The organism is Streptomyces sp. NPDC051582, from assembly GCF_040681715.1.
Taxonomy (GTDB): domain Bacteria; phylum Actinomycetota; class Actinomycetes; order Streptomycetales; family Streptomycetaceae; genus Streptomyces.
In genome coordinates this window covers 1-115,343 of the sequence record NZ_JBFAZJ010000027.1, presented here as the reverse complement: position 1 = coordinate 115,343, position 115,343 = coordinate 1, and the positions used below count along the sequence as shown (strand labels likewise).

General features: G+C 71.1%; 90 protein-coding genes and 3 pseudogenes (1 of these 93 running past the window's edge). 39 read left to right on the top strand and 54 right to left on the bottom strand.

Annotated features, from left to right (window positions below):
- The 8 genes from AB0M92_RS29705 to AB0M92_RS29670 all read right to left on the bottom strand — a co-directional run.
- Window positions 1-487 carry the beginning of a membrane dipeptidase gene (locus AB0M92_RS29705; protein ID WP_366105392.1) on the bottom strand. 536 nt of this gene lie to the left of the window's left edge, so only the first 487 of its 1,023 coding nucleotides appear in the window; its start codon is at window positions 485-487; its stop codon lies beyond the left edge, outside the window.
- An 85-nt stretch (window positions 488-572) separates the two neighbouring features.
- Entirely contained in the window at window positions 573-1,265 is a 693-nt protein-coding gene (locus AB0M92_RS29700; protein WP_366105391.1) for an ATP-binding cassette domain-containing protein, read from the bottom strand.
- Window positions 1,262-3,082 (bottom strand): dipeptide/oligopeptide/nickel ABC transporter permease/ATP-binding protein, encoded by a 1,821-nt coding sequence (locus AB0M92_RS29695; RefSeq protein ID WP_366105390.1) that lies wholly within the window; start codon window positions 3,080-3,082, stop codon window positions 1,262-1,264. Before AB0M92_RS29695 ends, AB0M92_RS29700 begins: the two co-directional genes overlap by 4 nt.
- Window positions 3,082-4,116, bottom strand: coding sequence for an ABC transporter permease (locus tag AB0M92_RS29690; RefSeq protein WP_366105389.1), 1,035 nt, complete (start codon window positions 4,114-4,116; stop codon window positions 3,082-3,084). Before AB0M92_RS29690 ends, AB0M92_RS29695 begins: the two co-directional genes overlap by 1 nt.
- On the bottom strand, window positions 4,113-5,690 hold the full coding sequence (locus AB0M92_RS29685) for an ABC transporter substrate-binding protein (RefSeq protein ID WP_366105388.1): 1,578 nt from the start codon (window positions 5,688-5,690) through the stop codon (window positions 4,113-4,115). The genes AB0M92_RS29690 and AB0M92_RS29685 overlap by 4 nt, the downstream gene beginning before the upstream one ends.
- A 224-nt stretch (window positions 5,691-5,914) precedes the next feature.
- A complete protein-coding gene (locus AB0M92_RS29680; RefSeq protein WP_366105387.1) occupies window positions 5,915-6,829 on the bottom strand; it encodes a serine hydrolase in 915 nt (304 codons plus the stop codon).
- Entirely contained in the window at window positions 6,826-7,788 is a 963-nt protein-coding gene (locus tag AB0M92_RS29675; RefSeq protein ID WP_366105386.1) for a serine hydrolase, read from the bottom strand. Before AB0M92_RS29675 ends, AB0M92_RS29680 begins: the two co-directional genes overlap by 4 nt.
- Window positions 7,789-7,810: 22 nt before the next feature.
- The gene (locus AB0M92_RS29670; protein WP_366105385.1) at window positions 7,811-9,145 is read right to left on the bottom strand and encodes a serine hydrolase domain-containing protein; all 1,335 of its coding nucleotides are present in this window, start codon (window positions 9,143-9,145) and stop codon (window positions 7,811-7,813) included.
- A 179-nt stretch (window positions 9,146-9,324) separates the two neighbouring features.
- Between AB0M92_RS29670 and AB0M92_RS29665 the strand changes: the two genes are divergently transcribed.
- Window positions 9,325-9,912, top strand: a complete 588-nt coding sequence (locus AB0M92_RS29665; RefSeq protein WP_366105384.1) for an isochorismatase family protein — start codon at window positions 9,325-9,327, stop codon at window positions 9,910-9,912.
- Window positions 9,913-9,970: 58 nt separating this feature from the next.
- Here AB0M92_RS29665 and AB0M92_RS29660 read toward each other — a convergent pair whose 3' ends face one another.
- Entirely contained in the window at window positions 9,971-11,599 is a 1,629-nt protein-coding gene (locus AB0M92_RS29660; protein ID WP_366105398.1) for a helix-turn-helix domain-containing protein, read from the bottom strand.
- A gap of 69 nt (window positions 11,600-11,668) precedes the next feature.
- Window positions 11,669-12,412: an amino acid racemase gene (locus AB0M92_RS29655; protein ID WP_366105383.1), complete on the bottom strand. Its 744-nt coding sequence runs from the start codon at window positions 12,410-12,412 to the stop codon at window positions 11,669-11,671.
- Window positions 12,413-12,686: 274 nt separating this feature from the next.
- Between AB0M92_RS29655 and AB0M92_RS29650 the strand changes: the two genes are divergently transcribed.
- Together AB0M92_RS29650 and AB0M92_RS29645 are read left to right on the top strand one after the other, a co-directional pair.
- Entirely contained in the window at window positions 12,687-14,033 is a 1,347-nt protein-coding gene (locus tag AB0M92_RS29650; RefSeq protein ID WP_366105382.1) for a pyridoxal-dependent decarboxylase, read from the top strand.
- A 293-nt stretch (window positions 14,034-14,326) separates the two neighbouring features.
- Window positions 14,327-14,968 (top strand): hypothetical protein, encoded by a 642-nt coding sequence (locus tag AB0M92_RS29645; RefSeq protein ID WP_366105381.1) that lies wholly within the window; start codon window positions 14,327-14,329, stop codon window positions 14,966-14,968.
- A 160-nt stretch (window positions 14,969-15,128) separates the two neighbouring features.
- Here AB0M92_RS29645 and AB0M92_RS29640 read toward each other — a convergent pair whose 3' ends face one another.
- The 3 genes from AB0M92_RS29640 to AB0M92_RS29630 form a co-directional block, all read right to left on the bottom strand.
- Window positions 15,129-16,154: a HEAT repeat domain-containing protein gene (locus tag AB0M92_RS29640; RefSeq protein WP_366105380.1), complete on the bottom strand. Its 1,026-nt coding sequence runs from the start codon at window positions 16,152-16,154 to the stop codon at window positions 15,129-15,131.
- A gap of 191 nt (window positions 16,155-16,345) precedes the next feature.
- On the bottom strand, window positions 16,346-16,606 hold the full coding sequence (locus AB0M92_RS29635) for a hypothetical protein (RefSeq protein WP_366105379.1): 261 nt from the start codon (window positions 16,604-16,606) through the stop codon (window positions 16,346-16,348).
- On the bottom strand, window positions 16,603-16,917 hold the full coding sequence (locus tag AB0M92_RS29630) for a DUF6247 family protein (RefSeq protein WP_366105378.1): 315 nt from the start codon (window positions 16,915-16,917) through the stop codon (window positions 16,603-16,605). The genes AB0M92_RS29635 and AB0M92_RS29630 overlap by 4 nt, the downstream gene beginning before the upstream one ends.
- Window positions 16,918-17,139: 222 nt before the next feature.
- Between AB0M92_RS29630 and AB0M92_RS29625 the strand changes: the two genes are divergently transcribed.
- Entirely contained in the window at window positions 17,140-17,349 is a 210-nt protein-coding gene (locus AB0M92_RS29625) for a hypothetical protein (protein ID WP_366105377.1), read from the top strand.
- 463 nt (window positions 17,350-17,812) lie between these two features.
- On the opposite strand, the gene AB0M92_RS29620 is transcribed toward AB0M92_RS29625, so the two are convergent.
- The 3 genes from AB0M92_RS29620 to AB0M92_RS29610 all read right to left on the bottom strand — a co-directional run bounded on the left by AB0M92_RS29620 (window position 17,813) and on the right by AB0M92_RS29610 (window position 19,226).
- Window positions 17,813-17,935: a hypothetical protein gene (locus AB0M92_RS29620; protein ID WP_366105376.1), complete on the bottom strand. Its 123-nt coding sequence runs from the start codon at window positions 17,933-17,935 to the stop codon at window positions 17,813-17,815.
- 215 nt (window positions 17,936-18,150) lie between these two features.
- Window positions 18,151-18,603 carry a hypothetical protein gene (locus AB0M92_RS29615; protein ID WP_366105375.1) on the bottom strand — a complete coding sequence of 151 codons (453 nt, stop codon included), beginning with the start codon at window positions 18,601-18,603 and terminating at the stop codon, window positions 18,151-18,153.
- A 212-nt stretch (window positions 18,604-18,815) separates the two neighbouring features.
- The gene (locus tag AB0M92_RS29610; RefSeq protein WP_366105374.1) at window positions 18,816-19,226 is read right to left on the bottom strand and encodes a Rid family hydrolase; all 411 of its coding nucleotides are present in this window, start codon (window positions 19,224-19,226) and stop codon (window positions 18,816-18,818) included.
- 462 nt (window positions 19,227-19,688) lie between these two features.
- On the opposite strand from AB0M92_RS29610, the gene AB0M92_RS29605 reads away from it, so the two are divergent.
- Complete coding sequence (locus tag AB0M92_RS29605; protein WP_366105373.1) at window positions 19,689-20,081, top strand: hypothetical protein; 393 nt, start codon at window positions 19,689-19,691, stop codon at window positions 20,079-20,081.
- A gap of 31 nt (window positions 20,082-20,112) precedes the next feature.
- On the opposite strand, the gene AB0M92_RS29600 is transcribed toward AB0M92_RS29605, so the two are convergent.
- From AB0M92_RS29600 to AB0M92_RS29575, 6 genes are all read right to left on the bottom strand, one after another.
- Window positions 20,113-21,405: a 5'-methylthioadenosine/S-adenosylhomocysteine nucleosidase gene (locus tag AB0M92_RS29600; protein ID WP_366105372.1), complete on the bottom strand. Its 1,293-nt coding sequence runs from the start codon at window positions 21,403-21,405 to the stop codon at window positions 20,113-20,115.
- Window positions 21,405-22,043 carry a hypothetical protein gene (locus tag AB0M92_RS29595; protein ID WP_366105371.1) on the bottom strand — a complete coding sequence of 213 codons (639 nt, stop codon included), beginning with the start codon at window positions 22,041-22,043 and terminating at the stop codon, window positions 21,405-21,407. The genes AB0M92_RS29600 and AB0M92_RS29595 overlap by 1 nt, the downstream gene beginning before the upstream one ends.
- Complete coding sequence (locus AB0M92_RS29590) at window positions 22,031-24,121, bottom strand: dynamin family protein (protein ID WP_366105370.1); 2,091 nt, start codon at window positions 24,119-24,121, stop codon at window positions 22,031-22,033. The genes AB0M92_RS29595 and AB0M92_RS29590 overlap by 13 nt, the downstream gene beginning before the upstream one ends.
- The gene (gene grpE, locus AB0M92_RS29585) at window positions 24,114-24,407 is read right to left on the bottom strand and encodes a nucleotide exchange factor GrpE (RefSeq protein WP_366105369.1); all 294 of its coding nucleotides are present in this window, start codon (window positions 24,405-24,407) and stop codon (window positions 24,114-24,116) included. The genes AB0M92_RS29590 and grpE overlap by 8 nt, the downstream gene beginning before the upstream one ends.
- A 128-nt stretch (window positions 24,408-24,535) precedes the next feature.
- Entirely contained in the window at window positions 24,536-25,870 is a 1,335-nt protein-coding gene (locus AB0M92_RS29580) for a GTPase (RefSeq protein WP_366105368.1), read from the bottom strand.
- Complete coding sequence (locus AB0M92_RS29575) at window positions 25,867-27,879, bottom strand: Hsp70 family protein (protein ID WP_366105367.1); 2,013 nt, start codon at window positions 27,877-27,879, stop codon at window positions 25,867-25,869. Before AB0M92_RS29575 ends, AB0M92_RS29580 begins: the two co-directional genes overlap by 4 nt.
- Before the next feature lie 110 nt (window positions 27,880-27,989).
- Between AB0M92_RS29575 and AB0M92_RS29570 the strand changes: the two genes are divergently transcribed.
- The 3 genes from AB0M92_RS29570 to AB0M92_RS29560 all read left to right on the top strand — a co-directional run bounded on the left by AB0M92_RS29570 (window position 27,990) and on the right by AB0M92_RS29560 (window position 31,076).
- Complete coding sequence (locus AB0M92_RS29570; RefSeq protein WP_366105366.1) at window positions 27,990-28,691, top strand: NUDIX domain-containing protein; 702 nt, start codon at window positions 27,990-27,992, stop codon at window positions 28,689-28,691.
- A 110-nt stretch (window positions 28,692-28,801) separates the two neighbouring features.
- Window positions 28,802-28,966 (top strand): hypothetical protein, encoded by a 165-nt coding sequence (locus AB0M92_RS29565; protein WP_366105365.1) that lies wholly within the window; start codon window positions 28,802-28,804, stop codon window positions 28,964-28,966.
- 619 nt (window positions 28,967-29,585) lie between these two features.
- Window positions 29,586-31,076, top strand: a complete 1,491-nt coding sequence (locus AB0M92_RS29560; RefSeq protein ID WP_366105364.1) for a winged-helix domain-containing protein — start codon at window positions 29,586-29,588, stop codon at window positions 31,074-31,076.
- Between the two features lie 314 nt (window positions 31,077-31,390).
- Here AB0M92_RS29560 and AB0M92_RS29555 read toward each other — a convergent pair whose 3' ends face one another.
- On the bottom strand, window positions 31,391-31,825 hold the full coding sequence (locus AB0M92_RS29555) for a hypothetical protein (protein ID WP_366105363.1): 435 nt from the start codon (window positions 31,823-31,825) through the stop codon (window positions 31,391-31,393).
- 30 nt (window positions 31,826-31,855) lie between these two features.
- On the opposite strand from AB0M92_RS29555, the pseudogene AB0M92_RS29550 reads away from it, so the two are divergent.
- Window positions 31,856-32,175, top strand: a pseudogene (locus tag AB0M92_RS29550) (IS5/IS1182 family transposase); the annotation flags it as partial.
- A 300-nt stretch (window positions 32,176-32,475) separates the two neighbouring features.
- On the opposite strand, the gene AB0M92_RS29545 reads toward AB0M92_RS29550, so the two are convergent.
- Window positions 32,476-32,838 carry a DUF1330 domain-containing protein gene (locus tag AB0M92_RS29545; RefSeq protein WP_366105362.1) on the bottom strand — a complete coding sequence of 121 codons (363 nt, stop codon included), beginning with the start codon at window positions 32,836-32,838 and terminating at the stop codon, window positions 32,476-32,478.
- A 627-nt stretch (window positions 32,839-33,465) separates the two neighbouring features.
- Here AB0M92_RS29545 and AB0M92_RS29540 point away from each other — a divergent pair.
- The 5 genes and pseudogenes from AB0M92_RS29540 (at window position 33,466) to AB0M92_RS29520 (ending at window position 35,557) form a co-directional block, all read left to right on the top strand.
- Window positions 33,466-33,707: pseudogene (locus AB0M92_RS29540) on the top strand (hypothetical protein).
- Window positions 33,679-34,206 (top strand): DUF6879 family protein, encoded by a 528-nt coding sequence (locus AB0M92_RS29535; protein WP_366105361.1) that lies wholly within the window; start codon window positions 33,679-33,681, stop codon window positions 34,204-34,206. The pseudogene AB0M92_RS29540 and the gene AB0M92_RS29535 overlap by 29 nt, the downstream one beginning before the upstream one ends.
- Before the next feature lie 16 nt (window positions 34,207-34,222).
- Window positions 34,223-35,068, top strand: coding sequence for a Scr1 family TA system antitoxin-like transcriptional regulator (locus AB0M92_RS29530; protein WP_366105360.1), 846 nt, complete (start codon window positions 34,223-34,225; stop codon window positions 35,066-35,068).
- Window positions 35,069-35,162: 94 nt separating this feature from the next.
- Window positions 35,163-35,330 carry a hypothetical protein gene (locus AB0M92_RS29525; RefSeq protein WP_366105359.1) on the top strand — a complete coding sequence of 56 codons (168 nt, stop codon included), beginning with the start codon at window positions 35,163-35,165 and terminating at the stop codon, window positions 35,328-35,330.
- Window positions 35,327-35,557: a hypothetical protein gene (locus tag AB0M92_RS29520; RefSeq protein WP_366105358.1), complete on the top strand. Its 231-nt coding sequence runs from the start codon at window positions 35,327-35,329 to the stop codon at window positions 35,555-35,557. The genes AB0M92_RS29525 and AB0M92_RS29520 overlap by 4 nt, the downstream gene beginning before the upstream one ends.
- A gap of 244 nt (window positions 35,558-35,801) precedes the next feature.
- Here the strand turns inward: AB0M92_RS29520 and AB0M92_RS29515 are convergent, their stop codons facing one another.
- A complete protein-coding gene (locus tag AB0M92_RS29515; protein WP_366105357.1) occupies window positions 35,802-36,497 on the bottom strand; it encodes an excalibur calcium-binding domain-containing protein in 696 nt (231 codons plus the stop codon).
- A 368-nt stretch (window positions 36,498-36,865) separates the two neighbouring features.
- On the opposite strand from AB0M92_RS29515, the gene AB0M92_RS29510 reads away from it, so the two are divergent.
- Window positions 36,866-38,068 carry a serpin family protein gene (locus AB0M92_RS29510; RefSeq protein ID WP_366105356.1) on the top strand — a complete coding sequence of 401 codons (1,203 nt, stop codon included), beginning with the start codon at window positions 36,866-36,868 and terminating at the stop codon, window positions 38,066-38,068.
- Between the two features lie 749 nt (window positions 38,069-38,817).
- Window positions 38,818-39,126 (top strand): hypothetical protein, encoded by a 309-nt coding sequence (locus tag AB0M92_RS29505; RefSeq protein ID WP_366105355.1) that lies wholly within the window; start codon window positions 38,818-38,820, stop codon window positions 39,124-39,126.
- Between the two features lie 261 nt (window positions 39,127-39,387).
- On the opposite strand, the gene AB0M92_RS29500 is transcribed toward AB0M92_RS29505, so the two are convergent.
- Entirely contained in the window at window positions 39,388-39,891 is a 504-nt protein-coding gene (locus tag AB0M92_RS29500) for a hypothetical protein (RefSeq protein ID WP_366105354.1), read from the bottom strand.
- Window positions 39,892-40,382: 491 nt separating this feature from the next.
- Here AB0M92_RS29500 and AB0M92_RS29495 point away from each other — a divergent pair, with 491 nt between their 5' ends.
- From AB0M92_RS29495 to AB0M92_RS29480, 4 genes are all read left to right on the top strand, one after another.
- Window positions 40,383-41,081 (top strand): hypothetical protein, encoded by a 699-nt coding sequence (locus AB0M92_RS29495; RefSeq protein WP_366105353.1) that lies wholly within the window; start codon window positions 40,383-40,385, stop codon window positions 41,079-41,081.
- Window positions 41,082-42,422 (top strand): hypothetical protein, encoded by a 1,341-nt coding sequence (locus AB0M92_RS29490; RefSeq protein ID WP_366105351.1) that lies wholly within the window; start codon window positions 41,082-41,084, stop codon window positions 42,420-42,422. It abuts the gene before it with no gap.
- The gene (locus tag AB0M92_RS29485; protein ID WP_366105350.1) at window positions 42,419-43,084 is read left to right on the top strand and encodes an FkbM family methyltransferase; all 666 of its coding nucleotides are present in this window, start codon (window positions 42,419-42,421) and stop codon (window positions 43,082-43,084) included. The genes AB0M92_RS29490 and AB0M92_RS29485 overlap by 4 nt, the downstream gene beginning before the upstream one ends.
- Before the next feature lie 371 nt (window positions 43,085-43,455).
- Complete coding sequence (locus tag AB0M92_RS29480; protein WP_366105397.1) at window positions 43,456-46,200, top strand: LuxR family transcriptional regulator; 2,745 nt, start codon at window positions 43,456-43,458, stop codon at window positions 46,198-46,200.
- A 71-nt stretch (window positions 46,201-46,271) separates the two neighbouring features.
- Here the strand turns inward: AB0M92_RS29480 and AB0M92_RS29475 are convergent, their stop codons facing one another.
- Window positions 46,272-48,785: a DUF6185 family protein gene (locus AB0M92_RS29475; RefSeq protein ID WP_366105349.1), complete on the bottom strand. Its 2,514-nt coding sequence runs from the start codon at window positions 48,783-48,785 to the stop codon at window positions 46,272-46,274.
- A gap of 332 nt (window positions 48,786-49,117) precedes the next feature.
- On the opposite strand from AB0M92_RS29475, the gene AB0M92_RS29470 reads away from it, so the two are divergent.
- Entirely contained in the window at window positions 49,118-50,692 is a 1,575-nt protein-coding gene (locus AB0M92_RS29470) for an alpha/beta hydrolase (RefSeq protein WP_366105348.1), read from the top strand.
- A gap of 1,013 nt (window positions 50,693-51,705) precedes the next feature.
- On the opposite strand, the gene AB0M92_RS29465 is transcribed toward AB0M92_RS29470, so the two are convergent.
- Together AB0M92_RS29465 and AB0M92_RS29460 are read right to left on the bottom strand one after the other, a co-directional pair.
- Entirely contained in the window at window positions 51,706-52,212 is a 507-nt protein-coding gene (locus AB0M92_RS29465; RefSeq protein ID WP_366105347.1) for an N-acetyltransferase, read from the bottom strand.
- Between the two features lie 420 nt (window positions 52,213-52,632).
- Window positions 52,633-53,688: a LacI family DNA-binding transcriptional regulator gene (locus AB0M92_RS29460; RefSeq protein ID WP_366105346.1), complete on the bottom strand. Its 1,056-nt coding sequence runs from the start codon at window positions 53,686-53,688 to the stop codon at window positions 52,633-52,635.
- 433 nt (window positions 53,689-54,121) lie between these two features.
- On the opposite strand from AB0M92_RS29460, the gene AB0M92_RS29455 reads away from it, so the two are divergent.
- The 4 genes from AB0M92_RS29455 (at window position 54,122) to AB0M92_RS29440 (ending at window position 59,208) form a co-directional block, all read left to right on the top strand.
- A complete protein-coding gene (locus tag AB0M92_RS29455; protein WP_366105345.1) occupies window positions 54,122-55,483 on the top strand; it encodes an ABC transporter substrate-binding protein in 1,362 nt (453 codons plus the stop codon).
- A 164-nt stretch (window positions 55,484-55,647) separates the two neighbouring features.
- Window positions 55,648-56,724, top strand: a complete 1,077-nt coding sequence (locus AB0M92_RS29450) for a sugar ABC transporter permease (RefSeq protein ID WP_366105344.1) — start codon at window positions 55,648-55,650, stop codon at window positions 56,722-56,724.
- Between the two features lie 4 nt (window positions 56,725-56,728).
- Window positions 56,729-57,622 (top strand): carbohydrate ABC transporter permease, encoded by an 894-nt coding sequence (locus AB0M92_RS29445; RefSeq protein ID WP_366105343.1) that lies wholly within the window; start codon window positions 56,729-56,731, stop codon window positions 57,620-57,622.
- Between the two features lie 143 nt (window positions 57,623-57,765).
- Window positions 57,766-59,208 carry a GH1 family beta-glucosidase gene (locus tag AB0M92_RS29440; protein WP_366105342.1) on the top strand — a complete coding sequence of 481 codons (1,443 nt, stop codon included), beginning with the start codon at window positions 57,766-57,768 and terminating at the stop codon, window positions 59,206-59,208.
- Between the two features lie 66 nt (window positions 59,209-59,274).
- On the opposite strand, the gene AB0M92_RS29435 is transcribed toward AB0M92_RS29440, so the two are convergent.
- From AB0M92_RS29435 to AB0M92_RS29420, 4 genes are all read right to left on the bottom strand, one after another.
- Window positions 59,275-60,147 carry a hypothetical protein gene (locus AB0M92_RS29435; protein ID WP_366105341.1) on the bottom strand — a complete coding sequence of 291 codons (873 nt, stop codon included), beginning with the start codon at window positions 60,145-60,147 and terminating at the stop codon, window positions 59,275-59,277.
- A 10-nt stretch (window positions 60,148-60,157) separates the two neighbouring features.
- Window positions 60,158-60,607, bottom strand: a complete 450-nt coding sequence (locus AB0M92_RS29430) for a papain-like cysteine protease family protein (protein WP_366105340.1) — start codon at window positions 60,605-60,607, stop codon at window positions 60,158-60,160.
- A 464-nt stretch (window positions 60,608-61,071) separates the two neighbouring features.
- Window positions 61,072-61,428 carry a hypothetical protein gene (locus AB0M92_RS29425; protein WP_366105339.1) on the bottom strand — a complete coding sequence of 119 codons (357 nt, stop codon included), beginning with the start codon at window positions 61,426-61,428 and terminating at the stop codon, window positions 61,072-61,074.
- Between the two features lie 167 nt (window positions 61,429-61,595).
- On the bottom strand, window positions 61,596-65,591 hold the full coding sequence (locus tag AB0M92_RS29420) for a WD40 repeat domain-containing protein (RefSeq protein ID WP_366105338.1): 3,996 nt from the start codon (window positions 65,589-65,591) through the stop codon (window positions 61,596-61,598).
- A 420-nt stretch (window positions 65,592-66,011) separates the two neighbouring features.
- Between AB0M92_RS29420 and AB0M92_RS29415 the strand changes: the two genes are divergently transcribed.
- Window positions 66,012-66,443 carry a cupin domain-containing protein gene (locus tag AB0M92_RS29415; RefSeq protein ID WP_366105337.1) on the top strand — a complete coding sequence of 144 codons (432 nt, stop codon included), beginning with the start codon at window positions 66,012-66,014 and terminating at the stop codon, window positions 66,441-66,443.
- Window positions 66,444-66,820: 377 nt separating this feature from the next.
- Here AB0M92_RS29415 and AB0M92_RS29410 read toward each other — a convergent pair whose 3' ends face one another.
- A complete protein-coding gene (locus AB0M92_RS29410; RefSeq protein ID WP_366105336.1) occupies window positions 66,821-67,645 on the bottom strand; it encodes a sterol carrier family protein in 825 nt (274 codons plus the stop codon).
- A gap of 362 nt (window positions 67,646-68,007) precedes the next feature.
- Between AB0M92_RS29410 and AB0M92_RS29405 the strand changes: the two genes are divergently transcribed.
- Window positions 68,008-68,877: a hypothetical protein gene (locus tag AB0M92_RS29405; protein ID WP_366105335.1), complete on the top strand. Its 870-nt coding sequence runs from the start codon at window positions 68,008-68,010 to the stop codon at window positions 68,875-68,877.
- 461 nt (window positions 68,878-69,338) lie between these two features.
- A pseudogene (locus tag AB0M92_RS29400) lies at window positions 69,339-69,545 on the top strand (transposase); the annotation flags it as partial.
- 357 nt (window positions 69,546-69,902) lie between these two features.
- On the opposite strand, the gene AB0M92_RS29395 reads toward AB0M92_RS29400, so the two are convergent.
- Genes AB0M92_RS29395 through AB0M92_RS29385 form a run of 3 tightly spaced genes read right to left on the bottom strand, consistent with a single transcriptional unit; the run spans window position 69,903 to window position 72,592 of the window.
- Window positions 69,903-71,168 carry a multidrug effflux MFS transporter gene (locus AB0M92_RS29395; RefSeq protein WP_366105334.1) on the bottom strand — a complete coding sequence of 422 codons (1,266 nt, stop codon included), beginning with the start codon at window positions 71,166-71,168 and terminating at the stop codon, window positions 69,903-69,905.
- Between the two features lie 3 nt (window positions 71,169-71,171).
- Window positions 71,172-71,816 carry an NAD(P)H-binding protein gene (locus AB0M92_RS29390; RefSeq protein WP_366105333.1) on the bottom strand — a complete coding sequence of 215 codons (645 nt, stop codon included), beginning with the start codon at window positions 71,814-71,816 and terminating at the stop codon, window positions 71,172-71,174.
- Window positions 71,817-71,839: 23 nt separating this feature from the next.
- Window positions 71,840-72,592: an MBL fold metallo-hydrolase gene (locus tag AB0M92_RS29385; RefSeq protein WP_366105332.1), complete on the bottom strand. Its 753-nt coding sequence runs from the start codon at window positions 72,590-72,592 to the stop codon at window positions 71,840-71,842.
- Window positions 72,593-72,673: 81 nt separating this feature from the next.
- Between AB0M92_RS29385 and AB0M92_RS29380 the strand changes: the two genes are divergently transcribed.
- The 5 genes from AB0M92_RS29380 to AB0M92_RS29360 all read left to right on the top strand — a co-directional run bounded on the left by AB0M92_RS29380 (window position 72,674) and on the right by AB0M92_RS29360 (window position 78,139).
- Complete coding sequence (locus AB0M92_RS29380) at window positions 72,674-73,303, top strand: winged helix-turn-helix transcriptional regulator (protein ID WP_366105331.1); 630 nt, start codon at window positions 72,674-72,676, stop codon at window positions 73,301-73,303.
- A 134-nt stretch (window positions 73,304-73,437) separates the two neighbouring features.
- Window positions 73,438-73,599 carry a hypothetical protein gene (locus AB0M92_RS29375; RefSeq protein WP_366105330.1) on the top strand — a complete coding sequence of 54 codons (162 nt, stop codon included), beginning with the start codon at window positions 73,438-73,440 and terminating at the stop codon, window positions 73,597-73,599.
- A 601-nt stretch (window positions 73,600-74,200) separates the two neighbouring features.
- Window positions 74,201-74,755, top strand: a complete 555-nt coding sequence (locus AB0M92_RS29370; protein ID WP_366105329.1) for an NUDIX domain-containing protein — start codon at window positions 74,201-74,203, stop codon at window positions 74,753-74,755.
- A 134-nt stretch (window positions 74,756-74,889) separates the two neighbouring features.
- Window positions 74,890-76,755, top strand: a complete 1,866-nt coding sequence (locus tag AB0M92_RS29365; RefSeq protein WP_366105396.1) for an ABC transporter ATP-binding protein — start codon at window positions 74,890-74,892, stop codon at window positions 76,753-76,755.
- Window positions 76,756-77,230: 475 nt separating this feature from the next.
- Window positions 77,231-78,139, top strand: a complete 909-nt coding sequence (locus AB0M92_RS29360; protein WP_366105328.1) for an NUDIX domain-containing protein — start codon at window positions 77,231-77,233, stop codon at window positions 78,137-78,139.
- A 367-nt stretch (window positions 78,140-78,506) separates the two neighbouring features.
- Here the strand turns inward: AB0M92_RS29360 and AB0M92_RS29355 are convergent, their stop codons facing one another.
- Entirely contained in the window at window positions 78,507-82,931 is a 4,425-nt protein-coding gene (locus AB0M92_RS29355; protein ID WP_366105327.1) for an FG-GAP-like repeat-containing protein, read from the bottom strand.
- Between the two features lie 567 nt (window positions 82,932-83,498).
- On the opposite strand from AB0M92_RS29355, the gene AB0M92_RS29350 reads away from it, so the two are divergent.
- Both AB0M92_RS29350 and AB0M92_RS29345 read left to right on the top strand, forming a co-directional pair.
- Entirely contained in the window at window positions 83,499-89,594 is a 6,096-nt protein-coding gene (locus AB0M92_RS29350) for an RHS repeat-associated core domain-containing protein (protein WP_366105326.1), read from the top strand.
- A gap of 94 nt (window positions 89,595-89,688) precedes the next feature.
- Window positions 89,689-90,000 carry a hypothetical protein gene (locus AB0M92_RS29345; RefSeq protein WP_366105325.1) on the top strand — a complete coding sequence of 104 codons (312 nt, stop codon included), beginning with the start codon at window positions 89,689-89,691 and terminating at the stop codon, window positions 89,998-90,000.
- A gap of 154 nt (window positions 90,001-90,154) precedes the next feature.
- Here the strand turns inward: AB0M92_RS29345 and AB0M92_RS29340 are convergent, their stop codons facing one another.
- Complete coding sequence (locus tag AB0M92_RS29340) at window positions 90,155-90,859, bottom strand: TetR/AcrR family transcriptional regulator (RefSeq protein ID WP_366105324.1); 705 nt, start codon at window positions 90,857-90,859, stop codon at window positions 90,155-90,157.
- A 118-nt stretch (window positions 90,860-90,977) separates the two neighbouring features.
- On the opposite strand from AB0M92_RS29340, the gene AB0M92_RS29335 reads away from it, so the two are divergent.
- Window positions 90,978-91,895 carry an alpha/beta hydrolase gene (locus AB0M92_RS29335; protein WP_366105323.1) on the top strand — a complete coding sequence of 306 codons (918 nt, stop codon included), beginning with the start codon at window positions 90,978-90,980 and terminating at the stop codon, window positions 91,893-91,895.
- Window positions 91,896-92,075: 180 nt separating this feature from the next.
- On the opposite strand, the gene AB0M92_RS29330 is transcribed toward AB0M92_RS29335, so the two are convergent.
- The 4 genes from AB0M92_RS29330 to AB0M92_RS29315 all read right to left on the bottom strand — a co-directional run bounded on the left by AB0M92_RS29330 (window position 92,076) and on the right by AB0M92_RS29315 (window position 95,610).
- Window positions 92,076-92,741 carry a response regulator transcription factor gene (locus tag AB0M92_RS29330; protein ID WP_366105322.1) on the bottom strand — a complete coding sequence of 222 codons (666 nt, stop codon included), beginning with the start codon at window positions 92,739-92,741 and terminating at the stop codon, window positions 92,076-92,078.
- Window positions 92,738-93,844, bottom strand: coding sequence for a histidine kinase (locus tag AB0M92_RS29325; protein ID WP_366105395.1), 1,107 nt, complete (start codon window positions 93,842-93,844; stop codon window positions 92,738-92,740). Before AB0M92_RS29325 ends, AB0M92_RS29330 begins: the two co-directional genes overlap by 4 nt.
- Before the next feature lie 107 nt (window positions 93,845-93,951).
- Window positions 93,952-94,476 carry a hypothetical protein gene (locus AB0M92_RS29320; RefSeq protein ID WP_366105321.1) on the bottom strand — a complete coding sequence of 175 codons (525 nt, stop codon included), beginning with the start codon at window positions 94,474-94,476 and terminating at the stop codon, window positions 93,952-93,954.
- A gap of 165 nt (window positions 94,477-94,641) precedes the next feature.
- Complete coding sequence (locus AB0M92_RS29315; RefSeq protein WP_366105320.1) at window positions 94,642-95,610, bottom strand: hypothetical protein; 969 nt, start codon at window positions 95,608-95,610, stop codon at window positions 94,642-94,644.
- 269 nt (window positions 95,611-95,879) lie between these two features.
- Here AB0M92_RS29315 and AB0M92_RS29310 point away from each other — a divergent pair, with 269 nt between their 5' ends.
- Window positions 95,880-96,218, top strand: a complete 339-nt coding sequence (locus AB0M92_RS29310; RefSeq protein ID WP_366105319.1) for a hypothetical protein — start codon at window positions 95,880-95,882, stop codon at window positions 96,216-96,218.
- Window positions 96,219-96,374: 156 nt separating this feature from the next.
- Here the strand turns inward: AB0M92_RS29310 and AB0M92_RS29305 are convergent, their stop codons facing one another.
- The 5 genes from AB0M92_RS29305 to AB0M92_RS29285 form a co-directional block, all read right to left on the bottom strand.
- On the bottom strand, window positions 96,375-97,097 hold the full coding sequence (locus AB0M92_RS29305; protein ID WP_366105318.1) for a dienelactone hydrolase family protein: 723 nt from the start codon (window positions 97,095-97,097) through the stop codon (window positions 96,375-96,377).
- A gap of 135 nt (window positions 97,098-97,232) precedes the next feature.
- A complete protein-coding gene (locus tag AB0M92_RS29300; protein ID WP_366105317.1) occupies window positions 97,233-98,330 on the bottom strand; it encodes an NAD(P)-dependent alcohol dehydrogenase in 1,098 nt (365 codons plus the stop codon).
- A gap of 96 nt (window positions 98,331-98,426) precedes the next feature.
- A complete protein-coding gene (locus AB0M92_RS29295) occupies window positions 98,427-99,749 on the bottom strand; it encodes an aldehyde dehydrogenase family protein (protein ID WP_366105316.1) in 1,323 nt (440 codons plus the stop codon).
- A 169-nt stretch (window positions 99,750-99,918) separates the two neighbouring features.
- Window positions 99,919-101,541 (bottom strand): MDR family MFS transporter, encoded by a 1,623-nt coding sequence (locus AB0M92_RS29290; RefSeq protein WP_366105315.1) that lies wholly within the window; start codon window positions 101,539-101,541, stop codon window positions 99,919-99,921.
- Window positions 101,542-102,727: 1,186 nt separating this feature from the next.
- A complete protein-coding gene (locus AB0M92_RS29285; protein WP_366105314.1) occupies window positions 102,728-103,168 on the bottom strand; it encodes a hypothetical protein in 441 nt (146 codons plus the stop codon).
- Between the two features lie 391 nt (window positions 103,169-103,559).
- Between AB0M92_RS29285 and AB0M92_RS29280 the strand changes: the two genes are divergently transcribed.
- Window positions 103,560-104,804: an MFS transporter gene (locus AB0M92_RS29280; protein WP_366105313.1), complete on the top strand. Its 1,245-nt coding sequence runs from the start codon at window positions 103,560-103,562 to the stop codon at window positions 104,802-104,804.
- Between the two features lie 162 nt (window positions 104,805-104,966).
- Here AB0M92_RS29280 and AB0M92_RS29275 read toward each other — a convergent pair whose 3' ends face one another.
- The 3 genes from AB0M92_RS29275 to AB0M92_RS29265 all read right to left on the bottom strand — a co-directional run bounded on the left by AB0M92_RS29275 (window position 104,967) and on the right by AB0M92_RS29265 (window position 107,164).
- Window positions 104,967-105,821 (bottom strand): methyltransferase domain-containing protein, encoded by an 855-nt coding sequence (locus AB0M92_RS29275; RefSeq protein WP_366105312.1) that lies wholly within the window; start codon window positions 105,819-105,821, stop codon window positions 104,967-104,969.
- Between the two features lie 300 nt (window positions 105,822-106,121).
- On the bottom strand, window positions 106,122-106,841 hold the full coding sequence (locus tag AB0M92_RS29270; protein ID WP_366105311.1) for a helix-turn-helix transcriptional regulator: 720 nt from the start codon (window positions 106,839-106,841) through the stop codon (window positions 106,122-106,124).
- 35 nt (window positions 106,842-106,876) lie between these two features.
- Window positions 106,877-107,164 carry a hypothetical protein gene (locus AB0M92_RS29265; RefSeq protein WP_366105310.1) on the bottom strand — a complete coding sequence of 96 codons (288 nt, stop codon included), beginning with the start codon at window positions 107,162-107,164 and terminating at the stop codon, window positions 106,877-106,879.
- Between the two features lie 1,662 nt (window positions 107,165-108,826).
- On the opposite strand from AB0M92_RS29265, the gene AB0M92_RS29260 reads away from it, so the two are divergent.
- A complete protein-coding gene (locus tag AB0M92_RS29260; protein ID WP_366105309.1) occupies window positions 108,827-109,285 on the top strand; it encodes a hypothetical protein in 459 nt (152 codons plus the stop codon).
- 104 nt (window positions 109,286-109,389) lie between these two features.
- On the opposite strand, the gene AB0M92_RS29255 is transcribed toward AB0M92_RS29260, so the two are convergent.
- From AB0M92_RS29255 to lanKC, 3 genes are all read right to left on the bottom strand, one after another.
- The gene (locus AB0M92_RS29255; RefSeq protein ID WP_366105308.1) at window positions 109,390-111,162 is read right to left on the bottom strand and encodes an ABC transporter ATP-binding protein; all 1,773 of its coding nucleotides are present in this window, start codon (window positions 111,160-111,162) and stop codon (window positions 109,390-109,392) included.
- 332 nt (window positions 111,163-111,494) lie between these two features.
- Window positions 111,495-111,632, bottom strand: coding sequence for a SapB/AmfS family lanthipeptide (locus tag AB0M92_RS29250; RefSeq protein WP_107438786.1), 138 nt, complete (start codon window positions 111,630-111,632; stop codon window positions 111,495-111,497).
- A gap of 99 nt (window positions 111,633-111,731) precedes the next feature.
- Window positions 111,732-114,362 (bottom strand): class III lanthionine synthetase LanKC, encoded by a 2,631-nt coding sequence (gene lanKC / locus AB0M92_RS29245; protein WP_366105307.1) that lies wholly within the window; start codon window positions 114,360-114,362, stop codon window positions 111,732-111,734.
- Between the last annotated feature and the right edge of the window lie 981 nt (window positions 114,363-115,343).

Sequence of the window (115,343 nt, the reverse complement as noted above, 5' to 3'; positions counted from 1 at the left end):
CACCGGGCGTGGTCAGCCGGCTGCCGGTGGCGTCCTCGCGGCTGCCATCGGCGAGTGGGGTACGCCCCCAGTGGGCGATCGAGGCGATGCGCACGCCCAGCCGGAAGAGGGTGGGGATGAGCTCGACGGAGGCGTCGATGCCAGGGGCGCTCTCCAGGGCGAGAACGAGGGCGATCTTCCCTTCGGCGAGTGCCGCGTCGGTGTCGGCTCCGTCGCGGCACAGTGCGACCTGGTCGGCGTTGGCCTCGGCGAGGACATGGGCGCACTCGATCATGCGCAGGGTCTGCCGCAGCGCCCCCTCGGGGCGGTACTGGTCGTCGATGAAGACCGGCAGCACCTGAAGGTCGATTCCGCCCTGGCGCAGCTGCGGAAGCCAGCGTTCGCGGAAGAAGGATCCCCAGCGCTTCGGAGGGCGTGCGGCGACGGCCATGAGCAGGTCGTTGTGCGCGTCGGCGACGACGGCGCGGTGGTGGAGGTCGTGGGGCACGGCGGTCCTTTCGGGCGGTGGAAGGCGTCCGGCGGCTCGTACGGGGGTGTCGGGCCGCCGTACACGTCGGCGAGGGGCGGGCGGCTCAGGCGCGGGCCAGGCGCGGGACCGCGTCGAGCAGGGTGCGGGTGTACTCGTGCCGGGGCGCTCCGATCACGTCGTGTACGGGGCCGCACTCCATGAGCCGGCCGTGGTGCATGACGGCGACGGCGTCGCAGACGTACCGCACGACGGCGAGGTTGTGCGAGATGAACAGCATGGTCAGGCCGAGTTCGCCGCGCAGTTCGCGCAGCAGGTTGAGCACGGCGCCCTGGACGGAGACGTCGAGGGCGGAGGTGATCTCGTCGGCGATGAGCAGCTCCGGTCGGGCTGCCAGCGCGCGGGCGATGGCGACGCGCTGGCGCTGGCCGCCGGAGAGTTCGCGGGGGTACTTGCCGGCGTACGCGGCGGGGAGGGAGACCAGTTCGAGGAGCCGTCCGACCTCTGCCTGCCGCCGGGCGCGCGGCAGGCGGGTGCCTTCGGCGATGGCGTCGCCGATGCTCATGCGCGGGTTGAGGGAGGAGTACGGGTCCTGGAACACCATCTGGACGCTGCCGGGTGTGACCCCGGTGATGGTGCCCCGGTACGGGGTCAGGCCGGCCACGGCGCGGGCGAGGGTGGACTTCCCGGAGCCGGACTCCCCCACGAGGCCGGTGGCGGAGCCCTTGGGAACCTCCAGGCCGACGCGGTCGACGGCGGTGAAGTTGCCGAAGCGGACGGTGAGTTCGCTGATGTTCACTGGACCTCCCAGCAGGCGACGGAGTGGTTCTCCGTGCGGGCGAGCAGCTTCGGGCGGATGGCGCAGCGGGCGGTGGCGAGGGCGCACCGGTCGGTGAAGGCGCAGCCGTCGCCGACGTCGGTGGGCGCGGGCTGGCGGCCGGGGATGGTGGTGAGGGGGCCCGAGCGGTCGGTGTCCATGTCGGGGAGCGAGCCCACCAGGGCGCGGGTGTAGGGGTGGCGGGCGTAGTGGAGGGCGTCGGCGGGGAGTTCCTCGACGATGCGGCCCGCGTACATGACGGCGATGCGGTCGCACAGTTCGCTGACGACGGCGATGTCGTGGGAGATGAACAGGGCGCCCGCCCGGGTCTGGTCGACGGCTTCGCGCAGGACGCGCAGGACCTCGCGCTGGACGGTGACGTCGAGGGCGGTGGTGGGCTCGTCGGCGATGATCAGGCGGGGGGTGTTCATCAGGCCCATGGCGATGACGGCGCGCTGGCGCATGCCGCCGGACAGCTCGTGCGGGTGGCGCGCGGCGATGTCGGCGGGGTTCTTGATGCGGACCCGGTCGAGGCGTTCGACGGCGCGGGCGCGTGCTTCGGTGCGGGTGGCGCCGTCGTGCAGGGTGGCCACTTCGGCGAGCTGGCCGCCGACCCGCAGGGCGGGGTTGAGGGAGCTGGTGGGGTCCTGGAAGACCATCGCCAGCGAGGAGCCGAGCAGCTTGCGGCGCTCGGAGTCGGTCAGGTCGTCGAGATCAACTCCGCCGAGCCGCATGCGGGCGCTGCCGGCGAGGCCGGGGTAGGGCAGGATCCGTCCGATGGCGGCGGCCGTCATGCTCTTGCCGCTGCCCGACTCTCCGACGAGGCCGACGATCTCGCCGGCGCGGACGGTCAGTGACACCTGCCGTACGGGGGTGATGTCGCCGGGGAAGGCGACGGTGAGGTCGCGCACCTCCAGGACGGCATCCGGTACGGGCTCGTCCTGGGCTGGTGTCACCTGGGGAGCGGTGGGCTTGCCGCCCGGCTCGCGGGTATGGGAGGCGGCTTTGGCGAAGCTGTCGCCGAGCAGCATGAAGCCGAGGCCGGAAAGGCTGACCGCGAGGGCGGGGGCGACGACGACGGACGGGGTGACGTAGACGTGGCCGAACGCTTCGTTGAGGAGGCGTCCCCAGTCGTAGGAAGGCGCTTGGACGCCCATGCCGAGGAAGGACATCGCGGACAGGCCGAGCAGGGCGCCGCCCATGGCCTGGGCCGTGTTGAGGACGAGCGGTTCGGCGATGTTGGGCAGGACGTGCCGGATGAGGATGCGGTGGCGCGGCACGCGCAGCATGCGGGCGGCTGCGATGTAGTCGGACCCGGCGACGGACGCGGTCATGGTGTGGGTGAGCCGGGCGAACGTCGGGGCGAGCGCGACGCCGATACCGAGGACGGCACCCTCGGCGCCGAGTCCGGCGACGACGGCGGTGAACATGGCGAGGAGCAGGGCGGGGAAGGCCACCAGCAGGTCGACGACGCCGATCACCGCGCGGCCCGCGCGCCGCGGCAGGACCTGGGGCAGGGCCCCGAGCAGGATGCCGGCGGTGGTGCCGATGAGGGTGGCCAGGAAGGCCAGGCCGAGGGTCAGCCGGGTGGCGACCAGGGTGCGGGCGAGCAGGTCGCGGCCCACGGCGTCGGTGCCGAGCAGGTGCGAGGCGGAGGTCCCCTGGCTGATCGCCCTCGGGTTCATCCGGGTGGCGGCGTCCTCCCAGATCGACGGGGCGACGATCGCGAGGAGGATCATGAGGGCGACGAGCACGGCGCCCAGCAGGCCGACGGGGTTTCTCAGAACACGGCTGCGCATCAGCCCTCCCTGGAGGCGGAGGCGGAGGCGGACAGGGCCGACTTGGGGTCGAGGATCCCCAGCAGGACGTCGACGAGGAAGTTGACGAGCAGGACGAGGGCGCCGTAGACGAGGATCATGGCCTGCGCCACGGGGTAGTCCTTCTGGGTGATGGCCTCGACGGTACGCAGGCCGAGACCCGGCCAGGCGAAGACGTTCTCGACCAGGACGCTGCCGGTGATCAGCCCGCTGAGCAGCAGGCCGCCCATGGTCAGGGTCGCGGTGAGGGTGTTGGGCAGCAGATGCACGGCGTACAGCCGCCGGGCGGGCAGGCGCTTGGCGTGGGCCAGGCGCATGTAGTCGGTGTCGAGTTCGCGCAGGGTTTCCACACGCGCCAGGCGGGCGATCATCGCCGCCGGGGCGATGGCCAGTGCCGTGACGGGCAGCACGAAGGAGGCGGGTCCGGTCAGGCCGGCCGGCGGGAACAGGCCGAGGCCCAGGGAGAGGACGAGGAGCAGCGCCAGACCGTAGAGGTACTCGGGGATGGCGACCGCGGCACCGGTGAGCGTGGTGAACGCGGTCTCCGTGCCGCGCCGGCGTCCGTTGTGGGTGCGGACGGCGGCCCACAGGCCAAGGGGTACGGCCACGGCGAGCGCGACGAGGGTGGCCAGGACCGCCAGGGCCAGGGTGCTGGGCAGGCCCTGGCCGATGATGTCGGTCACCGGCTGGGAGGAGAAGAAGGAGGTTCCCAGGTCGCCCGAGACCAGATCGCGGACGTAGTGTGTGAACTGGGTGAACAGCGGATCGTCGAGGCCGAGTTCATCCCGGCGCTGCGCGACGAGTTCCTTCGGAGCGGTGGGGCCGAGCATCCGGCGCAGCGGGTCGCCGGGGATCAGGTGGATCATCGCGAACGAGGCCACGACGAGCACGGCGAGGGAGGCGGCCAGGCGCAGCAGGTGCCGGGCGAAGAAGCCCGGCGTGAGCCGGCGGGCGCGCCGCCGCCGGGCGGTGGCCGGCGCGTCGTGTGCGGCGAGCACCTCGGAGGGGGTGGTCACTTCCGTCCTCCCGTCATGCGGATCGACGTCGGGTCGAAGAGTCCCGCCGTGATGCGGAAGGTGGCGTTGTGGGCGGCGGTGGTGAGGGTCTTGTCGACGACGGGGACGAGATCGCCGCCGTCGAACAGCGCGCTCTCCGACCGTGCCCACAGAGCGCAGCCCGCCGTGCCCGGGAGCTCGCTCGCCTCGGCGGTGAGGTCCTCGTACGTGGCATTGGTGAGGTGGGCGAAGTTGCCGCCATCGGGGGTGAACGGGCCGGACAGTGAACCGATCAGCTGCGTGGGCAGGGTGACGCCGAGGGATACCCAGTCCACGTCCCAGTCCTGGGTGACCGCTTCCACCTCGTCGTAAGCGACGTCCGACAGGGCCCGCAGGCGCACGTCGACGCCGACCTTCTTCCACGCGTCGGCCAGGTACTCGGCTGCGGCGGCCATGCCCTCGCCCCCGAAAGTCCCGTAGATCATGCGGATCGTGAGCCTCTTTCCTTCCTTGACCCGGATGCCGTCGGGACCTTGGCGCCAGCCGGCCGCGTAGAGTGCCGAGCCGGCCGCGACGGGGTCGAAGTCGGGCAGGTGGCCGGTGACCGTGTCACCGGGGCAGGGGTTCGGTTGCAGCACCAGGCCGGTGGGCCGTTGTCCGGTGCCCCCGGTGGAGATCGCGCCGAGAGCTTGCAGGTCGACCGCTTGGAGGAGGGCCTTGCGGACCGCGGGGTCGTGGCCGGGGTGCCCCGCGCCCTGGTGGAAGAAGAACTCCTGCGTGCCGTTGGCCTGGACGGTGGTGCTCACGCCAGGGACGTCGGTCACCCGGGCACGGTCGGGGCCGGCGAACTGTGCGGCGTTCAGCTGGTGGGAGAGCAGCAGGTTCGCCGCGGTCGACTCGCTGCCGACGACCTTGAGGACGACCGAACCGGGCATGGCGGGGTCGGATGCCGTGGCGCCACCGGGTCCCCAGGCGTAGTCGGTGCGCCGGGTGAAGGTGTAACTCTGGTTCGCCAGCGCCCGTGTGAGCTGGAAGGGGCCCGATCCGGAGGTGCCGCTCTTGAGCAGCGAGCGGTCCTTCAGCCCCTGCCCGCAGACCATGAACAGGTATCGGGTGCTCTGCAGGATGAGCGCGAACGGCTCGGGCGTGGCGAGGGTCACGGTGCCGGCCGTGTCGTCGGCCTTCGCCGTCAGGCCCTCGGGGACCACGACACCGATGGCGGGCGACTTCGTGGCCGGATCGGTGATGTGGTCGACGTTCGCGGCGATCGTGCCGGGTGTCACCGGGGTGCCGTCCGCGCAGGTGACGCCGCGGCGCAGGGTGAAGGTGACCGACGACGGCTTGACGTCCCACTTCTCGGCCAGGCCCGGGACGACGCGGCCGTCGGGGTCGATGTTCACCAGCGTGTCGTAGGCGAGCGACAGCGCGGTGTACGTGGCGCTGTTGTGGAACTGGGCCGGATCGAGCAGACCGGGATCGCTCTTGATCGCGAAGCTGAAGGCGTCACCACCGGCCGAGCCGGCCTGGCCGCTGCCGCAGCCGGCCGCCAGCAGTGACGCCGCGAGACAGGCGGCCATCGCCTTGGCTCTGTTCATCGGGGGCTTCATAGGGGGCTCCTTGGGGCGGGAGAGTTGCCCCACAGTCGCGGCTGGTGGCCGGAAATGATTCAGCCGGGACGACGAAAGCCGGTGGGCCGATTGGGTGCGGGACCCCAAGCCGCGCGACGGCCGGGAAGACACGCGGGCCCCGGACCGCTGGGGGCGCGGCCCGGGGCCCGGGGGCTCGTGTGGGTGTGTACAGAGGCGCACTGCGGGCTCGTTTACGTCGCGGCGCGCAGATGGTCGACGGCCGCCCGGGCGGCGCGGCCGATGGCACGGTCCGCGAGGGGCTGCCGTGCGGCTGCGGTCGAGGTGCGCAGGAAGACGCCCACGGCGTACCGCTTGCCGTCGGGGAAGCCGATGACGCCGGCTTCGTTGCGCACGGCGAAATCGGTACCGGTCTTCCCGGCGGTCCGGACGCCCGCTTCGGGGAAACCGGATACCAGGCGGTGCTGCCACACCTGTTGGCCCATGATGTCCCGCACCTCGGCGCAGGCGCTCGCCGGGCCGGCTTCGTCGCGCCAGATCGCGGCCAGGAGCGCGGTCACCTCGCGCGGCGTGCTCGACGGGCTGCTGCCGGGGGCGCATGCGCGCAGGGCGAGGAGCCGTTCGTCGGGGACGCCCGCCAACTGGTCGTCGAGGGAGCGCTCCGGTGCGAGTGCGAGTTCCCGGCGGATGTCGTCGTCCAAGGCGGCGCAGGAGGAGAAACCGAAGCCCGGGAACCCGAGGCCGTCGAGCGTCGAGCGGACCCGGTCGGGGCCGACGATGTCCAGCAGCAGGTCGGTCGCCGCGTTGTCACTGATCGTCATCATCATGAAGGCGAGGTCGCGCGCGCTCATCTCGATGTCGTCCGCGCAACCATCGGTACCGCTGCCGCCTGCCCGGTAGGCGGCGGTGACCGTGTGGCGGCTTGCCGGGTCGAGGTCCCCGGCCGCCGCCTGGCGGGCGTACTCCAGGGCAATGGGGATCTTGAAGACGGAAGCGAGCACCACCCGGGTGTCAGCGCCGTGTCCGAACTCCGCTCCCGTGTCGAGGTCCCTGGCGTGGACGAAGCCTTCGGCACCGGCCCGGGCGAAGGTGTGGGCGAGTACGGTGTGGACCTGGTCCGCGGAGTCCGTCCGCGCGGCGGTGGTCATGGCGTCTCCTGGGGTGCGGTGGCGGCCTGCGGGCGGCGCAGGTGGTCGACGGCGGTCCGTGCGGCACGGCCGATCGCGGCGTCGGCGGCCGGGTTGCGGCCGCCGAGGGCGGGGGTGCGCAGGAAGACCGCGACGGCGTAGCGGCCCCCGTCGGGGTACTCGACGACCGCGGCTTCGTTGAGGACGCCCCACAGGGAGCCGTTCTTGGCCGCGACCTTGACCTCGTTGCCGAAGCCGGCGATGAGGCGGTGCACCGACAACTGGTGGCTCATGAGTTCACGTACTTCCGCACAGGCTTCAGCAGGGCCCGCACGGTCGCGCCAGATCGCCGTCAGCAGGGAGGTGGTCTCCCGGGGCGTGCTGGAGGCGGACCGGGCGGGGTCGAGGATGGCGAGGTCCCTGATCCGGTCCTCGCTCACCCGGTCCAGCTGGGCGTCGACGTCGCCGTCCGGGTCGAGCCCGAGTTCCACCCAGACCGGGTCCCACAGTTCGCGGTAGCGGCCGACCGGCAGGCGGGGGCAGCCCAGTTCGGTAGCTACGGCGCGGACCTGGTCCGTTCCCAGGATCTCCATCAGCTTGTCGGTGGCCGCGTTGTCGCTCATGGAGAGCATGAGGAAGGCGAGGTCGCGGGTGCTCAGGGTGACGTCGTGCCGGCAGCTGTCGGTGCCGATGCCGCCACCCTCGCGGTTGGCGGCGGTGATGGTGTGCCGGGCGGCCCGGTCGAGGGCGCCGGCCGCGGCCTGACGGGCGTAGGCGAGGGCGACGACGATCTTGCGGAGGGACGCGACGATGACGGGGGCGTCGGCACGGAAGGCGACCTCGCGGGCGGCCGCACCGCCGCCGGCGTCGACGTCTCGGGCATGGACGAAGCCTTCGGCTCCGGCCTCGTCGAAGATCGCCCGGAGGGCGGTGGTCACCGCGTCGACGGGCGTTTCGCCGGCTGCGGAAGGTGGTGGCACGGGGGCTTCCAATCGTGTCGGGTCAGCTGGTCTTCGGGGTGGCGCGGCCGCTGTAGTGCAGGTACGAGGTGCCGCCGGGTCGGCGCTCGAACACCACCGCGTCCCAGACCGGATCGCCGTCGTCGCGGCCCAGGAAGGTCGCCTCGTCGACGGCGACGAGGTCGAGGGTGCGGGAGCGGGCCAGGCCCACGAGGAGGCCCGTGGGTTCGGTGCGCAGGCTCAGTCGGCCACCCTGATCCGCCGTCACGTGGATCCTGCTGCCGGCGCGCTCGTAGACGCCGGTGAACGGGACGACGTCGACGCGGACGGGTGGTTCGGGCGGAGCGAGGGGGGCGGGCACGTCGATCGCGTGCAGCTCGCGGAGGAGTTCGGTGGCCAGACGGTGCTGGAAATCGACGCTTCGGCCCCCGTTGACCAGGGCGGCGATGACGGTCCCGAGTTCGGGCAGGACCCACAGGACGGCGTGCTGGCCGATGGTGTCGCCGCTGTGGGAGACGACCTGGTGGCCGTCCCACTCGTCCAGGCTCCAGCCGATGCCCCACTGCCGGCCGCCCGTGTGCGGGTTGGGCAGGTCGACCTGCGCCTGGCGCAAGGCCGCGGGGTCGGCGAGGAGCGTCCCCGGGGTGAGGTGGGCGCGGCCGAAGGCGACCACGTCGGCGGCCCGCGCGCAGATCGACCCCGCGGGACCGACCGACCGTGGCAGACCCCACCGCGGCACGACGGCGCCGTGCTCGTCGTGGCCGACCGCGGCGCCGAAACGCAGGACGTCCTCCGGGAGCGTCCAGGTGTGGGTCAGCCCCAGGGGGCCGCAGATCTGCTCGCGCAGCGCCTGGTCCCAGACCATGCCGGTGACCTTTTCGATCACCCGGCCGGCGATGACGAACCCGGAGTTGCAGTACGAGTGGGAGTCGCCGACGGGGAAGGTCTGCTCCAGGCCGGAGCACGCCTCGACGTACCGCCGCAGGCAGTCGTCACCGCGGCCGGTGTCCAGGAAGAGGTCACCGTCGAGGCCCGAGGTGTGGGTCAGCAGGTGACGCAGGGTGATCGTCCGTGTGGCGCGGGGGTCGCTCACCCGGAACTCCGGCAGGATCTCCGCGACACGGGTGTCCGGGGTGATACGGCCCTGTTCGGCCAGGAGCATCAGCTGGGTCGCGGTCCACACCTTGGTGACCGAACCGATCTGGAACAGCGAGTCGGTCAGCACGGGCGCCCCCGTGGCGGTGTTGAGGACGCCCGTCGCGCACTCGTACACCTCGCCGTCGTGCCAGAACGCCAGGCTCGCGCCCGGCACTTCGCAGTCGGCGGCCAAGGCCGACAGGCGGTCGGCCCAGTGCTCGATGTCGGCCTTCACTCGCATCCTCCGGGTGACTCGATACGACTCCTTGAACCTGGCCGGAAGCGTAGGCACGGAGGCCCCTCGGCGGTTCGTACGCGGGTACGAAGAGGCAGGTCGCAGCTTGGTCCGGCGGACGACTCCGGGGGCGGTCGGCGTTCCTAGGGTGGCGTGCACCGAACGTACGAGGAGACGAGACGACGATGCCGCTGATCGACCGCGACGACTGCGCCCTGGTGATCATCGATGTGCAGACCGATTTCTACCCGCCCAAGCGGCTGGACGTGGACCGGCAGCGGTTCCACGACATGGTGCGGCGCATCGCCTGGATCACTTCCGTGGCCGATCGCCTGGACATCCCGGTCGTGGTGACCGAAGAGGACCCCGACGCCGGCGGCCGCACCGTGCCGGAGATCCGCGCCGTGCTGCCGGCCAAGGCGGTCACCCTGCCGAAGAACGCCTTCGCCGTGTGGGACAACCCCGACATCGCCGCGGCGATCGAGGCCACCGGGAGGACGACCATGGTCCTGGTCGGCATCGAGACCGACATCTGCGTGGCCCACTCGGCGATCCGGCTGCACCACGCCGGCAAGCGCGTCGTGGTCGTCGACGACGCCGCCTACTCCCCCGGCCCGGCCCACGACCGGGGCCTGCGCCGGCTGGCCGGCCAGGGCATCGAAACGCTTTCCGCCAAGGAGCTGTTCTACGACTGGGTGCGCACCATCCGGGCCGCGGACGCCTTCCACGACACCCACACGGACCTGACGGTCCCGCCGGGCGTCCGGCTCTGACCCCAGGCGCTCTCAGCCGAGCGGCGGCCCGGGGCATCGGTCCCGGTCCGCCGCCGTTCTATGTACCCAGCAGGCGCAGCTGCAGCATCGCGGCGAACCTCGCCGCGGGGTCCTGGAGGTCGATCTCCCCCACCTCGGCCACCCGTCGGATGCGGTAGCGGAAGGTGTTGGGGTGGACGAAAACGCTCGCGGAGGCGGTGATCACGTCGCCGAAGGCGTCCAGCCAGGCCCGCAGCGTCTCGACCAGGTGGGCGTTGTGCTTGGCGTCGTACGCCACGAGGCGGGCGAGCGGGCCCGACAGCTCGTCGCGGTTGGCGACGGCCAGGTCCCGCATCTCGATCAGCAGGGCGTCGACGTACACGTCGGCGATCGAAGCGGCACGCTTGCCGGTCCGGCCGGTGAACAGCACGCGCAGGGCCCGGTCGGCGTTGGCGCGTGAGCGCGGCAGCGCGGCGGGCTCCTCGGCGACCGAGCCGATCCCCATGACGGCGCCGGCCCGTTCCCCCGTGCGGGCCAGGAAGTTCGAGGCCACCTGCAGGGCCCGCTCTCGGGCGTGGGAGGTGTCTCCCGGCACGGGCAGGAGCGCGTAGGCCACATCGCCGAGGAGGGCGACGGCGGAGCGCGGCTGTACGGCGGTGAGGTGGACGGCCAGGGCGGCCGCCAGGCGCTGGCGCTCGGCGGTTACGTGGGCGTGGTCCTCGCCCCGCTCGGGTGCGAGCCCCATGGCCAGGACGAGGGTGGGTTCGTCGACGAGGCCAAGCCTGCCGAGCGCCTCGACGGCTCCGGCGCCGCCCTCCAGCGCGGTCGTGACGAGGTCGGCCCGCAGGCGGTTCTCGGCGTCCGTACCCGCCCGGAAGCGCAGCATGTGGAGGGCGACGAGCTTGGCCGCCTCCAGGAACGCCTTCTCGCGCTCCGGGGTGAGGGGCTTGCGCAGCGCTGCCCACACGGAGCCGAGGAACTCGTCGCCGGCGCGCACGGCGACGGCCACGCGCGGCAGCGCCACCTCGCCGTCGAGGGTCGGCGCCGGAACGTGCACCAGGCCCTCGCTGCGGTACAGCTCCTTGAAGACGCCGTGTTCCTCGTGGTGGCGCAGATAGCGCTCGGGCACCTGGCGGGCCAGGATGCTCTCCACCCGGGGGGCGTCCGCCTCGTCCTGTCGGCCGGAGAACGCCAGGATGCGCGAACGGCGGTCCTCGATGGTGACGGGGGCGTCGAGCAGGGTGGCGATGGCGTTGGCCAGCGCGAAGAGGTCACCCGCGGGCACCCCGCCCAGGGTCTGCTCCTCGCCCTCGCGAACGTCGCCCACGTCGCCTTCGGCGAGCTGGGTGCGCAGCATCGCCGCGAGCTGGGCCCAAGAGGCCCCGCGGGTCAGGGCGAGCAGCGCGACGCCGGTCTCGTTCACGACCGGCTCCAGCTCGTCGGCGTCCTCGACGGGGCCGCGGACGATCAGGGCGGTGGCGCCCGGCGCGGCGAGGTACCGCAGCAGCCGACCGATCTCGTCCGCGCCCTGGACACCGATGCCGAGCACGATGGCGCGCTCCGGGTAGTGCTGCTCGTCGTACGGGTCGTGGATGCCGACGCCGCCGATCTCCCCGGCCGCGTCGGCGTCGCCGTACAGCAGGTCCAGGAGGGTGTGGCCGAAGTCCTCAAGCACCCGGCTGAGGCTCCGGGCGGGGTGCGCCGACATGTGCCTGATCATCTCCGCAGGTTAGGACGTGCGCAGCCCTGCGATGTGGTGCGTGCGGACGAGGATACGTCAGTCTGTTCGTACCGGGGTACGAACGCCTCCGGTGGGGTGCCACAGGCGGGCGACGGCCGCTTCGGCAAGGGCGTCGGTCGAGTCGATCAGCGGAAGCACGCGAGCGGCCGCGGCGCTGATCAGAGGGATCTCCGTACAGGCGGCGATGGCCGCCTGGGCTCCCCGTTCCCTGAGGCTCTCGGTGGCCGTGGCGATCCACCGTTCGGGCTCGGCGCGGTGTGCACCGCCCTTGACCTTGCGGATCGCCGCGTCCACGTATTCCTCCTGTACGGCGTCGCTCACCTGCATCACGTCGAGCCCGAGCCGGGCGCCGGCACACTCGTACAGCCCGGTCAGCCGCGTGCCCCGAGTGGCGAGGACGCCCACCCTCTCAAGCCCTGGCGTCCGGCGTGCCGCCGCCTCCAGGGCGGCCCTGATCATGTCGAGGACCTCGACCCCCGTCGCTCTGGACAGCTGCTCGGCATAGGCGTGCGCGGTGTTGCAGGGGATGGCGATGCAGCCGGCCCCCGCACGCCGGAGCCAGCGGGCGCCTTCCACGAGGGCGGGCACGGGGGAAGGTCCCTCGCCGAGCAGCGCCGTGGTCCGGTCGGGGACGGCGGGATCGGCCCACATGACGACGGGCAGATGCGCCTGGTCGGAGCCGGCCGGGGTGCACTCGATGAGGCGCCGGTAGAAGTCGGCCGTGGCGAGGGGGCCCATCCCGCCGAGGATGCCCAGGGCCGGGCGGGTGTCGTGGCGCATGCGGGCAGCCTTTCGCTTCTTCCCGCCGTCATCCGCGGGTCCTCCCGTGATCGTGGCGCCGCGCGAGGCGCGGGGCGTGGTCGCCGGCGACGAAAGCTCCCGACGGGATTGGTACGGGCACACCGCACGGGTCCTGCCTCGCAGACCTGTTCGGCCACGCGGACGAAACGCAGGGCACAGAGCCGTGACGCAGACCGAACTCCTCCTCCCGGGAGCCGGATTCACTGACCACCGGCCCGTCACGGCCCGATGATCGTCAACGCGAAGGTCCACCATGCACACGAACGACCCTGCCCTCACCGACCTCGTCGTCGCCGCACTGCGCGACCGCCTTCGGAACAGGCCCCCGCTCAACCATCCGGGCCAGGCAGACAAACTCGACCGGGTCCTGGCAGGGCTCATCGGACCCGAGGGCAACGATCCGGCGAAGATCCTCCGGCTGTGGACCGAACACCTGGCTCCCACCGTGATAGCGGTCGACAGCCCCCGCTTCCTGTCGTTCGTTCCCGCCTCCCCCACGCAGGCCGCCGTCCTCTTCGACATGCTCGTCTCGTGCTCGTCGGTCCAGGGCGTCTCGTGGCTCCTGGCCTCCGGTCCCATCGCCGCCGAGAACCAAGTGCTGCGCCTGCTCGCCGACCTCGCCGGACTACCTGCCGCGGCCGGCGGGTGCTTCGTCTCGGGCGGTTCCGCCGGGAACCTCTCCGCCCTGGTCACCGCACGCGACACGGTCCGGCGCCGCCGGGGCCTCGGACCGTACGACCGCGTCCGGTTCGCCGTGTCCGACCAGGCCCACTCCTCCATCGGCAACACCCTGCGCATCATCGGCGCCGAGCCCTTCGTGGTGCCGACCGCGGGCCACCGCCTGACCGGCCCAGCCCTACGCGCCGCCCTCCGCGCCGACGCGGATCCGTCCGACATCATCGGGGTGGCGGCCACCGCCGGCACGACCAACGCCGGAATCATCGACGACCTGGCCGGCATAGCCTCCGTGACCCGGGACTTCGACCTGTGGCTCCACGTCGACGGCGCGTACGGCGGCGCCGGCCTCCTGGCCCCGAGCGTCCGGCACCGCTACCGGGGCATCGAGCACGCCGACTCCCTGGTCATCGACCCCCACAAGTGGCTCTTCGCCCCCTTCGACTGCGCCGCCCTCCTCTACCGCAACCCGCGCCTGGCCAGGGCGGCCCACACCCAGCACGCCTCCTACCTCGACGCCCTGCACAGTGACGACGCCACCCGGTGGGACCCCAGCGACTACGCCCACCACCTCAGCCGCCGCGCCCGCGGGCTCCCCCTGTGGTTCTCCCTCGCCGTCCACGGCACCCGCGCCTACAGCGAGGCCATCGAGAAGGCCCTCGCTCTGGCCCGCGACACCGCCGCACTCATCCGGAACACCCCGCACCTCGAACTCGTCCGCGAACCCGAGCTCTCCGCCGTCCTCTTCCGCCGCACCGGCTGGACCGCCGAGGACTACGGGCAATGGTCCGCCCGCCTCCTCGCCGGCCAGACCGCTTTCGTCGCGCCGACCGGCTGGGAGGGCGAGACCGTCGCCCGATTCGCCTTTCTGCACCCGGAAACCACTCTGGAGACGGTCAAGGAGATCGTCGACACGACGGCCTGAGCCTCTCTCCCCTCATGGGCACGGCGATGCGGAAGTCCACAAGGGCTCTGGCCGAGGTGCAGCAGCCGCGGCGGCAACGAAGACCTCGGGCGGATCGTTGTGCGCGGCGCGGGCCCTGATGGCATGGGCGTGCGACTGGCATGGGCGTGCGACCCGAGGCTGACGCCGGTCGGTCTCGGGTCTGAGGCGAACCCGTGAGGGGTTACGGATCAAGGCGGATGGCCCGGACGGCGACGGAGGAAAGGATGGGGCGACCCCGTCGATGGGGCCCACAAGACCACCCGGAGAGTCCGATGACTGCAATGCCCCGCCCCAGGACGATGGCCTTCCCGGCCCTGCTCGCGGCCCTGGTGATCGGCTTACCCCTGAGTGCCGCCCCCGTCGCCTCCGCCGAGCAGCGTGCCGACAAGACCGCGCACGCGAGTGTCACGGGGAGCGCGGAGTTCGTCCTTCCCCACTACCCGGACGAAGACGTCCGCTCGTTCAGCTTCGATGCGCAGGCGGCGCCGTACAGCCGGCCGTTGCCGGGGATCCCCACAGGGCTTCCGACCGATGCCCGGGGCACGGTCAAGGTCTCTCACTACTCCGCCGAGCGGAACAAGACGTACACGTCCGAAGGGCTCGTGGACTGCCTGGTCACCGGCCCCCACAACGCGACGCTGACGGCGGTCATCACCCAGGTGAGCGACGGCGGCCCGGTGGATGACGTCGGCAAGCGGATCGGGTTCAGTGTCTACGACGGCGGCGAGGACAAGGGGCGCTCCCGAGACCGCGTGGGCTTCTCGTGGAACGGCGTGAACCTGCTGCCGGGGGACGACGCCGCTCTCGCGGAGGCCCCCGTCGGCACCTGTATGGCCCCCGCCGCGTACGCCCCGGTGACCAAGGGCGGCTACACGGTCAGGCACGCCGAACTGCTTCCCATGCCGAAGCACTGACGGCCCCCAGCACCGCGACCGGCGCCGTTCCCGCCTCGGTCGGCCGGCCGGCCGACGCCCTGCGCCAAGGCTGTTCAGCGGAACGGCGGCCGTCAGCGGGGGCGGCTTCGTCTGCGGGGTGGCCATCCGGACGGGCCCCCGAGCGGCGGATGCTCAGGCTCTACGTAGCCAGGTCGGTGAGGACGAGTTCGGCAGCGCGAAGGGGGTCGCCGTCCGCGCGTACGAGCAGTGCCTCGACGTCGTGGATCGGCGAATCGAAGGTGGCTTCGAGGCCGAGGAACAGGTCCCGGTCGAAGCGCTGCATGTAGACGGCGGCGTCCAGGTCGGGGCGGAGCTGGTGGAGCGCGGAGACCAGGGTCCACGCAGAGGCCTCCAACTGGGCCTGGTGCACCGGGTCGCAGGCGTTCACGGCAGCGGTGACCCCGGCGTCGTCGGGCTCGTACTCCAGCAGAACCGGCAGCAGCTCGGGGACACCCATGATCTGCGCCGCGCTGAACGTGTGGACGTGCACGCCCTCGGGATTGCCGAGCAGCTCCGCCAGCAGCGGGACGGCACGGGGGTCGTGTCGCCGGGCCAGCCCGCGGATGCCTTCCTCACGGGCCTCGGCGTTCTCGTCGGTCGTCCGCTCCCAGAGCGCGGCCCGGATCGCGGGAGTGTCGGCCTCGGCCTGGAAGCCCAGGGTGAACGTCGCCCAGTTGCGGACCTCCGGGTCCTGGTCGCGGGTCAGCGTGATGAGTGCGCGGATGTCCGGTCCGTCCGGCAGGCCGGTCATGACCCCCGCAAACGAGCTGGCCGCTTGCCGGCGGACCTCGGCGTCAGGATGCCCGGCGAGGACAACGAGGACGGGGACGGCGCGCTGGTCGTACGTCCTCTCGATCGCGCGCGCCAAGGACCACAGCACGCGGCCCTCGGTCTCCCGCTCCGAGAGGGCGACCAGCGTGGCCGCCGTGTCGGAGCGGACCGCCTCGTTTTGATCGCTTGCATTGCCCAGCAGGTCACAGCCTGTCTCGCGGTCGACCAGATCATCAGAACCGATCAGCTCCCGGCCGATCTGCAGCGCCCCCGCCCCGTCAGCGGCTGCCCGCCACAGCAGCGTTGCGTACTCGTCCCAGTCATCCGTCTCGACGGCGACACGCGCCGCCGCCCGTGCCTGCCCGACCAGTTCCGCCACCGTGCCCGCTTCCATCCGGGCATTCTGGTGCACGAACCACGAATACACATGGGAGTTAACGCCCCCTCGCCGTTCTGCAGCCGGTCTACGGGGCCGGGGTGAACTCGACCTCGGCCGTAACGGCAGGCCGCCGCGATCTCCCGCTGCCGGCGGATGGCGGGACAGACTGCGCAACCAGCGCGGCCAGCGCGCGGGAAGGCGGAGGGCTAGCCGAGCCAGACGATGTCCAGGACGGACAGGTGCCGTGGCGGACGGTTGGCGAAGTAGACGACCGACAGGCGGCCGGCGGACGCGATGCGCACGTCCTCGCCTTCGGGGTCGGCGGGGTCCCACTGGCCAAAGCCCCACGGGTCGGCCGCGGCAGCGTCCAGCAGGTCCCACACCGTCTCTTCCGCGTGCTCGGGGAGGGCGGCGAGGACCTTCGCGGCCGCCGACGAAATACGGACCGCGTACGGCTGACCGCTCACCGGCCCCGCCGGCCACGGAGTTCGGCCATGTCCATGAAGCCGCTCTCGTCGCAGCCGCCGGCCACGAACGCGTCGACCGCGGGGGCGGAGGCGAGACGGGCCTGCCAGGCGTGGACGACCTCGTACAAGGTGGTCAGGGAGAACGTGGCCCGCGACTCCTCCAGCGCCCGCGCCCACTCCGCCTCGAACGCCGGCACCCACCGCTCCGCCCGCCGGTCGGCGCGCAGCCGGGCGAGGAGCTCGGCCGGCGCGCCCGGCGCCGGCCCGTATGCCGCGGCGGGTACGGGGGCGTGGTCGGGCTGGGCGCTCATGGGCTCCTCCTCGCGGCGGGTACTACCGCCACCGTAGAGCCAGATGCCCTCGGATGGCACGGTCTTCACCGCCGCACGGGAGCCGGGGCAGGATCGCCGCTCACCGGGACCCGCCGGAAGGCCCCTCATGCGGCCAACCCGTCAAGGGAGGCCGGTCTGGCCCCATGTAGCGTGGCTGCTCGTTTGGTTCGGAATCGGGGGGCAATGGACGTCGTAGGGATCATGGAAGCTCTGGCTGAGCAGGGTGTCACGGTCATCTTCAAGGCGGATGCCGAGCGCATGCGTGACGGCACCAAGCCTTGGACGTTCGTGGCCAGCGGGGCGCCGTTTCGGGAGGGTCTGCTCGTCCGTACCGACGCGAAGTCCGTAGAGGACTGCCTGGCGATCTGTCTTCCCCGGCTCAGGGAAGCTGGTCTGACCATCCCGGAGTGAGCCGCAGCCAGTTCGGCCACGACTCCTGGGACCTGCTCCCCGGCCGGGCCCGCCCCCGTCGTTCGGGACGGGTCAGTCGCGGACGCGGGTCACGGCGGGAACCGTGAGCGCGGCGGCGTCCGCCACGGCCGCCCCCAGGTGCGCCACCTCCACCGGCCCCGGTGATGGCGCCCTCCGCGCCCGTGATGAGGAGGCCGCCGGCTTCCTCGCGCGTCACGCTCGCGCCTTGAGGCAGAGCGAGGTCGTATAGATCGGCGTCGTCGCCTGTGGCCGCCGGATGGCCGTACCCGGCCACCTGTATCACCACACTTCGGCCCCGCAGCGACCGGCTGCCGCCCGAGTCACCGAGCTACGGCGGCCCCCGGGCATCGCGCCGCACGATGGGACCTTCGAGGAGCGGCTCGTCACCGAGCACCTCGAAGACATCGCCCAATCGTTCCCCAACGAACGCTGCGGGCCGGGATCACGTCTCCACGGCATCTGAAACGTGCTCCCGGCTCAGGTGACGGGCCCCCTCGTCCGCCAGGCCGGCGGCGTGGCCGTCGTCGAAGCCCCAGGCCACATCACCCCCGGCATGACCATCCACGCCCAACTCCCGCCCACACCGCACACGGCGCTGCCGCCCGTCTCGCAGAGCTGCCGCTGCCAGGAAGCCGCGTCGGCGCTCGCGCACACAGGGCCTCGGCCAAGCCGTCATCGGTCACCGCCGGCCGTCTGCCGTGCCGCGCCACACCCCCGGGGGCCGCCCGTAGGAAGGAGATCCGGGGCGGCCCGGGGGCGTAGCCGTGCTGTCGGTCAGCGTCAGCCGAACAGGCCGCGGCCCGTGGCCGGCCGGCTGAACTCGGGCTTGGCGTCAGAGTCGGCGAGGACGTCGAGGATGGGCCGCTCGCCCTGGGGGTCGACGAGGCTGTTCATCGCCTGTCGCCTCCCGTCGTCGGCGTAGCCCTTGACGCACTTCGCGCCGGCCCACCTGCCGGTGTCGGCGCTGTCGGCGGTGAAGTCCTTGAACGTGGTCCCCTGCCCCGCCGCGACATCTTCGTACCGGGTGGGAACCTCGGAGTAGAGGCGGACGACCGGCTTCGCCCCCTCGTGGCCGGGCCAGTCGACCCTGACCGAGACGATCTTCGCCAGGCCGGTCGCCTTGAGGGAGTAGGTGGAACCGTCGAGCGGCAGGACACAGCGGTCACCCGTGTGACCGGGGCCGCTGAACAACGTGACCTCGGGCTTCACCGTCTGCCGGGCAGATGTGGACATGGTCTCCTCCAAGGTCGGGAACCTCACCCTACCCACTCGGACACACTCGGTCACGATAGAACACTCTCCGCGACAGCCACGTTCGCGCGATCGGCCGCCACGCACCCGGGTGGCGACCCGGCCCGGGCGGTGCCGGTTCGGCCGGAGCGGTATGCGGGGGGGGGGCCACGATCGCTAAGGGTTCGGTGGCGCGGCAGGGACGGCCCGTCGGCTCAGGAATCAAGTACGGCGGCGATGGCTTCGATCTCTACGAGTTGGCCGTCATAACCGAGCACGGTGACGCCCATCAGTGTGCTGGGCACGTCGTGGTCACCGAACGCGTCCCGGACAACCTCCCACGCCGTCACCAGGTCCTCCCGCCGGTGAGAGGCAACGAGAACACGGGTGCTGATGACATCGTGCAGTGCCGCGCCCGAGTCCGTCAGAGCGGTCCGCATGTTCTCCACAGCCCTGGCCGCCTGCCCCGCGACGTCCCCGATCGCCGCAGTGGAGCCATCCTCATTCAGGGGACATGCGCCGGCCAGGAAGATCAGCCGCGACTCGGCCGGGGCCGTGGCCGCGTAGGCGTACTCCGCAACATCGGACAGGGAGGCGGAGCGAATCAATGTGACAGCGCGCGGCACGGGCTTCCTCTCGCAGCGGTTCCGGGGCACTCAGGACCTTCCCAGAGGTCGGCTCCGCGTTCGACATATTTTCCTGGCCCGTCAACGCACCCCCCGGTCGACCGTCACCCCGACCGTCGAAGGCCGCCAAGGACCCGGCCGAACGAGTCCCGCCGGACGGCTCCTCCCCCTGCACCCATGCCGCGGCTTCGATCGCAACGAAGCTCCGCTGGAACCTGGCCGTCGACGAAAACGAACGCCACGCCCTCCTCGGGCCCGCCCAGAACTGCGCGACGAGCACCGTCGTCCACCGGCGACAGGGTGGGTCAGCGGTAGCGGCTGAAGCCGCCGAAACGAGCGAGCAGGCAGCGGGTTTCCTCGACGTTCGGACAGCTTGAGCATCGTGGTGCCGGTGCCGGTGCCGATGTCCGGGAGATTGAGCAGATCCGGGTCGTTGCGCTGTCCCGTGCGGAGGACGGCCGTGTGCCTGCCGGCTTGCGCAAGCAGTGGGCAAAGCTCTCGTTGCAGGTCAACGCCCGCATGCAGGGCGGCGGACCGTGGGATCAGGCACGAATGGCCGCGCAGAACTTCTGGCTCCGGACGCGGATGGTTGAGGAGTTCGGTCCAGACCCCGATGACGCCGACTGGGACGCTGACGCCATCGCCTCGGGCATCGTGAGCGCGGTGATTCTGACGCCCGAGCAAGCCCGTGGCCTGAGCGTTCGGTGGCAGGATCAGCCGATTGAGCAGATCGGATATCTGCGCCGTGTCAAGAACGTCACGGCGCCGTTTGAGCGGCTTCAGCACCTTCTGCCGCCCGGCCCACTGCATGAGCTGGCCTTGGCGTGGCTGTCCGTCCGGAAAGTCCTGCCCTGAATTGACCAACCGCCGGTAGGGCCCTCTTCGATCAGACAAGGCCGGCGTCAAAGCTGCCCCCTATGTCCGTGAGGTTTACCGCGCCCATGAGGCCCACCGTCTCGGTGAGGTTCCCTGGGTGGTGGGGGGCGGCGTGCGTGCCGGCCTGGTCGGGAGTGTCGTCCGCCGTACGGTCCGGGTCGCGCGGTTCTTGGTCCCCCTGGCTCCCCTGATCCCCCTGATCCCCCCGGTCCCCCTGATCGCGGGACCCGTGCACCGGCGCGGCCGGCTCGTCCTGCGCCGAGGCGTGCTCGCGCGCGAGGTGTTCGGCGACCCGGCGCCCCAGTTCGTATCCGGCCGTGAGCCCCGCGGCGACGCCCAGGGTGGGTCGGACCATCCCTCGCGGCGGCCTGTCGCCGGACGTACGGGCCGAACCGGCGCCCCTGCGCCCCCAGCGCCGCGACGGCTCGTGCCGAGTGAGCCAGGGGAAGTCGGGGTCTGCGAGCATCGTGGTCAGCAGCCGGATCGCATTGCCCACCGCGTAGCGCCGCCAGGCGTTCGGGAGGCCGTCGAGGTCCCGGGTGGCGTCGGTGGCCGCCTTGCCGCTCTCGGCCCGGTCCGAGAGCCCGCGGACGACGATCAGGTCCACACCGTCATGCGGGTAAGCGGCCAGTGCGGCGCCACCCGCCTCCATTTCGACCGCCGCCAACTTCCGGTTGTGAGCCTGGATCATCTCCTTGAAGACCTGTGAACCGATGACCATCTCGCCACTGGCGATGGGAGCCACGTGATACTGCGGGCCCTCGTCAGGCCGGTCCGGCTCGGCGATGCGGCACGCAGTGCGGCCGTCCTGGGTCCACTGCTCCGCCAGACGCTCCGTGCCCTCCCTGCGCGGGAAGTTCCGGACATAGCGCAGCAGGGCCGCCGATGGCTTCCAGTTCGTCCCGGCGAGCCGGTAGCCGACGCCGTCGGGGTTCTTCGGGTCGTCCACGACCTTGGCCTGGTTGAGGTAGTCGACGATCTCCGAGGCGATGACGACGTCACCGAGCGGGAGCTCGTCATCGAGTGCCGCCGCCGTTCCCACGAGGGCGACCAGGGACACCTTGAACTCGTTGACGAGGTCGTTGACGGCGACCGTGGCGTTCGCCAGCCCCATGGCGTCCAGGACGGTCAGTACGCCCATCACGTCGGAGCCCGGGATCCGGAAACGGTAGTAGACCCGGTGGTCCACTTCGATGTCGCCGAGCCGGTCGAGCCCGGCCATCACGTACCGGAACTCCTCGTCCAGAGCGACCACCAGCCCCACCTTCGGCCTCAGTTCGCGGTCTCCGGTCGGCTCGGCCATCACGGCTCCCTTCCGTCGCCGGCGTCCATGGCCAGCACGATGCGGGTGGACAGTACGGCGACCGCCGCCAGTTCGGCGGCGGACACCACGGTCAGTTCAGGACGGGAAACGCCCCGCGACAGGAAGTGGAGGACGACGCAGAGGACCACGGGCAGAGCGAACATGATCTGGTCCACGGCGAGTTGGAGGTACTTCCCCGACACCCGCAGCGGGCCGCCCCGGTGCACGGACTCCCAGGCGAGCACGAGACCGGCGTCCACGCCGGCCGCCGCCGCCAGCCGGGGCCGGAGCGTGGTCCGCAGATAGCGGCCGATGGCCGACACCTTCTCGTCGTTGGCCAGGTAGGTCCAGCCGAGGACGATGCACACCGGCGGGAGGAGTAGGACGAGTTCGGCGGCGCGGGAAGTCCCCGCGATCGCCGCGGCGGTGGCGCCGAAGACGGCGAGCGTCGCGTACATCAGGTGGTCCCGCGCCTCGATCCGGGCGCTCTGTTCCGCCTTCAGCACCTCGTACTCGGTGATCAGTACCTGGCACAGCCTCTCGGAACCGGGGGGCGGCGAGGACCCGTCGGATGCCGGCCGCCGCGGACCCGGCGCACCGCGCCCTCGGCCGTCAGGGCCCGCGCTCAGGGGTTCCATGTGAGCCTGACCTTCTCGAACTCCGTCTGCAGGGCTTGCAGTTCCCGCTCGGCCAAGTCGATCGCGTTGAGCATCCCAACGCGCTCGTCGACGGTGAGGCCGGTGTGCCGCTCCAGGTCCGCCTCGTCCCGCTCGATCTGGGCCTGCTCCTCCTTCAGCCGGCTCTCGATCTCCACCGTGATGTCGTCCCGCTGCTCGACGGCCTGCCGGCAGGCGTCCTCGACCGCGCCGGTGCCGATGGCCTTGAGCACCTCCGCCAGTACCTGTTCGGCAGCCTCCCTCGAATGGGCGCGACGTCGGCGCCAGACGGCCACCCCGCCGATGAGCGCCGCGGCGACCGCCGCCGTGACGACGGCGGCGGGCAGCGCGGCCAGGGCCGCGGCGGCCAGCGCGGCCGTCCCGCCGGCCTGCTGTCCGGTACCGGGCTTGTGCCGGCCACCGTTCCAGTCGGGGGACCGCGTGCCTGCCTGTGGCGGGGTCATGGACTTGTGGACGGGGAACCAGTCGGGAAACAGCGCGATGGTCTGCGGCTCGGTACGGGCCTCGGTACGGGGCCTGTGCTGACTCGCGGCCAGGTCGCGGGACAGCACGCCGGCCCCCATCAGGGCGGCCGTCGAGACCTGGCTCTCCTCCAGTGCGAGGTCGGCGACGGTGAGCCGGTTGTGCACCCGTACGGCCAGCTCCTCCGATGCGTTCATCCGTCCCAAATGGGCGCCCACCGGTCCCTCCGGGTCGTTCCGGGTGATTTCCGCGACCGCGGCGTCGAGCCGCAGCTTGACCCGCGCGCGCATCTCGGCCGAGGCGCTGGCCGGTTCCTTGACCAGTTCCTCACAGATGCTCTGCAGAGCCTTGGGGCTCTTGCCTTCGAACCGTGCGCGGTAGTCGGCCCCGAGCCGTGCCACCCGTTCGGCACCCAGTGCGCGCACTTCCGCCTGAGCCTCCTCTGCGGCCCGGTCGAGGTCGGGCTTCCAGACCTCCCCGTGTTTGGCGATCCATCGGTAGACCCTCTCCTGCCGTTCCCGCACGGCCCGTTCGCCTTCCTCGCCCTCCGCCAGCAGGGACCGGCGGCCCGCCAGCCGGTCGGCGATCGCGGCCGCGGTGAAGCCGGCGAGCCGCAGCAGGGTGCGGCGGTGGATCAGCCCGACTTGTTCGGCCACCTCGGTGCGCAGCCACTCGGCCGGCTTCGAGATCCCGCTCAGGGCCAGTTTCCTCTCCCAGCCCGGGCCGGGACGCCGTGCGTACGCGCTCAGCGCGTCCGTGGCCGACACGCTGACCCCGGTCACCTCCTTCCGGAAGCGTTCGGCGAGCTGCCTGCCGCGCGTCTCGTCCTTGAGCAGCCGCGTCCACGTCTGCGGGGAGTGCAGCAGGGCGAGGTTCTCACGCAGCCGGTCGGCGGCGTCAGAGAACTCACCGGCGTGGGTCTGGACGATCAGGTAGTGCCCGACGTGGTCCACGGACTCGGCCAGGAAGCGCAGTTCCGAGGCACTGATGGGACGGTCCGGGCGGATGACGAACATGACCGCGTCGGAGTCCGCCAGCGCCGCCACGGTCGCCCTGCGGTGGGCGGGGTTGAGGCCGCCGACGCCAGGCGTGTCGGTCAGCCGTAGCCCTTGGCCCAGCAATGCGGAGGGGACCGCGATCACCGCGCCGAGGACCTCCGCGTCCCGCCCGTGGCGCCGGACCACCGTCTTGGCGCCACGGGCGGTCAGGTACTCCTCGATCTCCGTCCCCGCCACGTCGCGCACGACCAGTTCGTCGCCCTGTCGTATGTAGACGGTGGCCAGCAGGGCATCTCCGTGGACCAGCTCCACCTGCACGGACGACAGCGATTCGGTGGCCGCGGGCAGGACAGGGGTCTCCACCAGCGCATTGATGAGCGTGGACTTGCCGACGGAGACCTCTCCGACGACCGTCACCTGGGCAACGGGCGTGCGCCAGCGGCCGGCCAGGCGCTTGAGGGGTTCCCCGGCCGCGGCCAGGGCCTCTTCCTCCTCGGCCAGTGCGAGCAGACGCAGCACGGCGTCTTCCGCCCGGTCGTCGGCGGCCGCTGCTGCGGCGGTGCCGAAGGGGTCAGTCATGGGACTTCTCCTCCATGTCGTAGACGGCGACTCGGGCCGGCTTGAGGACCTTGCGGGTGTGGCTCTCGCGGAATCCGGGGTCGAGCACGTCGGCGATCCGGCCGCACTGCAGTGGTTCGGTGGCCCCGTGCGTCTCGGCCCAGCTGTGGGCGGCCGGGTCGAAGGGCGTCCCCGGTTCGGGGCTGATCGTCACGATGCCGGGCAGCCGTGCCACCACGGCCCTGATGCGGCGCGCCAGTTCACGGCTGGTCAGGCGGTCGGCCACGGCGAGCAGGTCCGCGGCCACGCCGGGGAGGTGCGGAGCCGGGGAGGGCGGCCCGTCCGGTCGTGCGTCGCCCGGACCGGGCCGGCGACGGGTTGCGAGTCGGCGCAGGACCCGTGCCGTGGTCCGGGCCGAGCGCAAGCGAGGAGGTCTCAAAGCGTTTCCTCCGGTTCGGGATCGGCCAGTGCGCGCAGTGCCGCGTCCTGGACGAGGCGTGCGAGGTGGCGGGTGCGGGAGTCGGCGAAGGGATCCGCCGACCGGGACGACCAGCGGGTGAGTGCGGCGGCAGCGTCGGCCGGTGCGCAGCTCAGCCCCCGCAGCAGCCGCAGGGCCGTCTCCACGTCGTCCGGGTCGAGTCCGTCCCCCACGCAGGTGTGGCGCATCAGCCGTGCTGCGGCCCGAGGCCACAGGTCCTGGTACGGCCGGCTGGACGTCACCCCGGCGATCGCGGAGCGCACCCGTGCGGCGGGGCCATCGGGCAGCCCCGCGGCCAGTCGGCGCAGCCTGAGCAGGGCGGCGGTGGAGGTGAACAGGTCGGCGTCCTCCGCGATGTCGGCCAGTACGGATTCCAGGGTCGCGATGCCTGACATGTGCTCGAAGACCGCGGCGACGGCTGACGGGTCGTCCATGTCCGCGGTGGCGCGGATGAGTTCGGGGAGCCATTTGGGCCCCCCGACCGTTTCCTCGAACGCCTTCAGGTCCGCGTCGGGGAACAGTCCGGACAGTTCCTCCTGCACTTCGGGCCAGGAGTCTGCGGGCCACGAAGTGAACGAGGGCAGCGCGCGGAGGGCGTCCAGCACGGCCACCGTCCGCCCGTCGACGGCACCGTTCCTGGCGGCCGCCGCCATGAGCTGGTTGACGCCCGCGAAGCGGATGGTGACCGGTGCGTCGACGCGCGTCCGGCGCTCGATGCCGCCGATGTCCTCATCGACGAGATCGATCTTCGACATGACGACCACCACGTTGCCGACGAGGTCGAAGGGGCCCGCGGAGAAGGCCGCGAGGCCCTCCAGCTGCTCGGCCCAGTGTTTGTCCACCAGTCCGCGGTCCAAGACGCAGACGAAGGCTGCGGCGGCGCCGGCCAGATCGCCGCCGCGCATCATCCGCAGGGTCTCGCGCGGGTTCTCCGAGACGGTGTTCAGGCCGGGGCTGTCGCCCAGGACGAGGCGGTCGGCGAGCGGGAACTCGACGGCGACCGCGCGGTGGGAGGGATCGGGGAGCCGCAGCGTGCCCAGGTGTGGTCCGTGGTACCAGGTGATCACGGACGTGGTCTCGGTGAACGCCGTCTCGGCCCGGGAACCGGAGACCAGGGCGTTCAGGAGGGTCGACTTGCCGCTTGAGACGCCACCGACCAGCAGGACCCTCAGGGGCTGGGCGCACTGGGCGACGATGTCGCGCAGGGTGGTGTCGTCGGCCTGCTCCGGGTCGCCGAGCAGCTCTCGGCAGTGCTCCGCGATGAGCGCCGCGGCCGGGCCGGGCGCCGTCACCGTACGGGCCCTTCGAGGCGCAGCCGGTGCACGAACCCGGGGGTCCTGGCGTAGACCACACCGGGGTCGGGGCTGGGGTACATCCGGTGAGGGCCGGTGGACGCGGCCGCGTCCCGCAGCGCGAGTTGCCTGCCGGTGTCCGCCGCGAGCGCCCGGTACACCCCGTCGTGGGCGTCGAAGACGATCACCACGGGCCGGCCGCCCGGCGCCGTGCAGGCCACGGGTCCGCCGTCCTTGAGCGGACGGTGCCAGAGCTGCTCGAAGCCGTCCGGTCGCAGGGCGTATCCCCTCACGGTTCCGGCTCCGCTCACGGCGGCCACGGCCGAGGACGGTTCGACGGCCACGGAGAACGGCTTGGAGAGGGGGAGGAAGGCGGGTGTCCGCAGGGAGTCCGTGTCCAGCAGGAACAGCCCGGTCGCGGTGCGGGCCAGAAGCAGTCCTGGTCCGGCGAAGGTGAGTTCCGATACCGGCTCGTCGTAGTGGAGGGGACGCCAGCGGTCTGCGCGGACGTCGACCACGGAGCCTGCGGGACCCTCGTCGACGCACCAGGCGAGCAGCGGCCACGAGTGGGCCAGTGCGGTGACCCGGCCCTCGGACCGGGACGGTGTGGCGGCGAGGTGGCCGAACACGGTGGAAGCGATGTCCTCGCCCCGCGTGTTCAGTTCCATCAGGGTGAAAGCCGGTGAGGGGCTGGCGAGCACCAGTTCACGACCGGTTCCGCCGACGGTCATGGCGACCGAGCCGGGTACCTTCCGGCGCAGGGCGACCGGGCACATGGTTCCGGTGCCGTCGTCCTGCCACACCTGCAACCGTGCGTCGGGGCCGAGGAAGGCGAGGCCGCCGCGCACGGCCGTGAGGGGTGTCCGGGCAGCCGGCGCCTTCATCACATCGGGAGTGAGGGTGAAGGGGCGGAGGGCGTGGGCGCGGGGCGCGGGGGCGTCGGCGGGTGTGCGCAGTGCGCCGAGGGCGACCAGGCTGCCCGGTGTCTCCTCCTGGGCGTCGATCACCTTGGCTCCCGCTCCGGCGGCCAGGTCAGCCATCTGTTGCCGCACCAAGGGGATGCGCGCCGCTCCCCCGCTGAGCGCGAACGTGTGGGGCGGGTCCGCGTGGAGCAGGGACGACAGCGCCTCGTCGACCAGGGTGCTGCAGGCCAGGACCAGTGGGGTGATCGCCTCCTCGAATTCCCCCCGGTACATGTCGATTTCGACGCTGCGGACCGCGAAGACGGCCTCGTCGGACTCGCTCAGGGCCTTCTTGACCTGTTCCGCCTCGGCCCTCAGCAACTCGGGCTCGGTGGCGGCGATTTCTCTCAGCTCACGGAGTTGGCCGGCGTCGGCCGACTCGCGCACCAGGTTCAGGAGGCAGGCGTCGAAGTCGTCCCCGCCGATCAGCCGGCCCCCGTCGTACACCACGCGGGCCGGGCCCTGCGCCTGGTGCCGCAGGACGGCGAAGTCGAAGGTCGAGGCACCGAAGTCCAGGACGGCGTAGGATCCGCCGGCCGGCAGGCGGGAGGCCATGTGCAGGCCGACCGCCTCGGCCTCGCTGACCAGGGCGACGGGGACTCCGGGGAGGGCGGCGGCCGCCGCCTCCACGAGTACCGCCTTCTCGGTGTCCGTCCAGACCACGGGGTGGGACAGGACCAGGCGGTCGGGCCGTCCGAACCGCTTCGGTACCGCGCTGAGCGCGTGGGCGAGGATCACGCCGATTCCGCGCACGAGGGGCTCGGCGGCGCCGGCGGGGAACCGTAACTCCCGGTAGAGCGGTTCGGTGGCCGGGTCCGGCTTGTTGACCTGCTGTTTGACTCCTACGAGGTAGCGACCGCGGTAGCGCGGAGCGCCGGCGAGGTTCTCCGGCGCCACCCCGGTGAGCATGCCCCGCCCCCGGTCCAGGAAGAGCGTGGTGGACCACTGGAACTCCCCGTCGATGTCGAGCGCGGCGGGGGCACTGCCCTTCCGCCGCCACAGCGCGGCCTTCGTAGACGACGCGCCGATGTCCACAGCAAGGATCACAGGGCCCCCCGAGCCTGTACCGCTCCCGATCCGGGAACAGTTTATGTAGTTGTGACCCTAACTACGTGGCGGAGTTTTTGTCAATCGAACAATTAGCTAGTCTGTGCAGCATGCGAACCACCCGCCCCCGCTCCCTGATCCACATGACGGCCGACGTCGCCCTCCTCACCATCCGCGAGGGAGCCCTTCAGGTCCTCATGGTGGAGCGGGGCACCGAGCCGTTCCGGGGCAGACTGGCCCTGCCCGGCGGGTTCCTGCGCGGGTCGGAGACCCTCGACGACACGGCGGTTCGCGAACTGCGCGAGGAGACCGGCCTGGACGCCGCCCGGTTCCACCTCGAACAGGTCGGGGTCTACGCCGACCCGCGTCGCGATCCGCGCGACCCGCGGGTGGTCACCTGCTCCTACCTGGCGATCGTGCCGGAGCCCCCGGCCCCGGTCGCCGGGTCGGACGCCGCCGACACCCGGTGGCTGCCGGTCGACTCGGTGCTCGCCTCCGCGGACCTCCTCGCCTTCGACCACCACAAGATCCTCACGGACGCCGTCGAGCAGGCCCGTTTCAAACTCCAGCACTCCGCCGTGGCCACTCAGTTCTGCCAACCCGAGTTCACCATCGCGGAACTGCGCAAAGTCTTCGAGACCGTGTGGGGACAGCCGCTGGACGGCCCGAACTTCCACCGCAAGGTCACGGACGCGGCCGGGTTCATCGTCCCCGTGGGACGCCGGCGCAAGTCTGCGGTCGGCCGCCCCGCGGCGCTGTACCGGGCGGGCGACGCGACGACGCTGACACCGCCGATCATGCGGCCCGCCTGAGCCCGCGCCTTACCCGGGCCGCCGCCCGGTCGACCTCCGCGGGTTCGGCGCGCAGGGCCCGGGACGGACGTCGCCGCCGCCATCGCGCTGACCGCCCCGGGGGCAACCACTTGGGCGGACCCAACGCCCCGACCTGCATGGGCGCCATCACCATCCTCTGCGTCCCCGTCGCCCTCACCGTCGGCAACTTCCTCACCAGCGCCGACGTCGTCGCGGCCGGCAGCTGGATCGCCACCACCGCCGGCCTCGGGCAAGACGGAAGGCGTCGTCGGTGACGCCCCTGAACGCTACGTTGATTGCACCTTCTTGCCGCCAGTGGCTGCCCTGGGCGACCGTAAGCGGGCCGCTTCAAAGGGCGACAGGGGGATCCACACGATCACTGCTTCTTCCGCACGGCAAACCGGCGGCTCGCGCATCCCACGCGTGCTCGTCGCGACAGTTCGCGAGGGTCGCGGTCGCTGTCGAGCGGAGGTAGCGGATGTGTAGTTCCCCAGGGCCCGATGGCCGGGGTGTGGAAGTGGAGGGCGACCAGCCCTCCTCAGCCGGACGCGGTACGGCCAGGAGGTGGCGTACACGGGATGTGAGTTCGTGGTGGACCGGATTGCGAGCGGTACTCCTCGTAGGGGAGACCGTGGCTGTCCTCAAACACCACGAAGCCCTCGCCCAAGGGACGAGGGCTCTCATCGCGCTGGGTGACATGGCTGTCGACGCCGGCAAGCACGAGCGGCCATGAAACCGAGGGGTCTGGCCGCCGACCGGCGGTCAGGCCCTCCGTACCCAGGAGACCACGAACCGGCGCGCGCGCCAAGGGCCCGCTCTCGCACGTGCTCTCACAGGCCGTCACGAAAGCAGTTTCGTGTCATGCTCGCCCCGTATCCACGAGGAGGCTGCGTCATGGGGACCGAGCAGGAGCGCTGCCGGGAGTGCGAGGAACCGCTGCCGGCGGCTGCGGAAACCGGCCGGCCCCGCCGGTACTGCTCCGACGCCTGCAGATCCGCGGCCCGGCGCTCCCGTGCCAGGGAACGGCAGTTACCGGACCTGGCCGCGGCGCGGCGGTGCGCCACTGACATCGCGGGCCGCCGCTGTGAGCGCCCCGCACGGCACGTCCTGACGGTGGACGGCACCGCGATCCGGGTATGCGGTCAGTGCCTGGAGTTGACGACGGCGTTCCTTGCGCAGTCAGGGGTGGCAGCCTCGACCGTGCACGCGCGGCCTCTGGACCCACAGGCAGAATCAGCACCCGCGGCGACGCCCGGGCCCCTGGCGCCCCAGCCTGCACCGGCCCGAACGCCGGCCCCTGGCCTCCGCGGGACGCGTGTCCTCCTCATCGAGGACGATCAGCGCGTCGCGGCCGCGCTGGCCAAAGCCCTCAGCCAGCACCACTACACGATCCTGCACGAAGCCTCCGGATCCGCCGGTCTGCGTACGGCGAACAAGGAGCGTCCCGACCTGGTCCTGCTCGACCTCGGACTCCCCGACATCGACGGCGCAAGGGTCCTGACCCATCTGCGGACGGTCAGTGACGTACCCGTCATCGTCGTCACCGCCCGAGCCGACGTCGGGACGCTCCTGCAGGGGTGGATCCAAGGCGCGGACGACTACATCGTCAAACCCGTCGGCCTCGCGGAACTCCTCGCCCGCATGGACCGGGTGCTGCGTCGGCGTTCCTCCCATGAGCAGTGGGCAGAAGGCGTCTGGGACGACGGCCTGATACGGCTCGTCTCCCAGTCCTCGGAAGCCTCGGTGGCCGCTACCCCACTGCAGCTGACGCGCACGGAATTCCGTGTGCTCGACCTTCTGGTGCGCAACACCGGCGTCGTCCAGTCCTCGGAGAAGCTGCTCGCCCGGGCCTGGGATGACACCGACAGCGATACGGAGAAGGTCAAGTCCACCATCTCGCGTCTGCGAAGGAAACTGGAGGCAACCGCCGTGGGCCGTGCGTCCATCGTCTCCGCGCGCGGCATCGGCTACTTCTACCGCGCACCGGAGCCATCCGCAGCAGCAGGCTCCTCGTCCGCCCGAGCGGGCTACGGGCACGCTGCCGGCATTCTCAGCCACTTCCACGCCCAAAAGGCCGGAGCGGACAGCGATCACCTGCAACTGGGCAACCTGCACATCCAGTTGCGCACCCGGCAGGTACGCGTGCGCGGAACGGTCATCGCACTCACCAGCAAGCAATACGACCTGCTCGCCCTGCTCGCCAGACGCCCGGGCGAGGTCGCAACCCGGGAGCAGATCCTCGACACGTTGTGGCCCGATGGCGGACTCGACCGCCAGCGCTCCCTCCAGGTCCATGTCGCCTTGCTGCAGAGCAAACTGGGCATGGCCGCACGGATCGAGAAGATCGACGATTTCGGCTACCGGATTCTCCCCGCACCCAGGTAGCACCCGGGCCGGACACACCGGGCGCCGGCAGTACCGCCTCGACGCGGGAACCCCGTTCGCCGGTGGGCCCGGTGCGCGCCGCAGGCGGCAGGCGGCAGGCGGCAGGCGGCAGGCGGCAGGCCGGCACGTCATGAGTGGCGCCGTGCCGGAGGTGGACGAGCGCGGCAAGGAGCCGATCGATGAAGACCAGCGCTGACGGTGGCCGCACGAGACCCGTTCCCCACCACACGAACATGATCAGGGATCACGCTCCGGAAGGGCTGTCCCGCAACTGCGGCCGGGGTGGGGTGTCGGCTGCCCGGGCACGCTCAAGGTCAGAGAAAGATGAGTTCGACGCTCTCGTCGACGCAGAAACGCAGGACGACCGTCAGCTGTTGAGCGTCCTGGATGTGCCGCTGGAGGCGTGGTTCGTCGGGCTCGTCTTGCCATTCGCCGATGACCGCTTGAAGGCGAGGCAGCATCGCAGCGCAGTCGGCAACAGAGAGAGCGTCACCACCGGCATCCGGGTGGTCGAGGAGCGGCTCCAGGGTGGTGGAGATGTCGCTCCACGGCCGGTCGCCCCCAAAGCCCCACATCTCTGGGAGGCTGAACCCCTCGGCCCGTGCGAGCCGTTCCCGGAAAGCGTCGAAGCGCACGCAGGACCATGAGACGTCCGGGCTGCTGTTGTCTCCGTCTCCTGGGAACAGAGTCAAGCCCACGTGGTCCTCCTCGCTTGTGAAGTAGACAGGATCGACCAGAACGAACTCCATCGGCAACTGAAATGATCGACGCGCGGCTGGGTGATCACGGCGTCAGAGCCGTCCTGGACAGTCCCGTTCACCGGGCTGAGACCCGAACGTGACCACGCGCCAGCTCGCCCCGTTGCTCGGGGTGTCGAAGTCGGCGGCGGATCGGATCATCGACCACCTCGGGCCGATGCTCGCGCCCAGCCCCGCAAGCGGTTCGCCGAGGACACCGTACTCATCGTGGACGGCGGGTTGGCCCCCACCCGCGACCACACCATCGCCGAGCGGTCGAAGAACCACCGGTACTCCCCAACGACCAGGTCGTCATCGACGCCGGCACCCGGCGGGTCGCCGTGGTCGGCCGGCCGCTCGCTCGCTCGCTGGGAACCGCATCGACTGCAAGGCGTGGGGAGCGTGAGCTGGACTTGTCTCCCAGAACTACGTTCACGGCGGTGACCGTCGCAAGTTCAGCTCTTTATGAACAACCGAATACTTCACCGGTCCAGTGGCCAGCGGGCCTCAGCAGAAATCGGCCGGCCACTGACCCGGGTGACTCCCGAAGTGGTGAACATCTGCTGTCGGTTCTCGGCTCTGACGCACATTTCGTGAGGGCGATCAACGGCGTTCTGTCGCCAGACGTTCGGCTCCGCAATAGTGTCCCGAGGGGCGGAGGATTACGTGGCGGACTGGCCCTCTTGGCCGGCTTCTGCTTGCAGCTTGCGAGCTCGCTCGGCCGGGTCGTAGTTCGGCCTGACGCCCTCGATCAGCAGCAAGTCGCCGTCGATGTGGTCGGTACGCAAACGCAGAATGGACCGGTAGGAAGGAGAGGCGTACCAGGCACGGGCTTCGGCCAGGCTAGGGAACTCGATCAGCACCATGCTGCCAGGCCACGTCCCCTCTACGACTTCGGCCGGCGGACCGTGGATGACGAAGCGGCCTGCGAAGGGGTCGAGGGTTTCCTGGATGCGCTCCAGGTACTCGATGACGTCGGAGTGATTCCGGCGGCTGCGGAGATGAGCGAATCCGTAAGCGGGCACCACGGGGCTCCTTCGTTCCGGGGGGAGTGAGCAATGACCATGAACGTAGCTGTTGGAGGTTGGGCGGTGCGATTACCCCGGAGGTAATTGCCCCCACATCAGGACACCACCAAGGCCGCCGCCTGCCTCCTGCCCCACTCCTGCGCCTCTCACGAAATCTGTGCCGGAGCCCGGTTCTCGGTTCTCGGTTCTCGGTTCTCGCGAACAAAGCCGGCCTGCCGCGGTTGCGGCCCGGGCGCCGAGCCGGTTGAGCCACCGTGACGCGCAGAACGTACGGCTCGCCCGAGCTGATGCCCTGAACCTGCTCGCGCAGGTCCGCGTCCGTGAAACCGAGCAGCGTGTCGTCGGCGGCGCGGGGTAGCAGCGGAAGGATCTCGGCGGCGGGCTGCCCGAGCGCCCGCATCTACGGCCGTGACCGGACAGACGCCGTCATGCACGGGCCGGGTGCTTCGCCAAGGCAGCACGCGATCCGGACATCGGCCAGTGCCGTAGGCCGGCGCGTTTCCCTGCCCGCGTGGGCCCGCTCAGGAGGCCGATCCCCCCGTTTCCTGGCTGCCGTCCCTTCTTTCCTGCTCCACTGGGCATGAGCGCAATTTCCCGCAAGCAGAGCGATGCAGGGAGCCAGACGTGGCATTACGGTTCATCGGTATCGACCCCGACTCCGACACCGGGCAGTGCCCGACGGTGTGGGTCGACGAAGCCTCGGCCGAGGTGGTCATCCAGGGATGGAAGGCCGACGCAGCCCTGCTCACGGAGTGCCTGGAGACGGGGGGATCCCCGAGACCGAGGGCGTCGTGCGGATCCCCGTGCGGATGGCGGCGATGCTGAGGGAGGCCTGTGATGCCGCGGAGCGACGTGCCGGGCTTTGACGTCCTGCTGGACAGCGCCCACCACTCCGCCCTCCATCTGGAGATGCGCGACGGGTACGGGGTGGCGGAGGAGTCCGCGGGCTTTGCCCACTGGCTGGAGACCGGCAAGCGGAACGTGGACCCGGATTCGGAGTACTGGGCGTTCTGGACCGGCCTGGTGCATCGCACCGTGGCACGCGGGGTGAGCGTGCGGCGGGCCCGCATCGTCTCGGAGCCCCTGTCGGACTACTCCCGTTACAGCCACGCCGGAGCGGCGGTGAACATCGCGGCCGGCGAGGAGATCCGCTACCTCCCCCGCCGCCAGGCCTCCGACATCGCTCTCCCCGGGAACGACTTCTGGCTGATCGACGGCCGGCTCGTCCGCTGGAACCACTTCACCGGCAACGGAGCCTCGGCCGGCGGGGAGATGTCCGACGACCCGGTCGTCGCCGCCCTGTGCTCGTCCGCATTCACCGCCGTGTGGGAACGGGCCGTCCCGTATGAGGAGTACAAGCCCTAGCCGGCGCACGCAACCGATGACCTCGCCGCTGTCCAGTGCCCAGGCCGCCCGCACCGCGCTCGCCGCGCGCCTGCGACACCTGCGCCTGGACGCGGGCCTGGCCGGACACCAGCTCTCCCGTGCCTGCGGCTGGCACCCGGCGAAGACCTCCCGGATCGAGAACACGCGGGCAGTGCCCTCCGATGCCGACATCCGTGCCTGGTGCGCGGCGTGCGGCGCCGACGGCCAGGCCGAGGACCTGATCGCCGCCGTCCGCCATGCGAACTCCATGTATGTGGAGTGGAAGCGCCTGAACCGGGCCGGGCTGGCCAGCCTGCAACAGGAGATCGTTCCTCTGCTGGAGCGCACCCGTGAGTTCCGCGTGTACTGCTCTCACGTCGTCCCCGGACTGCTCCAGACCCGCGCATACGCAGCCGCCATCATCGCCGCGTACGGCACCTTCCACGGCACGACCGACGACGTCGAGGCTGCTGCGGCCGCGCGCGTGAGGCGGTCCAGAGTGCTGCATAAGCGGGGACGCCAGTTCGCCTTCCTCATCGAGGAGTCCGTCCTGCACTCCCCCATCGCCGACCCCCAGACCACCGCCGACCAACTGGACCACCTCGTCGAGCTCGCGGGGCTGCCGCAGGTCTCGCTGGGTATCGTCGCGGCCCACGCGCCCCGCCCGTTGTGGTCGATGGAGTCCTTCACCGTCTACGACGACGCCCAGGTCGGCATCGAGCTGCTCTCGGCGCGGGTGACCATCACCGCTCCCGGTGAGATCGCCACGTACGAGCGGGCCTTCGCTGACCTTGCCGCCCACGCCGCCTACGGGGCCGGCGCCCGCACTCTGATCCGGCGGGCCGCCGCAGCGCACCGGTGAACCTCCGCAATTTCCCGCAAGAAGGTTGAGCGGCCACCCACCCGCTACCTAGCGTCAATGGGGTTGGGATCCAGAAGTGGCACGGAGGCCCCTGATGAGCACACCCACCGACGGCCCGGAACCTGCCCGGGAGAGCCCCGTGCAGCCGGATTTCGGCGCGCCCTCCCCCGAGTTGCAGGCCCCCGCGGACCGGGGCCCCGCCCGCCATCTCGGCGACCAGGACGAGGAGCGGGAGAGCGTCACGGATGGAGGCGCGGCATGAAGAAGGGCGCCGGCCTCGGCTTTGGACACGAAGACCATCCGCTGCTGGGCCGGCGGGTCCGCGACCTCGCCTCCGGCACCGAGGGCGAGCTGATGGCCGTCGTCGTCGAAGAGATCGCCACCCACTCCGGTCGGCGCTGGACCCGACGCGCGTACATCCGGCCCGAGTCCGGCGGCCGGGAACTGCCCACCTCGGTCGGCAACATCGAACCCCTCGTGACGGAATGAACCAGCACGAGCCGGAGGATCGGGGGGCGTCGGGGTGACGGCTCGGATTCCGTCGCTGGCGTCGGATCGGGTCACCCGATCGAGGTCCTCCAGCGCGCCGGCTCCTCGCACCCGCCCGATTCGACCGCCTGCCGGTACGCCTCCTTCCAGCTGCTGCCGGCTGCCGCCCGGTCGGACTCCGGATGCACCGCAGGGGCGAGGGGACCTGGAGGGCGGTGCGGGAGACCCGGCGGGACTGGGGCGATCACTCACATGCCACTCCATCACCGTCGTGGTCGAGGTGTGGGCCGTACCCGGGATCTCCTCGGTGCACCGGGGCGGCGCCCGCCGCCCGCGCGGCCGCACAGTTCTTGTAGTGGGCGCTGCTGCCGGACGTCGTCGAAGACGAGCCGCTGGAAGTCGACGAGGCGCCGGAGGCGGAACGCTCGGTGGTTGACGCAGTGTCGCGTGCGAAGGAGCGCGGCTTGTCGGAGGTGGTCTCGCCTGACCTGTCGGCCGGGGCAGCGGGAGCGGGAGTGGGTGCGGCCGCCGGTGCGGCCGGCCGGGCTGTAGCCGTGGCTGTGGCTGTGGCCTTGGCTGTGGTGGGGGACGGCGTGGGTGTCGAAGGAGGGGTGGCGGCCTGGCTCGGCAGCGGGGAGGGGGTCACAAAGGCGGTGACGGTGGCGGTCGCCGTCGGCGCCGCCGTTGGCTTCGCATCGTCCCGCGGCTGCTTTGCCTGCGGGTCCGCCGCGACCAGGACCATGAACCAGACAGAGGCCGCGATCACGGTCATGACCTTGGCGGTCTTCCCCCACCGGGCCATGAAGGCGAGCGCGGCCGCGACCGGAGGCAGCACGAGGCCCACGGCGATGACGACAGGCACCGCCCACCCGGGGTGCCAGCGACGGCCCCCGGCCTGGGACGAGGTGGAAGGCGGCGGCTGGGCCGGCAACTGGTACATCGAGCTCCTGAGAACGGGGCAGCACACAACAAGAGACGAGAGGCAGGGCCTGGTGCGGCGCAAATCCGGGGCCCAGGACGGACACTGCGGACCGCGCCCTGCTCAGGTAACCGAGACAGCGGCAAGGCGTTACGGCCCGCACCCAACTCGCCGCGGCCCACGCCGAAGGCATGCACGAGCGACCAGACTTCGCCCTCCCCTCCCCTCCCCTCAGCCTCAAGCCGCAGGTGCGCCCCGCCCACAGGCCGGGGCGCAGAGGGTTGGATGCGACCGCTTCCGTACCGGCCCGGCTCCTGGGGCGGGTGGCTGCAACACTGAACGCAGCTACGACTGGGCGCGTCCCAAGCGCGCTTGACGACGGGGGACGAATGGCAGTCGCTACGACGACGGTCCGCGCGGTGAACGGGTTGTCCGCGCGGTGGGCGGGTGCCCTGGAAGGCGGCACTGCGTACTCGGCAGCGGGGGTGTGGCCGCTTCTGGCCTACCTGGCCGACGGGGCCAAAGGCGCGGCGCGGGCCGAGCTGGCCGAGGCTCTCGGGCTCCCTGCCTCGCAAGCAGCCCACGCGGCGGGCGAGTTGCTCGCCGCGATGGGTGCCATGCGGGGACTGAAGACGGCTCTGGGGCTGTGGACGAAGCGCACGCTGGAGCTGAGGGAGGAGTGGGAGGCGGGCCTGCCGGCCGCCGCCCACGGAGTGCTCACCGGGGAGCCTGTGGCCGACCACCAGGCGCTGGACGCTTGGGCTGTGAAGCGGACCGGTGGGCTGATCGACCGTATGCCGGTCACGCTGACCGAGGACACGCAGATGGTGCTGGCGAGCGCGCTGACCATGCGCACGCAGTGGCTGAGCCCCTTCCGCGAGGTGGAATTGGAGACTGCGTACGAGCCCTGGGCCACCAAGCCGCGGCTGGGCCTGTGGCGCTCCAGTACGTTGCTGGACCGGGTGGGGGTGGCGAACACACCTGGCGGATACGTCACCGAGCTGAAGGTGTTGGGGAACAATGCCCTGGACGTACACCTGCTCCTCGGCGATGAGGGCATGAGGCCGGGGCAAGTGCTGGGAGCCGGAGTCGACATCCTCGCCGGCCGATGCCCGGTCGTCCCGGGACCGCGGCTGCCCTACGGGAATGTGGGCCCCGGCCTGCGGGTGGGGAAGATGAGCTGCATGCGGCCCGAGCCACCGTCGCTGGAGGTGACGACAGCGGCGTACGAGATGGAGGCGAGCCACGATCTGCTCGTGCTGCACCGCCTGTTCGGACTCACGACCGCACGGGACACCTCGCGCGGGCACTTCCCCGGCATCAGCGACTTCCCGCTCGCCATCAGGTCGGCCGAGCAGAAGACCATGGCGAAGTTCGGCGCGTTGGGTTTCGAGGCCGCCGCGGCGACAGCGTTCGGCGCGCTCGCCGGGAGCATGCCCGACCTCCGCTACGTGACCACCAGGATCAGCGCCGCCTTCGATCGCCCCTTCGGCTTCCTCGCCCTGCATCGCCACACGCGGCTCGTGCTGACGGCGGGCTGGGTCACGGATCCGTTGCCGATCCCCGAGAACCTCTGGGATGACGAGCCATAGGCGGGACGAAGCGCACACACCGCCCGCGCAGTATGGCCAAGCCCCTCCACCTCAAACACGTCGGTCCAGGACTTCAAGCCGCTCCGGGGCCATGGCCGGATCCGTCGTCATGTCCTCGGCCCTCCGATCCCGCCTCAAGAGAAAGCCCTCTTCTGCCCGACCCGGAGCCGTGGGCGATGCCACGTCTGTCGCGGAGGTCGCCGGCGTGCTCGACGTCCATCTCGCCGTAGGGGCGCAGCCACCACGGTCGTCCGTCACCAGCTTGCCGAACTGCCGCGGGCTCAGCCCCGTGAACCGGGTGTCCCGCTCCGCGCACCCCGGTGACTACTGACCCGCCGTAAGAGTGCCCGAGCGGGGCGGGGATCGGCAGCAGAGCGCCTTCGCCCGGGCTCCAAGGCCCAGATCCGGTCCAGATTCCAGGCACGTCCTCCAGGCCGTCGGTCAGCGGGCCCCGGAAGGGCTTCGCGTCCACCTGGCCGGTGGCGCCCACGGATCGACCGCCTCCCGCGCCGGCGCCGCAGCGGCGGCCGCAGCGTCCGCAACGGCTCCCGCCTTCCCGGGCTCAGGCGCGCACCCGGCAGAACGCGCGCCGACCCTGGCCGGGATGAGGTAGTGCGGTGCCGGCTAAAGGTGGGGCCGCGGACGGCAGTCAAATGACTGATGCCACCCGTGTGACCGCGATGGCACGGTGGAGTTGCTCCGCGGGCGAGGCTCCGGAGCCGTGTACACGACGAAGGAGATTTCTGTTCATGAAGCGCATCACACGGGCATCGGCAGCCCTTCTGCTGGCGGGAGCCGCGGCCACCGGAGCGCTGACCGCGAGCACCGGGACGGCCTACGCGGCGGCCAACGCGTCGTACGTCAACGACCTGGTGCGGATCTACGACACGGGCGAAAGCGCCGCCAACTGGAACGGGTGCAACAAGGAGAAGTACGTGGGTAACGCGGGCCTCGACCGCGTGCACCCCCGAGATGCCCAGGAGTACTACTACTGCGCACCGGGGTACTTCGGCAACGGCGTCCAGCGGGTGAACCTCTGGCTCAGGCACCGGGCCTGACCTTCCTGTGCCGAGGAAGCCGGGATCGACTGCTTGCGGAGTCGATCCCGGCCGGTGAGGCCAAAGGTGGTTGGCCGACTCTTCGAACAGCGGTACCGGGCAGCGGGCATCGGGTAGCGGGTAGCGGGTAGCCAGTTCGCTGGCATGTTGCCGGACGAACTCATTCAGTGCTCGGCCCGGCTCCCGCAGCACCGGGTCGAGGTCCTGGTCGTTGTACGGAGCAGTCCTGAAGAATCGTCGGCCAGGACCAGGTGCGGGTCATCAAGCCTGAACTGTCGAGTGGCGCCCCCACCGGCGGCCAGCACCAGCGAGGCCGCCGGCATGGTCACGGGTACGGACCTCGTAGATGAGGCCGGCCGCCGCGTGCGACGTCCACAGCCAGACATTCGCCCACCGGCCGCGTGGTCGTACGCTCGCCGGCGTCGGCGCAGCCGTGCCCGCGTTGCCGCACCCCGCCCGGGCAGTCGGCTTGATCGAGGCCCCGGGTGGCGGGGCGCGTACGTCCGCAAGCCGCGGCATCCCGCGCTCCTGTGTGTGCCCTCGCGCGCCCCCTCCCCGCGCCCAGTACAGCTTCTTCACCGCGGTCCGCAGCGTGTTCTTCCAGGGGACCACGGGCGGATCGCCCCAGTAGCTCTGCCGCAGGACCAGTGTGACCGTGTCACCGTCGCGGCCCACGCCCCACAGATGGTTGGAGCCGGGGCGCTCCGAAGCGTTGGAGTCGTAGGTGCACATCCCCTGGAGGGTGGCGCCTTCCTCCACGTCCACCGTGTCGTGGTCGCAGTAGGTCGCGGTGACGCCGGGCGGCTGCGGGGCCGGGTCGAGCAGTCGGCGTAGTCCTGGCGGGCCTTGGCCGCGAACGCGATGGCCTCGGCTTCCGTGGCGAACACCGCGGTCTTCTGCTGGCCGAACGCGGTCTCCGCAGTGGTGAAGTGCCGGTGCCGGACGTTCACCAGGGCCGGGTCCGTCGGCCGGGCAGACGTACTCGTCGCTCCCACCACGACGAGTCCGGCGCAGCGAACGCAGAGTCCACGGCCGCGGTTGGCCCTTTGGGGGCGCAAGTGGACCTCCGCTGCGCGCGTCGACCCGGCACCTCCCCCACCTGGCATATGCCGCTGTGCTACGGGTGGAGTGCAAGCATTTCCGCAAGGCAGAAAGGCACGCGCGTGGCTCTTGTCGGAGAAGGGAACCAAAGGCCGGCCCCTCCATCACTGCGAACGGTCGGCATCGCCCGACGAGTTGACGCCCTGTTCCGGGCGATGTCGGCGGACCTCCTGCTCCGCGAACAGTTCGTCACGGACCCTGCGCAGATCCTGTCCGAGTACGTGGGCGGCAGCAGGCTCTCTCCGCAGGAAGCCTCGGTCTTCAACCAGCTGATCTACTCGGTGGCCTCGGATGCGGAGGTGCTGGCATGGCTGCGGGGCTACGTCGTCGAGCGCCGCGACACCCCGGTGTCCCGGGACCGGTTCGTGGTGGACCTGGGCCGAGCGGTGGCGGAGCGGAAGTCGGCCCATGTCGTCATCGCGCTGCTCAGGTTCGCCCTGGAGGGGAAAGACCTGTCCGGCGCCGTAGATGAAGCCCTGGTGCAGATCGTCGACGACTGCGGGATCTTCGGTGGCGAGCGGGCGTCCGGTACGGAGACGAGCACGGGTACCGCCTTCGGCACGGAGAAGAGCGGCACCCACATCAGCACCGGCCCCCTCGCCTCCGGCACCGAGACGAGCACCGGTACCGCCTTCGGCACCGAGAAGAGCGGCACCCACATCAGCACCCGCCCCCTCGCCTCCGGCACCGAGACGAGCACCGGTACCCAGTTCGGCACCCAGGTCAGCGGCACGCAAGTCAGCAGCGCCGTGAGTCTCTTCGACGGTCACTACGTCCCGGCTCTGGAGGCTCTCGTCGAGTACTCCGTCCGCCTGCGCGACCGCGGGGTGCTGGAAAGCGTCGGGGGTCAGTAGATGGAGGACAACGCCGCCCCGGACGCGAGCCTCCCACCACCCGCCGACCTCCAGCCCGCCCCCGGCCCCGGCCCTGACCTCGGCCCCGACCGGCGCGAGGCGCGCCGGGACCTCGCGACGACCCTCGCGCGGCACGGCCGAAGCGACGAGTGCATCGCCCTGTGGCGCACCGACGCGGCCTACGACGCCGAGGACCTCGCCTGGCTGGAACACCAGTCCTGGCTGGCCCTGCTCGAACAAGACCTCCCGGTCGCCGGCGAGTACGCGCGGATCCATGCGGCGGTCCGCCTGGGCAGCGCCTGGTACCCACGGTCCGCCCCGCCTCCCCGCCCGGACGCCCCGGACGCCCCGGACGTCCACCTCACGGTTGCGAAGCTGCGCCACGACATCGACCAGTTCCGCTATCTGCACCAGCGCGGCCTCCTCGGCAACGAGTTCATCGACATCATCCGCAGCTACGAGGAGACGGCCTCCCACCTGGAGTCGGCCGGTGCGGACGGGCCCGTGGCGCCTGCCGCCCCGGCGTGGCGCGACATCGAGCCCGTGTACGGCCGACTCGTCCACGTACGGGACACACCCCGCGTACGGCGCGCCCTGTCCGACGCGTGGAGGCCCCAGGAGGTGGAGAACCAGTACCTGGACCAGCCGCCCGGCGTCGTGGTCATCGACGACTTCCTGGCTCCCGATGCGCTCGACGAACTCCAGCGCTTCTGCCTGGAGTCGACCGTGTGGACGGGAAACCGCTACGCGCACGGGCGACTCGGCGCCTTCTTCCGGGACGGGTTCAACTGCCCGTTGCTCCTCCAGGTCGCCGAGGAGGTCCGGGACGCCCTGCCCCGGGTGATCGGCAAGCGCTACCCGCTCCGCCAGCTGTGGGCGTTCAAGAACCAGAGCGACTTCCCCGCAGACTCCAACACGCACGCGGATTTCGCCGCAGTCAACCTGAATTTCTGGATCACCCCGACCGAAGCCAACCTGGACGAGGAGTCGGGCGGACTCGTCGTCTACGGCGTCGACGCCCCGCTCGACTGGGACTTCGCCACGTACAACAACCGTGCCGACGTCATCAGGCCCTATCTGCGGGAGCAGCACGCAAAGTCCTTCAAGATCCCCTATCGCCAGAACCGCGCCATTCTCTTCAACTCGGACCTGTTCCACGGCACGGACGGCCTGTCCTTCAGGCCGGGGTACGAGAACCGGCGCATCAACATCACGATGCTCTACGGCGAGCGGGAGAACGACACCCACCACCGGCAGCCCTCCCCGGCAACGTCACACAACGGCGCGCCCGCGGCCTGGCGTTCCGGGGCGTTCGGCCGCGCGCGCGGGTATCGGCCGTGACCTCCCAGTACAGCCAGGACGAATTCGTCGTCGAGGTCCTCGGAGGGATGCGGGAGGGGTTCTTCCTGGACTCCGGGGCCTCGGACGGTCTGCAAGCGAGCAACACCCGCCTGCTTGAGCAGTCCTTCGGCTGGACGGGCATCTGCATCGAGCCGAACACGGAGTTCTTCGCCCGCCTCGTGGAGAACCGCCGGTGCATCTGCGTGAACTGCTGCCTCTACGACCGGGAAGGCCATGTCGATTTCTTGGAAGCCGGGACGGTCGGGGGAATCCTCCACGAATACGACCCCTCCCTCCTGCGGTGCGCGAAGGGTCTGCTGCGGGTCGCAGAAGGCAGCGCCCCTCCCACGGTACGCAGGACCGCGCGTACCGTCGGCTCGGTCCTCGACGCTTGCGGGGCTCCGCCCGTCATCGACTACTGGAGCCTCGACACCGAGGGGTCGGAACTGGCCATCCTGTCGAGTTTCCCGTTCGACCGGTATTCCTTCCGCGTACTGACGATCGAGCACAACTGGCTGCCGGTCCGCTCCCGCATCAGGACGTTCCTGGAGGGACGCGGATACCGGTGGGTGCGGGAGGCCGGATGTGACGACTGCTACGTCCGGCACGACGTCACCCACCGCCCGCACTGGCGGAGCAGCGCATGGAGGCGGGCCGGCTGACTCGGCGCAGGCGCGAGCGAGCGGCATCGGCGGTGCGGCGGGCGCAGTAGTAGAAGCGGCTGCGAGGGTCCCACATCCTGCCCGAAGCGTCGGTAGAAGTTCCCCCATGCGCCGCCGAAGCTGGGGGACCAGGCCGGTCACGCCCGCCGCCGACGGTGGCGTCCGGGGGCGATCGCGCTGCGCGAGACGGTGTACCAGCCCGTCGGCAACAGCCCCGGACAGCAGCTTGACGCCCCGTCGGGCCACGACCGCCGACGGCCGTGTGACGCGACCACGCCCGTGCATTTACCCTCTTGATCATGCAGTCCGGCCGACGTCGCCGTGGCCGCGGTGATCAGAGCAGAGGAACGGTGGAGTTGAGCGCTCGGTCGATGATCGGTCGTGACGGCGAGCGAGAGGTGCTGTCCGCCCTCGTGGCAGCCCCCGAGGGCCAGGCCCTCGTCCTGCGAGGCGAATCGGGAGTGGGCAAGAGCGCACTCCTCGACCACCTCGCGGCCTCGGCGGCGCAGCGGCACCGGGTCATCAGGGCAACGGGCGTCGAGGCCGAGTCGCAGTTGCCCTTCGCCGGTCTGCACCAGTTCCTCCATCCGCTCCTCTCCTTCGTCGACGAACTCGACGAGGCCCACCGGAACGCATTCGACGCCGTGTTCGGCAGGAGCGAAGGCGCTCCGCCCTCGGTCATGACGCTCGGCATCGCCGTTCTCGACCTGCTTTCGCTCGTGACATCGCGGCAGCCCCTTCTGCTGATCCTCGACGACGGCCAGTGGCTGGACGCCTCCAGCACCGAAGTGTGCGGGTTCGTCGCACGTCGGCTCGCGGGCAGTTCGATGAAGCTCGTCGTCGGACTGCGCTCGGACGTACGCTCCGGATTCGATTCAGCCGCGCTGCCCGAGCTCGCGGTGACCGCCCTCTCCGAGAAGGCCTCCGGGGAACTGCTGGACCTGAGCCACCCCGCTCTCGCCCCGCGCATCCGGCAACTCGTCCTGGACGAGGCCCAGGGCAATCCGCTGGCCCTGCTTGAGCTCCCGCCGCACGTGAGGGCCGGACGCGCGGGACGCCCTCCGCAGGAGCTGTTCGGGTACACGGGCGTCCAGCTGCCGCTGCGCCTGCAGCACGTGTACGGAACGCGCATCGCGTCCCTCGGTGACGCCGTACGGGCAGAGCTGCTGCGCGGAGCCCTGGACGGCGTGGGAGCCGGGACGACGACCGGGCTCCCCCAGGGCACGCGCTACCGCATGCGGGACGTCGACGAGGCCGCGGACCGCGGCCTGCTGGACCACGACCCGGTCAGTGGCGATGTCGTCTTCCGGCACCCCCTGGTGCGCTCGACGGTCGTCCAGATGGCGACCCCCAATGCGCGGCGCGCGGCTCACGCGACCCTCGCCCGGGTGCACCGGGACGATGTGGAACGGCACGCCACCCATCTGGCAGCGGCCACCGTCGACCCCGATGCGAAGGCCTCGGCAGCGTTGGAGGCGGCGGCGGAGTCCGCGACCCGAAGAGGCGGGGCGGTGACCGCCGTGGCCTGGCTGACCCGCGCCGCCGAACTGAGCGAGACCGCGCAGGAGCGGACCAGGCTGCTCAGCGACGCGGCCTTCGTGGCAGGCCACGCCGGACTCCTCGACCGGGCGCGCACCCTCGTTCGCACCGGTACCGCCTCCGGCACCCACGGGTCCACCGCCTCCGTGATCACCTCGGCCTACGCCGCGCTGTACGAGGAGGGGGACGTCCGCGCCGCACACCGCCAGGTCCTGTCGGCGATGCAAGAGCTGCGCGAGGCCGGGGAGGAAGCCCCCGTGGACGAGCGGGACGAGGTACCGGCCCGGCTGGTGAACCTGCTGCTGGCCATCAGCCAGTACGCCGGCGACGAGGCCCTGTGGCGGCGTACGCACGAACTGCTTCGCTCCCTGGAGGGCAGGGTCCCCGAGAACTCCCTCATCTACGAGGACACGTGGAGCGACGTGGTGCGTCGCGGCGCCGGCGCACGCGAACGGCTGGAGCAGACCTTCAGCGCGCTGTGCGACCTCGACCCGTGGGACCTCACCCGGCTCTCCGTCTCCGCCTACCACCTGGACGTGCTCAGCCGGTTCCGGCCCCACCTGCAGCGCACCGTGGACCGCGAGGTGGAGACGGGCGCCGCGGCGACCGGCATGACCATGCTGCACCTGATCATGCTCGACCAGATCTCGGCCGGCGAATGGCAGGAGGCCCAGCGGACCGGGCAGCGCTGCCTGGAGCTGACGACGTCACTCGGGTACGCCTTGTTCGCCCATCAGACGCGCGGCTATCTGGGGCTGTTGGCGGCGCTGCGCGGCGAGACCGAACGAGCCCGCGAGCTGCAGGCCGGGGTGGATGCCTGGGCACGTCCGCGCGGGGTGGGGTTCCTCACGCAGATCGCCGACGCCGTCGGTGCCGGCGCCGCGCTCGGGGAAGGCGACCACGAGGCCGCCTACCTGTACGCGATCGGCATCACGCCGCCCGGGACCTTCGCGCCCTGTATCCATCAGGCATCGCGTACTCTGCTCGACCTCGTCGAGGCGGCCTTGCACACCGGCCGCTCGGAGCAAGCGCGCAGGCACGCCCTCGCCGCCGAGGAAGCCGGCCTGGCGGACGTCTCCCCGCGGCTGGCCCTGTTGACGTACGGCGCCCTGGCGATGACTGCCCCGGACTCCGCGCAGGCGGATGCCCTGTACCTCCGCGCGACGACGCACCCGGACGCCGCCCGCTTCCCGTTCGAGCTCGCCCGCATCCGCCTCGCCCACGGCGTCCGGCTGCGGCACGCGCAAGGATGGAAGGCGGCCCGACCGGCGCTGTCGGCGGCCGCGGAGGGGTTCGAACGGCTGGGTGCCCCCACCTGGACCGAGCGGGCCAGGGCCGAGCTGCGCGCGTGCGGGCGGGCAGCAGCCGTGAGCGCGGCCGAACTGCCCGCGCTGACCTGGCAGGAGCGCCGGATAGCGGACCTCGCGGCCGGCGGGCTGACGAACAAGGAGATCGGCGTGCGGATGCACCTGTCACCGCGGACGGTCAGCTCCCACCTCTACCGGGTCTTCCCCAAGCTGGGCATCACCTCCAGGGCAGCGCTGCGCGACGCCCTGGGCAGGGTTCCGGGGCAGTAGGCCGGGGGCGGCGCACTCCGGTGGGCGGCGGTGCGGCCGCCGCCGTGGTGACGGCGGCGTGCGGAGAGCCGCTACCGGAGGGAAGGAGGTGCGGTCGGCCCTCCTTCTTTGAACGCCTTCCAGATCGTGGCCAGCGCTACGAGCTGCGCCAGGCAGAACGCCACCGAGGCGAAGCGCATCTGGTAGACGTACAGGACGAGGCCGGCGTTGGACGGCCAGTAGCGCCGTTCGCTCTGGAAGGTCTGAAGGTCCATGACCAGGCCGGTGCAGGTCATCACGGACGCGAAGGCGGCGATGGCTGCGATCGTGCCCTGCATGGCGGCGCCGGTGATCTGGGCGATGAGCTGGTGGAAGCCGACCGGGACGGCGAGGGCGACGGACACGTAGACGGCCTTCGTCGGCCCGTGCCGGCCTGGAAGATCACGCCACAACCCGCCCAGGAAGAAGCCTCCGCCCACCCAGGTCACGTGCCAGTAGATGACGTCGAGGACCGCCTGGAGGAACCCCGTGGGGTTCTCCGCCATCACGCCCCAGGAGTCGCCGCGGACGAAGTCGATCCAGTACATCAGCCCGGTGGCGGGGAGGCCGATGACGCAGGCGATGAGCGCGCACCGGCAGGCGTTGCCCCACCACGTGGCCATGGGGCCGATGGCGAACGGCAGGTCGATGGGTCTGACCCCTTCCGGCAGGCACTGGTCCAGCTGGTCGATCTCCCGTTCGACGGCTTCCTGTGAAGCGGACTGTTCGGCCGCCGATCCGGAACCGGGGTGGTGCAGCCGGGCCTGCAACTCCCGGTAGTGGCGCGCCAGGCGCATCCATTGCGACCGGTCGGTCCGTGAAATGACCTTGCCCAGCGGGGAATTGCCTTCGGTCGGCTGTTCCAGCACGGACTTCGACTGCCCCATGGCCAGCAGGGCCCACGCCGCGGCGATGGCCAGGATCAGCGTCGTGATGTAACCGGAGAATCCGAAATACCATGCGAAATTGGGCACCACGACGATGGCGAAGAAGATCACGAACACGGATTTCTCCGCCGCGTTGGGCGTGAAGGAATCGGCCTCGTGCTGTTCGGCCCTGCACACCCGCAAGGCCCCCACCAGGGCCAACGGCGTCAGGAAGAGGGCGATGTCCACCAGCGCGGGCAGCGCGTCCGCCGAGAACCACCACCACCACGTGTCGTAGGTCGTGACCCACGGCGAGCCGGAGGGGGCCGGCACGGCCTCGTTGAGCCAGGACCTGCGCTCCCAGCTGCGGTCCAGGGAGACGAACGCCCAGAGCATGGCCATGGCCGTCGCACCGGCCGCGACCCCCACCTGCGCCCATTGCGACAGACCCCTGCCGCCCAGGATCAGGAGGCGCTGACCACTGGCGACCATGCCCAGGCAGCACAGGAAGACCGGCAGGGAGTCGAGCAGCACCGTCAGCCCCAGACCGGTACCGCCGATCTGGACGTCACTGGTGGGGAGCAGCCCGGAACGGGACATCTCGGCTGCTACGCACAGGAAGGCCGTGCTGGCGGCGAGTGCGCACACGACGACGAGCAGCCATCTCTTCAGGCGCCCGAAGAAGCACAGGACGAGTCCGATGAACAGCACCGAAAACAGGTCGACCGTCGGCTCGTACTCGCCCTTCCACCCGATCTGCCCATCAAGGAGCCGGTAGAGGTCGTCGCCCATGTACGCAACCAGGGTGATCAGCGCCAGGATCAGGGACCACCCGTACAGCCCCCTCAGCGCCTCCTTCTCCGCCGGAAGAGGCCGGCGCCCCATGCCCCGGCGCAAACGCCTGCCGGCGACGAAGGCGAGCAGGGCGGTCGCGACCCCCGAGAACGCCCCTGATGCGCCGGAGACGCCCAGGGTTTGCCAGGCATCCCCGTCGGTCTGGGTCAAGGCCGCCCACTGTTGCGCCGCAGGTGGTCGGAATGCGACGTCGGGTACGCCGGGGACGGCGATCTGCGTCCTGTTGTGCCAGGTCAGTTCCGTGCGGTCCCCACCGAACGTCGGCGGCGGCCATGCTGACATGGCCGCGGGCCCGCCCAGCCGTACGCGTACGTTCTCCCACGTCGCCTTGGCCAGGCTCGGGGGAGCTCTCAGCCGGATCTCCCACTCGTCCTCGCCTGCGGTCAGGGTCCACAGGCCCACGTCGTAGGTGCCGAGTCCCTGGACCCAGTTGACGGCCTCGTAGTGGACGGCGACCCATGCGCCGGAGAGCTTCACCGAAAGCGGTTTCAACCGCCATTCGCTGTCCTCGTACGGCTCCCCGCGCAGGTACGCCTGGACGGTGGCCCCCTTTCCCAAGAGGCAGCGCAGCGCGTCGCGGTAGAGGGGTGCGTGTGTGTCGAGGAGCAGGTCGGGGGTCCGCTCCCAGCCGGCCGGGATCTTGATGTCCGCGACGCTGGTGAGCACGCTGGTGCCCTGGCCGCGGTGGACGAACTCCGCCGACGTGGTGACCTTCGCACCGGCGAGCCGGTCGGGCTCGCAGGAGTGGCCCCGAGGGGGATCTGCGGCGTACACGGGGCTCAGGGTGAGCAGGGACAGGAGCACCACGAGTACGAAGAGCAGCATGTGAGGCCTGAGGTGGAGCACCCCTCCAGGATCATCCCCGGTGACCCCGCATCGCCCCCGGCAGCGCGGCTACGCGCGCCCAGGTTCACCTTCTCGGGCGAGTGCGGGGCGGCTGCTGGTGATCCGGCGGATGCCGCGTGGGAACGGACGGCAGGTGTGCGGCGGGGACCGCCTCAGCGCAGCCTCGCCGACGGTCTCCTCCCGGAGGAGGAGGCCGGACCGGGACGCAGGTCCCTGACCCGGCGTGGACAGGACCAGGGTCCTCGTGCCCTCGGGTGATGTGCGCTACCAGTGCGGGTTCCTAGCCTCGGGGCATGCGATCACACGAAGCGGACGATGCTCAAGGAGACCCCGTGACCACTGTCAGCCCCGCCGCACGCCGCGCCTTGGCCGTGGGTCTCACCCTCGCCGCCTGCCTCACGTCCTCCCCCGTCCTTGCCACGGCCGCCGAGACCCCCGCCGCCCGGGACGGCGCCGGGGCCGGACTGGACCGGTACTACCGCCAGCACCTCGGCTGGGGCAGTTGCGTCAAGGGCGCCGACGACACCACGGGCCGCGATCTGGACCGGGCAGGCGTGCAGTGCGCCGACGTGACCGTGCCCCTGGACTACGCCGACCCCCGGGGGCGCACGATCACCGTGGCGATCTCCCGGCTCAAGGCCACCGACACCCGCCACCGGATCGGCGCGATCCTCCTCAACAACGGCGGTCCGGGCGGCCCCGCGCTCCAGTCCCCGCCGCAGGCCCGTGCGTCGATGAAGGAGGTCGGCGCACGCTACGACATCATCGGCTTCGACCCGCGCTTCATCGGGCGCAGCACCGCGCTGGACTGCGGCTTGCCCGTGGGCATGACCTGGTTGTCCGCCGGCACCGGCCGGGCGGGCTTCGACCGCCAGGTCGCCCTGCAGAAGAGCCTGGCCGACAAGTGCCGGGCCACGGACTCCGCGGTGCTCCCCCACATCACCACCCGCAACACGGCCCGCGACATGGACGTCATCCGCGGCACGCTCGGTGAACGGAAGATCTCCTTCCTGGGCTACTCGTACGGCACCTACCTGGGCACGGTCTACACGCAGATGTTCCCCGGCCGCCACGACCGGATGGTGCTGGACGGGGCGATCAACCCGAGCGACTACCGCCCCCGGCTGCTGAAGGGCACCGAGCGCGAGAACGAGAAGGCGCTGTCCGACTGGGCCGCCTGGGCCGCGGAGCACCACGACGCCTACGGCCTCGGCCGCAGCCGCGCCGAGGTGCTCGCCGCCGTCGACCGCATCGTCGCGGCGGCCGCGCGCGGTCCGCTGACCATCGGCGTCGGCGCCGATGCCTTCCGGATCGACGACAGCCAGGTGCCGCTCCTCCTCTTCGCGGGCATCGCGGACGACACCGCCCCGGCGCGGGCGTCGTTCGGCGAGCTGGTTTCCGTACTGGCCGAGGCCGCGGAGGGCCGGCCGACGACGGTGCCGCCGACGCTCGTACCGGAGCTCCGGTACGTGCTGCGCGGTGAGGGCGAGCCCACCGGGGCGCAGTCCGCCGTCATCTGCGGGGACGTGGCCGCCGCGCGCGATCCCGAGCTCTACTGGCGGGACATCGAGCGCAACCGCATCGCGCACCCGCTGTTCGGCGCCCTGACCAACAACATCAACCCGTGCGCCTTCTGGGACGCGCCGCGCGAAGAGCCCACCCGGGTGCGGCGCGATGCCCCTGCACTGATCGTCGCCGCCACCGGTGACCCGCGTACGACGTACAAGGGAAGCGTCGAGCTGCACAAGCAGCTGCCGAGCTCCAGGCTGGTCACCCTTGAGGGCGCCAACCGGCACGCCCTCTTCGGGCGCTACGGCAACGCGTGCGTGGACGACCAGGTCAACCGGTACCTGGCCACCGGCAAACTGCCGGCGAAGGACCGGACCTGCGTCAAGCAGGCAGGGTAGCCCCGCGGTTCAGGCTCCGAGTGCGGAGTGCGCGGGCCGGCAGCGTTCTGCGGTTGTTCGCCGGGGCCGGGGCCGGAGCCGGGGCCCGGGCCGTATCAGGAACCCACGCCTGGCAGGCGGCATTCGTGGGGGCGGATCGGTGGCGGGCACGGCATGACACTCGCGGCCGTGCCTGCGCTGACCGGGTTCCACGCGTCCCGCCCGAGGGAAGTGTTCAGCCGCAGTCCCACATGAACCGGCCTTCAAGGTGATCGATGCTGAGGAAGAGAAAGCCGCTTCCGTAGCCGAAGTTGAGGAAGAACGGGTCCTCCTTCGCCTCACCTCGGTCCGCGAACTGACAGAGGAACAGCCAGGAGGGCTCGGGAATTCCACGGCTGGCCCCACGCCCCGCAGGTACCGGGAGCAGGCCGCGGCCTGGTTCGCCGCCTCATCGAGTTCCGGTGGCATCGGAGCCAGGTCCGTGAGCCATTCAACGGGAGCCTCCGTATAGTTCGGGCCCCACCGCCATAGTGTTCGACCCCGAGTGGTGGGGGCCCCGACCGACGCGAAGGACGGGATCCGCCCGCCCGGCTGGACCAGAACGACGGCTTCGCCGTCCTGCGGAGTGTCGCCGCCCATGACCATGCCCTGCTCGTGCAGGAACAGGTATGCCAGGCGCACCTCGTCGCCCGGCACCCGGAACTGGCCGATGAACACGAGATGATCGCCCGAACGCGGATGCACCGGCCAGGCCGGGTCGTCCAGCCAGACCGGCTGCCCACCGAACTTCGACACCGGTTCCACAACCGGCTCGCGCGCAGCCCGCAGGGACATCCGCAGCCGCGGCAAGTAGGCTGCGTCGTAGGGGCCTGCGGACTGGCAGGTCGGCTGCGAGATCATGTCTTTGACGCTACGGCACCCCATCGAAGGGGACCCATCGGCTCCTCCTGGCGGCGTCGGGGGCGTTCAGTGCCGGTCGATGGCCCGAGGCCGCGCCTGACGCCGGCTCATCCGCGTGACCATCGGCCACCGGATCATCGCGTGTCGGAATGCTGCGGCAGGGCGAGCCAGTCCGCCCAAGAGGTCTCACGGCCGAGGAAGCGCGGCTGCTCGAACGGCCAGTCGGCGGCGATCCACTGCGGCACCAGCTCGTCGAGGGCCTGCTCGACCTTGCTGCCCACCAGCTCGTCCACCACCCACCAGCAGATCTCGCCGTCCGCGCCGGCCCTCTCCGGCGGGTCGATGTAGACACAGCCGAGCAGAGCCGTCTCCGCCGCGTCGAACAGCGCGTAGTTGAAGGACTGGTGCGCGGCGATCTCCTTCTCGTGCCGCAACAGGTCGGCCTGGTCCGCCTCGTAGGTCATGGTGGCCGCCGGCCAGCCCCAGGCCGGGCCGAAGATGGTCCACAGCCGCTCGCGCGAACCCATCACAGCCGGATAGTCGAGCGGGGTGTCCACCTCCCGGATCGGCCGCAGGTGATGGCCACCGCCCGGCAGCGGTACCAGGACGGGGTGGACGAAGTCATCGGGAAGCCAGCTCATGGCACCCGACCGTAGCAGCGCGCGGCCATCCACTCCCCCGGGATTTTCCCCGCATACCGCCAGGTCCTGCCCTCAAGGCGGGCAAGGCCCGCAATCGCGCGATCGAGGTTCCCGTTCGATCGACAGACTCCATGATCGCGCCAACTGGGCGCACGCCCAGTCATGTACGGCACGGAGTACGGTCCCTTCCGACCGGATCGCAGAGCTGGTGCGCGAGCCACGGGCGGCGGCCGCCGAGCGAGCGGCACGACGGGCCGCACGGCAGCGACCACGCGGAACTGCGCGCCAAGGCCTGGTTCAGCCGCCGCTCGTGATGGCGCAGTTCCCAGAGGCGGGCCGGCGCGCGCAAACCGTCCCTTCCGCAAGGCTCCGGGCCTCGGCGCACTCGGTGGCGGACGGTCGGCGAGCCGCCGAAGCGGCTCAGGAGGAATCCCGTACGACCAGCTCCGTCGGGAGCAGCCGGCGCGGCTCCTCGCCCGTGCCCTGCCCCGGGGCTGCGTCGGCTCCGGACTCCTCCGCGATCTTCTGGAGCAGGAGCCGGGTCATCGTGCGGCCCATCTCCTCGATGGGCTGGCGCACGCTGGTCAGGGGCGGGTCCATCAATCGGGCCACCGTGGAGTCGTCGACCCCCACGAGGGCGACGTCCTCGGGGACCCGCCGGCCGGCCTCGCGCAGCACCCCGCGCGCGCCGGCCGCCATCACGTCGGAGGCGACGAAGACGGCGTCCAGGCCGGGGGCGCGCTCCAGGAGCTCGCGCATCGCCAGCCGGCCGCCCGCCTCGGTGAAGTCCGCGGTCGCCACGAGCGACTCGTCGGGCTGGATTCCGGCCTCGGCGAGACCCGCGCGGTAGCCGCCCAGGCGGGCGCGGGCCACGTACATGTCCAGAGGCCCGCTGATGGTCGCGATCCTGGACCGGCCGCGCCCCGCGAGGTGGGCGACGGCCGCCCGGCCCGCACCGATGTTGTCGGAGTCCACGTAGGCCACCGGCTCGGCCTCCGAACGCCGCCCGTTCATGACCACCGGCAGGCCCAGCCGCGCGATCCGGTCGGGCAGCGGGTCGTCCCCGTGGACCGATGCCAGCAGTACGCCGTCGACCCGCCGGGCCGCCAGGTAGTGCTCGAACCGTTGCCGCTCGGCCTCGGTCCGGACGAGTGTGAGCAGCAACTGCCTGTCCGCCTCGGCCAGCTCGGCGCTGACCCCGCGGATCAGATCGAGGAAGTACGGCTCCGAGAACAGCCGGGCCTCGGTCTCCGGAATGACCAGGGCCACCGCGTCGGTCCGACTGCCGGCCAGTGCCCTGGCCGCCTGATTGGGCACGTACCCCAGCTCTGCGACAGCCCGGGCCACGGCGTCCTTGGCTCGCTCGCTCACCCGCGGCGCACCGTTGATGACCCGGGAGACCGTGCCCCGGCCGACACCGGCCAGGGCCGCGACCTCGTCCAGAGTGGGCCTGCCGCCGCTCTGCCGTCCGCTCACGCTCTTGGACTCCCCTCGTCTGCCGTCGCACCCCGCACCGGCGCGGGGCCGGCCTGCCGATCAGCAAAGCAGAACGATGCACCCGCCTCGTAGCCGAGGACACGTTACGCCGCCCGGAAGTGGGAGCGCTCCCACACTACTCCAGACCCCTCTCTGGCCGCCACGGTTACGTCCACATTCTGACATGGGGCGGTGCACCCCAAGCAGAAAGCCGCCCGACGTCGAGGCTTCCGCGTAATGAATTCGCGTTCACGTCTTGACACTCACACCCGCCAGGCAACAACCTTCCGGCAACGAAGTGGGAGCGCTCCCACGCGGGGATGCGACAACAACGGCTTTCACATCAGGTTCGGACGGGCTCCTGAGCGAGCCGCAAACAGCCCGCCGGACCCCACGGCGCACAACGAGCAGCACCCTGGACGAGGAGAGTGGAATGCGTACTTCCAGCAGCAGTCACGGACGCGGGCGCCGCACCGCGATCAACGCGGTCACTGCCGTCGCCGTCGCGGCGATCGGTACGGCCCTGCTCACCGGCTGCGTTGCCGGCGTCGACGAGGGCAAGGGTGACGGCGCAGCCGACGGCGGGCAGATCACCCTGCGGATCGGCACCTTCGGCTCCTTCGGCTACGACGACGCGACCGGGGCCAAGCTCTACGCCGAATACACGAAGGCCCACCCGAACATCAAGATCGAAGAGTCGAACGTCGCGGACGGCCAGAAGTACTGGGACACGCTCAAGCTGCGCCTCTCCCGCGACAGCGGCCTCGCGGACATCCAGGCCCTGGAGGTCGGCTACATCGCGGAGGCGACCGGGCCCGCCATGGCCGACAAGTGGGCCGACCTCGGCAAGACGGGCGGCGCGGACCTCGGCGCGTTCCTCGACTGGAAGGTCAAACAGGCCACGACGGGCGACGGCAAGGTGATCGGCCTCGGCACGGACATCGGCCCGATGGCCATCTGCTACAACAAGGACCTCTTCGCCAAGGCCGGACTGCCGACCGATCGCGCCGAGGTCGCCAAGCTCTGGGCGGGCGACTGGGCGAAGTTCATCCAGACCGGGGAGGCGTACAAGAAGAACGCCCCGGAGGGGACCTCCTTCCACGACTCCGCGAGCGGCCTGTTCAACGCCGTGATCTCCAGCGAGCCGGTGCAGTACGCCAACGCCAAGGGCGAGCTGGACTACGAGAACAGTCCGGGCGTGAAGAAGGCCTGGGAGACCGCCGTCTCGGCGGCCACGAGTGAACTGACCGCGAAGCTTCGCCAGTTCGACGAGAAGGGCACCTGGAACGCAGCCTTCAAGAACGCGAAGTTCGCCACCGTGGCCTGCCCGAGCTGGATGACGGGGATCATCAAGGAGCAGGCGGGCCCGGAGAACCAGGGCAAGTGGGACATCGCCGCACCGCCCGTGGCCGGGAACTGGGGCGGCTCCTTCCTCGCCGTCCCGAAGTCGGGCAAGCACGCCAAGGAGGCGGCCGAACTCGCCGCCTGGCTCACCGCTCCGGCCCAGCACGCCAAGGTCTTCGGCGTGAACGGCAACATCCCCTCCTCCAAGGACACCCTGAGCTCTCCGGCGGTGCAGGGCGCGAAGCTGCCGTACTTCGGTGACACCCCGGTCGGCAAGATCTACTCGGAAGCTGCGGCCGGCATCACGCCCGCCCCGATCAGCCGCTGGGACGGACAGGTGAAGACCTTCCTCACCGACAACGGCATCCTCGACATCGAGCAGCGCGGCACCGACCCGGCCAAGGCCTGGGAGAACGTCAGGAAGCTGGTCGCCGACAAGATCGACAAGTAGCGGGGCATCCGGCGGGCCAGCCCTGCACGCCTGCCGCCGCCTCCCCGCGGGTGGCGGCGGGTTCCGCCCTCCGCAGCGCCGCAGCGCCGCACCGCCGCAGCACCGCTCCACTGCTCCGCCGCTCCACCGCTCCACCGCACGCATCGACCTGGAAGGACGCCCCCGTGGCCACCTCCGTACGGGCGACCAGTGGCGGCTCCCCGCCACCCGCCGTACAGCCATCGCCCCCCGGCGCCGGCTCCCGCGAGCCCCGGCCCTCCGGCCGGAGCGGACTGCGCAGCACGCTCTACCGCCTGGACCTGAAGGCGGTCCCCTACGTCTTCCTCGCCCCCTTCTTCCTCACCTTCGCGGCCTTCGGGCTCTTCCCCCTGATCTACACGGGCTGGCTCTCGCTCCACCGGGTGGAACTCGGCGGCAGCGCGCGGTGGAAGGGACTGGAGAACTACACCTCCCTGGCAGGCAGCGAGTTCTTCTGGAACGCCCTCGCCAACACCTTCACCATCGGCGTCATCTCCACCGTGCCCCAGCTGCTGATGGCCCTCGGCCTGGCCCACCTGCTCAACTACCAACTCCGTGGCCGCGGCTTCTTCCGCGTGGCGGTGCTCGCCCCGTACGCCACCTCGATCGCGGCGGCGACGCTCGTCTTCGCGCAGCTGTTCAACACCGACTACGGTCTGATCAACACCGTGCTGGGCCGGGTCGGCTTCGAGCCGGTCGCCTGGGAATCCTCCAAGTGGCCCGCTCAGATCGCGATTTCGGTGATCGTGACGTGGCGCTGGACCGGCTACAACGCACTCATCTACCTGGCCGCGATGCAGGCCGTACCGCAGGACCTGTACGAGGCCGCGGCACTGGACGGGGCTTCGCGCTGGCGCCAGTTCCTCAGCGTGACCGTTCCCTCGATCCGGCCGACGATCCTGTTCACCGTCATCGTCTCGACCATCGGGGCCACCCAGCTCTTCGGCGAGCCGATGCTCTTCGGCGGCAGCGTCGGCATCAGCGGGGGCAGCGGCAACCAGTTCCAGACGCTGAGCCTGCTCATGTACGAGAAGGGCTGGGTGACCGGCGCGCTGGGGCAGGCGTCCGCCATCGCCTGGGTCATGCTCCTGCTCCTCCTGCTCATCGGCGGCTTCCAGGCTCTGGTCTCCCGCTCGAACCACAGCCGTGGCGGTGGCGGTGGCCGTGGCGGTGGCGGTGGCCGCGGCCGCGCCGGCCGCATGCGCACGAAGGCGGGGAGCTGAACCCATGAGCCGCACGCTCGACACGACCGCTGCCCGGGCGCCGCGCCCCAGGCGCCTCCGCCCATCGGCCGGCCGCCAGCACCACGCCGGCCCGCTGACCTACGTCCTTCTCGGCCTCGCCGCCCTGGCCTCCCTCTTCCCCCTGTACTGGAACCTGGTCGCCGCCTCCCATTCGGGCGAGCGCGTCGTCAAGGCTCCGGCCCCGCTCCTGCCGGGCCCCCGGCTGTTCGACAACCTCTCCTTCGCCTGGAACCAGGTCGACATGGGCAACGCGCTGGTCAACACGACGATCGTGGCGGGGCTCGTGGCCCTGTCCACCGTCCTGTTCTCCACCCTGGCCGGCTTCGCGTTCGCCAAACTGGCCTTCAGGGGCAAGGGCGCGCTGCTGGCGCTCGTGGTGGCCACCATGACGATCCCGCCGCAGCTCAGTGTGATCCCGCTCTACCAGATCATCACCGACCTCGGCTGGGTCGATCAGCTCCAGTCGGTCGTACTGCCTTCGCTGGTCGCCGCATTCGGCGTGTTCTTCATGCGCCAGTACCTCATCGAGGCCCTGCCCGTGGAGCTGGTGGAGGCTGCGCGGATGGACGGCGCGCACAGCATGCGCATCATCTGGCACGTGGTCTTCCCGGTGGCACGACCCGCGATGGCGGTCCTCGGGATGCTCGTCTTCGTGCAGGCGTGGAACGACTTCTTCTGGCCGTTCATCGCACTGACCCCCGACGGGAACCCCACCCTCCAGGTCGCCCTGGCCGGCCTCGGCGCGGGTAACCACACGGTCGATCAGGCCGTCGTGCTGACCGGGGCACTCATATCCACCCTGCCGCTGCTGCTGGTCTTCGCCGTCCTCGGCAAGCACATCGTGGGCGGCATCACCGCCGGCGCCGTCAAGAACTGACGCCGACGGCACCCGTCGAGGACGGCCCACGGCCGACCCCCGGTCTGTTCGCACACCCTGCCGTCCGCCACCGCGTCATCCGGCACGGCCTCACGGCCTCACGGCCTCACCCTCATCCGAAACTGCGTTGGGAGCGCTCTCCTATGTCCGCGTCCGAGAACCGGCCGCTCACGGCCACCCGCACGTTCCCGCCCGACTTCCTGTGGGGCACGGCCACCGCCGCCTACCAGATCGAGGGCGCCGCCCGGGAGGGCGGCCGGACCCCGTCCATCTGGGACACCTTCTCCCACACCCCCGGCAAGGTCTTCGCGGGCCATACCGGTGACGTGGCCGTGGACCACTACCACCGGTTCCCCGAGGACGTCCGGCTCATGTCGGAACTCGGCCTGGGCGCCTACCGGTTCTCCGTTTCCTGGTCCCGCGTTCAGCCCACCGGCCGCGGCCCCGCCGTACAGCAGGGCCTGGACTTCTACCGCCGGCTCGTCGACGAACTGCTCGCCGCCGGCGTCTCACCCGCCCTCACCCTCTACCACTGGGACCTCCCCCAGGACCTGGAGGACGCGGGCGGCTGGCCCGAGCGCGCGACCGCAGGGCGGTTCGCCGAGTACGCGGGCCTGGTGGCCGACGCCCTCGGAGACCGGGTGAAGCACTGGATCACCCTCAACGAGCCCTGGTGCAGCGCGTTCCTCGGCTACGCCTCCGGCGTCCACGCCCCCGGCCGTACGAACCCGGTCGCCGCCCTGCGAGCCGCCCATCACCTCAACCTCGGTCACGGCCTCGCCGTCCAGGCCCTGCGGGCGGCGCTGCCCGCGGACCGTCAGGTCACGGTCTCCCTCAACCTCCACGAGGTACGCCCGTTGACGTCCTCGGCAGACGATCGGGAGGCGGCCCGGCGCATCGACGCCGTCGGCAACCGGATCTGGCTCGGACCGATGCTGGAGGGCGCCTACCCCGAGGACCTGTTCGCGGACACCGCGCACCTGACCGACTGGTCCTTCGTCCGGGACGGGGATGCCGCCACGGCGCACCAGCCCTTGGACCTGCTGGCCGTCAACTACTACACCCCGACGGTCGTCGCGCACGCGGCGGAGGGCGACGCGGTGCCGCAGGACGACGGGCACGGCATCAGCGAGCACTCGCCGTGGCCCGGAGCGGAGGGCGTGGCCTTCTACCGCGCGCCGGGTGAACGTACGTCGATGAACTGGCCGGTAGACGCCGACGCCCTGTACGACCTGCTGACCCGGACCGCCGCCCGGTACCCCGGGCTTCCGCTCGTGGTCAGCGAGAACGGAGCGGCGTACGAGGACGAGATCGGCCCCGACGGCACGGTCCACGACCCGGAGCGCGCCGCATACGTCCACGCCCACCTCGATGCGGTGCACCGGGCGATCACGGACGGGGCGGACGTGCGCGGCTACTTCCTCTGGTCGCTCCTCGACAACTTCGAGTGGTCCTACGGCTATGCCAAGCGGTTCGGTGCCATCCACGTCGACTACGACACCCTGGAGCGCACACCCAAATCGAGTGCGCACTGGTACTCCCGCGTGGCCCGGACGGGAGAGCTGCGCGCTCCCGGCGAGGCGTAGCGGGCGGTGCCGGTTCGGCTCCGGCCCGGCCGGCTGCCGGGACGGAGCGGGGCGTACGAGTCCGGTTCAGCAGGTGCTTGCGCGCCGGCGCCGTCGGAGGACGGCGGCTCCGCCCACGAGGGCGAGTGCCGCACTGGAACCGCCGGCAAGGAGCAGTGTGGAGGGCGAGGCGTCCTCCGCCTTGTTCACTGGGCCGTAGCCGCTGGAGTAGCCGTTGGTGGCGTACTCCGAGCCGGGCAGCTTGTCTGCGTAGCGGGCCTTGACCAGTTTCTGGTAGTCGCCGAGCGAGACGGAGGCCTGGCCGCCGAGTCCTTGCCTGGCCTGGTCGTTGAGGGGCTCGACGGTGGTGAGCTTGAGCTGGTACCAGCCGCGGATCTGCGGCTCGGTGAAGACCAGCGTGCCCAGGGTGGCCTTGCTTGCGTACACGGCGTCGCTGTCGCCGTCGCGGATGCCTGCCAGGTGCCAGCCGCCGCCTTCGGTGGGGGCGAGCATGACGGTTGCGGTGCGGCCGTTGACGGTGGCGCTGAGCGAGGAGACCAGCTGCGTCAGCTTGACGGCCTCGGTGGGCAGTGGCTTGGCGGTGCCCGCGACGAACCCTGGGGTGATCTCGTTCCGCGCCAGCGGGTCCTTGATCGTGAAGACCGGGAGGTCCTGGCAGGGCTCGGCCATGTCGGGGATCGTCTGCACCGGCTCGCCGGCGCTGCCGGTGGGCACCGGAGTGCGCAGGAATCGGCAGACGGCATTGCGGACGTGGGTGGACTTCACCGCGTCGAGGGCAGCCTGGTAGTCGGGGATGTCGGCGGGGAGGGGGTCCTTGGCCGGGGCCGCATGGGCCGGACCGACGACGGACAGCAGAGCGGATGCACTCAGTGCGATGACGGTGGACAGGCGGGAGAAGCGAGAGCCCGTCCGCTTGCCGGACATTTCGGTGTCGCGCATGTCGCCTGCCTTAGCGGGAGATGCCGATGCGGGAGTGGGTCCACTTGGACGAGCTGTTGCTCACGTAGTCGTTGTAGTTCCACCACGTGTACGTGGTGGTGTCCGGCCACGGGTCGGCCACCGCGATCGTGCTGTTCGCCGTGTCGAAGCCGTAGACCACGTTCATGTGGCCGCCTCCGGAGGTCCACCCGATGCGGGCACCGATCGGCCGAGCCGCCTTGACGTCGGTGTACACCTGGTTGAACGTGGCCGCGGTGCTCAGGCCAGAGCCGGTATGGGACATGCCGAGGCTGCTCCAGCCCCTGGCCATGTCGTCGAGCGTGGCGGGCTGGTTGTTGCAGCCGTAGTAGGGCTGGGCCCTGTTGCAGAAATCCGTCTGCGTGGAGCCTAAGCCCTGGAACTTGGCGATGGTCAGCCCGGAGGCGACCCAGCACCACTGGGTCTTCTCCTGCTTCAGCATGCTGATGGTGTCCTGACCCGCCTCCGCGTGAGCCGTGCCTCCCGCGGTCGCGAGCGACCCCAATGCGGCCAGCACGACGGCCGACGCAGCGGCTCGATACCTGATTTTGCCCATGTTCCTGCCTTCCCCTCATGGGTGCGACGAGATGAGCGAGGCAATCTGGCACGAATATGACAGCGCAGCATGTCGAAGGCATAGGGGATCTCCATCGATCCACCCCAGACTGATTAATCGTCATGTAATCGGATATGTCAAAGTTGGTTTGTTTGGGGCGAGTGTCATCTCGTGGTGCAAGGTTCCGAGCGCGCACCGCCCCTCACGGGCTCCCCGCTGAACGAGAACGTCGCCGCCCGGGCACTCCAGATCGCGGAGACCTCCGCCACGGACCGGTAGCGGCACGCGCCGGCTCCCGGCCCCCGGCCTCAGCCGGGGACCGGGAGCCGGGAGCCGAGCCGGTGGGACCGTCAGCAGTGGCCGACACCGGTCTGGCCGGCCACCAGCGACGAGTGGACGTAGCCGGTCCCCACGTAGCTGGAGACGCGGAACCAGCGGTTCGAGGCGTAGTTCGAGCTCGGCGGGTAGACCCACTGGGTGTCGGTCCAGCACAGCATCGTGACGCCGGTCCCGTTGGACAGGTAACCGAGCGAACCGCACCCGGTGTTGGCGCAGGTGCGTTCGTTCGCCCCGCCGCTGTTGGACGAGATGTAACTGCCGGCCGCGTCGGCGCCGCCGGCGCCGGCGAGCAGACCGGTCAGGGCGACGGCGGCCGCGGCGGCGGCCAGTCCGGCTCGGGACCGCAGGGTGGTGGAGGTCATGCGCATCGTCGTTCTCCTCGGGAGACTCGCGGTGGTGTGCGGCGCCCCGGCCGATCCGGCGGCGCTCCACCAGAGAGCCATCCCGACGGCGGCCGGGGGAAGGAACCAAGCGCAGGTCGACCAGGCCCGTACGGCGGTCCGTACAACTCCGTACAGCCCGGCCGCCGGCCCGTTCACCGGCACGGCGGCGCGTACGGCAGTCCGGGGACGAGCTGGGCCCACTCCTGAGCGGTGATGACCGAACCCGCGCGCTCGCACAGCCTTCGGGCGATCTCCTCCTCGTCGCGGGACCAGATCAGGGCGACCGGGCCGGCGCCGCCGGCCGCGAGGGAGCGCCCGTCCGGGCTGTACGCGACGGCGTAGGCCTTCCCGCCGAGGCCGCTCAGTACGGTGCGGGGCCGCGTCCGCCTCGGATCGGCGGTGTCCCAGAGCCACACGGTGCCGTCCGTACTGGCGGCGGCGAGGGTGCCGCCCTCGGGGGCGAACGCAAGGGCGTACACGTAGCTGCTCGGCCCCGTCAGCGTCGGCCCGGCGGTGCGCGGGTGGCCCCCGCTCACGTCCCACAGCCACACGTCCCGGTCGGCGGTACCGGCCGCCAGGATCCGGCTGTCGGGGCTGAACGCGACGGACATGACGTAGCTGCCCGGTCCCCGCAGCGTCGATTCCAGCACCGGCCGGCCGCCACCCTGTGGGAGCCGCCACAGCAGCACCTGCTTGTCGACCGTGCCGGCGGCGAGCCACCGTCCGTCCGGACTGAACGCCACCGAATAGACGTAGTTCGTCGGCTCGGACAGTTCCGCCGAGAGCTGCGGGTGCCCCGGGTCCACCGTGTTCCACACGCGTACGGTCCGCCCCTCGCTTCCCACGGCCAGGATCCGGCCCGTCCCGTCGAAGGCGGCGGACTGGATGGTTCCGGTGCCGCCGGTCAGGGTTTCTCCGTAGGGCGCGGCCCGGTCGGGGCGGGAGAGGTCCCACAGCCACAGCTTGCCCTCCCGGCCGCCCACGGCGAGGGTGCGGCCGTCGGGGCTGAAGGAGACCGTCGCGGAGTACCCCGTGGGATTGGTCAGGGGCTGCCCGACCGGGCGCGGGGCCCAGGGGTCGGAGACGTCCCACAGCTGTACGTCGCGCCCCGCGACGGCGAGCAGCTTCCCGTCCGGCGCGTAGCCGATCGCGTTGACCGTCCCCTGGAAGCCGCGGAGCGGGCGGGGAGGCAGCTGCCACAGGCGCACGGTCCCGTCGGCGGCGGCCGTCACCATCTGCCGGCCGCCGGGATGGAAGGAGATCGAGGTGACCGGGCCCGGGTGCGGGAACACGCCGGCGAGGACGCGCGTCCGGGCGTCGTACAGGCGCACCTGGTTGTCCGCGCTGCCCGTCGCCAGCCACTGCCCGTCAGGGCTGCAGGCTACGGCGTTGACGTAGCTGGCGGGACCGTCGGGGGCGGCCGGTGCCCCGCCGATCACGGCGGGCGGGGCAGGGGCGGAGCCGGGGGCGGGGGCGGAGCCGGGGGCGGGTACGTCCCACACCCGCGTGGACCGGTCCTGGCTCCCGGCCACGAGCCGTGCGCCGTCGGCCGTGAAGGCCAGCCCGAACACCGGTCCGGCCGCTCCGGTCAGCGGCTGACCGTACGCGAGCGGGTGCCCGGGATCGGCGAGGTCCCACAGGCGTACGGAGCCGTCCGCGCCCCCTGCGGCCAGCAGGGCCGCGCCGGGGCCGGGGCCGGAGCGGAACGCGACCGTGTGCACCGCCCCGCTGAAGCCGGTGAGGCGCGTCCCGGTGGCGGAGCTGCTCTCGGGACTGCTGGCCGCGTTGCTCGCGGAGCCGCTCGCGGAGCCGACTCCGGCGCCCGCCGACGGGGCCGCCACCTCCGGGTCCGGCCACAGGTACACCCCGCCGTCGGCGCCCGCCGCGGCCAGCGTCTTGCCGTCCGGCGCGAAGGCCACCCCGTACACGGCCGAATCAGGCCCCTTGAACGACCGGGCCCCGGCCGCCGCCGGGTCGGGGGCCAACGGCTCCCACACCCGTACGGTCCCGTCCCCGGACCCGGCGGCAAGCCGCCGGCCGTCCGGACTGAAGGCGAGCGCGTACACCGTGTCGGCGAACGTGACCGGCGCCGCCCCCAGGGGGCGCGGCCGCTGCGGATCGCGCAGGTCCCACAGCGCTACCTGGTGGTCCAGTCCGCCCGCGGCCAGGGTGTGTCCGTCCGGGCTGAGGGCCACCGCCTGTACGACGCCGCGGAACGCGAGTATCCGGGTCACGGCGGGCAGCGCCGAGGCGTCCATCAGCGCCTCCCGGGCCTCGGCCGTGGGTGCCGTCCGGTACGCCACCAGAGCGAGTTGCGCGGAGAGGGCGAGGTCGCTGCCCCGCAGCCGTTCGGCGCGCGCCGCCACCAGCCGGGACAGCGCGACGGCCTGTTGTCTCTGCGCGTCACGGCGCTGGACCACGGCGACACCGGTGAGCAGGCCGGAAAGGACGACCAACAGCGAGAGAAGGACCAGGAGCCGGCGCAGCCGGCGGGCGCCGCGCCGCTCGCGCCGGACCCGGCCGTCCTCCGCCAGCCGGCTCGCGTCGAGGAACTCGCTCTCCCGTGCGTCGAGTTCCGGGGCGCGGCCGCTGTCCCGGACCCAGCCGGAGGTCACTGCCAGGCGGGTGCCCCGGTAGAGCAGCGAGGGGTCGCGGCCGTCCGCGAGCCACCGGTCGGCGTCACGCGTCAGGTCCTGCCGGACGATCTGTCCGGCCCGGTCGGCGTCGATCCAGCCGCGCAGCCTCGGCCAAGCGGTGAGCAGCGCCTCGTGGGTGATCCTGGCGCCGTCGCCGTCGAGCGTGACCAGGCGGCGGTCGACGAAGCGCTCCAGGACCGCGTACACGTCTCCGGCCCGGTCGGGGTGCACCATGGGCGGGGGCAGCGGCAGCAGCCTGCGCGCGTCGGGCACCCCGTCGCCCACCGCGACCATCCGCAGGAACAGCTGCCGCGCGCGTGCGCACTCGGCCTCCGACAGTCCCGCGTACACCTCCTCCGCCGTCTCGGAGACGGCCGCGGACATCCCGCCGCCCGCGCGGTAATCGGCGATGGTCAGGGCAGTGCCGCGGCCGCGTTCCCAGGTCGACAGCAGCGCGTGCGACAGGAGGGGCAGGGCCCCGGGGCCGGAGTCCCGCAAGTCGGCGAGAAGTACGTCGATGAACCCCTCGTCCAGGACGAGCCGGGCCTTGGCGGCTGGGCCGCCGACCACGGCGCGGATCTCGTCGTCGCTGAGCGCGCCCACGACGGTCTGGCCCTTCTGCAGGGCTGCCGCAAGGGAAGGCTGGTCGAGGGCCTGGCCGTAGAAGTCGGCGCGCAGGCAGCCCGTGACGCGCACGTCGGGGGCGGGGAGGGCCGCGAGGCACCGCAGGAACCCCTCCCGTGCGGCGGGGTCGGGGCACGCGGTGAACACCTCCTCCAGCTGGTCGACCGCCACGACGATGCGTACGCCTTCGCGCCGGGCCACCGCCGCGACGCGTGCGGCGAGTTCGAGGGGATCGCCCACCAGGTCCGCCCACTCCACGGCCGGTGCGTCACCCGCGGCCAGTGCGTCACCCACGGCCAGCGCGTCCTCCGCGGACAGGGCGGACGCCAGGGCGCGCATCGGGTCGCGGCCGGGGGTGAGCAGGAGCGGTGTGCAACCGTGCTCACCGCGGAGGACGGGCAGCACGCCTGCCCGCAGGAGCGAGGACTTCCCGGAACCGGAGGCTCCGACGAGCAGTTGGGGTACGTCGGCGCCCTCTTCGGCGAGGATCCGGTCCACGATGACCGCCCGCAGGTCGTCCCGGCCGAAGAACCAGTCGGCGTGGCGTTCCTCGAAGCCCGCCAGCCCCCGGTAGGGCGACGCTCCTCCCGCGACGCGCAGCACCCCGGACCGCCGCAGCTCGGCGAGCCGTTCCAGCCAGCGCTCAATTTCGGCCGCGTCGGTCACCCCGCAGACGTGCAGCACCTGGCGGAACAGGGGCAGGGAACCCAACGACGGCAGGTTCTGACCGGCGAACCAGCCGCCGATGGTGCTGTGCGCGCCCGGTGCGCCGACGCGGGAGGCGACCGCGCGGACGGTCAGGTCGGCCTTCTCCCGCAGACGCGTCAACTCGATCGCGAACTCCCCGCGGGATAAGGGTGGTTGGGTGTGGAACGGGGTGGGGTCCATGGGGCCTCCGGGGTCCGGTTCCGCTAGGGCGGTGATGCGGTGAACCACCCTTCCCGCGCCCATCCGGCCGCGTGGCCGGAACGCCTCGATCTGGCCCTTTCGACGCAGCCCCACCAGCTCTTTCCAGCCACTCACTACCGCCTCCGAGCCCCCACGCGCCCCGCCGCCCCCGGCTCCCTCGCACCGGTCGTCGTACCGGTCCTCCAGCCGCTCCGTGCGGTCACGCAACCGTGCGCGGGCCCCGGGGCCGACCTCCGCGAGTCCCCGGACCGGCACGCTGTCACGCGTCCCGGCCACCACGTCCCGCCCTCTGCCGAAGGCCGGTCCTCCGTTCCGGGACCGGTGCCGACGGGTGCAGGGTTTCGGCATCGGCTCGGTCGACGAACGTCCCGGACCGTCACGGTAGGGCAGCATGAACGGATGGACGCTATCTCCCCCCTGGTGGCATCGCTGGCACTCGAACCGCACCCCGAGGGCGGCTGGTTCCGGCGCACCTGGCAGACCGGCCCACAAGCCGCCCGCGGCAGCCGCGACGGAAGCCGATCGTGTGCGACCGGCATCTACTACCTCCTGCACCCCGGCGAAGTCTCCCGCTGGCACCGCGTACGCTCCGACGAGATGTGGCTTTGGCACCGCGGCGGAGCCCTCACCCTCCGGCTCGGGGGCAACGCCACCGCACCCGCGGAGGCGGACACCGCGGTGCTGGGTCCCGATGTGGAGAACGGGCAGCAGCCACAGTTCCTGGTACCGGCCGGAGTCTGGCAGACGGCCGCCCCGGCAGGAGACGAGGCCGTCCTGGTGACTTGCGTCGTCGCCCCCGGATTCGACTACGCCGACTTCGAGATGCTCTGACCCGAGCGCAACGCGTCCGCGCATCGACGGCATCGCTGTCGCGCCACGCTACCGTCGAGGTCCGGCCTGGGCCCCGCGAGCGCGGCCCGCATCTCGTTCCCGAGCGCAGTCACCGCGGCCGCGGCCGTTCTCCCCGACCGGCTGCGCTTGCGCCGCACCGGCACCCTTCCCCCCGGGTGCCGCGTGCGGGCCGGTGCCTCCGCACACCGGCACCCGGTCGCCACCAGCTCCAGCGGCGCCGTGGGGCCCGGACACGCCCGACGGAACATGAGCGCAGCAGTACGGGCAGGGCGCCCGTATCGCTCTCCAGCGCCGGCAACCGATCGTCCGCGCCCACACCCGGCTCTGGCTCGCCCGTCCGGAAGCCGGAGGGCAACTCAGGAGAGCAGGGGCAGCAGTCCGGAGATGTCGGCGCGTTCCCCGCTCGTGCTCACTCGGGACGCGTCGAGGGCCTCGCCCCAGCCGGTGCGTCCCGTCGCCAGCCGGATCCAGGTGACCGGGTCGGTTTCGACCACGTGGGGCGGGGTGTCCCGGGTGTGCCGGGGGTCCTCCACGCACTGCACCACCGCGTACGGCGGGATCCGCACCTCGACCGAGCCGCCCGGGGCCTTCAGCGCGAGGGTGTCCGCGAGGAGCCGTGCGCAGGCGGCCACCGTCGGCCGTTCGAGAGGGATGTCACGGCCCGTCGCGACCATCAGGTCGTCGGTGTGGACGATCAGCTCCACGGCGCGCGTGACGAGGTGGTCATCAAGCCTCATGCCGCCGCAGCGGGTGGCGAGCAGCCGGTCGCCGGTGTTGGCGTCGAGGACGTCCGCGAGTTCTGCGGCCGTCCTGCGGTACAGCTCGCCGAGCGCCTCGGTGGTGCCGCCCGGACCCACGGAGGCTTCGAGGGCGTCCACGGCCTCGCGCGTGGCCCTGTCGAACGCCTCGGCGAATTCGGCGGTGCGCACCGGCCAGTCCAGCAGGGCGAACTCCTGCTCGGGCGGCTCCGGGAGCGCGGCCGATCCGGTCGTCGCGGCGGCGGCCAGCGCGATGTGGACGGCAAGGTCGCGGACGGTCCAGTCGCCGAGACGGGTGGGGGCTTCCAGCTCCACGGGGGTCAGCGTCAGCACCGCCCGACGTACGTGGTCGAGCTGTGCGAGCACCGCGGCGCGTATCTCGGCGTGGTCGTGGCTGCGGGTGCGATTCCTTGCTGGTGACATGGCGTGAGGCTAGCCCAACGCGAGGAGGCGGCGGCCACGCCCGGTACGTGCCCGGCAGCCAAGGCGGGGCCGATACCGCAACCGCCTCCCGGCCGGGCGCAGTTCGCGCACGACCCGCTGGGGCGCGTCCGTTCGGGCGCGGTCCGCCTGCCCGCCGGGATGTCCCGGTACTCGCCGCGCCGGTGGCCGGCAGCTCCGCCGGTGACTTCTCTGAACTCTGGTGCCTGCACGGCGTCAGCTGCGCATAGGCGGTCGTGCCGCTTCGCACCCTGCGTCATCAGGGGGCGCGGCGCACTCAGGAAGTACGGGGCCGGGCCCGTTGGGTTGGCTCGCTGTCAGAGGGTGGCGGCAAGATCGTCGTTATGAATCGCACACGTACCACTCCGCCGCGACCCGTCGACATCGCCTCGGTCTTTCCCGTGCTGGCCCCGCTGGCCCGCCCAGCGGTCCGGTTGCACCCGCGTCCCGGCTCTCCCACCGTGCACGACAGCTCGATCGGCGGGCCGCTGCTGTGGCCTGCGCAGGAACCCTGGCGGTACTGCCGCATCGAGCATGACGGCCTCCACCCCCTGGTGCCCGTGGCCCAGTTGTACGCGCGGGACATACCCCTGCTGCGGCCGCCCGGGCGGACCGACCTGTTGCAGGTCCTGTGGTGCCCTTCGGAGCACGCGCCGGACTCAAGCATTCCGATCGAGTTGTCCTGGCGGACCGCCGCGGACGTCACCGACGTGCTGGCCCCGCCGCCCGAGCCGTTCGACGCGGACGAGGACCTCTACGTGCCCGAGCCCTGCGTGCTCGCGCCGGAGGAGGTCACCGAGTACCCCGATTCCCTGGAACTCCCCGAGGAGGTGAAGCAGCAGATCGCAGACCCCGCGCCCTGGCGGGCGGCGGGCATTCCGGTTGACGATCCCGAACCCCTGGAGCTCTATGACAAGGCGCTGTCCCACGCTCCTGGCTGGAAGGTCGGTGGCTGGGCCCCCTGGGGACTGACCGACCCCGTGCCGCGGTTCTGCGTGGCCTGCGGTACGGCGATGACGCCGCTGCTGACCGTCTCCTCGTCGGAATGGCACCGCAACAGCACGAGCTGGATCCCGAACGAGGACCGGGTCACCGGTGCATCCGACGACAGCTGGTCCAATCCTCCTGACATCACGGTGCTGGACGCCAACCACCTCCAGCTGTACGCCTGCCCGGCGAGTGGAGGTCATCCGCACACCGTCCTGGTCCAGTGAGGGGCTGCGGAAGTCCCGGAACCGGGTGACGGAAGTCTGCACTCCTGCGCCCGGCCGGGGCGCCGGGTACGTCGCCGCAGTGGGAGAAGCACTCCCCCGCCGTGCAGATTGACCGCGATGAGGATCGCATCCTCGATGAGTACGGCGTGGCGGGGGGCGCAGGCCGCCGCGCCGTCCGAGTCGGGGGTGGTGTGGGACAAGCGCTGCTGTCGGAGTTCGGGAGAGGGGGCGGGGACAGGAGCCGCAGCGGCAGGCCCTCGGGGGGGCGCCGCAGGTTGAACCGTGGTGCTGTCCGCCGTGTCGTGGGGCGGCCGGCGAGGGTGAGACGGCTGCGCGGAAGGTCCCTGCGGTACGCGAAGGCGGCCAGCAACGTGACGTCCGTCAACCCGGTATGGCGGAAGATCCCCGCGGGCGCGGAGTCGATGCTGTGACCGGATCAGGCCCGGCGGCCTGCGGCCGGCATCCTGGCCGCTCGTCGGAACACGGACCCCGGACCAGCAGCGCGCCGGCCCTCGGCGGGGGGGCGGTGGCGTGATCACCGGCAGGTGATCGACGCGATCGCGTTCGAGTACGGCACCGGGACACCGTGGATGGACCTGCCCGAGCACTTCGGCTCGTGGAAGGGCGCCCACAACCGCCTGCGGAAGAGGGCCGCCGACGGCACCTGGGAGCGCGTCTTCACCGCTCTGCTCACCCAGGCCGACGCCGAGGGCGACCTCGCGTGGGTCGTCGCGGTCGATCCCACGATCGTCCGTGCCCACCAGCACGCCGCCGGGGCCCGTCAAAAGGGGCCCCGGCCGGCGAGCCGGCCATCCATGCCCTCGGACACTCCCGGGCGGACTGACCGCGAAGACCCACCTCGCCGCGGACGGCCGCTGCCGCCCGCTCGCGTTCCCATCAATTCCGGCCAAGCCGGTGAGGCACCGCCTTCACCCGTGTCATGGCCCGATTACGAGTACCCGGCGGATCGGCCGTCCCAGGATCACGCCCGAGATGTCCTGACCGACAAGGCCTACTCGTCCCATTCACTGGGTGCCGGCTCGTCTGCGATCGATGTGCCGGCGCGGTCGCCGGCGCCCGGCAGGTCCTGGGCGAGCCGGCCTGCGAGTGCGCTCACCGGGCATCGACCGGGTGAGGACGCAGAGTGTGAGCAGAGCGAGCGCCGGCAGCACGGCGACGATGATTCCCATCGGCAAGGCGTCGGTGGCGCCACCCGCGCCGGCCAGCGGAGCAAGTGCCCCGCCGAACATGAACTGGCTGAAGCCGAGCAGGGCGGCGGCCGACCCGGCGTGTCCGCCGTGGTCGGCCAGGGCCTGGGCCGCGGCGTTCGGCATGACGAGGCCCACGCTGGAGACCAGGACGAACAGGCCGATCAGGAGCGCGGGCAGGGGTGCCCGTGCCAGCACCGCGCCCAGGACCGTGGTGCCACCGGCTGTCGCGCCCAGCAGACCGGCGAGCAGCAGCACGCGGGCGCCGGCCCGGGCCACCAGCCGGCCGCTGATCTGTGCGGCCGCGATGAGTCCGGCGGCGTTGACGGCGAACACGGCGCTGTACTGCTGCGGTGACAGGCCGTGGATTTCCTGCAGGACGAACGGCGAGCCGGAAATGTAGGCGAACATCGCCGCGAAGACCAGACCGTTGGCCAGGACGTACCCGGTGAAGACCCGGTCGCTGAGCAGCTGCCCGACGACAGCCGGCAGCGGCTGGCGCGACGCGGAGGACCGGGTCTCCGGCAGTCCTGCGGCGGAGGCCGCCAGCATCACGGCGCCGAGTACGGCCAGGCCCACGAAGATCCCCGGCCAGGCCGTGACGCGCAGTAGCTGGCCGCCGAGGACCGGCGCGAACACCGGCGCCAGACCGGTGATCAAGGTCAGTGCGGAGAAGAGACGTGCGGTGCGGGTTCCGGAGGTGCGGTCGCGGACCATGGCGTTGGCGATGACGATGCCGAACGCCCCGCCGATGCCCTGGACCAGGCGTAGGCCGACGAAGGTCCGGACGTCGGGCGCCACCGCGCAGAGCGCGCTGGCTATCGTGTAGAGGGCGAGGCCCGCCAGCAACGGACGCCGCCGGCCGTAGGTGTCGCTCAGCGGCCCGGCGATCAGCTGCCCGATGGCCAGCCCGGCCAGGCAGGCGGTGATGGTGAGCTGGGTGGCCGCGGCGCTGGCGCGCAGGTCGCCTGCGAGGTCCGGCAGTCCGGGCAGGTAGCCGTCGATGGACAGGGGTCCCAGGGCCACGAGCGCTGCGAGCAGGACGATGAATCGGGTTTGCCGGCCGGCGGCGTCGTTGCTCATGGCTCAGTACGCCACGGTGATGCGGCGGCGGATCGCGGTGCCGCTCTCGATCGTGTCGGCCAAAGCGATCGCGTAGTCGGCGTACGAGATGCGGCTGTTGCCGTCGTCGTCGGTGAGCAGGGTGTCCCCGGCGCTGCGATAGGCCCCGGTCCGCTCGCCCGCTCCGATGACTGCGGCGGGCGACACGTACGTCCAGTCGAGGTCGTGCACGCCGCGGTAGAGGTCGAGCGCTTCGGACTGGGCCTCGGCGTTGGCCTTCCACAGTGCGGGGAAGTCCGGGTCGTCCATGACCCGGGCGCCGGTCGGCGTGCGTAGGCTACCGGCACCGCCGATGGTGACCAGGCGGGTGACACCGGCTCGGCGGAGTCCGTCGATCAGCGCACGGGCGGCACCGACGATCGTGGCGCGGTCGTCCTCCTGGCCGATCCGGGGGCCGACGGCCGACAGTACGGCGTCGTGGGAGGCGGCGAGGCCGGCGACCGCGGCGGCGTCTGTGACGTCACCGGTGGTCACGCTCAGGGCCTTGTGCCCCAGTCCGTCGATGTGACCGGCTCGGGTGACCGCGGTGACGGTGTGGCCGCGACGCAGTAGTTCCTCGGTGGTGGGCCGGCCGATGTTGCCGCTGGCACCGAACAGGACGATCTTCATGTGTTGCTCCTTGTTTCTGCTGGTCAGAGGACGTGCTGGCCGTCGGCGATGATGGCCGCGGTGATGCCGCGCTCATCGGCGGCGTGCTGGAAGCGCTGCTCGATGTCGGGTTGTTCGGTGTAGAACGGCGGGTTGTGGAACAGGCCGTAGTGCATGGCGCAGACGGTGCCGGCGCCGAGTGCGACGGCGGCCTCGACGCCCTGCTCGGGGGTCATGGTCGCCGGGACGTTGGCCGCGTAGCCCTCGAAGTGGGCGATGACGCCGTTGACCGGGACGAACGCGACGTCGAACGGGCCGTGGTCGCGGGCGATCTGCCACCAGCTGCCGTGCCACTGGGTGTCGCCGCAGTGGATGACCCGCCGGCCGGCGCCTTCGACGACCCAGGCGACCTGGTCACAGTCGTTGCCGCGCCAGTCCAGCGAGGTCACCGGGGTGACGGTCAGCTCTCCGATGCGGCGTGACCGGCCCAGGTCCTGGGCGACGGGGGTGATGCCCACCTCGTGCAGCGCCGCCGCGCTCGGGGTGTGGCAGCCGATCGTGCCGGTGGCCGCGATCCGGGCGATCAGGTCGTGGTCGTAGTGGTCGGGGTGCAGGTGGGTGATGAGGGCGTGGGTGCCGGGCGGGGTGTCGACCGGGTCGACCGGCCGGTGCGGCGGCCCCATCACCGGCGCCAGCGGAGCGACGTTTTCGAGCGGGTCGATCAGCAGGCGGGTGTCGCCGAGACGGATCTCGACGCCGGCCCAGGCCAGCCGACGTACGGAAAGGGTGGGAGTCATGGGCAGCGACGCTAGACCGACTTTGTTGAGAAAGTCAACAAGAGAGTTTTGAATCTCAACACCACGATGTAGAGTGGTGGCATGCGCACCTACGGGCAGTACTGCGGCATCGCGAAAGCACTGGACACCGTCGGCGACCGATGGACCCTGCTGATCGTCCGTGAACTGCTCGCCCTGGGTCCTTGCCGGCACACCGACCTGCGCAACGGGCTGCCCGGGATCGCCAGCAACCTGCTGGTCGACCGGCTCCGCGAACTTGAGGAAGCCGGCCTGATCCGCCGCGAGGCCGCCCCGCCGCCGGTGGCCACCGCCCTGTTCTCCCTGACCGAGCGTGGCCGCGAGCTGGAGCCGGTGCTGCAGGAGCTGAGCCGGTGGGGCGTGCCGCTGTTGCGTGAGCCGGGCGGCAACGACACCTTCCGCACCCACTGGCTGGACGTGCCCGCCCGGGCACTGACCGACCACCGCCCCGACCAGCCGGCAATCGCCCTGCAACTGCACGCCGACGGCAACGAAGACCTGGTCATCGAAGTCAAGGACGGCTCGGTGCACACACACGCCGGCCGGGTCGACCACCCCACCGCGTCACTGACCGGACCGCCGCACCTGCTGGCCGCCACCCTGCTCGGCGACCTCGATCTGAGCGCCGCGGTACAGCAAGGCCTGCGGCTCAGCGGCGAACGCGAGGCAGTCATGCGCATCCTGCCCCGCTGATCGACCGGCCGCTCTCGGGCCTGCGATCTGGGGCTCTACCGAGTCTGCGCCGATCCGGAGCCGTTTTTTCTCAAAACCCGTTCTCACGCAAGCGTGTCGCGTCGGGGTGCCGCCCTGTGACCGGCCCGGGCGGCTTGTCCCCAACGGATGCCCTCGCTGCCCTCAACGCGCTCGCCCACGCCAGCCGCCGCCCGATCAACGCCGGCTTCCTCGCCGGATCCCTCGGCTGGGACCTCGACCGCGTCAGCGACACCATCGAACGCGCCTGGGCGTACCCCCACCTCGCCGGCAGATGAACTGGGTCCGTCCCGCCAACCACACCGAGCCGTGGCGGCACCCGCAAGATGCGCACTGCCGGCCGCTCCAGCGCGACGTCCTCAGCAGTCGGGACGCTGCCGTGCTGTTCCAGGGACCCTACGACGGCACCGTCTCCGCCGACCCCGAGGAGCCGACCGCGGCCACCGTCGGGCCTGCTCGATGCCGAGCGCCTGGTCCGCGCCGACGACGGCACCGCCGTCCTTGCCGGCGACCCCCGCCGAGCAGCACCACCGGGTCACCCGCCGCCAACCGCGGCAGCACCCAGACCGCACCACGCCCGGAGTCCGCTCGAACACGCATCGCGCAAGACCCTGATCGGGTGCCAACGATCCTGCTGCACTCGAACGTGTGAGTTCAGACGCGGCCATCCCCAGAGGACTTGCCCAGCAGCCGACATCGGACCTCCGTTCGAGAAATTCCCCCCTCTGCGTCCGTTACGGCACCCGGGCGTGGGGGGTTGTTCGACCAACGCTCGGTTCCACGTCATTCCAGGGAGGATCAGTGCCGACAGCCCACCGCACCCGCTCGACTGCTGCCCGAATCGAACAGGCGGGCCCGGGATACCGGCCTCTGACGAAGGTGGTGCTGCTTGCGCTGCGCCCCGACGGCAGGGTGGCGCTCGTCCGTCGCACCCGCTGCCCCGACCAGGGCCGGCTGACACTGGTGGGCGGACGGCTTCAGCCGGCGGAATGGGTGGCCGAGGCCGCCTGCCGGGAGGCCTCCCAAACCCTGGGAATCCAGGTGGGCGTACAGGACCTCGAACTCAGCGGCCTCCTGCACTACCGCAGCGAGGGCGGCGCCGGCCGACTCTGCGTCGTCTTCGCCACGCAGCGCTGGTGCGGTGAGCCCCGCACGACCCCGGCCCTGGAGTACGGCGAGGTGGTGTGGGTGGACCCGGGCGGCCCTCCGGCCGACTGCCGGCCGCTGACCCACGCCGCCCTCAACCAGTACGTCGGCGGAACTCTGTACGCCGCTGTCGCCATGCCCGGGGCCGGGACGGTGACGCGCGAGGACGGTGCGGCGGGGTCCAGCTCCGGGTACGGGTCCGGGTACGGCCCCCGGCCGGTGGCAGCCGGCCCGGGCCACGGCAGTACGAGCACAGCAGCATTCCGGGACGCGAGGGGGACGAAGTGAGCAGCAAGGTCGGCAAGAACGCCGGGGCGTCGGCGGTGTCGGACTCGGAGCGGCTCCTGTTCGGAGGGGAGTTGGCGTACGACGTCGGCTGGGACCGCCATGAGGGTGTTTGGTTGAAACTCGGCCTGTGGACCATGGCCAGGGCCTTACCCGGGATGATCGGCACCGGGCTGAGCCTCGCCCGGCTTGCGGACGCCCGCGCCCTGCGCATCATGCTCGGCGCCGAGGTCGGGCGCGGCATCACCCAGGCGATCGGGCTGGCCGCGGTCAACAGCGTCCTGGGCCACCTCCTCGCGGGCGGGGTGACCAACGAGCGGCTCGCCCGGGCCGTGCCGGCGCTCGCCCTGGTCGCGGTGGTCGCGCTGCTGGGCTCGCTGCTGCGGTCCGCCTCGACGGCCGCGACCGGTGAGCTGGAGCCGAAGGTCCAGCGGGTCGCCACGGAGCAGTACCTCGCCCTCGTCTACCGGGTGGAGCTCTCGGCGATCGAGGACGACGAGTTCCACCGGCTCCTGGACGCCGCCCGCTACGGCGCGGACTCCGCCCGCCGCATGATCCGCTACTGCACCAACACCCTGAACTCCGGCATCTCCCTCATCGCCGCGGGCGGGGTCCTGACCGTGCTCCACCCGGCGCTGCTGCCCCTGCTGGTCTTGATGACGGTGCCGAGCGCCTGGCGGTCGCTGACCATCTCCAAGCAGCGCTACATCTCCTTCCACACCTTCGTGCAGCACGCCCGGGCCGGGCACCTCCTCGGCCAGCTGCTGACCCAGCGGGAGGCCGCCGCCGAGGTCCGTGTCCACGAGGTCGGCGGCTTCCTCCTGGACCACTTCCGGGAGATGGCCGAGACCAGCGAGCGCGAGCAGACCCGGCTGGCCCGCAACGCCGCCCGGATCGGGCTGATCGCCGACGGAGCCTCCGGCATGGCGACCCTCCTGACGTACGGGGCGCTGGGGCTGTTGCTGTGGAGCGGGCGGATGGACCTCGCGGTCGCCGGGACGGCGGTCCTGGCCATCCGGACCGGATCCTCCAGCCTGGACAGCCTCGTCGTGCAGATGGCCGACCTCCACCAGGAGTCCCTCTTCGTCGCCGATTTCGAGCGGCTGTGTGCGGAGGCCAGGACCCGGGCGATCCCGGACGCCGGCGAGGACCTGCCCGAGCAGGTGCGGGAAGTCCGCTTCGAGAAGGTCTCCTTCACCTACCCCGGCAGCGACGGCGAGACGCCGGAGCCCACCCTGCGGGAGGTGTCGCTGTCCTTCCCCATGGGCAAGGTGATCGCTCTCGTCGGGGCGAACGGATCGGGCAAGTCCACGCTCATCAAACTCCTCGCGGGCCTCTATCTGCCCGACGCCGGCGGCGGCACGATCTGGTGGGACGACGTGGACGCGTCCAAGGCCGACCGCGGGCAGATCTTCGCCCGCATCGCCCTCATGTCCCAGTCGTTCTTCCGGTGGCCCTTCACCGTCCGCGTCAACATCGGCATCGGCCGCCCCACCGGCCCCATCGACGACGACGCCGTGATCGAGGCCGCCGACTTCTCCGGCGCCGACCGGTTCATCTCCCGCCTCCCGCGCGGAATCGGCACCCTCCTGGGGCGCGGCTTCAAGGGCGGGCAGGAGGCCTCGGGCGGGGAATGGCAGATGGTCGGGATCAGCCGCGCCTGGTACAAACGCGCCGGGATCCTGGTGGTAGACGAGCCCACCAGTGCCCTCGACGCGGTCGCCGAGCAGAACGTGTTCGACCAGATCCGCGCCCTCGCCGAGACCGGGCAGACCGTCGTGCTCATCACCCACCGCCTGCACTCCGTACGCCACGCCGACGTCATCCACGTCATGAAGGACGGCCAGGTCGCCGAGTCGGGAACGTTCTCCGAGCTGATGGGGAGCGGCGGCACGGGCGAGTTCCGGGACGCCTACCAGGTGCAGGCCGCCGCGTTCACCGACGCCGTCCCCGGCCCGCGCCCGGCCGCCGCCCCGGAAGCCGTTGCCCAGGAGCCCGCATGACGACCGCGCGCCGGGGCGGCCCGGTCCTGGCCGGAGGGCGTGACCTTCACGATCTCCCCCTCACCGCGCCGGGCCGGCGGGCGAAGCCCCTGGTCCGCACCCGGCCCCTTCGTCCGGCTCGCCTGCGCGGGGGCAGCGGGCACGGCCCAGCGCTCGACCAGACAGATCATCACGGAGCCGGCCGTGCAGGCCCGGATGCAGGCCGTGTCCACCGGTCTGGCCTCCGTGGCACGCCCCGCGGGCGCCGTCCTCGCCGGCGTGCCGGGAACCTGGACCGGTGTACGGCCCGCGCCGGCCGTCGGTGCGGCCCTCCTCGCGGTACCGCTCATCGTCCCGGCCCGCTCGCCCTTGCCCGCTCTGCGCCAGATGCCCAACGCCCCGTACCGGCCCGCCCGGCGGCCGGCGGATTCCACGCACACGCTTGCGACCAACACGGGCAGACGACCCCACCAGACCCCACCCCTCAGGAGCTTGGATGAACCCCGCAACCGTGGAACCTCAGGGAACCGCAGCCCTGCTGGTCAACTCCCGCGGCCAGTACCTGCTTCACCTCCGAGATGCCAACAAGCCGCACATCTGCGACCCGGGCACCTGGTCGATCCCGGGCGGCAACCGGGAGGGGGACGAGTCCTCACGCGCCGCCGTCGCCCGGGAGCTGATGGAGGAGACCGGCCTGGAGGTGCCGTTGGAGCCGTTCACCGTGGTGAACGCCCACGGCCCGGACGGGAGCTCCGGCCAGATCCGCGTGTACCTGGGGCACTGGGACGGCGACGCCGATGCCCTGCCGTGTCCAGAGGGCATCATGTTCCGCTTCTTCGACGCGGAAAGGACCCAGTGGCTGACCATGTGCCCCTGGACGGCCGAAGTCATCGCCCTCCACGAACAGACCGCCGCCGTCGCCCCACCCCACTCCGCGGCGCCGTCGCGGCACCTCGGGGGCTCCCGTGCTCGACTGAACATCCTCGGTGTACACCTCTACCTGGAGCGGGAGGACGGCAGGATCCTTCTCGGTCTGCGCCACCCGGAGTCGGCCTTCGCGCCCCTGACCTGGCATTTCCTGGCAGGTCACTGCGAGCTGGAAGGCGCCCGCGCCTGCCTGGTCCGCGAGGCCGCGGAGGAGGCCGGCCTGACGCTCGCTCCGGAAGATCTTGAGCTGGTGCACACGGTGCACATGCGCGACGGGAACAGCGACCAGCCCCGTCTCGGACTCGTCTTCCGGGCCCGCACCTGGACCGGGATCCCGGAGGTACGGGAGACCGACCGCTGCCTGGAATGGGCGTGGTACGCCCCAGACCAGCTGCCCGAGCCCGTCGTGCCGTACACCCGCACCGCGATCGAGGCGATCGGGAAGGGCCGCCCGTACAGCGAGCTCGGCTGGCCGTAGCCACCCGGTGGAGGGGGCGCGACTTCGCGCAGCGCGCGCCGTGGTCTGGCCGCATGCCGGCTGGGCGCCATCATGCGGCGGGTCTTGCACTCACCGGGGATCACGCAGGGTGATCCGGCGAGGTGAGCGACCGCCCTCCTCCCGCTCGCCGTACGAACGGAGGACACAATCGCCCGCCGCCCCTTCATAGCCTGGCGGGAACACCGCGCGATCTGCCCGCCGCGCCCCGAGTGCCAGGGGCGCGAGGGATGCCGACCGGTCCTGACGGTCCCGGCGCGGAGCGCGGCACGTATGGCGCGGCGCGCCCGGGGCCACAACGCCCGCGTGGCCCCGGCGCTCTGGGGCGCCGGGGCCACACGGGCTCGGGTCAGCTGTGGGTGTTGAAGAAGTGGACGTCCTTGTTGGCCCAGGAGCCGGTTGGCCAGCCGGTTGCGGAGGACCAGCTGCCGACGGAGTCGTTGAAGTGTCCGTTGTCGGCGGTGTTGCCGGTGTTCTTGGCGGTCCAGGTGAACATGCGGGAGGTGCCGGTGCCGTAGCCGTACATGACGCCGATGTCGTCGCGTCCGTCGCCGCTGTAGTCGCCTGCGACCACTTGGGGCATGGAGCCGTACCAGTAGTTTCCGGCGGGTGTGGACCAGGCGGAGTAGGGAGCCTGGAAGGCTCCGGTGGTGGTGCCGAGGCTGATGAAGGTGTTCAGGCTGTCACTGCCGTTGCTGTAGTCGTACCAGGCGGCGATGTCGTCCTTGCCGTCGCCGTTGAAGTCGCCGGCTTGGATGTGGGCCTGGTTCCAGTTGCCCCAGGTGGTGCTGGTCCACGACGTGCCGGCGTAGGCGAAGCCGCCGGTGGGGCTGGTGAGGAAGGTGTGCATTTTGACGGTGTTCATGTCGCCGTAGCCGTAGAGGGCCGCCAGGTCGTCGCGTCCGTCGCCGTTGAAGTCACCGATGGCGAGTTTCGCCTGCTTCAGTTCCCAGTTCCCGGGCGTGGCCGTCCAGGAGGCGAAGGGTTCGTTGAAGCCGCCTTGGGGGTTGGCGGTGAAGGTGAACAGGGTGTCGTGGCCGTCGGTGTAGTCGTACCAGGCGGCCAGGTCGTCGCGGCCGTCGCCGTTGAAGTCCCCGGACTGCAGCGATACCTGACTGAACCACCAGCTGCCTGCCGCCCGGTACCAGGAGGGCACGGGCGCGTTGAAGCCGCCGCTCGCGTTGCCGAGCGCGGTGAACAGCCGCAGGCTGCCGTTGTCGTAGCCGTAGAGGATGGCGACGTCGCCGCGTCCGTCGCCGTTGTAGTCGCCGGTGGCGTACTTCATGTTCGTCGCCCAGGCGCTGCCCGCGGGTGCGACGTAACCCTTGTAGGGGGCCGGGAAGGTGCCGTCGGAGTTGGCTTGGAACGAGTACAGCTCGTAGCTGCCATCGGGGTGGCTGTAGAGGGCGGCCATGTCGCTGCGGCCGTCGCCGTTGTAGTCGTGCCGGACGTGGGTGCCGCTGGACCACAGCGACCCGCCCTTGACGTTGTACACGATCAGGTTGCCGCGGTCCTGCAGCAGGGCGTATCCGCCGGGTGCGTTGGTTTTCGATTCCCAGGCCTTGGTGCTGCCGTCGGCCTTGTAGACCACCAGGTTGCCGTCGGCTTGCATGACGGCCTTGGCGCCGGTGTTGCCTCCGGTGTTGGTGGACCAGACGAAGGTGCCGGGCAGGGAGGAGGCGTTGGTGATGACCAGGTTGCCGTCAGGCTGCATGGTCAGCTTCGCCGAGCGGGAGGTGAAGGTCTGGCCGGAGGTGAGCGTGGTGCCCGAGGGGATGCGCGATCCGCCGGTGATGCCGTCGATGGGGAAGTTGGTTCCGAAGCTGGTGAAGTCTGCGGCGGTCTTCTCGCCGGGCCAGCCGATCATGATGTTGTCGGTCTTGCGGGCCCACAGGTCGGGGATGCCGTCGCCGGTGACGTCACCGCTTGAGCCGATGGCGGGAAAGCCGGCCGCGGTGACACCGCCACCGACCTGCACACGGCTTGCGGTGTTGCCCCAGGTGGTGGGGTCGAGCTTGCCGTCGGAGCCTTGTTTGCCGTAGGTGCGGAAGATGTCGCCCGTGGCGTTGTTGCGCAGCCACAGGTCGGCGATGCCGTCCCCGTTGAGGTCGCCGGGTGCGACAACGGTGAAGAGGTTCCAGTCGTTGCCGCCGACGAGGACCGGGGCGCCGAACTTGTCCAGGGTCTTGCTGGCGCGGTCGCCGTAGTAGGCCCACAGCAGACTGCCCTGCTTGACCAGGATGTCGGGCGTGCCGTCTCCGTTGAGGTCTCCCGGGGCGATGATCTGGTCGGCGTCACGCCAGTGGTCGTCGCCGGTGGCGCATCCGTCGGGATTTTCGTCGTTGCCGGGTCCGGCGACGGGACAGGCGACGACGAGTTGTTGTTGGCCGCCGTCGGTGCCGGTGGTGGTGGCGGTGCCGGATCCGTTGTTGGGGTACACCCACAGTTTTTTGATGTTGTCTGCGGGGTCGTACTGGAGGGTCAGGAGGTCGTTGTAACCGTCCTGGCCCCAGTCGCCGCGGGAGACGGCCTGGGCGCCATCGAAGGACTGACCGCCGTTGGTGGCGGAGGAGAACTGTTTGTTGCCCTGGCCGGCGTAGGTGAGCAGGGTGCCGTTGGAGTCGACGTTCCAGATGTCGTTGTTGCCGTCGCCGTTGAGGTCTCCGGGGATGTCGCGGGCGGTGGAGCGGCCGGCGTAGTAGGTGTAGATGGCGGTGTCGGAGCGGTTGCCGGCCTTGTCGATGCTGAAGGCGTAGACGAAGTGCGGTCCGAAGCCGGGCGGGGTGACCTGCACGGTCGCGGTGGCCCCGGCGGTGACGTTGGTGTAGTTCACCTGGGGGTCGTAGTCGGTGTACCAGCCGTACTGGACGGCGTCGGTGACGCCGTTGGCGGCGAGGGTGAAGTCGGCTCTGGTGCGGGCCTTGCCGGTGCCGGCGGCGGGCCATCCGCTGTCACCGTTGGGGAAGGCGGTGGAGTTGATGACGGGGGGCTTGGCGGGTCGGGTGCGGTCGAGGGAGAACTTGCAGACCTCGGTCCAGGCGGAGTATTCGCCCTGGTTGTCCTTGGCGCGGACCTTCCAGGTGTAGTCGCCGGTGGGGGTGTTCGCCTCGGGCAGGGCCAGGGTGGCGACGCGGCCCTTCAGCGCCGGAACGGACTGGTCCACGACGGCCGCGGCGGTGCCGGTCTTGTACAGCTGGAACTGGGCGGTGAGGTTGCCGGCGTCCGGGTCGTCGATGGTGGCATGCACGGTGACCTGGGTGTTGCCGATCAGGCCGCCGGTGGCGCAGTCGGTCTTGGGATTCGTGCCCAGGCTGTAGGGGGTTTTGGGCGGGTGGTTGTACTTGGTTTCCAGCACGGCGGTCTTGGGGTCGAACTTCTTCCACGCGTAGGTGTCGTTCTCATCGGAGGCGTACATGCCCAGGGTGACGCTGGACCAGTTGTGGGTCGCGGCTTCCTTGACCTTGGTGGTGGCGTCGAACTCCAGGTTGCCTGCCGGGCAGGCGCTGTCGCTGCCGTTGCTGTCGCGCCAGCCCTTGGCGTCGTTGACGGTGGAGAGCTTGGCGATCTTGGCGGGCTGGTTGTTCCACGTGGTCTTCTTCGAGATGGGGCCGGTCTGCCACAGCTCGACGGGGCGGCTGCCACAGGACCAGGACCACACGTTCTTGATCCGGAACGTCGAGGAGATGACGCCGGCGCCCTTGATGTTGGCGGTGTCCATCTGGAAGAAGGAGCGGGACAGGCCGTTGGTGTCGTTCTCGTGCCCGACGCGGGCGACCTCGTTGGAGTTCCAGAACGCCGTGTTCGGGTAATTGCGGTACGCGCGTGACCAGTTCTGGCGGTTGCCCCACGCCCAGGACGGGTCGATGAACACCGGATACTGCGTGCCGGCTCCGGTCAGCAGGGCCTGGTCCGGGGTGATCGACAGGGTGTCGCCACTGACCGAGGCCGGCATCTGGGCGTCCTTGGCGCCCGGTGCGGGCTCGAACGCATCGCCCGGCGACGGCGGAGCGGCTTCCTGCGTTGCGGCTTTGGCGGCGAGGGCGCTCTTGGCTGCCCCGGGGGTGCTGACGGCGCTGGTGGAGTCCCACATCAGCGGCGCGGAGCTGGTGAACACGCTCTGCCCGGCGGGGTTGACCGCGGAGATGGCGCCGGTGCCCGCATCGGTGGAGACCGCCAGGCCCGAGGTGGCCATCTTGTAGTTCAGGGTGGCCAGTTGGGGGTTGGCGGCGGCCGCCGCGGTTTTGACGACCAACAGCTGGGAGAAGCCCTCGACCTCGGCCTTGAGCTGCATGTCGACGCCCGGCAGAACCTCGGCGTACGTGGCGATGTTCGCGGCCAGCGTCGGCTTGGGCAGCGCGGTGGGCCACGATAACGTCAGCGTGCGGCCGTCCTTGACGCCGGACAGCAGCGGTCCGGTGCCACCGCCGGAGAAGGTGACGGCCACCGTGGCGGCCTTGGGGACCACACTGCCGTCGGACGCGAACACCAGGGTGGGGTCGGTCTCCACCCACCCACCGGCCCGAAAGAGCCGGACGGGGGAGCCGTAGCGCTTGACGGAGAACGTCCCGTCCACGTTCGCCCACTCATCCGACAACTCCGTACGCGCCGAGACGACCTCGGCGGGCTGACCCGTGGACGCCGCCAGCGCCAGCGCCTGATCCTCCTCGGAGACCGAACCGTCATCGGCTGCCGTGGCCGCTTTGGCGGAGGCCGGCAGGACGGCAGCGGACACCGGGGTGGCGGCAGCGGAGACCGGCACCAGAAGGCCGGTCACCGCGACGCTCCCCGCCGCCGCCACCGCTATCGACCGCACCAAACTACGCCTGGACGGGCGGCTGCGCATTCTTGCGGACATCAACACATCCTTTGATTGTAGAAAATGCTGGACGAGACTCTATAGGGCATCGCATTGGAATAGATGCCTCCGCTTTTCCGTGACTGGACCGACTGTTCCGAGGCGCCCGAAGCGACACTCTTCGGTCACGGACGGTGGGCGTTATGGGAGAGTGCATGTCGATTTGAACTACCCCCTTACACCACGTTGACCTGCATAAACGCGCGGATGACCCATCGTTGACGCAATGATTCTCGATACGATGCATTCGTTGAAATATCCACATCCCACCACCCACGATTTTAATGTGTAGGGTGAAAGTAACTATGTTCACGGATTGTCGCACCCTGCTACTGTTCCCCAGCTAATTGCCGGATGGGCGAGGGGTGGGGCGTGATCAGATTCGGTCTGCGCGGTTTAGCGGTGTCACTGACACTCGCCGTGGTGATGGGGGTGGTCCCGGCAGCGGCGGTGGCCGCCGCTCCGAGAGGGCCGTCCCTACCGGGGATGCAGCAGCCGAAGGCGGTGCCGGTGACGCCGGTCGCCGCCGGGGGCGCCAAGCACAAGGACGACGCTGCCGCGCACGCCTGGAAGGGCGCCCCGAAGGTGAAGTGGCCCGCGGCGGGTTCGGCCGAGGTGGACCTGGCTGCCCCGCCCTCGCCGGTCCTGGGAAAGCGTGGCAGCCCGCTGCTGGCGGCGTTGGCTCCGCAGCGGGCGGGGTCCTTGCCCGTAACGCTGCTGCCCGGTCCTGCATCGGCGCGCACAGCCACCGCCGGGGAACCGGCGGGATTCCGGGTGACGGTTGCCGGTCATGCGCAGGCGGACAAGGCCGGCGTGGACGGGCTGTTGCTGTCGGTCTCCCGGAGCAGCGGCGCTTCCGCGCCCGGTCCGGTTCAGGTGCAGGTCGACTACTCCGCCTTCCGCGGCGCCTACGGCGGTGACTGGGCGGCGCGTCTGCAACTGGTCCAGTTGCCCGCCTGCGCCCTGACCACTCCGGGCAAAGCCGAGTGCCGGGTCGCCCGTCCGCTCGTGACGACCAACAACACCAAGTCCGGGACGGTGACCGCCCAGGTCACGACCGCCCCGAACACGGAGCCGAACGCGCCGCCGAACACGGCGCGTTCGACTGCGGTCGCGTCGCAGGCCACGGTGCTGGCCGTCACCTCCAGCGCCTCGGGCGGCTCCGGCACTTACAAGGCCACGCCTCTGCAACCGTCGGGGTCATGGACGGGGGGCGGCTCGTCAGGGGCGTTCACCTGGTCGTATCCCCTGACGGTTCCTGCGGTGCCGGGTGGACTACAGCCGTCGGTGTCGCTGGGCTACAACTCGCAGAGCGTGGACGGCAAGACCGCCGCGTCCAACAACCAGCCGGGCTGGCTGGGCGACGGCTGGTCCTATGAACCGGGCTTCATCGAGCGCCGCTACAAGGCCTGCGACGACGACAAGACCGGCGGCACGAACACGGCCAAAGTCGGCGACCAGTGCTGGTTCAACGACAACGCCACCCTCTCGCTGGGCGGCAAGAGCACCGAGCTGGTGCACGACGCGGCCACGGGCTGGCACGCGGCCGACGACTCCGGCGAGAAGATCGAGAAGCTCACCGGCGCGGTCAACGGGGACGATGACGGCGAGCACTGGAAGGTCACCACGACCGATGGCACCCAGTACTTCTTCGGCCTCAACCGCTTGCCCGGCTGGAAGGACGGCACCACCCCGGTGACGAACTCCGCCTGGACGGTTCCGGTGTTCGGCAACCAGGCGGGCGAGCCGTGCTACAACGCCTCCTTCGCCGCCGCCTGGTGCCAGCAGGCCTGGCGCTGGCAACTGGACTACGTCGTGGATCCGCACGCCAACGCCATGGCGTACTACTGGAAGACCGAGTCCAACAACTACGCCCGGAACTTCTCGGAGATCACCGGCAAGGGCACCGCCACGCCCTACGTCCGCGGCGGCTACCTCGACCACATCGATTACGGCCTGCGCACCACCAGCGTCTACGCGGCCAAGGCCATGGGCCAGGTCGCCTTCGGCGTGGACGAACGCTGCCTCACCTCGTGCGGCACCTTCGATGCCACCAATGCCAAGAACTGGCCCGACACGCCCTTCGATCAGTACTGCAAGGACGGCGCGGAGTGCACGGGCCAGTCGTCGCCCACTTTCTGGACCCGTAAGCGGCTGACCACCATCACCACCAGGATCCTGACAGCGGGTGCCGGCAAGGACGTGGACTCCTGGTCCCTCGCGCAGGACTTCCCCGCCTCCGGTGACGGCATCTCCACCCCGCTGTGGCTCAAGTCCATCACCCGCACCGGCAAGGACGGCGGCACTGTCACGCTCCCGCCGGTGACCTTCGCAGGCGAACAGCTGGCCAACCGCGTCGACAAACTGGGCGATGGCCTGGCGCCGTTCGTCCGGCTGCGCGTGTACCAGATCACCACCGAGACCGGGGCCACCGTCGGGGTCACCTACTCCGAGCCCGGCTGCACCGCCACCAGCCTCCCCTCCGCGGACGCGTCGAACACCACCTCCTGCTACCCCGTGAAGTGGGCCTTCGAAGGGACCACCGCGCAGGTGGACTGGTTCAACGCCTATACCGCCCAGCAGGTGGTGGAGGGGGACAACATCGCGCTCTCCCCCGACAAAGTGACCTCATACAAGTATCTGGGCGGCGCCGCGTGGGCGAAGTCCACCGACGAGTTCACCAAGGACACCGACCGCACCTACTCCGTGTCGCGGGGATACGGACTGGTGCAAACCCGCACCGGATCCGGCACCGACCCGCGCACGTTGACCGAGACGCGGTACTTCCGCGGCATCGACGGCGCGGCGGTCGCGGACTCCGCAGGCACCGCGGTCACCGACCGGGAGCAGTTCACGGGCATGGTCCGCGAGACTGCCACGTACAACGGGGACGACACCGGCAAGCTCGTCTCCGCGACGTCCTCCACCCCCTGGCGCTCGGCCGCAACCGCCACCCGCGCGCGCACCGGCCTGCCGGACCTGGTCGCCCACCAGACGGGCACCTCCGACGAGCAGACCCGTACCACCGTCAGTGGCGGCACCCGCGCCACTGCCCTGCACCGGGAGTTCGACGCCTACGGCATGACCAGTTCTCTTTCCGAGACCGGCGACACCGCCAAGACCGGCGACGAGAAATGCACCACCACCAGCTACGCCCGCAACACCGGCCTGTGGCTGCTCAACAAGGTCTCCCGGACCGAGACCGTTGCGGTGCCCTGCGGCACCCCTCCTTCCCGGCCCAAGGACGTCATCAGCGACACCCGCACCTCATACGACAACGGCGCCTTCGGCGCCGCACCGTCCAAGGGTGATGTCACGCGCACCGAGAAGATCAACGGCAAGGGCGACGGCTACGACACCGTCTCCACCGTTCCCGCCACCAGCACCTGCGGGGTGGCCAAGAACCTTCCCTGCTACGACGTTTACGGCAGAGCCCTGGCCGCGGCGGATGCCTACGGGAAGATCACCAGCACGGATTTCGTCCCGGCCACCGGCGAGGCACCGACTCGGCTCACCGTCATCAACCCCCTGGGGCACAAGGCCACGACCGCGCTGGACCCGTTGCGCGGCCTGCCCACGACAGAGACCGACGCCAACGGCCGCGTGACCACCACCCAATACGACGCGCTGGGCCGCACCGTGAAGATCTGGACGCCGGCACGTTCCGCCGCCACGTACCCCGACACCCCCAGCCGCACCTTCGACTACCAGGTGCGCAATGACGGCCCGATCGTGGTGACGTCCGCCGTACTGAACTACAGGAACTCCTATCAGACGTCCTACGCGTTCTACGACGGCTTGCTACGGGCCCGCCAGACCCAGGCGCCCTCTCCTGACGACGCCGGCCGGCTCGTGACCGAGACGTTCTACGACACCCGCGGACAGGCCTGGCGCAACTCGGGCACCTACTACGCGGACGGTAAGGCCGAGCCGGTACTGGTCACCGGCCAGCAGACCGCGTACCCCGCCTCCACCGACACGTTGTTCGACGGCGCGGGCCGCACCACCGACGTCATCGCGAAGAAGTTCGGCGACGAAACCAAACGGACCACCACCAGCTACACCGGTGACACCACCACCGTCATCCCGCCGACCGGCGGCACGGCGAAGACCACCGTCACCGACGCCCTGGGCCGCACCACGCAGCTGAAGGAGTACACCGACTCCGCCCGCACCACCTCACAGTCCACGGCATACACGTACAACGACCACGCCCAGCTCACACAGGTCAAGGACCCCTCAGGGGCTCAGTGGGCCTACGGCTACGACGTGGCCGGACGCCAGATCCGCTCCGATGACCCGGACAAGGGCACCTCCACCACCGCCTACGACGCCGGCGGTCGCGCCACGGACGTGACCGACTCCCGCGGCATCACCCTCCACACCGACTACGACGACCTGGGTCGGAAAACCGCTCTCAAGCAGGGGGCGACCACTCTGTCAGGGTGGACCTACGACACCGCCACCGGCGGTCTGGGGCAGCCCGCCACCTCCACCCGCTACGTCAACGGCGAGGCGTACACCAGCGCGGTCACCTACTACACCGCCCTGTACAAGCAGGGCATCAGCCAGGTCACGATCCCGGATGGCGCAGGCGCTCTGGCGGGCACGTACAAGTGGACGACCGGCTACTACCCCACGGGAGAGGTCAAGTCCGTCTCCCAGCCGGCCCTGGGAGACCTGCCGGAAGAGAACCTCACCCCCCTGTACACCAACAACTCGGCGCTGCCCGTCAGCTTGTCCGCGGGTACCGACCCGATCGTCTCCGACACCTCCTACGACCACTACGGCCGCACCTTCCGCGAGGTGTACGGCGCATTCGGCAAGAAGGCCTACGCGAGCTACAAGTACGACGAACACACCAACGCCCTCACCGAGCAGTTCGCCGATCAGGACGCCGGTGCGACCCTGCGCCGCCTCGACGACACCAAGTACGTCTACGACGACGCCGGCAACGTGACCTCCATGTCCACCACCACCGGCCAGGACGCCGCCGCGGTCACCGACACCCAGTGCTTCGTCACGGACGCGCTGCGCCGTATCACCGAGGCCTGGACCGCCACTGACCAGTGCGCCGTCACCCCGACCACGGGCGCTGCGGCCACCGTCGGAGGGCCGGACGCCTACTGGACGTCCTACGGTTACGACCCGGTCGGCAACCGCACCACCGAAACCCAGCACCAGACCGCCGGCGACACCATCCGCAGGTACCAGGCCGCTCCGCCCGGCACGCACTACCTGCCCGGCGTCACCGTCAACGGCACCAGTGCCGACAGCTACACCTACGACGCCGCCGGCAACACCAAGACCCGCAAGGTCGGCACCGCGGCCCAGCAGGACCTGACCTGGGACCCCGAAGGCCACCTGGCCAAGCTCACCCAGGGCCCCGCGGTCACCGACTACACCTACGACGCCGGCGGTCAGCGGCTGCTCCGCAAGGACTCCACCGGCACCACCCTCTACCTGCCCAGCGGCAACGAACTCCTCCTCAAGCCCGACGGAGCCACCAAGACCGCCACCCGCTACTACACCTACGGCGGCAAGACGGTCGCCATGCGCACCGCCCACGGAATCGCCTTCCTCATGGGCGACGCACACGGAACGGCCACCACCCAGATCGACGCCGCCACCCAGGTGGCGACCCGCCGCAAGACCGGCGTCTTCGGTGGTGAACGAGGCACCGCAGCCACCGGTTGGGACGGCGACAAGGGCTTCGTCGGCGGCACCAAGGACGACACCGGCCTCACCCACCTGGGCGCCCGTGAGTACGATCCGGCCATCGGCCGCTTCATCAGCGTCGACCCGCTGATGGACACGTCGGACCCCCAGCAGCTGGACGGCTACAGCTACGGCAACAACAATCCCGCCACGATGATCGACCCCGACGGCCTGCGGCCGATCATCACCGACGGCAACGACTCGGCGTATCTGCGAGAGCACAACGCGCAATGGCTGTACGACTCCAAGAAGGGCTGGGGTTACGCGGAGACCCAACAGTACGGCCGCGCGGAAAACGGTCTCAGCAAAACCACGGTCTACGGCTGGGGCGACTCAAGTCAGTACACCTACTACTCGGCCACGGCCGAGCGACCCAAGGCCTGGGCCTCTGATGAGGCATACAGGCCGAAACCCAAGCCCCAGCCGTGGTACAAGAAAGCACTGAACACGGTTACCGACAAAGACTGGTGGCGCCACGAGGGCGTAAACATCGTGATCGGTGCCGTTGCAGCCACTGCCACCGGGGCCTGCATCGCCAGTGTGTACTGCGGAGCGGCCGTGTTTATCGTTGGTGCGGCGGTCCTGTTCACTGCGGGGCTCGGAGCACACTTGGCTGTGGGCACCGATGAAGAACGCAGGGAGGGCGCTGCGCAATTCGTGCTGCCGACAGCCAAGGCCGAAGGGCAAGGAATCATAGCCGGAGCACTGTGGGGTAGGGGCCCTGCCGGAGCCATCGCCCTCGGAGCAAACACCAGGATGGCTGTATGGGCTTCGAGGTGGGGGGGCTCCCCGCCCCTCCTCTACGGTGTTGAGAAAAGCGAATGGATCTCCACCACAGTGAGCTATGTAAAGAGCCTATGGTAGTCAGATCAGGCTGACAGGTGTCACGAAGGGGGCAGGTGCGAAAAGACCATGCCCCCTTCGTGCCGGGTTTCATGGGCGTCCTTTGGGGGGAGTCATGACGGATCGGGCGCGATGCGCCACCCAGGATCACATCATCATCGAATATCTTGTCAAAAGTGGGGTGGTGGAATATTCGGCAGGACTTAAGAACGTCTTGCGAGACTGCTGGTTCGGAATAGCCGTCTGGGCAATCATGGCGATCGGATTGTCCGTACTTGTCGAGCCGCTCTATGGGGTGCTGCTGATCGGCGGCTTGGCAATTATTTCGATCTCCGTCTTTCTGGTCCGGCTCGGCTTCGGGCATTCGGCAAAGTGTGCATCGCTCAATGCAGTGGCTGCGCCGTTCAGGATTCCAGAATTCTTCTGATGGATTGAGTTCCGAGGGCGTTCGCCACCGCGGAGGGCGGCCGGGTAGCCGCCTCTCCGGAGCTGCACGGCGCCGGCCGAGGCGTTTGCCGGCCCCCGGGCCCGCCGATCCCACAAGTGGCCGCCTCAGAGCCGCGCTGGGAGGTAGGACAGGCTCAGGAGCCGGTCCCCTGCGTGATGAGGCCGGTGAGTGCCCGCCGCATGATCCGCTCGAACCGCGGCTGTTCGTCCGCCGCCGGGTCCGCTTCCGACCGCTCGGCCATGGCCGCAGCGACGTGCGGGTGCCCGCCCCGGGCCGCCGTCTCGCCGATGTACGCGGCCTGCGCCCCCTGGCGGCCGGTGAGTGCGCGGTCGGTCCGCAGCTCGGCTCGGGAGAACTGCTCGGTCAGGGCGTTCAGCAGGGCGACGATCTCCATGCCGGTCCGGCCGGGCAGCCCGGCGGGGGCGAGCGCCTGGAGCGCGTACTCCAGGAAGTCCATCCCGTTCGGACCGATCCGGAGTGGCTCCGGGGGTACGTCGACGAGCCACGGGTGCCGCAGCCGCGTGCCCTTCGCCCGGACCGCGAGGGCGACCAGGTCCTCGACCGGGTCACCGGTGAGCGGGACGTCCAGGTCGATCTCGCCCGCGACCGCGTCCGTCATCAGGTCGAGGAGGTCGTCGCGGGATCCGAGGTAGCGGTACAGCGACGCCTGGCCGGTGTCCAGCTCCGCACCGACCTGGCGCATGGACACGGCCGCGAGGCCGCCCCGGTCCGCCAGCCGGACGGCGACCTCGGCCAACTCCGCGCGGGTGTGCACGGCGGCGGGCCCGCGTGCGCCGCGCTCCGGCCGGGTCCAGACGATTACGGGCTCCTGGGCCACTCGTGCACCTGCTCTCATCCGCTGTCGTGCCGCTTTCGTGCCGCTTTCGTGCCGCTGCCTGCGAGCGTCTCCTATACTAAAACTGCGAACATCGATCGCAGTTTATTGGGAGGTCGCCATGTCCGAATCCGCCGCGCCCCCGTGGACCCCGGTCCGCTTCGCCGAGAACGGGCCGGTCAAGCTCGCGTACGACCGGCACACCGAGGGGGCGGACGGGGAGCCGCTGCTGCTGATGACCGGTCTCGGCGTCAACCGGCTCCGGATCCCGGACGGCCTGTGCCACTTGCTCGCCGGGGCGGGCTTCGCCGTCGCCCGCTACGACCAGCGCGACGGCGGCGAGTCGACCCACCTGCCGCCCGTTGCCACCCGGAGCCCCATCTCGGCGCTGTTCCGCAAGCGCGGCGAGGCCTACACGGCCGAGGACACGGCGGACGACGCGATCGCCGTCATGGACGCGCTGGGCTGGGAATCCGCGCACCTGCTGGGCGTCTCTCTCGGCGGCGCCATCGCCCAACGCGTGGCCCTGCGGCACCCGGACCGGGTGCGGACCGTGACGACCATGTCCGCGGTTCCCGGCGATGTCGCGGGGCTGAAGACCATCCGCTTCATCCGGATCGGAACCCTCGCGAAGTTCGCCAAGCTGAAGTTCCCCGATACCCGGGAGGGCGCGATCGCCGCCAGTGTCGAGGTCTCCCGGCTACTCGCCTCGCCGGCCCGCCCCTTCGACGAGCACGCGGCAAGGAAGGCCGCCGAGCGCACCGCCGACGCGGGCGTGCACGATCAGCAGGCGCAGAGCCGCCAGATCGGCGCCCAGTGGCACAGCGGGCCGATCAGCGGGATCCAGCGGCCGACACTGGTCCTGCACGGCGCGGACGACCCCCTGATCAAGCCGGCGGCCGCGACGGCGATCGCGTCCCGGATCCCGAACGCCCGCAAGCTGCTGCTACCGGAGGTCGGTCACGAACTGCCCGAACCGGTCTGGCACACCATCGCTAGCGAGATCCGCGCACTGGCCGACGTGGCGGCGCGCAGCTAGGGGGTGTCCGCGAAGTGGCGGCGTCCGCCCGCAGGACAGGCGGGACTTCGCGGACACCCCCTGGGACCGTGCCACCGAGGCGTTCGTACTCAAACCGTGTCCCATGTGGTGCTCAAGGGTACGAAGCCGCCGGCGTTCGACCGCTGCACCGCTTTTCTCCGCGACGGGACGGGTGACGGGTCAGGCCAGGCCCGAGCTGATCGCGCGGCGGACGGCGTCCGCGCGGTCACGGATCCCGGCCTTGGAGAACAGGTTGTTGATGTGGGTCTTGACCGTGGCCTCGCTGATGAAGAGCCGCTCGGCGATGCCCCGGTTGGGCAGGCCCTCGCCGATCAGCGCGAGGACCTCGCGTTCGCGGGGGGTGAGGTCCTCGGGCAGGGGTCCGTCGGGCGAGGGCTCCTTGGTCCTGGCGGTGGCGAGGAGGCGGTCCTGGACCTCGCGGTCGAGTACGGACTGACCGGCGGCCGCGGCCCGGATCGCGCGGGTGATGTCCCGGCGTCCGGCGTTCTTGGTCAGGTAGCCGCGGGCTCCCGCGCCCAGCGCGCCGAGAATCGAGTCGTCGTCGGCGAAGGTGGTCAGGACGACCACCGCGACCTCCGGGTGCTCCCCGGTCAGCCGGCGGGTCGCCTCGATGCCGTCCATGACGGGCATCCTCAAGTCCATCAGCACCACGTCCACCGGGCCGGCGGCGACGGCCGCCAGCACCTCGGCGCCGTTCGCCGCGGCCGCGACGACCTCGATGCCCTCGGCCAGGGCGAGGACCGCGGCGAGGGGCTCGCGGACGGCGGCCTGGTCGTCGGCGACGACCACCTTCAACTGCTGCTCCTGCGCCGCGTCTCCGGTCATTGCGGGATCACTGCCTCCACTTGCCAGTCGCCTTGGTGCGGACCCTCGGTGACCAGGCCCGCCGTGAGCGTCCCCCTCAGGATGGCGACGCGTTCACGCATGCCTATCAGTCCCATCCCACTGCCCTCGCCCGGCACCGCCGGGCGGGTGGCGGGACGGTTGCGGACTATCAGCGCGGTCGATGCCGGGGCGAACGCCAGCTCGACCGAGACGGCTCCCCCGGGCGCGTGCCGGGCCGCGTTGGTCAGGGCTTCCTGGGCGATCCGCAGCAGGCTCCGGACCACCTCGGCGGCCACCTCGCGCACGGCCCCGGTGACGGTGAGTGCGTCCCGGTGTCCCGAGGACGCGAGCATCGAGGCGAGGGTCTCCCGCAGTGGCAGCGCGTCCTCCCGCAGGGCGTGCACGGTCCACTGCGCCTGCTTCAGACTCTCCTTGACGAGGCCGTGGGCCTTGGCGTGGGCCTCTCGGACCTTCTCCAGGTCCCCCGTGTCGATCAGCGCGTCCGCCAGCTCCAACTGCATGTTGATCCCGGCGAGGGAGTGCGCCAGGACGTCGTGCACGTCCCGGGCGATCCGGCCCCGTTCGGTCAGCGCGGCGGTGCGCGCCTCGGCGCGGGCGGCGCGTTCGGCCGACTCGGCGGCGTCGATCGCCGCCCGTACGGCCTGCCGCTGACTGCGGTTGACGATGCCGATCAGGACCGGGGCGCCGGTGGTGAGGCCGAACACCCACGGCAGCACCTCGTGCCCCGGTCCCAGGCACAGGTACAGCACGGCACCGCAGAGCAGGCTGCAGAACCCGGCCAAGACGAGGGCCCGCCGGGTGTCCAGCCGGTATCCGATGTGGCCGGCGAGGATGAAGGCGAAGAGGTAGCCCGTTCCGCTGCTGCTCAGGCCGATCAAGGCGGCCGCCGCGCCGACCCCGAGCGTGAGCCAGACCATGGCGACGCGTGGCGGGACCTTGTGCTCGGGCAGCCGACGGGCCAGCAGTGCGGCGGAGTTGACCACGACCAGGACGGCCACGGCCAGGCCCCGGCCGCTCAGCCCCATGGGCCGGATCGTCAGGACTCCCACGAAGATGACCGCGAGGGAGACCACCCATTGCACGCCCGGGTCGTGCCCCGGTACGGGACGCGTGCCCGCACCCCGGGCGGTGTCGTCGCCGGGGTGCGGATCCCTGTGGTCTGCGGGCACAGGCCGAAGATACGGCACGGTCAGACCGTGGTGCCGAGCACGGTCCGGGTCGGGGCCGTCCGCACCGCCCGGCTGCGTACGTAGATCGTGGCCACCCGGGTCACGACCTCGGTGATTGCCATGAGGACGAAGGCCGTGACCCACGCCTGCCCGCTGGTGATGTGGTGCGCGAGGCTGAAGCGGGCGACGTCGTCGGCGCCGCCGCCGTGTTCCACCCAGGTCTGGAAGCCCATCCGGGCCCCCATGCCCGCGATCCAGAGGACCGCCGACACGACGCCCGCCTTGATCAGGAGATCTCCGTCGAGGGTGCGGATGCGGGTGTAGATCCCGCCGGCGATGCCCAGCGCGGCGCCCACCAACGTCAGGGCCCCGATCAGGACGAGGTCGTTGCCGGCGGTCGGGACGGAGTCGAGGTACGAGTACCCCACGAAGGCCACGATCGCCAACGGGAGCAGGAAGGTCTTGTGGTCGAGACGGCCCTCCCGCAGCTGCCGGAAGACGATCAGGACGAGGGCGATGTCGGTGACCCACTCGGTTGTTGTCATGTCCTCCAGACTGCTGCGGCGCCGCTCTCCGCGCCTGGACCCGAGGGTGGAGAAGGGGGTGGAGATCCGGCACGGGCGTCCCCGTGGCCGCCAGATCGGCGCCATCGCCGTAACGAGATGCGAGAACCCGCTCACGGCGCCTGATGCCCCGGCCCCGTCGCTCCTTCACTGGATGTTCAGGCGCATCGGGTGGTCCGGGTCCTCGGGACAGCTGAAGACCCGGAGTTCTCCGTACCGTCCCACGTTGAGTCCCGGGTCCCCGCCACTGTCCAGCGTGAGCAGCAGCCGCATCCGGGCCCCGCACCGGCAGTCCAGCGGCGTGAAGTCGGTGAGGTGCCAGCTGGGCCAGCCGCCGGCCTTCCAGCCGGGCAGGCAGCCGAGCACCCGGTTGTAGTCGGTCCCACGCCCCGCGGCCCACTGCTCGACGGACTCGTACAGCTCCTCGGGCAGTTCGTCCTGCTCCGGCAGGTCCAGCGCCTCGACGGGTTCGAGGCGGCACGGCGCGGGCAGGTACACCTCCTTGGCTCCTCCCGGTACGGGCGGTCCCGCGGCCGTGGTGCCGGTCTCCGCCGAGGCCCGGTGGCGCAGCTCCACCACGGGGCCCCAGTACCGGGGCTGTCCCTCAGGTTCGGCGTGGTCCTGCGGGCACCACAGGAGCTGGAGCAGATCGGTCCCGGGCGGCCGGCGCAGGGCGGGCGCGTCCCGGGCGTGGAGCTGGAGCACGGGGACCATGGGCAGCCCGTCCCCGGGCACCGGCCGCGGCACCAGCCGGACCCGTTCCCAGGCGATCAGGTCCAGCGATCCGCCGTCCATGATCCGGGACTGGGTCGCGGCCTCTTCGGCAGTCAGTACGTGCGCGCCATCGTGCCGGCGGCGTTGTCTGCGGTTTCGCGCGATGCCTTGCCACGCCTCCCGCTCGGCGTCGGTCAGCTTCTCCCGCACATACACCAGGTGCGGCTGCCGACACCGCGGCCAGGGCTCGTCCACGGGCCACAACGGAGGCCCGCCGACCGAGCTCTCGTACGGACCGGGGCTCCCGGCGGAGGGCCTGAGGAGGGTCGCGGTGCGCGCGTACGGCGCCAAAGCGGGCAATGCGTGCAGTAGTTCGACTGCGGTGACGGTCGGTCCGGTCATCCGAGCAGGCTAGGGGGTGTCCGCAGGGACGGCGGGTCCGTGCCGCCGTGAAACGGCCTGGTCCTCCAGCCGAAGCACCGTGGTTCCGGCAATCGTGAGGGTCTGCACAACAACGCGGCGGGCGCAGTCGTCTCGGGGCCCGATGGGTCTTCTTGAGCGCTGGAGCCGCCTCTTCAAGTGGTGCGGCGCCCGGTGCTTCCGCGGGCGTCCCGGCAGCACGTGCGAGGATGGCCGAGAGTTCCGCCAGTCCGCTTTCCCAGAGGCCGCACATGATCAGCAAGTTCCTCCCCTTCCGGCGCAAACGCGGGACCAAGGTCACTTACGAGGTGACCGGCACCGGCTCCTTCGAGGTGACCTATGCCGTCGGCGACCCTCTCAAAGGAGAGGAGAAGCGGGTCGAGGCCGGCGTCACGCCGTGGAAGCAGGACGTCGTGATGTCGAGCATCGACGCGATGCCCATGCTCACGATCATCACGTCCAACCCCGAGCATCCCGACGGCTGGCTCCAGTGCACGATCTCCATTGACGGAGAACTCGCAGTGGAAGGGGCGGTGTCCTCGCGCTCGGCCAGCGCGACCTTCACGGCCCTGCCCGGGGCGACGCGCTGACGGGCTGACGCGCTGACGCGCTGACCGCAGCGGGCACCGATCCGGGGCCTGGCGGCCGTCACGCAGTGGATGGAGCGGGAAGGCGCGGACCGGCGCTGAGGGATGGCGGTCGATCGGCCTGGTGCGCGGCCCGGAATCGCGAAATTGCCGGCCAGGTCATTCCGTTACGGGAACGCACTCGGCGAGCAGGTCGACGACGTCGTGCCAGGCTCGCTGCGCGTGCCGTGGGTGGTAGCCGACGCCGGGTACCACGACGTGGTCGACCGGCGGGTGGTGGAAGGCGTGCAAGGCGCCGCCGTAGACCACGAGGCGCCAGTCGACGCCTGCGGCCTGCATCTCGGCGGCGAACGCGTCCCGTTGCGCGGGCGGCATGATCGGGTCTTCCGATCCGACCCCGGCCCACACCGGGCAGCGGATGCGTGCCGCCTCTCCCGGTCGGCCCGTGGTGGTTGCGTTGACCGTCCCGATCGCCCGCAGGTTGACTCCGTCGCGCCCGAGTTCCAGCGCGATGGCGCCCCCGGTGCCGTAGCCGACGGCGGCGATCCGGTCGGGGTCGGTCCGCGGTTCGGCGCGCAGCACGTCGAGCGCCGCGTGGCCGATGCCCCGCATCCGGCCGGGATCAGCGAGCAGCGGCAGGCAACGGGCCAGCATCTCCTCGGGGTCACTCAGATAGCGCCCGCCGTGAAGGTCGAAGGCCAGCGCTACGTATCCCAGTTCGGCAAGAGCATCGGCCCGACGGCGCTCGACGTCACTGAGCCCCATGCCCTCCGGCCCGAGCAGCACCGCGGGCCGGCGGTCGACACCGGACGGGACGGCGAGGTGTCCGATCATCGTCCGACCGTCGGCCTGGTACTCGACCGTGCGCGTCGTCATCGTCATGCGACCGGACCGTAGCGATCGTCGGGCTCGGCCGGGCCGGTGTTCACCGCTGGCAGAACAACACGGGTGCGCCTCTGAAATGCGGCGATGGCTCACGAGATCCGTCACGGACCCGGTTCCCGCTCGCCGCCGGGCTCAGCTGCCCGGCAGCAACACGGGCTTGATGGTCGTGCCTGCCGCCGCGTCCCGCTCTGCGTCGTTGATCGCGCTGAGCGGGTAGGTCCGCACGAGCCGGTCGAAGGGGAAGCGCCCGTCCCGCCACAGCTCCAGCAGCTGCGGTATGAACAGCTGGGGCACGGCGTCACCCTCCAGGATCCCCTTCACGTTCTTGCCCTGTGCCAGGGCCGCGGGAGGAAGGGTCAGGGGCTGGGACGGGGCGCCGACCAGACCGACGGTACCCGTGGGCCGGAGGGCCTCGATGGCCGTGTTGATGACGCCGGGGACCCCGGTGGTGTCCAGGGCGTACTGGGTCCCTCCCCCGGTGAGTTCGCGCAGCTGCGCCACGATGTCGTCGTCGCCGCCGTGCACCGTGGCGGTGGCGCCGAGTTCGCGGGCCAGCGACAGCCGGTTCTCGTGCAGGTCCACCGCCACGATCGTGGTGGCCCCGGCGACCCGGGCAGCCATGATCGCGGACAGGCCCACCCCGCCCGCCCCGAAGACGACGAGGCTGGAGCCCGCGCCGACCCGCAGGGCGAGGAGAACCGAACCCGCGCCCGTCTGGACCGCGCAGCCCAACGGGCCGAGCAGCTCCAGCGGCAGGTCCTTGTCCACCTCGACGACGTTGCGTGCGCCGGCCAGCGCATGGGTCGCGAACGACGACTGGCCGAACCAGCGGGCCGCCACGGGGCGCCCGTGGTGGTCGATGACCGGGCCGGCACCGTCGAGGCCGGAGCCGGTGAGGTTGAGGCGGTAGAAGTCCTCGCAGTACGCCGGGTGGGCACCGAGGCAGTTCCGGCACGCTCCGCAGGAGTCGAAGGAGAGCACGACATGAGCGCCGGGGGCGATTCCGGTGACACCGGGGCCCACCTCCTCCACTATCCCGGCGCCTTCGTGTCCGGTGATGACGGGCGGCCGGGCCATGAACCCGGGCGTCCTCGGCAGCATGTCGGTGTGGCAGAAACCGGCGCCCACGATCCGTACCAGCACCTGGCCGTGGCCGGGAGGCGCCAGCTCGACCGGCTCGATCACGTAGGGGTCGCGCGCACCGCGCAGCACCGCGGCTTCGATCTTCATTCGAGTCTCCTTCATCTGATGTCGTGCGCGGTGAGCGCTTGGATGGGGTCGGCGTCGCGTACGGCGATCCGTGCGCGACGCCGACCGAGCGTCCTCTCAGGCCAGCGGTTTGGCGAGTACGGCCTTGCGGTGGCTGAAGGTTTCGATGGAGTACCGGCCGTGGTAGCTGCCTATGCCGCTCTCGCCCACGCCGCCGAACGGCAGTTCAAGGACCGTGAGGTGGGCCACGGGCAGGCCGTAGCCGAGGCCGCCGGAGGAGGTCTCGTCGGCGATGCGGTGCCGTGTGTCCTCGGACTCGGTGAACACGTACAGGGCGAGCGGCTTGTCCCGGTCGTTGACGAAGCCGATCGCCTCGTCGAGGCCGCTCACGGTGACGATCGGCAGGATGGGGCCGAAGATCTCCTCCTGCATGACCGGGGCGGCGGGGTCGACGTCGGCCAGGACGGTCGGGGCGATGAACCTGGTCGTCCGGTCGGTGCCTCCTCCCACCACGACGCGCCCGGAGTCGAGCAGGCCCGTGAGGCGGTCGAAATGCCGCTCGTTGACGATCCGCCCGTACTCCCCGGACGTCGCGGGTTCGGTTCCGTAGAGCCCCTCGATGGCGCGTCTGAGGGCGGGTTCGAGGGCGGCGGCGGTCAGCGGATCGGTCAGCACGTAGTCCGGCGCGACGCAGGTCTGTCCGGCGTTGAGGAACTTGCCGCGGGCCAGCCGTTCGGCGACCACGTCGAGATCGGTGCCGCGGTCGACGAAGACCGGCGACTTGCCGCCCAGTTCCAGGGTGACGGAGGTGAGGTGTTCGGCGGCGGCCCGCATGACGATGCGGCCGACCGTGCCGTTGCCGGTGTAGAAGATGTGGTCGAAGTGCTCGGCCAGGAGCGCGGTGGTCTCGGGGATCCCGCCCTCGACGACGGCCACCGCATGGGTGTCGAGGTAGGCCGGCAGCAGCCTGGCCAGCGCCGCGGCCGTGGCGGGGGCCAGCTCGCTCGGCTTGGCCACGACGGCGTTCCCGGAGGCCAGCGCGCCGACCATGGGGGCGAGCAGCAGCCCGGCGGGGTAGTTCCAGGGGGCGATGACCAGTACGACTCCCAGCGGGTCGTACTGGGTCCAGGCCGATGCGTCCGGCCCCAGGTGCCGCGGGGCCGCCACCGCTTCGGGAGCCAGCCACGCCTCAAGGTGGTCGAGCGTGTGGTCGATCTCCCGGATCGTGAAATCGATCTCCGTGCGGTATGCGTCGCCGGAAGGCTTGCCGAGATCGGCATGCAGAGCGGCGGCCAGATCGGCGCCCCCCTCGGTGAGCATCGTCCGCAGTGCGCGCAACTGCGCCGTGCGCCACTCAAGGGGCTTCGTCCGGCCGGTGCGGAAGGTGGCACGCAGCCGTGCCAGGATTTCGGACGGTGACTCGGAGTGGATGTGGTTCACGGGGTACCTCTCAGATGGTGCGGCGCGGCCCGGGCGGGCCCCGCATGACAGATGAACAGGCGGGTTCTACGGGTTGGTTCGGTGTGCACCGTGGCGGATCGGCACGCGGCCGGAGGGCGGTGCGCAGTCGCGGCCGCGGTACCCGCAAGCGCACGACCGGGCGGAGCGGTCACACGGCCTGCTGCTCGGCGGGCTGGGCCGGCGCGACGGACGTCCGCAGCGGGGCTTCCTCGATGAAGAGGCACAGCAGGAAGGCGAGGAGCGCGGAGGGGGCGGCGTAGAGGAAGACGTCGGCGATGCCGTGGCCGTACGCGCTCTCAAGCCAGGTGCGGACCGGGAGGGAGAGCCGGTTCATGTCGGGCAGCGAGCCGCTGCCGGAGGCGTGGGCGGCTGCGGCCTGTGCGCCGGGGGCCAGGTCGCCGATGGTGGCGGAGGCGTAGTGGGCGATGCGGGTGGACATCAGGGAGCCGAGGACTCCGATGCCGACCGCGCCGCCGAGGGAGCGGAAGAAGGTGATCACCGAGGAGGCGGCGCCGAGGTCGGCCGGACCGACCTGGTTCTGGGCGGACAGGACGAGGTTCTGCATCATCATGCCCACGCCGATCCCGAGCAGGGTCATGTAGAGGGCGAGCTGCCAGTAGGGGGTGTCGTAGCGCATCAGTCCGAGCAGGCCGATGCCCGCGGTGAGGAAGACGCCGCCGGAGACCAGCCAGCCCTTCCAGCGGCCGGTGGAGGTGATGAGCCGACCGGAGACCGTGGAGGAGACGAACGTACCGGCGATCATCGGGATGGTCATGATGCCGGACATGGTCGGTGACTCGTCACGGGCGAGCTGGAAGTACTGGGAGAAGAAGACCGTGCCGCAGAACATGCCGACGCCGACGAACAGCGAGCCGAGCGAGGCCAGCGTGATGGTGCGGTTGCGGAACAGGTGCGGCGGGATGATCGGCTCGGCGGCGCGGGTCTCGGTGACCACGAACAGCAGCGCGAGCAGGACGGTGCCGCCGACCATGGTGTAGCTCTGCCAGGACAGCCACCGGTACTTGTCGCCTGCGAAGGTCACCCATATCAGCAGCAGCGAGGCGGCCGCGGTGATGAGGAACGCGCCGGTCCAGTCGACCTTGACCTTCCGCTTGGCGGCGGGCAGGTGGAGCGTCTTCTGCAGGACGGCCAGCGCGATCAGCGCGAAGGGGATGCCGACGAACAGGCAGTAGCGCCAGCCGAGCCAGTCGGCGTCGGTGATGACGCCCCCGAGCAGCGGACCGCCGGAGGTGGCGACGGCGAAGGTCGCGCCGGTGTAGCCGGAGTAGCGGCCCCGCTCACGCGGGGAGATCATCACTGCCATGATCACTTGGACCAGGGCGGTCAGTCCGCCCGCGCCCACGCCCTGCACCACACGGGCACTGATCAACATCGCCGGGCTCTGTGCCAGACCGGCGATGATCGAGCCGATGATGTAGACGACCAGGGACAGTTGGACCAGTGCCTTCTTGCTGACCAGGTCGGCGAGCTTGCCCCACAGGGGGACGGAGGCGGTCAGCGAGAGCAGCGCCGCCGTGACGACCCAGGTGTAGGCGGACTGGCCGCCGCCGAGGTCCTTGATGATCGTCGGCAGCGCGTTGGTCACGATGGTCGAGGAGAGGAGCGCGGCGAACAGGCCCACCAGCAGACCCGAGAGCGCCTTCATGATCTGCCGGTGCGCCATGGGCGCGTGGCCATGGTCGCCGCTCTTTTCGGGCGTGCTCTCCGGTGTAGCGTGAGCGTGCACACCGGCCGGTGCGATCGTTGCCATGGTCTTCCTTCTTCAGAGTCTCAGATCCCCTGAAGCGCGGATCCGCGCTTCTCCGTGCCGGGAGTGCTCCCCGGCCCCACGATCGACCGTCTCTGCGGTGCGTCGTTCGGACAGACCGAGACTCTGACGGAACGCTGTCCACTTTCCAGAGCGAAAACGAACGACTGCCTTTCACTCGTGTCCACCCGTGTCCACTCCGGTGTGCCCTTCGCCGGGCTACGGCATAGCGCCTCGTAGGGCCACCGCTCCGGTGACCGGTACGAGGCCATCGAACGGCGAGGCGCGGCGGCCGGTCTGGCCCCCGCGCGTCGAGACCCGCGACCTGGCGACGCGGCCGCGTCATCGCGGGGCCGGCGGTGCTGGCGGTGCTGGCGGTGCTGGCGGTGCTGGCGGCCATCCCCCTCGCAACGCTGCGAACACCCATGTGCCAGGCACGGTCAAGATGCTGCTCGACTCCGGCGCCGACCTCGTCGTACTGGAGGAGCTGGACCCGCGAGTACTGCCCGAGTACGAGCGCGGCCTGGCAGCCGCCTACCCGCACCACGCGGCGGGCGTCAGCGCCGACGGGCTCTGGTCGAAGTACCCGATCACGGGCAGCGCCATGGCCAAGGGTCCGGCCGGAGGGCGGCCTTCCCTGTGGTGCGGATCGACCACATCCTCAGCAGGGGGCTTCCGAGCTCGGCGGTCGGTCCGGACGCGGTCCGACGATGAGTATGCGCCGGGCCGAGGTCAGCGAGGCCAAGGGCGGGATCCCCGCCGACTGCTCCAGTCGGGCTGGGGGCGCGGCACCGCCCCGTTCATCCCGGCGCGGTCCGAAAGGAGGACGCGGCGGACGGGCGGGGAGGGGTTGTGTTGAGGGGTCGGTGCACAGCAGATCCAGGCACCGCGTCCATCGCCTCGGCCGCCTCCCACACCAGCAGCACGACCAGCGCCACCAGCACGGCGGCGGTGCACAGCGCACACAGCGGCATCCAGGTGCCCGCCTCCGTCCGGGGCGGATGCCCCCTGTGCCTGCCGTAGGGGGTGTCCGAACGGGACCCGGGAGGCTGCACGGCGCAGCCGAATCGCCGTCGCAGTCATCCCCATGCCTCCGCCGATGGTGATCGGCGGAGGCATCGTCGCGCTTGCCCTGAAGCATCCCGGCCCGACGCCCGCGGTGCTTCGGCGGCGCCGAAAATCCCGGTGGTCAGCGGCGGCTGGTGGCCAGGATGACGAGGAACTGGCCGCCGCCCGGCTCGATGTCGACGGTCACCGGCAGCCCCGGTACCAGTCGGGAGAAGCGGTCCATCAGCCAGTCCGCCGCTTCCTGGGCGTCCCGCTTGGTCGGGCAACGGCCCACGATCTCGCGGCCCCCCTTGCGCTCCAGCCGCGCCGCAACGGCGATCAGCGGCGCGGGTTCGGCCACGTACAGGCGGTCCGGCCAGGCGATGACCACTTTGACCGCGCCCTTGCGCGTGTTGCACCCGCGGTGCGCGAGCCGCTCGGCGACCTTCGCCTTCCGGTCTGCGGTCCGGCTGTCAACGCTGGGCCCCAACGGGTCGTTCACCGACTTGTCGGGGTCGACCGGTTCGTCGCACACCCAGCAGCGCCAGCCGTCGCGCTCGGCCACATCATCGAGGAGACTCATCCGAGCAAGATAGTCTGCTCAGCCGCCGCCTCGCGCCCAGGGCCCTCGCAGCCGGATGTGCCGCAGTCCACGTTGCGCCCCATTCGTCCTGGCCGTCTCCGGCGGGCCTGGCGGCCGGCCTCTGCGCGCCAGCGGCTCGCCTACGGTCGCCCCCGCGCGGCCTGCCGCCGTTCGCCCGCCGGTTCAGCCCGTCACGGACGCTCACGGGACCGGAGAGATGCCCGGTTACCCGTGATCAGCGCGGTAGTCATCGGAGGCGCCGCAGCCTCCGGCCTGCGCCCGGCAGCGCCGATCTACCACCCCGGCATCGAGGACCGGTCGGCCGCGCCACGGACACCTCGCGTAACGTCTTGTGCCGGTATCACGTCACACATCGCTGGGGGGCCGGGGGATGCACGCGTTCGGGCGGTACTTGGCCGCCGCACTGGCCGCGCGGTTCGCCTCCGAGGGCATGAGCCTCGCGCTGGTTCTGCTCGCGCTGGAGCGCACGGGGAGTGCCGCGCACGGGGCCTTCGTCCTGACCGCCTGGCTGGCGCCGCACGTACTCGCGGCTCCGCTCGCCGGAGCGCTCGCGGCGCGGACCCGGCGGCCGAGGCTGCTCCACGTGGGCGCGCTGGCCGGGTTCGGTTGTGCGGTGGCGGCTTTGTCCGTGCTGCTGGGACGGGCTCCGGCGCCGCTGGTGCTCGCGGTCGCACTGCTGGGCGGCAGCTGCGGGCCGATGGTGACGGGTGGGATGTCCAGCCTGGTCGCCGCTCTCGTGCCGGCGGGGGCCGGGCGGGAGCGCGCGTACGCGTGGGACGCGTCCACCTACAACGCCGCGGCGGTCACCGCTCCGGCCGTGGTGGGCCTGGCCGTCGCGCTGGGCTCGGCCGCCTCCGCCATGGCGGTGCTGGCACTGGCCGGCGCGCTGGCGGCGGCACTCGCCGCGACCCTCCCGTACGAGGCACCGCGGCCCGACCGCGCCGAGCCGGGCACCGCCCCGGCCGGTCTGGGTGCCGGGCTGTCCGCCCTGTGGCGGATCCGGGAGCTGCGGGCGATCACCTCGGCCACGACGCTGGCCTTCGTCGGCATCGGCACGCTCACCACCACCTCGGTGCTGCTGGCCTCCAGGCTCGGCAGCCCGGGCGCCGGGGGCGTGCTGATGACGGCCTTCGCGGTGGGTGCACTGGCCGGCTCCCTGACGCTGGGCCGCATCACGGCCGTGGAGCCGGGGGTGCTGGCGCGATGGGCCATGGCAGGCACGGGGATCGCCCTGGCGGCGGCCGCGTTCGCCCCGTCCCTCGCCGTCGCGGCTGCGCTGTTCGCCGCCGCGGGCGTGTGCGACGGGCCACTGCTGACAGCCACCCTTCGGATCCGCTCCGAGTACGCCCCCGACGCCGTACGGACCCAGGTGTTCACCCTCGGGGCGGGACTCAAACTGACCGCAGCCTCGCTGGGGGCCGCCCTCGTGGGCTTCGCCGCGGCCGCGCCGCCGCGGGCACTGCTGGGCGGGATCGCCGTACTGGTCCTGGCGGCGGCCCTGCTGCACGCGTTGGTGGCGCGGAAGGCTCCGGCACCGGCCGACGCGGCGGCTACCGGGCAAGCGGATGGTTCCGCCACGACTCCGGCCGGTCAGCGGAACCCCGCAGGGCCCTGAGCGGGCCGGGCTCGCCGCGTTCACATTGCTGACCGGCGGGGCCGGTGTCTCCCTTGGGGCCGGTGTCTCCCTTGGGGCCGGTGTCTCCCTTGGGGCCGGTGGCCCGCCGCGTCCCGTACTCCCTCTCTGCACGCTCTGGCCGGCCTACCGCCGGGAAGATCGTCAGCGCGCGGTGACCGAGTAGGCGGCAAGTGCGCGATTGCCCTGCGGTTTGGCGATGGTCCGCAGAACATCCGCCTGGCTCAGAACGAGCTGTCGCACCGGCTCGGGCAGCACTGCCAGTCGCTCCTGCGTTCCGGCCAGGCTGAGACAAGCAGCGATTTCCCAGTCGCCGTCCTGGAGCCCCTCGGTATCGACCGGCCGGCTGCCGTCGGCCGTCCAGCCGGCCCCAGGCAAGAGCCGCAGCAGCCCTTCGCGGGAGAACGGCGTGCGGACGTTGCCCTGACCACGTGATCCTGCGGCCTCGCACTGTCCCTGGACCAGCACGGCAAGAAGGTGCGCCAGCTGATCGCCAGTTGCGGGCGTCAAATCCCACTCGGTGAAGCACAGCCGTCGTGCCCACGGCCGTACCCGGGCCAGTGTGTCGCGCAGTTGTGCCAACGATGCGAAGTACCAGGAGCAATGCGCGAGCACCACGTGGTCAAAAGTATTTGCGGGGAAGTCCACTGATGGGTCGAGGACATCGGTGCCGAACCGGAAGTCGATGCGAGGCCCGAGGGGGCCCGCGGCGAGCCGGGCCGCCGATTCCCCGAGCGTGACCGGCGCCCCGTAGGAAGGTGCAGCCACGTCGACAGCGACCACGCGCCCCTCGGGTCCGACAGCCTCTGCAAGGACGGCGGTCATGTCCCCCTGGCCGCAGCCCAGTTCCAGGACGGTTGAGCCAGGCGCGATATGCCAGCTCGCCACAACCATGGCGCGGTGGCGCGTCTGGGACAGCTGAATGTCCGGGCTGTGATCGGAGGCTGCCATACCCGCCGCCAGTGAGGGAGCCTTGGAGCGGAGATCGGAGTGATTCACAAAGTCCTTGAAGATGCTCGACGGATCGGTGCGGGCCGATCGTACGAGACGCGCGCGCGGCGCGCCTCATATTTCCCGGGCACCTTGCGAGGCCACAGCCCGAGCACCTGGATACACGCACTCAGCTTGTTCTCCCTCCGGTGGTCCGCGGCTGGGTCGGCCGGGCGCCATGGCGACGTCGAGCTCATTGCCGATCTTGCGAAGCTCGCGGGCTCCGCGAGGCGCGCGCCAAAGCGACGTCCCAGCCGAACGGCCGTCTCCCCGGCCGGTGCATCGCTTGGGCAACGCCGTGTACGAGCGTCAGGCTGCCCGGCCCACCCGGCTCGGGGTGGTGCTGGAATGAATCAGTGGCCAGAGCTCGGGGTTGACGTACCGTGCGGATCCTCCTCCGCGGTTCATCAGCGGGGACTGGGGCGTGGTGCGGCGAACGAGTTCGGCCGTCCTTGTCAACGGGCCGGCCTCTGCGTGGTCGTGGCTCTGGGTGATCTCCTCGAAGGCTTCGCCCCATATCTCACGAGCCCACTCGGTGAGACCGCAGGCTGTCAGAAAGGCGATCATCTGCTGACGGCTGGCGGGCAACGCCTGTCGCTTGACGATCCGGGCGGCCGAGCTGACCGGCAGCAGGTGCCTGCCGCCCGCGAGTTCCGTGAGGCGGCGCAGCGGCGGTGCGCCGGCCGCTTCGTAGAAGTACTCCAGTGCCGCGCTCAGCTCCCGGCGGCCGTTCGTGAACCGCGGCAGCGCCGGCTTGCACAGCTGCGCAAGCCGGCCCCGGTCGGCGATCCGGGCAGCCAGCCAGAGCGTGCCCAGTCTGCGCTTCCCATTCGGATCCACCCCGCACGTGCAGGAGAACGCCCTGAGCGTCTCCTCGGTCGGAACGGTCTTGCCCGACGCGGCGCGCTTGAAGGTGCCCGCAGACAGCCCGGTCGTGTCGGCGAGTTCGTCGTAGCTCAGGCCTGCCTTGGCGCGGCATCGTCGCAGGGCTGTCGCGAGTTCGGCGCGTTCGGGAACGGTGTGGTCCACGGGGAGTTCAGGGCGTCCCATGGTCGTCCCCCTTCTCAGCGGGCCGCATACAGGGCGGCGCGGGCCATGGCGGCCACGCGGCCGCGGCCGCCGGGTGTCACGGCGAGGACCACGCCGACACCGATCCCACCGGCGCCGCCCAGCATCTGGAGGGTCTCGGCCATCGGGATCCCGTTCAGCCGTAGCACCACCGCCAGGGCGAGGACCGCGCTGACGATCGTGCTGATGATCACCGCCTGCGGCATCGTCGGGGCCACCGGCCGGCCCTCTTCGTCCCGTACGTGCCCGCCTGGGCCGCGGCCCGTCTTCTGGTACGTCGACATGGCTTCCCATTCCCGGGGCCCGCACAGTGGCCCCCTGACGTGCGTGAGAGGCCGCGGGACCGCTCCCTCTCACGGTGGTGACGTAACGCCAAGTGGCGTATTTCCGGGGACGATTGCCGTCGCCGACCCGGCCCCCACAGCATGGCACGCACCCCCGGGACACCCGATGGCGCTCGCACCCGCCGGGCGGGCCCGCCGACCACCCACTCGCGCAAGTGCCGGGAATTCGTCCACGAGTGTCCACAGGGCATGATTTCTCAAGCACCGCCACTGGCCTGCGGCAATGCCCGCCCCCTCACCGCCGCGTCCGCCACGTGATTCACGAACCACCTCAAAGCAGCCCCCAATGGTGCCCCGTCACGGGTGCAAACGCCCTCGTTCGTCCGCCGCCGTCCCAGCTGTACTTGCCCCAGGAACAAGTCCCCGGCACCGTGGGGATAGATCCGTCGGGTAGACCGGCGGCCCCCTGAAGTGGTGACGTCACGCAAGGGACTCAGCAGCACCGCGTTGCCGCGCGCGTGCCGCACACGAAGGGCCGGCCCCCATCGGGGCCCGCCCTTCGCCGTTACTTGCCTCCCGCGACTGAGCCTGCTGCGCCAGTCCGCAGTCAGCCCCGCCAACCGGGGGACATCGTCCACGGTCACGTCGAGGCATAGCCGTTGGAAGCGCGGCGGGAGGCGGAAGACGCCCGCATGGCCGATCGCGGTCCGCGCCGATCTCGGCCACGAGCTCGGGGCGGGCCAGGACCGCGTCCAGGTCCTCGTGCTCCCCCGGGACGCGCCGAACCGTACGCCGGTCCACGGGTGTCCGTGCCCGGCGGCCGCCAGGTGCTCGCCGACCCGCCGGGAGGCGCCGCCGCCAAGTGCGGGAACCGGTCCTGGAGCAGGAGAGCGCGCGTTTCTCGGGACGGTGGGCCCTCACTGTCTCGACAGCCGGTCCCAGAGGCGTGCTACGCCCGGGCAAAGTGATCACGTCGGACTGTCTGTGGTGGGGGGAGACACGTGAAGCAGCAACTGAGGTCCGCAGCAGTGGCGACGATGGTCACGGCTGCGCTGGCCGGCTGTGGCGGTAGTGGAGAAGGTGGAAGCCCGCCGATGAACGGCCCGGAACCGTGCTCAGCCCGGTCACGGCTCGCGATGAGTTCCTCAAGGTCCTCGACCGCCGGCACACCTTCCCCACGCAGCCATCGTGATCATCGGGCCCCGTACGATCGTCCCCCAAGGGTCCTCGGAGCCCGTCTCATGTCGAATCGTTCAAGAGACCGATGAATTCGGAACGACCTGGGGCCCGGACTGCTCCTGGGCGGAGGGATCGGCCGTTGTCGACGTGACCCAGAGCGTGGACTTCACCAAACAACGCCCGGCCGAATTCGACCTTGAGGCCTTCGCGGCCAAGACCGCGACCATCCGCAATGAGGTGCGCATCCCTGTGGTGCCGTAGCCGTTCAGGCCTTGCCGAACCGAGCCGGTGCCTCAGCCCCGACGAAGGAGGGCCTGGGCGCATTCACGGCGGCCTCCGTCAACGTCCGGAGGGAAATCACCCCCGACGATTCGGAGCCGTGGATGTCCGGGAAGCTGACCGCTGCGAGGGCGTGGACCGAGTACCTGCCCATGGTCTGACTGGCAGTCTGGTCTTCGGCACACCCAGACCGGGAGGAAACCCATGAAACTGAAGCGACTCGCCGCCACAGCAGGAGCAGCCCTGCTGACCGCGCTGGCACTGCCGGCAGATGCCCACGCCGCCGCCATTGCCTGCGGAGGAGCCGTCTCGACCCAGAACATCGGCGCACAGGGCTGCATCTCCGCCGAACGGTGGAAGGACGGCCGCGTCTTCATGCGGAACATCACCGCCCACGCCGTCATCACCAACTCCCGCGCCCACGCCACCTACGTCGACTACGAAGCGTATTTCCGGATCCGCGAAGGCGGCCACTGGGTCAAGCTCGGCAACGGCCGCACGGCCGTCCAGCGCAGGTCCACGATCGGCCCGTTCGAGATCGGCAACACCGACCGCGTCTGCGGCCCCGTCAACGCCACCGCCGAAATCCGGGTGCACGTGAGGCCGGCCGGCGGGGCGTGGAGCAACTGGAGCGGAGCCGTGACGAAGCAGTGCCAGACGTGAGCCGGGTACGGCGACGCTCCCGTCTGGGGCGAGCCGATGTGGGCGGAAGGCCGGGCATGCTTTCCTCTGCCCGGTGTAACTGAGGGGTGCCGTCCTGCGTCGGTTCACGGGCTGCCGTGCGCCGAGTCGCTGTCGCGCGGCGCGGGGTGGGCGGCGGGCGCTGCCGGGGACGGCCCGCTCTGGCTCGCCACCAGGGCCCGGTAGGGGGCGCAGCGGTGGAGGAGGGTGTCGTGGTCCGCGGCGTCGAGGACCGTACCGGCGTTCATCATGATGACGTGACGGGCGTCGCGCACGGTGGACAGCCGGTGTGCGACGACGATGACTGCGCGGCTGGCCGCGAGGTCCGCGATCACGGCGCGCAGCCGTTCCTCGTTGAGGCCGTCGAGCTGGCTGGTGGGTTCGTCGAGGAGGACGATGTCCGCGTCGGAGAGCAGGGCGCGGGCCAGGGCCATCCGCTGGCGCTGGCCGCCGGACAGGTCGGACTCCCGGCCGAGCAGCGTGTCCAGGCCCTGCGGGAGCCGTGTGATGTCCTGTGCGAGGCCCACGGCTTCGAGGGCCGTGTCGAGTTCGGGGTCGGTGGCCGGTCGGGATCGGCCGAGCTGGAGGTTCTCTCGGGCTGTGGCCTCCAACAGGGTGAACCCCTGGTCCACGTAGGCGATACGGGCTCGGAGGGCGTCCAAGGGCCAGTGCGCGGTGTCGTGGCCGAGGACGCAGACGGAGCCGGCGGAGGGCCTGACGAAGCGGTCGATGAGGGCGAGCACGGTGGTCTTCCCCGCGCCCGAGGGTCCCACCACAGCGGTCAGTCCGGTGCGGGCGGTCGCGAAGGAGACGGCCCGCAGGGCGGCGTCGCGCGAGCCGGGGTGGGTGTAGGACACGGAGCGGAACATCACGGCCGGGGCGCCCGGGAGGCTTGCCGGGGCGGTTCGGGAGGAGTCGCGCGAATCCGTCTCCGGGGGCAGGCTCAGCAGTTCATTGCAGCGGTCCCGGGCGGCCAGGCCCGCTTGGAGCCTGCCGGAGCCGGTGGCCAGCGTGCTGACGTAGGGGATGGTCTGGAGGAGGTAGAGGAGGAAGGCCGTGAACGCCGCGATCCGCAGGTCGCCCGCGGCCAGCCGGGCGCCGCCCGTGAGGATCACCGCGATCATCGCAAGTTGGTTGCCCAGGGAAAGGGCGGCCGGGATCAGCGCGGCGAGCCGTGCGCCCTCCAGGGAGATGGCCCGAAGCCGTTCGGCGTCCGCCGCCAGGGCTTCGGCCGCGGCGGCCTCGGCCCGGTGGGCTTTGATCGTCGTCAGCGCGTCCAGGTCCGCGGTGAAGCGCTGGGCGATGCGGCCGACTGCGTTCTGCTGCTTGCCGACGTTCTCCTTCATCTGGCGGAGCACCAGCAGGACGAGCAGCGTCAGCACGGCGAGGGCCCCGACGGTGACGAGGGTGAGGACCCAGTCGATCCATACCATCACGACCAGTGTGGCCACCACGGTGAGGGCTGCCAGGGGTAGTTGGGTGGCGACGTCGACGACTTGACGTAGCAGGAGGGCGTCGGAGGTGATGCGGGCGGCGAGTTCGCCCGTCCCGCGGGCCTTCACCACGCCCAGGGTCAGCCGAAGGCTGTGCTCCATGATCCGGACGCGGATCCGACATGCGAGGCGTTCGCCGATCCGGGCGAGGAGGAAGCCCGAGAGGGCTTGTGCCAGGGCTCCGACGGCGGCGGCCGCGCACATCAGCGCGGCGTGGGCGCGCGGCGGCCGGCCGGCCATGAGGTCGGTGACCACTTCCTGGACGAACAGGGGAAGGGCGAGAGTGGCCGCGGTGGCGGTGAGGGCGAGCAGGAGGGCCGCGACCAGCCGCACGGGGTCGGCGGTCAGCTCCCGGCGCAGGCTCACGATGTCCGGTGCTGTCGTGGGGATCTGCGGTGGCCGTCGTGGCTGCGACTTCGGTTCCGAAGAAGGCGAGGGCGTGGGCGGGGGCGAAGGCGACAGTGGTGGAGGCAGGGGCGGGGGCGGCGGCGGGAGTGCGGGGTCTGCGGTCTGGTCGGCCACGTGAGGCCCCTCCTGCTGGTGCGGGACGGTGGTCGGTGCGGGCCGGCATGCGGGCCCGGGCCGAAGCGGCGTGCGCTTCGGCCCGGGGGTCGGTCGGGCCGTGGTGCGGCTACGGCCCGGCCGGCTTCATGCGGTGTTGCGGTTGCCGTCCCTGCGGGGAGCGACGGCGGTGCCGGTCAGAGGCAGACGAGCGTGCTGACCGTGCTGGTGCCGCAGTTGAGGGCGCTCAGCGAGCTGACGCTCGCGAGGGTGTCGTCGATCGGGTGGGCGTCCGTCTCGGGGAGTTCCAGGGTCTGGAGGTCGAGGATGGCCATGACTGTTCTCCTTGAGTGAGCGGTGGATGCCCGGATCCGGTGGATCCGGTCGTGCACCCGGCCTGCGGCCGGGGTCTGTGGGGGCGCTCGCGGCGCCCGTCACGCCGTCCAGGGGAGGAAGGGGGTGGTGTGCAGGGCTGTGCCCAGGGCGAGCAGTACTCCGGCGGATCCGGTCGCCAGGTCGGCGGAGAGGCGCAGGAGTTGGTCGCCCGGGAAGGCGAGGTGACCCGCGTAGGTGACGTGGTGCAGGGTCAACAAGGCCCGGTGGCGGTCGAGGAGGGCAGCGGTGTGTCCGGGGCCGTCGGCCCGGGCGTCGGCGCGGGCGGCCGTGAGCGCCAGGTAACCGATCAGCCCGGCCCTGCCGTTGAAGAGTCCCGGCTGGATGATGAACTCCGGCTCCGCCGCCCTGCGGATGCCCTCCTCGTAGGACGAGGCCGTGCTCGCGGGACGGTGGGCGAGGAGGGCGTGCAGAACGAGGCCGATGCCCGCACTGCCGGTCTCGATGTACGGGAGGACGCGACGGCCGTCGACGACCTGGGTGGTGCCGTCGGCCACCGTGAGGCAGCGGTCGAGGTCGAGGTCGAGGAGGGCGGCGGCCCGTTCGAGGAGGGTGTCGTCGGCCGTGTGCTCGTAGAGGCGGATCAGGGCGAGGGCGGCGCCACTGGCTCCGGCCAGGAGCCCGGCCGGTCGGCGTGCGTCGTCGCGGCCGCGCTTGTCCAGGGTGTCGGCGGCCTCCAGGACCAGGGCTTGGGCGTCGGCCAGCATCCGGTGATCCCCCGTGGCACCGGCGAAGTGCAGCAGGGTGAGGCCGATGCCGGGGGCGCCGGTGGCCAGGGACGCGCCGGTGGTGTCCTCCCGCGCTGCCTCCAGGCTCACGAGCAGGTCGAGGGCCGCCTCGTGCTCGCCGAGCAGGTCCAGTACGTAGGCCACGCCATGGCCGCCGAAGTACAGACCCGGGGCGGTGACGCCCGTACGGGACGCCCTGACCAGCCAGTGCACGTGTTCTTCGCGGACGGCCGCGCCCGTGGTGTGCAGGGCGTAGAGCACTCCCGCCGCGCCGTGGGCGAGGCCGAGTCCTCCGTGGCGGAACTGGGCGACGTCGCCGGGGAACAGTCGGTCCGTGCGGTCCGGGGTGGCCATGGCCGTGATGCCCGCCGCCAGGGAATCGCGCAGCTGTGGCCAGCCGGCGGGGTTGGCGGTCAGCAGGGAGCGGGCGGCGGCCCTGTTACGGCCGATGCCGGGACGGGGCGGGCGGGCCGGGTCGGGGCGGGGGCCCGAATGGGAGATCATCGTGCGGATGGGCGCCGTATAGCCGTCGGGTACGGGGAAGCGGTGCTCGATGACGTCGGCGAGTTCGCCTGCCTTGGCCGGGTCGAGGGCGGTCAGCTGGACCAGGGGGAGGAAGAGCCAGAGGCGGATGGCGGCCAGGGCGTAGTGGTCGATCGCGGTCCCGCTGAGCCCGGCCGGGGCGGTGAATCCTGCGGCGCCGAGGGCGGGGCGGACGAACGCGTCCTGCGGGCTGGCCAGTTCGAAGTCGATGAAGCAGATCCCGCCGTCGGGCCTGACGATCAGGTTGCGCGGATGGAGGTCGCCGAAGACGATCCCGCGGGCGTGGATCGCGGCCAGCGTGTCCTCCACCCGCTCCAGCAGGGTGATGGCCTCGCGGGTGTACGCGGCCACGGCACCGGGGTCGGGGGCGGGGTGGATCAGAGGGTAGCGACCGGTCAGCCACTGGCTGAGGGATTCGCCCTCGACGTACTCCTGCGCGAGGAATTCGTGCTCCCACACGGTGAACAGGCCCTGGTGGCCGGGAACGGCGCCGGGGGTTGCAGCCGGCATCGCGGGGACGATGGGGACGCGGGGTACGCCGGGTATGCCGGCCAGGCGGGTCAGAACGCCGTGCTCGTGGCGCAGCCGCGTCACGGCGTCAACCCCCCGCTGGTCCAGGCCCGCGTGGGGCCGCGCCTCTTTGAGGACGACCGGCGGCTCACCCGGTGCGGGGCGGGCGAGGTAGACGCCGCCGGCGTTGGAGAAGTGCAGGACGCGTTCGACCGTGTACGGCAGGTCCGGCCCGCGGGCGGCGCGGCGGGCCTCGACGGCCGGGGCGATGCACTGCGGGACCGGGGCCCAGTCGGGCACGGAGAAACCGGGGCCCCGTACATCGGGTATGAGGCGGCCGTCCGGGCCGGCGAGGGCGAGGACACGCTCACCGGCGGCATTGCGGCAGTGGCGTTCGACGAATCCGCCGTAGCGGAGGTAGAGGGGACCTTCCTGCCAGCGCGCGTCGCTGAGGATGTAGGGGCCGCGCCGGCAGGCGAGGAGGGTGCCGAGGCCACGGAGACATCGCTCCAGTTCGGCCTCGTCCCGGGGGTAGACCGTGCAGAACTTCCCGCTGGCGCCGCGCGGGGCGTACTTGGAGTTCTGGACCTGGAGGATGGGCAGGCCGCGCAGGAACTTGAAGGTGACGCGCTCCTTCAGGCACCAGGCGTGGAGGGCTTCCAGTACCTCCTCGGCGTCGGCCGCGCACGAGGACACGTGGATCTTCCACCCCTGGTCCGGCAGGATGACGTCCACGGGGCGGGCCACGGACCAGATCTCCAGGTCGCCGCGTTCCCAGCCCGCGGGCAGCGGGCGTGTGGTGGCCGCGAACTCCTCCTGCGCTCCCCAGGCCCTCGGGGATTCGTAGAAGAGGGGATCGGCGAAGGTGTAGGCCTCGTACTGGTTGTCCATCGGGGCTCCTCGATGCGCAGATGTACACAAAGCCGGGCAGGCGCGGATGCTGGCGGGCATGCCGGCCGAGGCCTCGGGAGGAGAAGGAGAAGGTGCACGGTCGGCGGCCGGGGGTGCTACCCGATCGGCGGGCGCCGTGCGACATCCCAAAGCTTCCGGGCGGCCCGGCTCGCGCGCAACGGCGCGCAAGCAGCACATGCCTGCGAGGTGATGCGACCGGCGCGCGTCAGGGAGGTGGGGGGCGGCCTCCCCGTGCCGGGGCGGGCCGGTGTCACACGGCGGGCGTGCGAGGGTCTCGTAGCCCGCCGGGGACGGGCGGCGCGGGAGCTGCCAGGGGGCCTTCGGGCGCCGGCGGCCGGGCCTTGGGGCCCAGGTCAGGCGCAACTCCCGTGCGGGACGACGGGGGCCCGTCCCGCCACCACGTTCGACGAACGGTCAGTCGCACGAAGAAACCCGCCGAACAAGGCGGCCGGAGCAAGGCCGGGCTCCGGACCGCGCGCGCCCTCGGCGTGCGCCCCCGCCATTCCGGCGAGATGACGACTGCGGATGGTGGGGTCGGGATCATCGAGACGGGGCAGGAGCACGGGCGTTTCGGTAGTGATCGTGGATCGGGCGGCGGCCACCGACCAGCCTGCTGGATAGCCGGTCACCTCCACGCCGTAGTCGTCGTAGTCGTCGGGGCGTGGCGCCGCAGGTCCGTGCGGTGGAGGAGAAGTTCATCGCGGGAGGCGCCGCCGAAGTGCCGGCCACCATCGCCCGCACATCGAACGCGCCTCCCACCCACGAACGAGGCCGGCTCCGCTCCGTCCCCCAGCGCCCGGCACGTCGCGAACGTGGCCAGCCGCGGTGCACAGCAACGACTGGCCGTCCGGCGCGGAGCGGGTCACCCTAAAGGGTGTTGCAGAAGGTCTGTCGTGGGCGGGCCTGAGTGGCTTTTGACCTGTTGTTTCACCGTGTCATGGCGAGGTTGTGCATGGTGGC

Bases quoted from the DNA above. Each gene is read 5' to 3' on its own strand.
- AB0M92_RS29695 (WP_366105390.1), bottom strand. From the start codon at position 3,082: ATGCGCAGCCGTGTTCTGAGAAACCCCGTCGGCCTGCTGGGCGCCGTG.
- AB0M92_RS29685 (WP_366105388.1), bottom strand. From the start codon at position 5,690: ATGAACAGAGCCAAGGCGATGGCCGCCTGTCTCGCGGCGTCACTGCTG.
- AB0M92_RS29680 (WP_366105387.1), bottom strand. From the start codon at position 6,829: ATGACCACCGCCGCGCGGACGGACTCCGCGGACCAGGTCCACACCGTA.
- AB0M92_RS29670 (WP_366105385.1), bottom strand. From the start codon at position 9,145: ATGCGAGTGAAGGCCGACATCGAGCACTGGGCCGACCGCCTGTCGGCC.
- AB0M92_RS29665 (WP_366105384.1), top strand. From the start codon at position 9,325: ATGCCGCTGATCGACCGCGACGACTGCGCCCTGGTGATCATCGATGTG.
- AB0M92_RS29660 (WP_366105398.1), bottom strand. From the start codon at position 11,599: ATGTCGGCGCACCCCGCCCGGAGCCTCAGCCGGGTGCTTGAGGACTTC.
- AB0M92_RS29655 (WP_366105383.1), bottom strand. From the start codon at position 12,412: ATGCGCCACGACACCCGCCCGGCCCTGGGCATCCTCGGCGGGATGGGC.
- AB0M92_RS29650 (WP_366105382.1), top strand. From the start codon at position 12,687: ATGCACACGAACGACCCTGCCCTCACCGACCTCGTCGTCGCCGCACTG.
- AB0M92_RS29645 (WP_366105381.1), top strand. From the start codon at position 14,327: ATGACTGCAATGCCCCGCCCCAGGACGATGGCCTTCCCGGCCCTGCTC.
- AB0M92_RS29640 (WP_366105380.1), bottom strand. From the start codon at position 16,154: ATGGAAGCGGGCACGGTGGCGGAACTGGTCGGGCAGGCACGGGCGGCG.
- AB0M92_RS29630 (WP_366105378.1), bottom strand. From the start codon at position 16,917: ATGAGCGCCCAGCCCGACCACGCCCCCGTACCCGCCGCGGCATACGGG.
- AB0M92_RS29625 (WP_366105377.1), top strand. From the start codon at position 17,140: ATGGAAGCTCTGGCTGAGCAGGGTGTCACGGTCATCTTCAAGGCGGAT.
- AB0M92_RS29615 (WP_366105375.1), bottom strand. From the start codon at position 18,603: ATGTCCACATCTGCCCGGCAGACGGTGAAGCCCGAGGTCACGTTGTTC.
- AB0M92_RS29600 (WP_366105372.1), bottom strand. From the start codon at position 21,405: ATGGCCGAGCCGACCGGAGACCGCGAACTGAGGCCGAAGGTGGGGCTG.
- AB0M92_RS29595 (WP_366105371.1), bottom strand. From the start codon at position 22,043: ATGGAACCCCTGAGCGCGGGCCCTGACGGCCGAGGGCGCGGTGCGCCG.
- AB0M92_RS29590 (WP_366105370.1), bottom strand. From the start codon at position 24,121: ATGACTGACCCCTTCGGCACCGCCGCAGCAGCGGCCGCCGACGACCGG.
- AB0M92_RS29570 (WP_366105366.1), top strand. From the start codon at position 27,990: ATGCGAACCACCCGCCCCCGCTCCCTGATCCACATGACGGCCGACGTC.
- AB0M92_RS29560 (WP_366105364.1), top strand. From the start codon at position 29,586: ATGGGGACCGAGCAGGAGCGCTGCCGGGAGTGCGAGGAACCGCTGCCG.
- AB0M92_RS29555 (WP_366105363.1), bottom strand. From the start codon at position 31,825: ATGGAGTTCGTTCTGGTCGATCCTGTCTACTTCACAAGCGAGGAGGAC.
- AB0M92_RS29535 (WP_366105361.1), top strand. From the start codon at position 33,679: ATGCCGCGGAGCGACGTGCCGGGCTTTGACGTCCTGCTGGACAGCGCC.
- AB0M92_RS29530 (WP_366105360.1), top strand. From the start codon at position 34,223: ATGACCTCGCCGCTGTCCAGTGCCCAGGCCGCCCGCACCGCGCTCGCC.
- AB0M92_RS29525 (WP_366105359.1), top strand. From the start codon at position 35,163: ATGAGCACACCCACCGACGGCCCGGAACCTGCCCGGGAGAGCCCCGTG.
- AB0M92_RS29520 (WP_366105358.1), top strand. From the start codon at position 35,327: ATGAAGAAGGGCGCCGGCCTCGGCTTTGGACACGAAGACCATCCGCTG.
- AB0M92_RS29515 (WP_366105357.1), bottom strand. From the start codon at position 36,497: ATGTACCAGTTGCCGGCCCAGCCGCCGCCTTCCACCTCGTCCCAGGCC.
- AB0M92_RS29510 (WP_366105356.1), top strand. From the start codon at position 36,866: ATGGCAGTCGCTACGACGACGGTCCGCGCGGTGAACGGGTTGTCCGCG.
- AB0M92_RS29505 (WP_366105355.1), top strand. From the start codon at position 38,818: ATGAAGCGCATCACACGGGCATCGGCAGCCCTTCTGCTGGCGGGAGCC.
- AB0M92_RS29495 (WP_366105353.1), top strand. From the start codon at position 40,383: ATGTCGGCGGACCTCCTGCTCCGCGAACAGTTCGTCACGGACCCTGCG.
- AB0M92_RS29490 (WP_366105351.1), top strand. From the start codon at position 41,082: ATGGAGGACAACGCCGCCCCGGACGCGAGCCTCCCACCACCCGCCGAC.
- AB0M92_RS29480 (WP_366105397.1), top strand. From the start codon at position 43,456: ATGATCGGTCGTGACGGCGAGCGAGAGGTGCTGTCCGCCCTCGTGGCA.
- AB0M92_RS29465 (WP_366105347.1), bottom strand. From the start codon at position 52,212: ATGAGCTGGCTTCCCGATGACTTCGTCCACCCCGTCCTGGTACCGCTG.
- AB0M92_RS29455 (WP_366105345.1), top strand. From the start codon at position 54,122: ATGCGTACTTCCAGCAGCAGTCACGGACGCGGGCGCCGCACCGCGATC.
- AB0M92_RS29445 (WP_366105343.1), top strand. From the start codon at position 56,729: ATGAGCCGCACGCTCGACACGACCGCTGCCCGGGCGCCGCGCCCCAGG.
- AB0M92_RS29440 (WP_366105342.1), top strand. From the start codon at position 57,766: ATGTCCGCGTCCGAGAACCGGCCGCTCACGGCCACCCGCACGTTCCCG.
- AB0M92_RS29435 (WP_366105341.1), bottom strand. From the start codon at position 60,147: ATGCGCGACACCGAAATGTCCGGCAAGCGGACGGGCTCTCGCTTCTCC.
- AB0M92_RS29430 (WP_366105340.1), bottom strand. From the start codon at position 60,607: ATGCTGAAGCAGGAGAAGACCCAGTGGTGCTGGGTCGCCTCCGGGCTG.
- AB0M92_RS29425 (WP_366105339.1), bottom strand. From the start codon at position 61,428: ATGCGCATGACCTCCACCACCCTGCGGTCCCGAGCCGGACTGGCCGCC.
- AB0M92_RS29420 (WP_366105338.1), bottom strand. From the start codon at position 65,591: ATGGACCCCACCCCGTTCCACACCCAACCACCCTTATCCCGCGGGGAG.
- AB0M92_RS29415 (WP_366105337.1), top strand. From the start codon at position 66,012: ATGGACGCTATCTCCCCCCTGGTGGCATCGCTGGCACTCGAACCGCAC.
- AB0M92_RS29410 (WP_366105336.1), bottom strand. From the start codon at position 67,645: ATGTCACCAGCAAGGAATCGCACCCGCAGCCACGACCACGCCGAGATA.
- AB0M92_RS29405 (WP_366105335.1), top strand. From the start codon at position 68,008: ATGAATCGCACACGTACCACTCCGCCGCGACCCGTCGACATCGCCTCG.
- AB0M92_RS29395 (WP_366105334.1), bottom strand. From the start codon at position 71,168: ATGAGCAACGACGCCGCCGGCCGGCAAACCCGATTCATCGTCCTGCTC.
- AB0M92_RS29390 (WP_366105333.1), bottom strand. From the start codon at position 71,816: ATGAAGATCGTCCTGTTCGGTGCCAGCGGCAACATCGGCCGGCCCACC.
- AB0M92_RS29385 (WP_366105332.1), bottom strand. From the start codon at position 72,592: ATGACTCCCACCCTTTCCGTACGTCGGCTGGCCTGGGCCGGCGTCGAG.
- AB0M92_RS29380 (WP_366105331.1), top strand. From the start codon at position 72,674: ATGCGCACCTACGGGCAGTACTGCGGCATCGCGAAAGCACTGGACACC.
- AB0M92_RS29365 (WP_366105396.1), top strand. From the start codon at position 74,890: ATGGCCAGGGCCTTACCCGGGATGATCGGCACCGGGCTGAGCCTCGCC.
- AB0M92_RS29360 (WP_366105328.1), top strand. From the start codon at position 77,231: ATGAACCCCGCAACCGTGGAACCTCAGGGAACCGCAGCCCTGCTGGTC.
- AB0M92_RS29350 (WP_366105326.1), top strand. From the start codon at position 83,499: ATGCAGCAGCCGAAGGCGGTGCCGGTGACGCCGGTCGCCGCCGGGGGC.
- AB0M92_RS29345 (WP_366105325.1), top strand. From the start codon at position 89,689: ATGACGGATCGGGCGCGATGCGCCACCCAGGATCACATCATCATCGAA.
- AB0M92_RS29335 (WP_366105323.1), top strand. From the start codon at position 90,978: ATGTCCGAATCCGCCGCGCCCCCGTGGACCCCGGTCCGCTTCGCCGAG.
- AB0M92_RS29330 (WP_366105322.1), bottom strand. From the start codon at position 92,741: ATGACCGGAGACGCGGCGCAGGAGCAGCAGTTGAAGGTGGTCGTCGCC.
- AB0M92_RS29320 (WP_366105321.1), bottom strand. From the start codon at position 94,476: ATGACAACAACCGAGTGGGTCACCGACATCGCCCTCGTCCTGATCGTC.
- AB0M92_RS29315 (WP_366105320.1), bottom strand. From the start codon at position 95,610: ATGACCGGACCGACCGTCACCGCAGTCGAACTACTGCACGCATTGCCC.
- AB0M92_RS29310 (WP_366105319.1), top strand. From the start codon at position 95,880: ATGATCAGCAAGTTCCTCCCCTTCCGGCGCAAACGCGGGACCAAGGTC.
- AB0M92_RS29305 (WP_366105318.1), bottom strand. From the start codon at position 97,097: ATGACGATGACGACGCGCACGGTCGAGTACCAGGCCGACGGTCGGACG.
- AB0M92_RS29300 (WP_366105317.1), bottom strand. From the start codon at position 98,330: ATGAAGATCGAAGCCGCGGTGCTGCGCGGTGCGCGCGACCCCTACGTG.
- AB0M92_RS29290 (WP_366105315.1), bottom strand. From the start codon at position 101,541: ATGGCAACGATCGCACCGGCCGGTGTGCACGCTCACGCTACACCGGAG.
- AB0M92_RS29285 (WP_366105314.1), bottom strand. From the start codon at position 103,168: ATGAGTCTCCTCGATGATGTGGCCGAGCGCGACGGCTGGCGCTGCTGG.
- AB0M92_RS29280 (WP_366105313.1), top strand. From the start codon at position 103,560: ATGCACGCGTTCGGGCGGTACTTGGCCGCCGCACTGGCCGCGCGGTTC.
- AB0M92_RS29265 (WP_366105310.1), bottom strand. From the start codon at position 107,164: ATGTCGACGTACCAGAAGACGGGCCGCGGCCCAGGCGGGCACGTACGG.
- AB0M92_RS29260 (WP_366105309.1), top strand. From the start codon at position 108,827: ATGAAACTGAAGCGACTCGCCGCCACAGCAGGAGCAGCCCTGCTGACC.
- AB0M92_RS29250 (WP_107438786.1), bottom strand. From the start codon at position 111,632: ATGGCCATCCTCGACCTCCAGACCCTGGAACTCCCCGAGACGGACGCC.
- lanKC (WP_366105307.1), bottom strand. From the start codon at position 114,362: ATGGACAACCAGTACGAGGCCTACACCTTCGCCGATCCCCTCTTCTAC.